100 protein-coding genes and 1 pseudogene are annotated in these 107,123 nt (G+C 45.1%); 58 read left to right on the forward strand and 43 right to left on the reverse strand.

Translation table 11 applies throughout. The annotated features are described in order from the left end of the window. Nucleotides 1-55: 55 nt before the first annotated feature. Both QUB04_RS02395 and QUB04_RS02400 read right to left on the reverse strand, forming a co-directional pair. Complete coding sequence (locus QUB04_RS02395) at nucleotides 56-1,708, reverse strand: NACHT domain-containing protein (RefSeq protein ID WP_333280529.1); 1,653 nt, start codon at nucleotides 1,706-1,708, stop codon at nucleotides 56-58. 162 nt (nucleotides 1,709-1,870) lie between these two features. Further along, complete coding sequence (locus tag QUB04_RS02400) at nucleotides 1,871-2,089, reverse strand: helix-turn-helix domain-containing protein (RefSeq protein WP_006632503.1); 219 nt, start codon at nucleotides 2,087-2,089, stop codon at nucleotides 1,871-1,873. Between the two features lie 298 nt (nucleotides 2,090-2,387). Between QUB04_RS02400 and QUB04_RS02405 the strand changes: the two genes are divergently transcribed. Together QUB04_RS02405 and QUB04_RS02410 are read left to right on the forward strand one after the other, a co-directional pair. Further along, on the forward strand, nucleotides 2,388-2,858 hold the full coding sequence (locus QUB04_RS02405; protein ID WP_333280531.1) for a hypothetical protein: 471 nt from the start codon (nucleotides 2,388-2,390) through the stop codon (nucleotides 2,856-2,858). Between the two features lie 46 nt (nucleotides 2,859-2,904). After that, a complete protein-coding gene (locus QUB04_RS02410) occupies nucleotides 2,905-3,072 on the forward strand; it encodes a hypothetical protein (RefSeq protein ID WP_333280533.1) in 168 nt (55 codons plus the stop codon). Nucleotides 3,073-3,094: 22 nt separating this feature from the next. On the opposite strand, the gene QUB04_RS02415 is transcribed toward QUB04_RS02410, so the two are convergent. The 11 genes from QUB04_RS02415 to QUB04_RS02465 all read right to left on the reverse strand — a co-directional run bounded on the left by QUB04_RS02415 (nucleotide 3,095) and on the right by QUB04_RS02465 (nucleotide 9,274). Then, nucleotides 3,095-4,483: a UDP-glucose/GDP-mannose dehydrogenase family protein gene (locus tag QUB04_RS02415; protein WP_333281009.1), complete on the reverse strand. Its 1,389-nt coding sequence runs from the start codon at nucleotides 4,481-4,483 to the stop codon at nucleotides 3,095-3,097. Between the two features lie 148 nt (nucleotides 4,484-4,631). After that, nucleotides 4,632-5,570: a UDP-glucuronic acid decarboxylase family protein gene (locus tag QUB04_RS02420; RefSeq protein WP_333280535.1), complete on the reverse strand. Its 939-nt coding sequence runs from the start codon at nucleotides 5,568-5,570 to the stop codon at nucleotides 4,632-4,634. Nucleotides 5,571-5,970: 400 nt separating this feature from the next. After that, nucleotides 5,971-6,156, reverse strand: coding sequence for a hypothetical protein (locus tag QUB04_RS02425; protein ID WP_333280537.1), 186 nt, complete (start codon nucleotides 6,154-6,156; stop codon nucleotides 5,971-5,973). A 4-nt stretch (nucleotides 6,157-6,160) separates the two neighbouring features. Continuing rightward, nucleotides 6,161-6,724 carry a zeta toxin family protein gene (locus QUB04_RS02430; RefSeq protein ID WP_333280539.1) on the reverse strand — a complete coding sequence of 188 codons (564 nt, stop codon included), beginning with the start codon at nucleotides 6,722-6,724 and terminating at the stop codon, nucleotides 6,161-6,163. A gap of 220 nt (nucleotides 6,725-6,944) precedes the next feature. After that, the gene (locus tag QUB04_RS02435; protein WP_333280542.1) at nucleotides 6,945-7,232 is read right to left on the reverse strand and encodes an HNH endonuclease signature motif containing protein; all 288 of its coding nucleotides are present in this window, start codon (nucleotides 7,230-7,232) and stop codon (nucleotides 6,945-6,947) included. Then, the gene (locus QUB04_RS02440) at nucleotides 7,229-7,588 is read right to left on the reverse strand and encodes a hypothetical protein (RefSeq protein WP_333280544.1); all 360 of its coding nucleotides are present in this window, start codon (nucleotides 7,586-7,588) and stop codon (nucleotides 7,229-7,231) included. Before QUB04_RS02440 ends, QUB04_RS02435 begins: the two co-directional genes overlap by 4 nt. A 58-nt stretch (nucleotides 7,589-7,646) precedes the next feature. Further along, complete coding sequence (locus QUB04_RS02445; protein WP_333280546.1) at nucleotides 7,647-7,829, reverse strand: hypothetical protein; 183 nt, start codon at nucleotides 7,827-7,829, stop codon at nucleotides 7,647-7,649. 12 nt (nucleotides 7,830-7,841) lie between these two features. After that, nucleotides 7,842-8,144 carry a type II toxin-antitoxin system RelE/ParE family toxin gene (locus QUB04_RS02450; protein WP_333280548.1) on the reverse strand — a complete coding sequence of 101 codons (303 nt, stop codon included), beginning with the start codon at nucleotides 8,142-8,144 and terminating at the stop codon, nucleotides 7,842-7,844. A gap of 6 nt (nucleotides 8,145-8,150) precedes the next feature. Beyond that, nucleotides 8,151-8,408: a type II toxin-antitoxin system ParD family antitoxin gene (locus tag QUB04_RS02455; RefSeq protein ID WP_333199092.1), complete on the reverse strand. Its 258-nt coding sequence runs from the start codon at nucleotides 8,406-8,408 to the stop codon at nucleotides 8,151-8,153. A 179-nt stretch (nucleotides 8,409-8,587) separates the two neighbouring features. Beyond that, the gene (locus tag QUB04_RS02460) at nucleotides 8,588-8,716 is read right to left on the reverse strand and encodes a hypothetical protein (RefSeq protein ID WP_333280550.1); all 129 of its coding nucleotides are present in this window, start codon (nucleotides 8,714-8,716) and stop codon (nucleotides 8,588-8,590) included. A 30-nt stretch (nucleotides 8,717-8,746) separates the two neighbouring features. Continuing rightward, nucleotides 8,747-9,274 (reverse strand): helix-turn-helix domain-containing protein, encoded by a 528-nt coding sequence (locus QUB04_RS02465; RefSeq protein WP_333280553.1) that lies wholly within the window; start codon nucleotides 9,272-9,274, stop codon nucleotides 8,747-8,749. Between the two features lie 400 nt (nucleotides 9,275-9,674). Here QUB04_RS02465 and QUB04_RS02470 point away from each other — a divergent pair, with 400 nt between their 5' ends. From QUB04_RS02470 to QUB04_RS02490, 5 genes are all read left to right on the forward strand, one after another. Beyond that, a complete protein-coding gene (locus QUB04_RS02470) occupies nucleotides 9,675-10,115 on the forward strand; it encodes a hypothetical protein (RefSeq protein ID WP_333280555.1) in 441 nt (146 codons plus the stop codon). 203 nt (nucleotides 10,116-10,318) lie between these two features. Next, nucleotides 10,319-11,170 (forward strand): vWA domain-containing protein, encoded by an 852-nt coding sequence (locus tag QUB04_RS02475; RefSeq protein WP_333280557.1) that lies wholly within the window; start codon nucleotides 10,319-10,321, stop codon nucleotides 11,168-11,170. Between the two features lie 53 nt (nucleotides 11,171-11,223). Further along, nucleotides 11,224-12,633, forward strand: coding sequence for a hypothetical protein (locus QUB04_RS02480; RefSeq protein ID WP_333280559.1), 1,410 nt, complete (start codon nucleotides 11,224-11,226; stop codon nucleotides 12,631-12,633). Nucleotides 12,634-12,647: 14 nt separating this feature from the next. Further along, entirely contained in the window at nucleotides 12,648-14,852 is a 2,205-nt protein-coding gene (locus QUB04_RS02485) for a hypothetical protein (protein ID WP_333280561.1), read from the forward strand. Between the two features lie 133 nt (nucleotides 14,853-14,985). After that, nucleotides 14,986-15,534 (forward strand): hypothetical protein, encoded by a 549-nt coding sequence (locus QUB04_RS02490; protein ID WP_333280563.1) that lies wholly within the window; start codon nucleotides 14,986-14,988, stop codon nucleotides 15,532-15,534. 182 nt (nucleotides 15,535-15,716) lie between these two features. On the opposite strand, the gene QUB04_RS02495 is transcribed toward QUB04_RS02490, so the two are convergent. Then, nucleotides 15,717-16,121, reverse strand: a complete 405-nt coding sequence (locus tag QUB04_RS02495; protein ID WP_333280565.1) for a transcriptional regulator — start codon at nucleotides 16,119-16,121, stop codon at nucleotides 15,717-15,719. Further along, a complete protein-coding gene (locus QUB04_RS02500) occupies nucleotides 16,105-16,404 on the reverse strand; it encodes a type II toxin-antitoxin system HigB family toxin (protein ID WP_293152593.1) in 300 nt (99 codons plus the stop codon). Before QUB04_RS02500 ends, QUB04_RS02495 begins: the two co-directional genes overlap by 17 nt. Before the next feature lie 190 nt (nucleotides 16,405-16,594). Here QUB04_RS02500 and QUB04_RS02505 point away from each other — a divergent pair, with 190 nt between their 5' ends. From QUB04_RS02505 to QUB04_RS02515, 3 genes are read left to right on the forward strand one after another with little or no spacing between them, the layout of a single operon-like run. Further along, on the forward strand, nucleotides 16,595-16,792 hold the full coding sequence (locus tag QUB04_RS02505) for a DNA-binding protein (RefSeq protein WP_333280570.1): 198 nt from the start codon (nucleotides 16,595-16,597) through the stop codon (nucleotides 16,790-16,792). Further along, nucleotides 16,792-17,181, forward strand: coding sequence for a type II toxin-antitoxin system death-on-curing family toxin (locus QUB04_RS02510; RefSeq protein WP_333280572.1), 390 nt, complete (start codon nucleotides 16,792-16,794; stop codon nucleotides 17,179-17,181). The genes QUB04_RS02505 and QUB04_RS02510 overlap by 1 nt, the downstream gene beginning before the upstream one ends. 54 nt (nucleotides 17,182-17,235) lie before the next feature. Continuing rightward, nucleotides 17,236-17,682: a DUF5958 family protein gene (locus QUB04_RS02515; protein ID WP_333280575.1), complete on the forward strand. Its 447-nt coding sequence runs from the start codon at nucleotides 17,236-17,238 to the stop codon at nucleotides 17,680-17,682. 332 nt (nucleotides 17,683-18,014) lie between these two features. Here the strand turns inward: QUB04_RS02515 and lepA are convergent, their stop codons facing one another. After that, a complete protein-coding gene (gene lepA, locus QUB04_RS02520; RefSeq protein WP_333280577.1) occupies nucleotides 18,015-19,829 on the reverse strand; it encodes a translation elongation factor 4 in 1,815 nt (604 codons plus the stop codon). Between the two features lie 328 nt (nucleotides 19,830-20,157). Between lepA and QUB04_RS02525 the strand changes: the two genes are divergently transcribed. The 3 genes from QUB04_RS02525 to QUB04_RS02535 all read left to right on the forward strand — a co-directional run bounded on the left by QUB04_RS02525 (nucleotide 20,158) and on the right by QUB04_RS02535 (nucleotide 24,606). Then, nucleotides 20,158-20,385 carry a hypothetical protein gene (locus QUB04_RS02525; RefSeq protein WP_333051858.1) on the forward strand — a complete coding sequence of 76 codons (228 nt, stop codon included), beginning with the start codon at nucleotides 20,158-20,160 and terminating at the stop codon, nucleotides 20,383-20,385. Nucleotides 20,386-20,949: 564 nt separating this feature from the next. Next, nucleotides 20,950-22,845, forward strand: a complete 1,896-nt coding sequence (locus tag QUB04_RS02530) for an ATP-binding protein (RefSeq protein WP_333280579.1) — start codon at nucleotides 20,950-20,952, stop codon at nucleotides 22,843-22,845. 951 nt (nucleotides 22,846-23,796) lie between these two features. Beyond that, nucleotides 23,797-24,606, forward strand: coding sequence for a GAF domain-containing protein (locus QUB04_RS02535; protein WP_333280581.1), 810 nt, complete (start codon nucleotides 23,797-23,799; stop codon nucleotides 24,604-24,606). Between the two features lie 307 nt (nucleotides 24,607-24,913). Here the strand turns inward: QUB04_RS02535 and QUB04_RS02540 are convergent, their stop codons facing one another. Beyond that, nucleotides 24,914-26,452 (reverse strand): PAS domain S-box protein, encoded by a 1,539-nt coding sequence (locus tag QUB04_RS02540; protein WP_333280583.1) that lies wholly within the window; start codon nucleotides 26,450-26,452, stop codon nucleotides 24,914-24,916. Between the two features lie 320 nt (nucleotides 26,453-26,772). On the opposite strand from QUB04_RS02540, the gene QUB04_RS02545 reads away from it, so the two are divergent. The 4 genes from QUB04_RS02545 to QUB04_RS02560 all read left to right on the forward strand — a co-directional run bounded on the left by QUB04_RS02545 (nucleotide 26,773) and on the right by QUB04_RS02560 (nucleotide 33,320). Beyond that, nucleotides 26,773-27,423, forward strand: coding sequence for a DUF3386 domain-containing protein (locus QUB04_RS02545; RefSeq protein ID WP_333280585.1), 651 nt, complete (start codon nucleotides 26,773-26,775; stop codon nucleotides 27,421-27,423). A 279-nt stretch (nucleotides 27,424-27,702) separates the two neighbouring features. Further along, entirely contained in the window at nucleotides 27,703-27,939 is a 237-nt protein-coding gene (locus tag QUB04_RS02550) for a NifU family protein (RefSeq protein WP_006632519.1), read from the forward strand. A 192-nt stretch (nucleotides 27,940-28,131) separates the two neighbouring features. Further along, nucleotides 28,132-30,378 (forward strand): glycoside hydrolase, encoded by a 2,247-nt coding sequence (locus tag QUB04_RS02555; RefSeq protein WP_333280587.1) that lies wholly within the window; start codon nucleotides 28,132-28,134, stop codon nucleotides 30,376-30,378. Nucleotides 30,379-30,752: 374 nt separating this feature from the next. Next, nucleotides 30,753-33,320 carry a PAS domain S-box protein gene (locus tag QUB04_RS02560; RefSeq protein WP_333280588.1) on the forward strand — a complete coding sequence of 856 codons (2,568 nt, stop codon included), beginning with the start codon at nucleotides 30,753-30,755 and terminating at the stop codon, nucleotides 33,318-33,320. Nucleotides 33,321-33,585: 265 nt separating this feature from the next. Here QUB04_RS02560 and QUB04_RS02565 read toward each other — a convergent pair whose 3' ends face one another. Beyond that, nucleotides 33,586-34,911, reverse strand: a complete 1,326-nt coding sequence (locus QUB04_RS02565; RefSeq protein ID WP_333142462.1) for a transposase — start codon at nucleotides 34,909-34,911, stop codon at nucleotides 33,586-33,588. Nucleotides 34,912-35,215: 304 nt separating this feature from the next. Between QUB04_RS02565 and QUB04_RS02570 the strand changes: the two genes are divergently transcribed. The 3 genes from QUB04_RS02570 (at nucleotide 35,216) to QUB04_RS02580 (ending at nucleotide 36,620) form a co-directional block, all read left to right on the forward strand. Then, nucleotides 35,216-35,608, forward strand: a complete 393-nt coding sequence (locus QUB04_RS02570; protein ID WP_333142461.1) for a response regulator — start codon at nucleotides 35,216-35,218, stop codon at nucleotides 35,606-35,608. A 471-nt stretch (nucleotides 35,609-36,079) separates the two neighbouring features. Then, a complete protein-coding gene (locus QUB04_RS02575; RefSeq protein ID WP_190655558.1) occupies nucleotides 36,080-36,298 on the forward strand; it encodes a hypothetical protein in 219 nt (72 codons plus the stop codon). A 109-nt stretch (nucleotides 36,299-36,407) separates the two neighbouring features. Then, the gene (locus QUB04_RS02580; RefSeq protein WP_333280590.1) at nucleotides 36,408-36,620 is read left to right on the forward strand and encodes a hypothetical protein; all 213 of its coding nucleotides are present in this window, start codon (nucleotides 36,408-36,410) and stop codon (nucleotides 36,618-36,620) included. A 196-nt stretch (nucleotides 36,621-36,816) separates the two neighbouring features. Here QUB04_RS02580 and QUB04_RS02585 read toward each other — a convergent pair whose 3' ends face one another. From QUB04_RS02585 to QUB04_RS02595, 3 genes are all read right to left on the reverse strand, one after another. Next, nucleotides 36,817-36,960 carry a chlorophyll a/b-binding protein gene (locus QUB04_RS02585; protein ID WP_006632525.1) on the reverse strand — a complete coding sequence of 48 codons (144 nt, stop codon included), beginning with the start codon at nucleotides 36,958-36,960 and terminating at the stop codon, nucleotides 36,817-36,819. 372 nt (nucleotides 36,961-37,332) lie between these two features. Then, nucleotides 37,333-37,587: a hypothetical protein gene (locus QUB04_RS02590; protein ID WP_015176458.1), complete on the reverse strand. Its 255-nt coding sequence runs from the start codon at nucleotides 37,585-37,587 to the stop codon at nucleotides 37,333-37,335. A gap of 74 nt (nucleotides 37,588-37,661) precedes the next feature. Then, nucleotides 37,662-38,021 carry a hypothetical protein gene (locus tag QUB04_RS02595; protein ID WP_333280592.1) on the reverse strand — a complete coding sequence of 120 codons (360 nt, stop codon included), beginning with the start codon at nucleotides 38,019-38,021 and terminating at the stop codon, nucleotides 37,662-37,664. Between the two features lie 505 nt (nucleotides 38,022-38,526). Between QUB04_RS02595 and QUB04_RS02600 the strand changes: the two genes are divergently transcribed. The 3 genes from QUB04_RS02600 (at nucleotide 38,527) to QUB04_RS02610 (ending at nucleotide 40,766) form a co-directional block, all read left to right on the forward strand. Continuing rightward, nucleotides 38,527-39,192 (forward strand): NYN domain-containing protein, encoded by a 666-nt coding sequence (locus tag QUB04_RS02600; protein ID WP_333280594.1) that lies wholly within the window; start codon nucleotides 38,527-38,529, stop codon nucleotides 39,190-39,192. A 212-nt stretch (nucleotides 39,193-39,404) separates the two neighbouring features. After that, nucleotides 39,405-40,118 (forward strand): ribonuclease III, encoded by a 714-nt coding sequence (rnc, locus tag QUB04_RS02605; protein WP_333280595.1) that lies wholly within the window; start codon nucleotides 39,405-39,407, stop codon nucleotides 40,116-40,118. Nucleotides 40,119-40,337: 219 nt separating this feature from the next. Further along, entirely contained in the window at nucleotides 40,338-40,766 is a 429-nt protein-coding gene (locus QUB04_RS02610; RefSeq protein WP_333280597.1) for a DUF1824 family protein, read from the forward strand. A gap of 147 nt (nucleotides 40,767-40,913) precedes the next feature. Here the strand turns inward: QUB04_RS02610 and glgA are convergent, their stop codons facing one another. From glgA to QUB04_RS02630, 4 genes are all read right to left on the reverse strand, one after another. Further along, on the reverse strand, nucleotides 40,914-42,341 hold the full coding sequence (glgA, locus tag QUB04_RS02615; protein WP_333280599.1) for a glycogen synthase GlgA: 1,428 nt from the start codon (nucleotides 42,339-42,341) through the stop codon (nucleotides 40,914-40,916). Nucleotides 42,342-42,956: 615 nt separating this feature from the next. Continuing rightward, the gene (locus QUB04_RS02620) at nucleotides 42,957-43,781 is read right to left on the reverse strand and encodes a S1C family serine protease (RefSeq protein WP_333280601.1); all 825 of its coding nucleotides are present in this window, start codon (nucleotides 43,779-43,781) and stop codon (nucleotides 42,957-42,959) included. A 357-nt stretch (nucleotides 43,782-44,138) separates the two neighbouring features. Beyond that, nucleotides 44,139-45,110 (reverse strand): hydroxymethylbilane synthase, encoded by a 972-nt coding sequence (hemC, locus tag QUB04_RS02625; protein ID WP_333142452.1) that lies wholly within the window; start codon nucleotides 45,108-45,110, stop codon nucleotides 44,139-44,141. A 48-nt stretch (nucleotides 45,111-45,158) separates the two neighbouring features. Then, nucleotides 45,159-45,359 carry a hypothetical protein gene (locus tag QUB04_RS02630; RefSeq protein WP_333280604.1) on the reverse strand — a complete coding sequence of 67 codons (201 nt, stop codon included), beginning with the start codon at nucleotides 45,357-45,359 and terminating at the stop codon, nucleotides 45,159-45,161. 318 nt (nucleotides 45,360-45,677) lie between these two features. On the opposite strand from QUB04_RS02630, the gene QUB04_RS02635 reads away from it, so the two are divergent. Further along, nucleotides 45,678-46,133 (forward strand): type II toxin-antitoxin system antitoxin SocA domain-containing protein, encoded by a 456-nt coding sequence (locus tag QUB04_RS02635; RefSeq protein WP_333280606.1) that lies wholly within the window; start codon nucleotides 45,678-45,680, stop codon nucleotides 46,131-46,133. Between the two features lie 117 nt (nucleotides 46,134-46,250). Here QUB04_RS02635 and QUB04_RS02640 read toward each other — a convergent pair whose 3' ends face one another. From QUB04_RS02640 to QUB04_RS02650, 3 genes are all read right to left on the reverse strand, one after another. Beyond that, nucleotides 46,251-46,487, reverse strand: a complete 237-nt coding sequence (locus QUB04_RS02640) for a type II toxin-antitoxin system prevent-host-death family antitoxin (protein ID WP_333280607.1) — start codon at nucleotides 46,485-46,487, stop codon at nucleotides 46,251-46,253. Between the two features lie 91 nt (nucleotides 46,488-46,578). Further along, on the reverse strand, nucleotides 46,579-47,583 hold the full coding sequence (locus QUB04_RS02645) for a hypothetical protein (protein ID WP_333280609.1): 1,005 nt from the start codon (nucleotides 47,581-47,583) through the stop codon (nucleotides 46,579-46,581). 145 nt (nucleotides 47,584-47,728) lie between these two features. Further along, the gene (locus tag QUB04_RS02650) at nucleotides 47,729-48,289 is read right to left on the reverse strand and encodes a hypothetical protein (RefSeq protein WP_333280612.1); all 561 of its coding nucleotides are present in this window, start codon (nucleotides 48,287-48,289) and stop codon (nucleotides 47,729-47,731) included. Between the two features lie 190 nt (nucleotides 48,290-48,479). Here QUB04_RS02650 and QUB04_RS02655 point away from each other — a divergent pair, with 190 nt between their 5' ends. The 3 genes from QUB04_RS02655 (at nucleotide 48,480) to QUB04_RS02665 (ending at nucleotide 51,287) form a co-directional block, all read left to right on the forward strand. After that, nucleotides 48,480-49,565, forward strand: a complete 1,086-nt coding sequence (locus QUB04_RS02655; protein WP_333280614.1) for a T4 RnlA family RNA ligase — start codon at nucleotides 48,480-48,482, stop codon at nucleotides 49,563-49,565. A 159-nt stretch (nucleotides 49,566-49,724) separates the two neighbouring features. Further along, the gene (locus QUB04_RS02660; RefSeq protein ID WP_333280616.1) at nucleotides 49,725-50,621 is read left to right on the forward strand and encodes a phosphatase domain-containing protein; all 897 of its coding nucleotides are present in this window, start codon (nucleotides 49,725-49,727) and stop codon (nucleotides 50,619-50,621) included. A gap of 75 nt (nucleotides 50,622-50,696) precedes the next feature. After that, the gene (locus QUB04_RS02665; protein ID WP_333280618.1) at nucleotides 50,697-51,287 is read left to right on the forward strand and encodes a Uma2 family endonuclease; all 591 of its coding nucleotides are present in this window, start codon (nucleotides 50,697-50,699) and stop codon (nucleotides 51,285-51,287) included. Between the two features lie 152 nt (nucleotides 51,288-51,439). Here QUB04_RS02665 and QUB04_RS02670 read toward each other — a convergent pair whose 3' ends face one another. Both QUB04_RS02670 and QUB04_RS02675 read right to left on the reverse strand, forming a co-directional pair. Next, nucleotides 51,440-52,975 (reverse strand): mercuric reductase, encoded by a 1,536-nt coding sequence (locus QUB04_RS02670; protein ID WP_333280620.1) that lies wholly within the window; start codon nucleotides 52,973-52,975, stop codon nucleotides 51,440-51,442. 16 nt (nucleotides 52,976-52,991) lie between these two features. Then, nucleotides 52,992-53,723 carry a TVP38/TMEM64 family protein gene (locus QUB04_RS02675; protein ID WP_333280622.1) on the reverse strand — a complete coding sequence of 244 codons (732 nt, stop codon included), beginning with the start codon at nucleotides 53,721-53,723 and terminating at the stop codon, nucleotides 52,992-52,994. A gap of 77 nt (nucleotides 53,724-53,800) precedes the next feature. Between QUB04_RS02675 and QUB04_RS02680 the strand changes: the two genes are divergently transcribed. Next, on the forward strand, nucleotides 53,801-54,829 hold the full coding sequence (locus QUB04_RS02680; RefSeq protein WP_333280624.1) for an isochorismatase: 1,029 nt from the start codon (nucleotides 53,801-53,803) through the stop codon (nucleotides 54,827-54,829). 269 nt (nucleotides 54,830-55,098) lie between these two features. Next, a complete protein-coding gene (locus tag QUB04_RS02685; RefSeq protein WP_333280626.1) occupies nucleotides 55,099-55,587 on the forward strand; it encodes a hypothetical protein in 489 nt (162 codons plus the stop codon). 478 nt (nucleotides 55,588-56,065) lie between these two features. Here QUB04_RS02685 and QUB04_RS02690 read toward each other — a convergent pair whose 3' ends face one another. After that, nucleotides 56,066-57,088: a cysteine peptidase family C39 domain-containing protein gene (locus QUB04_RS02690; protein ID WP_333280628.1), complete on the reverse strand. Its 1,023-nt coding sequence runs from the start codon at nucleotides 57,086-57,088 to the stop codon at nucleotides 56,066-56,068. A 437-nt stretch (nucleotides 57,089-57,525) separates the two neighbouring features. On the opposite strand from QUB04_RS02690, the gene QUB04_RS02695 reads away from it, so the two are divergent. Next, a complete protein-coding gene (locus QUB04_RS02695; RefSeq protein ID WP_333280630.1) occupies nucleotides 57,526-58,980 on the forward strand; it encodes a methyl-accepting chemotaxis protein in 1,455 nt (484 codons plus the stop codon). A gap of 185 nt (nucleotides 58,981-59,165) precedes the next feature. On the opposite strand, the gene QUB04_RS02700 is transcribed toward QUB04_RS02695, so the two are convergent. Continuing rightward, complete coding sequence (locus QUB04_RS02700; RefSeq protein ID WP_333280632.1) at nucleotides 59,166-59,495, reverse strand: hypothetical protein; 330 nt, start codon at nucleotides 59,493-59,495, stop codon at nucleotides 59,166-59,168. Between the two features lie 453 nt (nucleotides 59,496-59,948). Here QUB04_RS02700 and QUB04_RS02705 point away from each other — a divergent pair, with 453 nt between their 5' ends. Beyond that, the gene (locus tag QUB04_RS02705; RefSeq protein WP_333280634.1) at nucleotides 59,949-61,406 is read left to right on the forward strand and encodes a CHASE3 domain-containing protein; all 1,458 of its coding nucleotides are present in this window, start codon (nucleotides 59,949-59,951) and stop codon (nucleotides 61,404-61,406) included. A gap of 253 nt (nucleotides 61,407-61,659) precedes the next feature. Here QUB04_RS02705 and QUB04_RS02710 read toward each other — a convergent pair whose 3' ends face one another. After that, nucleotides 61,660-62,079 (reverse strand): hypothetical protein, encoded by a 420-nt coding sequence (locus QUB04_RS02710; protein WP_333280636.1) that lies wholly within the window; start codon nucleotides 62,077-62,079, stop codon nucleotides 61,660-61,662. A 159-nt stretch (nucleotides 62,080-62,238) separates the two neighbouring features. Between QUB04_RS02710 and QUB04_RS02715 the strand changes: the two genes are divergently transcribed. Further along, nucleotides 62,239-62,487 carry a hypothetical protein gene (locus tag QUB04_RS02715; RefSeq protein ID WP_333280638.1) on the forward strand — a complete coding sequence of 83 codons (249 nt, stop codon included), beginning with the start codon at nucleotides 62,239-62,241 and terminating at the stop codon, nucleotides 62,485-62,487. Nucleotides 62,488-62,621: 134 nt separating this feature from the next. Here QUB04_RS02715 and QUB04_RS02720 read toward each other — a convergent pair whose 3' ends face one another. Then, nucleotides 62,622-62,810, reverse strand: a complete 189-nt coding sequence (locus tag QUB04_RS02720; protein ID WP_333280641.1) for a hypothetical protein — start codon at nucleotides 62,808-62,810, stop codon at nucleotides 62,622-62,624. Between the two features lie 412 nt (nucleotides 62,811-63,222). Between QUB04_RS02720 and QUB04_RS02725 the strand changes: the two genes are divergently transcribed. The 5 genes from QUB04_RS02725 (at nucleotide 63,223) to QUB04_RS02745 (ending at nucleotide 72,756) form a co-directional block, all read left to right on the forward strand. Further along, complete coding sequence (locus QUB04_RS02725) at nucleotides 63,223-65,988, forward strand: HAD-IC family P-type ATPase (protein ID WP_333280644.1); 2,766 nt, start codon at nucleotides 63,223-63,225, stop codon at nucleotides 65,986-65,988. Between the two features lie 1,258 nt (nucleotides 65,989-67,246). Beyond that, nucleotides 67,247-68,647, forward strand: coding sequence for a CmpA/NrtA family ABC transporter substrate-binding protein (locus QUB04_RS02730; RefSeq protein ID WP_333280647.1), 1,401 nt, complete (start codon nucleotides 67,247-67,249; stop codon nucleotides 68,645-68,647). A gap of 80 nt (nucleotides 68,648-68,727) precedes the next feature. Next, complete coding sequence (gene ntrB, locus QUB04_RS02735; RefSeq protein ID WP_333280650.1) at nucleotides 68,728-69,573, forward strand: nitrate ABC transporter permease; 846 nt, start codon at nucleotides 68,728-68,730, stop codon at nucleotides 69,571-69,573. A gap of 197 nt (nucleotides 69,574-69,770) precedes the next feature. Further along, the gene (locus QUB04_RS02740) at nucleotides 69,771-71,771 is read left to right on the forward strand and encodes a nitrate ABC transporter ATP-binding protein (protein WP_333280652.1); all 2,001 of its coding nucleotides are present in this window, start codon (nucleotides 69,771-69,773) and stop codon (nucleotides 71,769-71,771) included. 139 nt (nucleotides 71,772-71,910) lie between these two features. Continuing rightward, nucleotides 71,911-72,756, forward strand: a complete 846-nt coding sequence (locus tag QUB04_RS02745; protein ID WP_333142427.1) for a nitrate ABC transporter ATP-binding protein — start codon at nucleotides 71,911-71,913, stop codon at nucleotides 72,754-72,756. Nucleotides 72,757-73,356: 600 nt separating this feature from the next. Here QUB04_RS02745 and QUB04_RS02750 read toward each other — a convergent pair. The 3 genes from QUB04_RS02750 to QUB04_RS02760 all read right to left on the reverse strand — a co-directional run bounded on the left by QUB04_RS02750 (nucleotide 73,357) and on the right by QUB04_RS02760 (nucleotide 76,587). Next, entirely contained in the window at nucleotides 73,357-74,958 is a 1,602-nt protein-coding gene (locus tag QUB04_RS02750) for a leucine-rich repeat domain-containing protein (protein ID WP_333280655.1), read from the reverse strand. Nucleotides 74,959-75,065: 107 nt separating this feature from the next. After that, entirely contained in the window at nucleotides 75,066-76,250 is a 1,185-nt protein-coding gene (locus QUB04_RS02755) for a DUF6745 domain-containing protein (protein WP_333280659.1), read from the reverse strand. Further along, nucleotides 76,237-76,587 carry a hypothetical protein gene (locus tag QUB04_RS02760; RefSeq protein ID WP_445301028.1) on the reverse strand — a complete coding sequence of 117 codons (351 nt, stop codon included), beginning with the start codon at nucleotides 76,585-76,587 and terminating at the stop codon, nucleotides 76,237-76,239. Before QUB04_RS02760 ends, QUB04_RS02755 begins: the two co-directional genes overlap by 14 nt. A 383-nt stretch (nucleotides 76,588-76,970) precedes the next feature. Here QUB04_RS02760 and QUB04_RS02765 point away from each other — a divergent pair. After that, nucleotides 76,971-78,093, forward strand: a pseudogene (locus QUB04_RS02765) (RNA-guided endonuclease InsQ/TnpB family protein). Between the two features lie 254 nt (nucleotides 78,094-78,347). On the opposite strand, the gene QUB04_RS02770 reads toward QUB04_RS02765, so the two are convergent. Continuing rightward, nucleotides 78,348-81,218 carry a diguanylate cyclase gene (locus QUB04_RS02770; protein ID WP_333280662.1) on the reverse strand — a complete coding sequence of 957 codons (2,871 nt, stop codon included), beginning with the start codon at nucleotides 81,216-81,218 and terminating at the stop codon, nucleotides 78,348-78,350. A 653-nt stretch (nucleotides 81,219-81,871) separates the two neighbouring features. Here QUB04_RS02770 and QUB04_RS02775 point away from each other — a divergent pair. The 11 genes from QUB04_RS02775 to QUB04_RS02825 all read left to right on the forward strand — a co-directional run bounded on the left by QUB04_RS02775 (nucleotide 81,872) and on the right by QUB04_RS02825 (nucleotide 89,852). Continuing rightward, entirely contained in the window at nucleotides 81,872-82,555 is a 684-nt protein-coding gene (locus QUB04_RS02775; protein WP_333280665.1) for a class I SAM-dependent methyltransferase, read from the forward strand. 322 nt (nucleotides 82,556-82,877) lie between these two features. Next, nucleotides 82,878-83,423, forward strand: coding sequence for an RNA 2'-phosphotransferase (locus QUB04_RS02780; protein ID WP_333280668.1), 546 nt, complete (start codon nucleotides 82,878-82,880; stop codon nucleotides 83,421-83,423). 71 nt (nucleotides 83,424-83,494) lie between these two features. Beyond that, nucleotides 83,495-84,703, forward strand: coding sequence for an AAA family ATPase (locus QUB04_RS02785; protein WP_333280671.1), 1,209 nt, complete (start codon nucleotides 83,495-83,497; stop codon nucleotides 84,701-84,703). Next, nucleotides 84,678-84,863 carry a hypothetical protein gene (locus QUB04_RS02790; protein WP_333280674.1) on the forward strand — a complete coding sequence of 62 codons (186 nt, stop codon included), beginning with the start codon at nucleotides 84,678-84,680 and terminating at the stop codon, nucleotides 84,861-84,863. The genes QUB04_RS02785 and QUB04_RS02790 overlap by 26 nt, the downstream gene beginning before the upstream one ends. A gap of 426 nt (nucleotides 84,864-85,289) precedes the next feature. Further along, the gene (locus QUB04_RS02795; protein WP_333280678.1) at nucleotides 85,290-87,500 is read left to right on the forward strand and encodes a PAS domain S-box protein; all 2,211 of its coding nucleotides are present in this window, start codon (nucleotides 85,290-85,292) and stop codon (nucleotides 87,498-87,500) included. 26 nt (nucleotides 87,501-87,526) lie between these two features. Next, on the forward strand, nucleotides 87,527-87,820 hold the full coding sequence (locus QUB04_RS02800) for a TIGR03792 family protein (protein ID WP_333280681.1): 294 nt from the start codon (nucleotides 87,527-87,529) through the stop codon (nucleotides 87,818-87,820). Nucleotides 87,821-88,009: 189 nt separating this feature from the next. After that, on the forward strand, nucleotides 88,010-88,522 hold the full coding sequence (locus QUB04_RS02805; protein WP_333280684.1) for a papain fold toxin domain-containing protein: 513 nt from the start codon (nucleotides 88,010-88,012) through the stop codon (nucleotides 88,520-88,522). 42 nt (nucleotides 88,523-88,564) lie between these two features. After that, the gene (locus tag QUB04_RS02810) at nucleotides 88,565-88,933 is read left to right on the forward strand and encodes a hypothetical protein (protein WP_333280688.1); all 369 of its coding nucleotides are present in this window, start codon (nucleotides 88,565-88,567) and stop codon (nucleotides 88,931-88,933) included. Between the two features lie 215 nt (nucleotides 88,934-89,148). Then, nucleotides 89,149-89,412 (forward strand): hypothetical protein, encoded by a 264-nt coding sequence (locus QUB04_RS02815; RefSeq protein WP_333280690.1) that lies wholly within the window; start codon nucleotides 89,149-89,151, stop codon nucleotides 89,410-89,412. Beyond that, nucleotides 89,412-89,570: a hypothetical protein gene (locus QUB04_RS02820; protein WP_333280693.1), complete on the forward strand. Its 159-nt coding sequence runs from the start codon at nucleotides 89,412-89,414 to the stop codon at nucleotides 89,568-89,570. Before QUB04_RS02815 ends, QUB04_RS02820 begins: the two co-directional genes overlap by 1 nt. Nucleotides 89,571-89,582: 12 nt before the next feature. Further along, nucleotides 89,583-89,852, forward strand: a complete 270-nt coding sequence (locus QUB04_RS02825) for a type II toxin-antitoxin system VapC family toxin (protein ID WP_333280697.1) — start codon at nucleotides 89,583-89,585, stop codon at nucleotides 89,850-89,852. A 131-nt stretch (nucleotides 89,853-89,983) separates the two neighbouring features. Here QUB04_RS02825 and QUB04_RS02830 read toward each other — a convergent pair whose 3' ends face one another. Beyond that, nucleotides 89,984-90,670, reverse strand: coding sequence for a hypothetical protein (locus tag QUB04_RS02830; RefSeq protein ID WP_194011529.1), 687 nt, complete (start codon nucleotides 90,668-90,670; stop codon nucleotides 89,984-89,986). Beyond that, nucleotides 90,667-92,325: an N-6 DNA methylase gene (locus QUB04_RS02835; RefSeq protein ID WP_333280700.1), complete on the reverse strand. Its 1,659-nt coding sequence runs from the start codon at nucleotides 92,323-92,325 to the stop codon at nucleotides 90,667-90,669. The genes QUB04_RS02830 and QUB04_RS02835 overlap by 4 nt, the downstream gene beginning before the upstream one ends. Before the next feature lie 277 nt (nucleotides 92,326-92,602). Here QUB04_RS02835 and QUB04_RS02840 point away from each other — a divergent pair, with 277 nt between their 5' ends. From QUB04_RS02840 to QUB04_RS02850, 3 genes are all read left to right on the forward strand, one after another. Beyond that, nucleotides 92,603-93,979 (forward strand): NB-ARC domain-containing protein, encoded by a 1,377-nt coding sequence (locus QUB04_RS02840; RefSeq protein ID WP_333280703.1) that lies wholly within the window; start codon nucleotides 92,603-92,605, stop codon nucleotides 93,977-93,979. A 332-nt stretch (nucleotides 93,980-94,311) separates the two neighbouring features. Next, nucleotides 94,312-94,788 (forward strand): type II toxin-antitoxin system antitoxin SocA domain-containing protein, encoded by a 477-nt coding sequence (locus tag QUB04_RS02845; RefSeq protein ID WP_333280706.1) that lies wholly within the window; start codon nucleotides 94,312-94,314, stop codon nucleotides 94,786-94,788. Continuing rightward, nucleotides 94,769-95,212, forward strand: coding sequence for a hypothetical protein (locus QUB04_RS02850; RefSeq protein WP_333280709.1), 444 nt, complete (start codon nucleotides 94,769-94,771; stop codon nucleotides 95,210-95,212). The genes QUB04_RS02845 and QUB04_RS02850 overlap by 20 nt, the downstream gene beginning before the upstream one ends. A gap of 494 nt (nucleotides 95,213-95,706) precedes the next feature. Here QUB04_RS02850 and QUB04_RS02855 read toward each other — a convergent pair whose 3' ends face one another. After that, entirely contained in the window at nucleotides 95,707-95,874 is a 168-nt protein-coding gene (locus tag QUB04_RS02855; RefSeq protein WP_333280712.1) for a hypothetical protein, read from the reverse strand. Between the two features lie 144 nt (nucleotides 95,875-96,018). Here QUB04_RS02855 and QUB04_RS02860 point away from each other — a divergent pair, with 144 nt between their 5' ends. The 4 genes from QUB04_RS02860 (at nucleotide 96,019) to gmk (ending at nucleotide 101,027) form a co-directional block, all read left to right on the forward strand. Beyond that, nucleotides 96,019-96,855 (forward strand): hypothetical protein, encoded by an 837-nt coding sequence (locus tag QUB04_RS02860; protein WP_333280715.1) that lies wholly within the window; start codon nucleotides 96,019-96,021, stop codon nucleotides 96,853-96,855. A gap of 181 nt (nucleotides 96,856-97,036) precedes the next feature. Continuing rightward, a complete protein-coding gene (locus QUB04_RS02865; RefSeq protein WP_333280718.1) occupies nucleotides 97,037-99,139 on the forward strand; it encodes a M3 family metallopeptidase in 2,103 nt (700 codons plus the stop codon). A gap of 988 nt (nucleotides 99,140-100,127) precedes the next feature. Beyond that, complete coding sequence (gene remA / locus QUB04_RS02870; RefSeq protein ID WP_190659785.1) at nucleotides 100,128-100,394, forward strand: extracellular matrix/biofilm regulator RemA; 267 nt, start codon at nucleotides 100,128-100,130, stop codon at nucleotides 100,392-100,394. Nucleotides 100,395-100,472: 78 nt separating this feature from the next. Then, nucleotides 100,473-101,027 carry a guanylate kinase gene (gmk, locus tag QUB04_RS02875; protein WP_333280722.1) on the forward strand — a complete coding sequence of 185 codons (555 nt, stop codon included), beginning with the start codon at nucleotides 100,473-100,475 and terminating at the stop codon, nucleotides 101,025-101,027. Between the two features lie 116 nt (nucleotides 101,028-101,143). Here the strand turns inward: gmk and QUB04_RS02880 are convergent, their stop codons facing one another. Continuing rightward, complete coding sequence (locus QUB04_RS02880) at nucleotides 101,144-101,929, reverse strand: hypothetical protein (RefSeq protein ID WP_333280725.1); 786 nt, start codon at nucleotides 101,927-101,929, stop codon at nucleotides 101,144-101,146. 236 nt (nucleotides 101,930-102,165) lie between these two features. Between QUB04_RS02880 and xseA the strand changes: the two genes are divergently transcribed. Beyond that, nucleotides 102,166-103,335 (forward strand): exodeoxyribonuclease VII large subunit, encoded by a 1,170-nt coding sequence (gene xseA, locus QUB04_RS02885; RefSeq protein WP_333280728.1) that lies wholly within the window; start codon nucleotides 102,166-102,168, stop codon nucleotides 103,333-103,335. After that, nucleotides 103,332-103,559, forward strand: coding sequence for an exodeoxyribonuclease VII small subunit (gene xseB / locus QUB04_RS02890; protein ID WP_190740787.1), 228 nt, complete (start codon nucleotides 103,332-103,334; stop codon nucleotides 103,557-103,559). The genes xseA and xseB overlap by 4 nt, the downstream gene beginning before the upstream one ends. 307 nt (nucleotides 103,560-103,866) lie before the next feature. On the opposite strand, the gene QUB04_RS02895 is transcribed toward xseB, so the two are convergent. Beyond that, nucleotides 103,867-106,764: a CHAT domain-containing protein gene (locus QUB04_RS02895; protein ID WP_333280731.1), complete on the reverse strand. Its 2,898-nt coding sequence runs from the start codon at nucleotides 106,762-106,764 to the stop codon at nucleotides 103,867-103,869. Nucleotides 106,765-107,123 lie beyond the last annotated feature (359 nt).

A 107,123-nucleotide genomic window follows, 5' to 3' on the forward strand; every position in this document is an offset into this window, starting at 1 on the left:
ATCGTTTAACATCATAGATGTTTATTTTTGTCAACTTTCTTGTTAAGAAAGATCCTTATAAAGCATAGCTTAATAAGGGGGGAGTAAGAGTTTCTTCTGTTGGGAAGGAGGGAATTAGATCCCCCCCAGCCCCCCTTAAGAAGGGGGGAGCCGGAGTTTCCTCTTCTCCTATCTCCTCAGTTAAAAATGGGGTAGTAAGAGTATCCCTGTCTTCTCTTGTCCCCCCCCTTCTTAAGGGGGGGTTAGGGGGGGATCGAAACCATTTATCGATAAATATTTCCACTTGTTCGGGATAGGAAAACTCCAGAGTGCGATAAGTATCAAAAGTATCTAACGCAGTGCCGATCGCATCCCAAACATTCTGCCGACAACTTAGCACAATTCGCGCCTTTTGAATGCAGCCGCCGGTTCTAATTTGCCGCTGAATTTCCGCCAAAGGATTTTCATCTCCGACAGCCATCTCATCCGCCCCATCCAACACCAACCAAACGCGCTCAGCATTAAACTGTGCTAAAAAATCATCCTTAATTTCCGCAGTCGCCTCAGCCTTCCCAATTCTCTTAATAGCCGCCAACAGCCAATTATCAAATAAATACGGCTCTAATTCCTTCCCCTGCAAATCCGCCAAGGATACCCAAATTACAATTGCCTCGGGAATGCCCGCCGCTACCCAATTCGCAATCTGCCGCAACAGCGTTGTTTTTCCAGCCCCCGATTCTCCAATAATTCCTAACCGCTTGCCATTACTTTTAGGGCTACTTCCTTGCTGAATAACTTGCTCAAGAAACTCGCTGTGTTCAAATTTTTGAGTAACTTCCTTTTCCCGGTATAAATCCGAACCTTCCTCAGCCGCAACATCCTCGCGTCGCTGAGTCACTTTCTGCCGTTCCACCAGTCCCAGCGGCACATAAACATCATCTATTTCATGGTTGCCAAAAGTTAGCTGGTTGCTACTCAGTCGCTGCTGTTCTTTCTCGTCTAATATCTGCTGGCAAATAGCTTGCCAGTCAATCGGCACGTAAGCAATCTGGCTCTTTTCAACTATCTCCTCAAGCAAAGCCTTTAGCTGTTCCATTAAAGCGTGAGTTTCGGCGGTTTTGGTATCATTCCGCGTTAAAGTTTGCGCTGTAAAAATCTGGAACACCTTTTCATTGTCCTTGATTTCCTCGGCAAAGTACGCTGATACTAAGCTAAACAAATTTTCCTTTAATTTAGCTTGATAAAGTGTGACTTCACAATCTTTTAGTGCAATTTCCAGCAGTTTACTTTCAACTTCTTGAAAGCGATTTTGGCTTAACTCGTTTCTGGAACTTAGCAGCAATTCTATCTCATCTAAACCTTCTATGGGAATCCCAGAAGGGGCTGTTTCTTTGTTAACCTGGTTTAATTCAGATTTTAACTGCTTATTCTTCTTATCTAGCCATTCTAAATAAGGACGGTTTTGAGGCAAGTAAATAACGATTGCTTTAGAAGCCCTGCGAGACGGCTCAACCAATTCTTTATAACATTCTGAGGCGATTTGTTGCTGAGCTTTCAGGAAAGAACGTTTCAGCGCTTTTTCTAAATCGTGATTGACAATTTTACCATTTCGTGATACATTCTTTACTCCCTTCAAACAGAGGTGCTTGACTGCATCATTGGCTTGAGTGCCCACTATCCCATCGAAAGCGACCTTGAGAAGACCTCCCAATAGCAAAGCATCTAGCATTTGACGGTTCTCCTAATTTCAGGCTGCAAGCGGGTTATTTCAATGATAGGCGATCGACTTTGGTTGCGGGCGATCGACCTATGCTAAAATCATCACATCAAAACTTCGATCGTCCGATCAAAAGTCGATCGCTCAAACATTGAATTTAGGCAAAACGTTCAACTATTTTTCTAGGATTACCACGAAATCCTCAATCATCACATCAAAAGTTCGAGCCAGCTTGTGAACTGCTGCAAAGTCAACCATTGCCATACCCTGAGAACGGGCATAATTGCTAATCGTACTGTAGCCCACGCCCGATCGCTCCGCAACCTCCTTGAGCGTCCATCCCTTCTCGGCCGCCAACTCTCGAACCCGCAACCTTACTAAGCCTTTGCTCATATTCACTATTTACAAAATTTTGGATTTAGTATAATATATCAAAAAGCGATCGCCCCGGTCATTCGATTTTAGATTTTAGATTTGAGATTTTAGATTGACTCTAAAGATGAATCTGGGAGCTTGAACGTTGGTCGAAAATTTTGCGCCTCTCATGGCAGAAGTCGGGGCTTGTCTCCGTTTTGCGGCGGAGTCAACGAAACTAAAGACGAGCGCCAGTTAAAATTAATCCCGACCGATTATTTCTGTCGATCGCACTTAGCAGAGATAGATTTACCTACTACCACCAGATGCAACTACAATGATATCAGAAAATCAGCTAAGATCGTCAGCGATCGGCGAATCAAAAATTATTCACAAATCGTCGATCGTCAATCCGCGATCGAGATTTGTCACAGAAGAAACAGTAGCACTCCTGTTCAACATATCACCAGAACAGATATACCGGATCGAATGCTGCCACAACGTAGTGTACGTTCATGCCAAAGGCCTGAGTCGATTTGTCAGCTACGCCGATTTCCCCCCAATCCTAGAAGTAAAACCGCCCTGTGCTCAAGATTTTGTCGCCTGGTACAAACGCTGGAAACGGACACAAGCACCAGAATTTTGGACTAAATTCTATACGTACAACTTCAAAACGGCTGTTTCAGTTGACAGCTTACTTGAGTGGGGTAAATTAGTCGCTACAGTTAAATCGGTAATTTCTGCCTCAGCGCTGCAACAGCTACGAGATGTTTACGCTCAAGAAAAAGCATTGATGGAAAATTTTTAAAGCAGGCGGGGCGGGTAAACCCGCAATTGTTGGCGGGAGCATCTCAATGAAAGCAGCAAAGCTCGAAATTGGAATTAGGAGTCAGGAGTCAGGAGCCAGGAGAAAAGAGTCAGAAGGAAGAAGAAAGAAGTGTTTTTGCAAATATGAGATGCTCCCATTGTTTGCCACTAGGAAGATAAATGTAAGGTGCGCTTCGGCGCACCCTACGAAATAGAGATTCCGATCAAAACTCTTCTTTACCTTCCAATTCCCACATATTGGAAACCAGCCGCTTCTAAAGCCTTCTTGTCTAAGAAATTGCGGCCATCAATCATCACCGGATGGTTCATCAACTTGGCCATTTTATCGTAATCTAAATTGCGAAACTGTTCCCAGTCAGTCACCAAAACCAAAGCATCGCAACCGTCTGCCAGTCTTTCCGGGTCAGTTTCTACCAAAACTCCCGACAAACCGTGACGCATCCCAGTTTGAGAAACAATCGGATCGTAAGCTTTAACTTTCGCTCCCAACCGATTCAAATTCTCGATTAAAATCAGCGCTGGAGCATCCCGCAAATCGTCAGTATCCGGCTTGAAAGTCAAACCCAAAAGTCCGACAGTTTTACCTTTGAGAATCTTCAAAACGTGCTGCAACTTTTCAATAGCAATGAACCGCTGGCGTTGGTTCACTTCCACTGCCGCTTTCAGCAAATGCGCCTCGTAACCGTAATCGTCAGCAGTGTGAACTAAAGCTGAGACATCTTTGGGGAAACAAGAACCGCCCCAACCAATGCCAGCTTGCAGAAACTTGTTGCCAATCCGTGAATCTAAACCGATACCTCGGGACACTTGACTAACATCTGCACCGACGCGATCGCAAATATTAGCAACTTCATTAATAAAGCTAATCTTCGTAGCCAAAAAAGCATTAGCTGCGTACTTAATCATCTCTGCTGAACTGATATCAGTCATCACCACAGGAACTTCCGGCAAAGACTGATTTTCTGCGAACTTGCGATCGACAATCGGCCGGTATAACTGTAGCATCATATCCATAGCCCGCCGAGAGTTGCTGCCGAGAACAATGCGATCGGGATTAAAAGTATCGAAAACAGCACAGCCCTCCCGCAAAAACTCTGGGTTGCTAACCACATCAAATTGAACACCTTTTTTTGCTGCTACTTCCTCACCAGTAACCTCGTCACCGCTGTGAGGTTTTTGACGTTCTGCTAAACCGTCTAGTACAATTCTTCGCACCCAGTCCCCGGAACCGATGGGCACTGTAGATTTGTTTACGATTACTTTGTAATCGCCGTCGAGGTGAGCTCCAATTCCACGAGCAACCGCTTCCACGTAGCGAGTATCGCTTTCCCCAGTAGGCAAAGGAGGCGTCCCCACGGCAATAAACAAAATATCCCCGTGAGACACTCCTGCAGCTAAATCCGAAGTAAATTCTAGATTGCCCGACGCAGATGCAGAGGACATTAATTCAGACAGTCCAGGTTCAAAAATAGGCGACTGTCCCGACTTCATTAATTTAACTTTTTCTTCGTTGTTGTCTACGCAAATCACGTGGTGGCCGATGTGGGCCAAACAAGTGCCGGTGACTAAGCCAACATATCCTGTACCGATGACGCAAACTTGCATACAAATGTCCTCAAAGCTAGTAAATAAATCAGGTAGGAATTGGGAATCGGGAATTGGGAATGGGGAATTGGGAATTGGGAATTGGGAATCGGGAATTGGGAATCTTTTTCCCATCCCCCCCTCTCCCAGTCTCCCCCTCTCCCACTCTCTACTTTTGGTTTCCCTCGATGCGATCGCGAAAATCCTTGATAGTCAACTCTAAACCTTGATCCAGCGGCACAGTTGGCTCCCACCCCAACCAAGTTTTAGCACGAGTAATATCCGGTTGTCGCTGTTTTGGATCGTCTTCCGGCAGCGGTTTAAAGATAATTTCTGCCCCTGGATTAATCGTGTTTTGAATTTTTTGGGCCAGTTCCAATATAGTGTATTCGCCGGGATTCCCCAAATTCATCGGCCCGATTTTGTCGCTATTCATCAAACGAATAAATCCTTCCACCAAATCAGAAACGTAGCAAAAACTCCGCGTTTGGGAACCGTCGCCGTATACTGTCAGCGGTTGATTCCGCAAAGCTTGAGCAATAAAATTGCTCACTACTCTGCCGTCATTTTCCAACATCCGCGGGCCATAGGTATTGAAGATTCGCACAACTCGAATGTCTACACCATTTTGACGGTGGTAATCAAAAGATAGGGTTTCAGCTACTCGCTTCCCTTCGTCGTAACACGATCTGATCCCGATACAATTAACGTTGCCGCGATAATCTTCTGTTTGTGGATGTACGTCAGGATCTCCGTACACTTCGGAAGTGGAAGCCAGAAAGAATCTTGCTTTTACCCGTTTAGCCAATCCCAACATATTCATCGTACCGATGACGTTTGTTTTAATTGTCTTGACAGGGTTGTACTGATAGTGTATTGGGGAAGCGGGACAAGCCAGATGGTAAATCTGATCTACTTCTAACCGAATCGGTTCCGTGATGTCGTGGCGGATCAGCTCAAAATACGGGTTGTCCAGCCATTTGAGGATATTGCGTTTAGTCCCGGTGTAAAAATTATCCAGGCAGACTACCTCATGTCCTTGGGCCATTAAGCGATCGATTAGGTGGGAACCGAGGAAACCCGCACCGCCTGTGACTAAAATTCTCATTGTGGAAACTGCCGTTCTGTTTAGGGGTAGGACTGGAGTACAAAAATTCAGTCGCTCGAATGAAACTTTCTAATAGAATAACAAAATTGCGATCGACAATGTAAAGACTTATGCGTCACTTTCATCAAATCTTTAATTAACTTAGCATTTCCCAATACTTTGAACAAAGTGCTATAATTCGCAAATGTGGGTAGCAATTTTTATTTAACTTTTAATATTTCCGCAAAAATACTGTTGACAATAATTCTGTTTTGAGTTAAGGATTATTGGTTGTTTGTTATGCGCTAGCTTCTGTGTTTAGTTATGTAAGGGTTTACGCATAAATACCCAAAAAACCGGGTTGTTCGCGACTGTTAAAGCGTCAATGAAGTATTTCCGTAAACAACCCGATTTCTCAAGGCTAAAAAGCAGTATCGCTGTCTGCTCTTGGTGGAATCTCAGCAGCAGTTAACGTCACGATTTTACCGTCACGCCAGATTCTAATTGATTGTCCTAGTCTGCGGTGTTTTTCAATTGCTTCGGCGATGGCTGCTTTGACACCTGCGTCAATGCGATCGGATAACTTGACAAGTCTTTTTTCAGTCATTTTACTAATTTATAATGCGATTCCAAGTTTCACGGTCAGAGATTAGGGTTTCCCCTTCCGCACTTCCTTCAGCAATTAGTCGGATAGTATCTCTAGAATTATCATAGACTATCCAGCTATCGCACAATGGTAAGTATAATGAAGTTAAGTTTCTGCGTCCGCGATCGTATCGCCTGCGGATGACATCTTCCGGAATAGAATGTCCACCACTTTCCACCCGTTGTTGCACCCGTTCAATTGCCATTTCTGGGGATTGCAGCCAGAAGTAAATCAGGTTGATTGTGTAGCCTTTGGTTTTACAGTTGCTCAAGAATCGAGCAAAGTTACGAGCTGCTAAAGTTGTCTCGAAAGCGAAATCAGTGCCAGAGTCTGATAAAGTCCGCAGTCTTTGTATCATTAAGCGTCCTGCGAGGATGGCGACTGACTCTGGATTGAATTGGGACATCCCGGCGGCGATCGCATCTGCATTGACATATTCAAAACATTCTAAAAAATCAGGTAATAATCTCAGGGAAACTGTCGTTTTACCTGAACCGTTAGGGCCGCAAATAATGTAAATATTTGGCATAATTGCGCTTCAACTTTTACTCATAGTCTTCTAGCTCAAATTCAATATAGAGGTTATGGTGTGGCTTGAACACGATCGCTTAATTGGGTTTTGTTAACGATCGAATTTTGATTGATAGCTTACGTTCGGTCAGACATTCTGCACGATTAACCTGCAATAAACGCACAGTGACTCGACCGATCGCACTTAGAGGTTCGATTGTACCACTTTCAGTTTGAAGTTAAAAATGGTCTTCCCAGCTATCTTTTCGAGGGTTGTAAAGTCGAACCACTTCATCTGTTTCTGGAGCGATCGAGGCAATGTCGCTGCCTTTATTTTTGTTACAAATTGAGCAAGACAAAGCGAGATTATTTTCAACTGTTTCGCCACTGTGTTTTTCTGCAATGATATGGTCTATTTGATGAGACGAGAGGGCGAGTGTTTCTGGGATTAAACAATATTCGCAGTATCCGTTGGCGCGATCGCATACCATTCGTCGCAGACTAGCTGAAACGTAGGTTTTACTCATGCTGCCTCGCTCAGTTTCAGCAGGGCTTGCGCTTTGGCAATGCGTACTAAATGTTCGACAAATTCGTATTGCTGCCACAAACGCTGCTCGATCGGCGTGAGTCCTTCCGTGCGGTTTTTCTCTAATAAAGTATCGATTTCAGCTTGAAGATCGTCGGATAAACGCAGGGCTAATATTTCTTGTGGCGAGGGTAAACTTGCTATAAATTCTAATATCTTCGTGAGTCCAGAAAATCCGCTTGAAGGATTGGCTTCGACTTCCCTCAATCCCAGCATCAAAATCTGTGGTAACTCATCTTTGAGAGTATCTAGCCGCAGTGCTAGTTCGTCGGGAATTTGAAGGGTTATTTTTGCCATTTTTTTACTCACTGACGCTCTCATTGAATGGTAGCACAATAGACGACGGCAATTATAATTATATAGTGTCGTTATTGGATAGCGGTGGAATCTCAGCAGCAGTTATACTCACGATTTTACCATCACGCCAGATACTAATTGATTGTCCTAGTCTGCAGTGTTTTTCATATGCTTCGGCAATTGCTACTTTCACACCTGCATCAATTTTTTCATATAACTTAAGGAGTTCTTCTTCAGTCATTTGATTCCTAACCTATGCTCCATTCTCTTCAAAAAAAGCTTCTAAATCCCGATCGCCTCTGATAATTCTCATAATTTCAATTCCATCGTTCGCGATGCGGTAAAAGATAATGTAGTTTTGCACAGGAATACCGCGCAAGTAGGGGCGAAGTTGACTATAACTGCGTCCCATCAGAGGAAATTGTGTCAAGTAGCGGCATTTTTTAGTGAATTCATCGATGAATCGTTCGCCTGCTTCAACGTTGCGTGCGACGAAATAGTCTGCGATTTCGTCAAGGTCGCGAATCGCTTCAGGTGAGATGATATATTGGCTCATCAAGGATTATACCGATCGAGCTTTGTGAAATTTGGCTCGGATTTGAGCGATCGCCGTTTCACCATCCACTCCTTCACCGCGATCGAGTTGTGTGGCGGCGATGTCGATTTTGGCGCAAACTTCTTCTACCCAGCGATTGTATCGATCGCGTTTTTCCAGCAGCCGTAGCGCGTCAGCAATGATTTCGGTAACGTTGGTATAGCGCCCGCTAGCGAGTTGGGCTTGGATGAGTTGTTCTTGTTCGGGGGTGAGGGTGATACTCATAGGTAAAGATCGGCTGGCTATTGTTTTATTGCAGTTCGGGGGGATTGCACGTTTGTCTCTATTCTATTCTAATCTATGACTGATGCGTTACGTTGCACTAGCAATACCTACTACTATTTATCGATCGCAATCGCTAGTTCGTCGCGAATTTGAATGGTAATTCTTGCTATTGTTTTTAGTCACTGATGCTCCGATCGAATCATAGCACAATAGAAGCGCGATCGCCCTTTTGTGAGAAATGCAGTGTGCGATCGCCCCGCGCGATCGGGTAAACGTGCGATCGCCCTTCCTGATTTTAGTCGCTTCACGCTACCAATCTGTTGAATTGTGGCAAAATTTTAGTTACCGTTGTTATCGTTGATGTCTAGATTTTGTATTGACAATTCTGAAGGTAGCGGTACAGTTATTTGTAGGTATACACCAATTTTTATTTGATTGTTCTCAAAAGTTATATTAGTTACATTGACTTTACTATTTTCAGATAAACCGTCTTGAATAGGGAATTTAGCAGGTGGCTTAGTTTTATATCCAGCTTCCTCAAGCCATTCAGCAATATTTCTCCAGTTACCTATCTTTTCATTACACTTGCCGATCAGACCTTTAACATACTTATAGATACTAGCGCAGAGGTCACTTTCAACGCCTTTAGCATCCTTTCCTAGCTTTTCTGCCATTTCACTGGGACTGTAGCCACAAAGTAACCCCCGCAAGTGTAGCTTTTCAACGGGAGTGAGTCGTTTTCCCTTAGCCGAGGCCAAGTCTGTGTAGAGGGTTTCCAAGTCCCACTGGTGGGCGGCTTGGGTGAACTGCTCGTTTGTGGGTGCCATAGATTGAGGGGTAGAAAATTCCTGATGGAAGTCTAACATAATTCCTGACGTGAGTTGTGAAATATAACGTAGAGGTAGCTTATTATAAGTGAAAGGTGAAAGGCAAAGGGTTCTGTTTGCGAGTCAAAAGGTTTGTGAGATTGCTTTTTGGCTGTCACTGACTAGAGTTAGCGACTTGGCAGGAGAGATAAGCTGAAACTTGATGTACTTCGGGCTTTGGTTGTAGTCTCTGGGGCGGTAACGAAATTTTTTAATTTATTTTCTGGGTTTTGCATAATTTTGTGGATGTGGCCCTGATAGATAAATAGGAGGGTGCAATGCGCCTTCTGGGGATTGAGCTCATGTTTGTGAGTGCGATCGGCGAAAGCTTTGCTATGCAAGACTTGTGTTTGGTCGCAGATGACGGTAGACAATAGATAAAGCAGAGAGGAAACAAGATATGGGATGGAGCGATTGGTACGAATGCAGTTTTGACAGCAAGGGCGATATAGACCTCAGACCTGTAGAGAAAGCACCTAACTGGCCTGGAATTTATGCGATCGCCATGAAAGATCCTGATACCCATGACTATGTTGTTCAATACATTGGAATGTCTACAACAAGTATCTGGACAAGGCTTAAAAAGCATTTTACAGGAAGGGGAAATAAATACATCGAACAAAGGCTGGAACAAAAGAAAAATAAGGACAGAAGAATGGAGAGAGTAAATGCTCTTTATTTTATGTATTTAGAAACGTCAAAAGAGCAGGTTAGAGGTATGGAATCTCTTTTTGTCCGTGGTACTGTACCGATTGGAAACGTTCAGCAAAAGTTAAGCCAGTCATGGCTGCCACGAGATTTGCGAGATCCCGAGGTTGAGGTTGAGCTAGATGACGATTAGTAGCTAGTTCGTCTGTTATTATTTAGCATTTGCGCCCAATTTACTAAATACAGTCAATTAGCAGGGATTCATCCTACATTTGGAGAAATTATAGCTATAACAATCCTAAATTAGTTATGAACGTTTTTTCTTCTATCTATATTCTGTGCTTTCTTTACGATTCACCAAAAAATTCTAGTTCACAAATCATTTAGGATTGCTATATGGCATACAATCAATCACTCAGCAGCGAATATCCAGGATATGTCGTAATTTTAATTGACCAATCCGGCTCAATGTCGGGACGATTTGGTGGATCAACAGGAGGCTCCAAAGCCGAAGAGTGTGCCAAGGCTGTCAACCGGGTGATAAGAGAGATGGGTCTGGCTTGTACGGCTGGTCAGACCATCAAAAATCGTTGCGATATTTCAGTATTAACCTATGGTAAATCTGGGGACACAGCTATCAACGCTTTCTCAGGTAACTTGGCTTCTAAGTCAGTAGTGACGATGGAAGAGTTGGCACAAAACTGTCTCAAGGTCAATACCTTAAAAATGAAAATTTCTGACGGTGCTGGAGGACTGGTAGAAGTTGATGAGCAATTTCCAGTTTGGATTGAGCCTCATGCTGTAGGTGGAACGCCAATGGCAGAGGCTTTTGAAGAAGCTTATAAGCTAGTAGATAGCTGGACTAAAACTCATCAGGCGAGCTTTCCACCGATAGTGATTAACATTACTGACGGTGAGCCGAACGATCAAGCTAGAGCAAAAACTGCTGCTTTGAAACTAGCTCAACTAGAAACAAGTGATGGGAATACCTTGATTCTTAATAGTCACATCTCTGAAAGCAAAGCTGCCAAGATAGAACTTCCGGCTTCAACCAATGAGTTGCCGCAGGGAGATAACAATGCCAAATTCTTATTTGATATCTCTAGCGAGTTACCACCTGTCATGCGCGAGCGTGCAGGAGCAGTCGGCTATCAGCCAACACCGGGTGTAAGAGGATTTGTGTATAATGCTGATGCTGAAACAATGATTCGCTTGTTGGATATTGGCACTAGGGCTAAGTTACAGTAATAGCTGGATTTAATCCTTTAGGTATTCATTTTATAAAGCTAGATGGTGGCAAAGTGCAAAATCACAACCAGAACGAGATAGACTTCTTTACATTACCCAAAATAGGTGAGAAAACAGAAGAGATTCAAGATGCCTATAATAAAAGTTTAGATAGTAACTTAGCTGCAATCGCCGATGGAGCATCTACATCTTTTTTGGCTAGAGAATGGGCCGATCTTCTGGTTGAAAATTTTTGCAAACATAATGAAGAATTAAATACTATCAACAGGCACTGGAAAGAATGGTTAAAACCTTTGCAAGAACAGTGGAGACAATATTCAATCAAGATAAGAACAGATCCAAACCTTCCTTGGTATGCTAAGGGTTCCAAAGAAAAAAATTGTGGTTCAGCTACTTTTGTGGGTCTTAAACTTTACCCAACAAATCAAGGCAAACAAAAGACTTGGGAAGCTTTAGCAATTGGTGATAGTTGCTTATTCCAAATCAAAGCTAACTCCGATCAGCCTATTTCATTTCCAATTAAAAAATCCGAAGATTTTCATACAGTAACTGACTGCTTCCAGAGTCTTCCTGAATACAACTTTTCGGAACCAATCTATACGAGTTCTGTTTGTGATAAAGATGATATCTTTTTTTTGGCAACCGATGCTTTAGCAGAATGGATTTTCAAAGATTTAGAGAAGGGGGGGAGTCAGTGGAGAAAATTGATTTCAATAACAAATCAAAAAGAATTTGCTGAATTCATACAGCATATTCGGCACGAAGGACTTATTAAAAATGATGATACAACACTTTGCAGAATCGTTGTTAAAATATCTGAAGTAAAGGTAAGCCATAATTCCTTATCTAGAGAGGGACATTTAACATTGTCCCAAAATAATTATTCAATAAAAATTGAAGAAAATCATCATAACTCATCTCAAAATCAGAAGATAACTGCAAAAAATCCAAAATTAAGATTATTGCTATTATTGGCAACAGCACTAATTTTGATAGTATCAATATTATTTGTAGTCATATTTTTAAATAAAAATATTTCTACTCGTAATTCAGCATCTAAATCACCGTCTAATTCATTTGAATTATCAAGTGATAACAATTATTCATCTTTTACTTCACATCAAAGAATCCCTATCTATGATGTTGATAAAACTTCTAATCAGCCTATAGGTTATTTATGGAAAAAGCAGCCTGAGTCTGGAAATTCAAAAGAACTCTGGGTTCTTGTACCACTAGCATATATTAAATATCTCCCAAAAACCAACGGAGAAGAGCTAGTAATCCCTAATGATAGTACGCCTCTTCCTCTTTTTAAAAGTACGCCGGAACCAAAAAATATTTCCCTACAAGAAGGAGACTTTGTAGGCTACCTTTTGCCAGGAAGGTATCCATTATTTCAGCTTAAGAAAGAATCAAAAACATTCCCGAATGCCTGGTGGGTAAAGATTAAATTTAACTTATAATAAAAAGTAATATTATGTCAAAAAATCGGACGCTTTATCCAACAATAACTAAATATTATAGTGCAATTTCTCATCCACAAATTGCATTTAAAAACCTCGATCCTATTTTAGCTAATGGTCAAGCTGTCAAAATATATAACCCTCACCCTCAAGGTATGCAAAACTTATGGACAGCAGCAGGTGGTTGTGCGTGTGTTTTTAAGTATGAAACTTTCAACCCGAAAAGGCTGTGGGCTGTCAGATGTTTTCTTCAAAGCACATCGAGTGTAGCCAGTCACTACAGCAAAGTTTCCAGCCGTCTCCAAAATATAGGTTGTTCATCTTACTTTGTTGAATGTAGCTTTCTCAATCAAGGAATCAGGGTTGATGGCATCTCCTACCCAATTGTAAAAATGGAATGGGTGGAGGGTAAGGATTTAAAAAGTTTTATCCAAGACAACCTTAACAATAAGAATAAATTAGATCTTTTGGTTCAAGCTTGGGTTAGGTTATCGAAAGACTTACTGACTCAAGGAATCGCTCACGGAGATTTACAGCATGGCAATATCTTAGTTGATGACAGGAATGGTGTCACCCTCAAACTAATTGACTACGATAGTCTTTACTTTGCTGTAGATGGTAACAGTATTGATGACGAAAGTAAAGGGTTTGATGGTTATCAGCATCCTTTAAGAGACAACATACAAAAGCAGTGTCTTGAAATAGATTTTTTTTCGCAACTGGTTATTTATATATCAATTATTGCAATTGCAGAGAACCCAAAACTTTGGCAGAATTATAAGCTAGACAAAACAGAGCGCTTGTTGTTCTCTAAAAATGATTTTCGCAACCCTGACCAAGCCCAAGTTTTTCAGACACTATCTCAGCTATCTCCCAATGTTTCACAGTTAGCTGATGAGTTCAAAAGAATTTGTAAGCTAACAGACTTTAATAAAATTCCTTCTCTCGACGCTGTTTTGACTCCTCCAACTCAAATTTGGACTCCCATAAGTCCAATTCCTGGTGCAACTCCATCACCTCATCCCGTAACAACATCAGGTTCGACTGTATGGACTCCCAAAAGTTCCATTCCTAGTTTAACTTCGCCACCTAATTCTACACCAACATCAGGTTCGACTGTATGGAATATCAAAAGTTCCGTTCCTAGTGCAACTCAGTCACCTCATCCCACACAAACATCAAGTTCGACTTTATGGACTCCTAACAATCCCGTTCCTAGTGCAACTCCATCACCTAATCGTACACCAAGATCAGGCATTGCATATATCAAGTTTAAACTAACACTTGCACTCGCCAAATTGAGACAACCAAAAACAAAGTGGATTATAGTTGGGGTAATATTTTTGCTTGGAGGTTTAGGATACTGGAACTTGAAATCTCAGCTAGATACGAGTGCTATTAAGGAAGAAACTACAAATTTTCCTGCATTTCTCACTCATGCAAACAAAGCAAAACAATCTGAAGCTAAACCTAACTCAATCCCTAAAGAAGAAGTACGATCGCAAACTACTTCACCTACACCCTCGGTTTCAACAGAACAAGTAATCTTTAAAAAAGGTACTACAGCAGAAACAATTAGTAATACCGTCACAGCCAATCAAAGAAAGCGCTACGTACTAAACTGCGGTAGCGGACAGCCCATGACTGTGCAAATCAAGCAGGGAGATATTAATGTGGCAATTATTTCTCCTAACGGTCAAGCAATTGGTAATGCTGTAAAGGCCGGAACCCAATGGCAGGGTCAACTGCCTAGTGATGGAGATTATATTATTGAAGTTTCTGCACCGAATCAGTCAGACTACACAATTAATATTGAAGTCTTACCTTCCAAAAATACTCCGGTGAGTTCAACACCTGCAACAAATACTCCGGTGAGTTCAACACCTGAGCAAACTCTCAAGAATTATTATGAACTGACCACAAAAGATAATAAGGCAGCCGGGAAAAAATTTACAACTGATAATTTCAGGAAAAAATACAGTTCAACAGATGCAGACAATCAAAAAACATTTGTTAGCAATTTTAATTCTATCGAAGTCACTGACATGGAGACTAAAGAAAAATCGCCTACTAGAGCCAAAATAAAAGTTTGGTTGCGTTATTCTTTTAAAGATGGTAGACCACAAGCGTGTGAATACAGAGATTGTACTCTTGTACTCAACAATGATAATTTTTTAATAGATGACATTGGCGAATATACTCCAACATCTTGCCCTTAAAGAAGAGGTCACATTCTATTTATTAATAGAAGCGATCGCCCTTTCTCCCCAAAGTGTGATCGCCCATACCTAGTGGAAAAAAATCACTTTCTCAATAATGCCACGCTGTCCTCATTAAATAGGAGCGATGAAGATGAATAAATATAGCATTTTTACAATCCACATAGAAGAACCTAATTGCGAAAAATATGCTGAGCCACCAGATGACTCATTAGGAGAACTTTCACATTTTGAATTAGGGCTAAAACTCTTTTGCTTTGAATGCGACCATCTAGTCTCAATAGAAATCGGTGAAGAAAAACTAAACGTTTTTTTAGACCCCGATATCTGTATGCTGCTAGAAGATGAACTCCCCAAAAAACTGAGTGAGTTATCCCAAGGAAAACCCATCAACATAGAATTTGTTGAAAGTGTTTGCATCACTCTGGAATTACAGCCCTTAGCCAAGGATCGAATTAGCTGTAATTTAAAAAAATTTGGATATTTATCTCCAAACCAGTTTACCCTAAAATCCAGAAATCAACATTTTGAACTGAATAAAACTCAAGTCATAACAGAGTCAAAGGAATTTGTCGAACAACTTATGGAAATGGCTCTAAATGGTGGCTATATCACCCTCGAAGAAAAGCAAGAATTCCTGATGCCACTCCGCGAAATTGCTCCTGCTTCGGCTATCTCGTAATTAAGTGCGATCGCCCTTAAGCTCCAAAAGTGCGATCGACAAAGAGGTAGATTGCGATTTACTGTTGGGTGAGGGCGGGTTTATTCAGATTGTTGGTACTTGTTAGATATTGTTGGTGAACCCGCCCCTACAGAACTTCATCACATACAATTCTGAATTAAATCGAAATGATTTCACTTCCCTTAATTACAAAACAAACTCGGCTCTACATGAAAAAAACTCCCCAGAATCAATGCCAACTCTTTACCAATATCTCGCTCGCCATTAACGACTTCAGACACTCTTTTTTCAGATCCAATGACTCCTACCAAATCAGCAGGTTGTAACTCTCTTTGTTCCATCAAAAACAGCAGTATTGAATGAGGCGTTGCTGTGGTTCCTGGTGCGTAATATTCCTGCTCAAATTTTTCAATCAATACAATCAGCAATTCATATAACTCATTTTCTTCAGGAGTGCGATCGCGCTGGTGCATCAACTCTTCCACCATAGCCAGAGCTTTCTCATTATCCGCTTCATTTCTAATTATTTTAGGCTGGTACTGAGACAATAACTCTTTGTATTTATCTGGATTAAAAGTAAGGGTCATTTTTCCATTTCTCCTTATCATACTCAGCATGGGTGAGAATATATTTGATATAAACTAATTGGCTTTCATAATCAATACTAACTATTAATCGATAATTATTACCTTTGATATTAAAAACTGTAAACCCCCCAACAGCTTCGGCTTTAGGAAAAACAGATTGTACCTCAATTAAGTTAGACCATTTAGCCTTGCTAGTAATTTTAAACCAGTTATCCAAAGCTTCCCCGCAATCAGCATGAGTTTCGCTGTATTCACGCACCCGTCGGTAGCTGATTATGTGCATCTACTATAAGCAATTTAAACTAAATTTTAGTTTAGCTCAACCAATTTGTTTCGTCAAGGGCGTGAAGCGCAGCTATCCCGTAGGGAATCGCCCTTTTGCTCCAAAAGTGCGATCGCTCTTTTAAAAACCCTAACTCCTGCTCAGACAGTTGACGTGCTAAACTCAGAGTATCGTCACAGCCACAAACAGAATGCAAACCATTACCATCACAATTCCAGACGATCGCCTCCACAAGCTCCAAGAAACCGCCAACCGCCTCGGCGTTTCCCTAGAAGCATTACTGCTTGCGGGCGCTGAAAACTTACTCGCACCACCAGAAACATCCTTCCAAAATGCTATGGAATACGTCCTCAAAAAGAATTTTGAACTCTACCAAAAGCTCGCGTAATGCGCTATCTAACTTTAACAGAAATCTTAGAACTTTATCGGCGCATTATCGAGCAGTCGGGCGGAGCATTTGGCATCGCTAATTTAGGAGCCTTAGAGTCAGCTTTAGCTCAGCCGCGCATGACGTTTGGCGGGGAGGAACTTTACCCAACTATCGTGGAAAAAGCTTCAGCCCTTGGATTTGCGTTGATTAAAAATCATCCTTTCTTAGATGGTAACAAACGCATCGGTCACGCAGCAATGGAAGTCTTTCTAGTTTTGAATGGCTTTGAGATTTCTGCACCTGTGGAAGAGCAAGAACAAATTATATTACAAGTCACATCAAGCGCGATCGCCCGCGATGAATTTACTGAGTGGCTGCGCTGTCATATTGTTCCTGATTCTATTTGAGAAATTATGACGGAGAACCTCACGTTATATTTAAGCCCGACTTAGGAGAGGCAAATGAATCTAGCCGATGAAATTACAATCAATAATATTCAACAAGAATTAATTAGCCAAGAAGATGCAAAAAACTGGTTTTTAAGCTTCCCAACCGAAGACCAGCAGGAAATATTGCAGCGGCTATCCTACATGACAATCCAAGCAGGGGCGCGAGAAGAAGATGTTTCCCTAGCTATTGCCAAATCAAAACTTCGCCCAACTTACACCCCTTGTGTGTTGCTGAGTAGAGGGCGATTAAAAGAACAAATGGCAAAGCTTTTGAAACTCCCGCCCTCAGAATTTATCAAAACCTTTTTCCTGTTAATGAGTTTATTGGCAATTGCCGATGCCCGCAGGTACTGCAAATATTGTCAAAATGGCTGTAGCCACTGGTGGCATCGCGATTTGAGCGATCGCAAAGTTGTAGATGAAATTCAGCGCGAGTTGCAACAAAGCATTCTTGTTTAACTTGTAGTAAGCTGTGATGCGAGGGGGCGATCGCCACTGACGCTGCAGCCATATTCTGGGCCCCCACAGGGACGGGCAAGATGCCCATCCCACAAGAAAACAGACTCTTTGTGGAACAGGCATCTTGCCTGTTCTAGATGACTGCAAACAACTACAAAAAACAGACTCTTTGTGGAACAGGCATCTTGCCTGTTCCTGACAAAATGCCACAATCAAACGGACTCTTTGTGGAACAGGCATCTTGCCTGTTCTAGATGACTGCAAACCACTACAAAAAACAGACTCTTTGTGGAACAGGCATCTTGCCTGTTCCTGACAAAAAACCACACAGATTACGAATCTCGATCGAGCTTCAGCACAGCCATAAAAGCCTCCTGCGGCACATCCACAGTACCCACAGACTTCATCCGCTTCTTACCCTTCGCCTGCTTTTGCAGCAACTTCTTCTTCCGCGAAATATCACCGCCGTAACACTTCGCCAACACATCCTTCCGCAAAGCCGGAATGTGCTCCGAAGCAATCACCTTCGCACCAATTGTCGCTTGAATCGGCACCTTAAATTGATGACGAGGAATCAACTCCTTGAGTTTTTCCGTCAACCCGCGGCCCACATTATAAGCCTTATCCCGGTGTACAATCATCGCCAAAGCGTCAACCGGATCGCCATTAATTAAAATGTCCATTTTCACCAACGGATTTTCGCGATAACCGATGAGGTGATACTCCATGCTCGCATAACCGCGCGATCGCGATTTCATCTGGTCAAAAAAGTCCGTCACCACCTCCGCCAAAGGCAACTCGTAAACCAGCGTAGTTCGGCCTTGACTCAGATACTTCATATCCACAAAAATGCCCCGCCGACTTTGAGACAGTTCCATGAGCGCGCCCACATAAGTTTCCGGCGACAGCATTTCTACCCGCACATAAGGTTCCTCAATTTTCTCGCGATACTGAGGATCTGGCAAGTGGCTGGGATTGTCAATTGTTAACACTTCCCCTTTAATTGTTGTGATTTGATAAACCACAGAAGGAGCCGTAACAATCAAATCCAAATTGTATTCTCTCTCCAGTCTTTCTTGCACAATTTCCATGTGCAGCAAACCCAAGAAACCGCAGCGGAAACCAAATCCCATCGCACTCGAAGTTTCCGGTTCGTAAGAAAGCGCCGCATCGTTGAGTTCGAGTTTTTCTAAAGCTTCCCGCAAATCGGGAAATTGGTCAGCATCGATCGGGAACAAGCCGCAAAAAACCATCGGCTTTGCCTCTGTATAACCCGGCCAAGGCTCCGGTGCCGGCTTTTTGACCAAAGTAATCGTATCGCCGACGCGAGCATCAGCTACTGCTTTAATTGCCGCGCCCAGATAACCCACTTCCCCGGCGTGCAGTTCGTCTACTTGAACTTGAGTCGGTGAAAGAATGCCCAATTCATCGATGACATATTCCTTACCCGAAACCATCAACAAAACCCGATCGCCCTTTTTGACACTTCCGTCCATCACCCGGAAATACACAATTACCCCGCGATAAGGGTCGTAATAACTGTCAAAAATTAGCGCCCGCAGCGGTTTGTCAACAGTATCCTGCGGCGGCGGCACCAATTCGACGATCGACTCCAAAATCTCATCTATACCAATTCCTTCCTTAGCCGAAGCCTCAATCGCCCCGCTACAGTCCAGACCGATAATTTCTTCAATTTCCCCTTTTACCCGTTCCGGTTCTGCCCCCGGCAGGTCAATTTTATTTAAAACTGGAATAATTTCCAGATTGTGTCCCAAGGCAAGGTAGACATTTGCCAGGGTTTGTGCTTCCACGCCTTGAGATGCGTCTACCACCAGCAGCGCCCCTTCGCAAGCAGCGAGCGATCGCGACACCTCGTAAGAAAAGTCCACGTGTCCCGGAGTGTCGATCAGATTCAGCACGTACTCCTGACCGTCCTTGGCAGTATAGTTCATCCGAGCCGCTTGCAGCTTGATCGTAATGCCGCGTTCGCGTTCGAGATCCATATTGTCTAAAAACTGCTCCTTCATCTCCCGTGCCTGCACAGTCCCAGTCGCCTGCAACAGGCGATCGGCCAAGGTCGATTTTCCGTGGTCGATGTGAGCAATAATCGAAAAATTACGAATGCGAGATACAGGGACGTTAGTCATGTTTTTTATCGAAGAGCTAATCGGCAAAGGATACTTTTTGTTGTATGATTACACAAGCAAGAGTAGAGTGCTTACTTCAACCTCTTACTGGGGATTGAGATGAAACCACAACTGAGGCAAACCTCAAGAGTATCAGTTATTAGCCTTTCAAGTGTCCGATCGAGCCCGGACACCCAAAAGGAAAAAACTTTTCTCTCTCTCATTGTACAGAAAGCGGTTAAGCGGTTGAGGAAAGGTTGGGTGCAAATCAGGGACTGCCAATATCTAGTCCAGTCGGTTGTCATCAAAAGAATTGAAACTTAAGAATTAAAACTAGGATTTTTAAACTATGAGCGAATCAAGAATACCATCCCACAGTTCGTCAGAAAAAGTCGAACTGTCCATCCATATCGATCCTGAACTGCTAGACCAAATTAAGCACTTGACGAATGACCCCAGCAAAGTCATTGAAACAGCAATCAAGCAGTGGCTCCGAGGCGAGCGCCGGGAAGACGAGCTGGCTCTGAGTTTACGCCGCAACCCCCCAGTGCCGCCGCGTGGTGAATGGAACGACTGAGGTGCTCTCGCCCCAGACGGCGCGCGCAAATCTGCGGGGTGTGAAATTTAGATCGCACGGGCGATCTCCTGCAGATTTCGTGGCTAAAGCTACAGGTGGTGGGCGAGTGAACTCGGCTAAATCACAACCTCGGAACTATTCTAGGTGAGGGAAAAAATGGGTGAGCCATTTCCCGACTTGAGTTGTTCGCAGCCTCATATTTTGGCGTAATTTTCACACTTGATAGTTAATCGGTGCAGATTCCTAATTTCTCAATCTTAATTTTTATCTTTAAATTACCCAAAACGGCTGAGAACGAATAGTTTTGAGTTTTGAGTTGAGTTCCGAATTAAAAATTTAACATTTTCTGAGTTCATTAATCACTCAAAAGTCAATAGTAGAAGCCTAAAAGTTTTGCAAATTGTGAGTTTTGAGCGATTAATGTTTTAATTAAAAAGCCAACAACTTTTTAATTGATTAATAACTCACAAATTAACAGTAGAAGCCCCAAACAAGGGGGAGTCTTGAGTTCTTTATTAAAAACTCAAGACTCAAAAATCCGAACTACTTTCATCCCCTACTCTGATGGACTCTAACACAGATTTTCGGCGATCGAGCCTCGCCTCTACAGTTTTTTTTCAAGAGTTAGGGGCAGAATTAGTATTTACCCAAGACGCCTCTGGTCGATATCTATCTTTTTACTGGCAAAAAGCCGAGCAGTATAACCTTACAGCAGAACAAATTGTCGATCGCCCCCTCAGCGAAACCCTGCAACCCATCCCCCCTGCGCCTTATCTCGATATCCTGCGGCGGGCGCTCGAAACCCTCGTGCCGCAACGCTTCAGCTATCCATTTTGCCACGGCGGACAATATTTTCTCTTCGATTTGACACTCACTCCGGCGATCGACTCAAACGGCAAAGCTACAAAAGTCTTAGTTATGGGAAGGCTGCTGTCTGACAAACCCACAGACAGACGGCCAGACTCCCCAGAATTCATGCTCTATCGAGCTTTGCCCTCCCCCTTGGACGCCCGCCAACAAATGTCCCTTCCAGCGAGCCGTATCCCCGGTCGATCGCTCCCTCCCTACTCGGAAATCGACCGTAAAATTATCTCCCAAATCGCTCAAAACCTGCACAAAACCCTCGATTTAGACACAATTTGGCAACAAACTGTTAACAGCTTGGGTCAAGTTTTGAACGCGAGTCGCTGCATCATCTGTTCCTACAAAAAAGACAGCGAAAATCTCGAAACCTCCTCCTTCCTTGCCTCCGAAAATCAGCAAAATTCGACTGCAGCAGGGGAATTACACCAGTCAATAGCTAGCGATCCCTCGCTCCCGCTTTCCCCTGCTCAAATCGAAAATCTCCAATCGAAAACTTTTAAAGTAGTAGCTGAGTACCGCCAAGAAGCTTACTCTTCTATGCTGGGATTAGAACTGCGCGCAGCCGAACAGCCGGGGTGGATTCAAACTTTAGCCACCTTAAAACCAGTAGCAGTGGATTACGCCTCCCCCGCCACCGATCCCTTCTACCGCCATTCCGTGCTCGTAGCAGCTACCTCCTATGAAGACCAACCCAATGCACTGATATGTTTGCACCGCTGCGGCAATTCTCCGAAATGGAGTCCTGTCGAACTCGAATTCGCCCGCGAGTTAGTCGCTCAAGTCGGCAGTGCGATCGCCCACGCTACACTTTACCAAGAACTAGAACAGGCCCGCGCCGAAGCCGTGGCTCTTTCCCAACTTAAAAGTCAATTTCTTGCTAATACTTCTCACGAACTCCGCACCCCCCTCAACGGCATCCTCGGCTTCCTAAAACTGCTTATGGACGGCATGGCAGATGACCCCGAAGAAGCGCACCAATTTATCGAAGAAGCTTACCGCTCAGCAGTACATTTGTTCAATGTGATTAACGATATTTTGGATGTCGCTAAAATCGAAGCTGGCAAAATGGAGTTAGACCTCGCTCCCGTCAAACTCGGTGAACTTTTGCAACAAGTTGAGGATTTTACACGGGTTCAAGTCGAGCAAAAGCGATTGCAATTTCAAATCCAAAAACCCCCTGTGGAGGACGAGATTATTTTGTATGGCAACTACCAACGCCTGCTTCAAGTAATCTTGAACCTCACGGGCAATGCAATTAAATTTACCGGGGAAGGGGGAATTCGCATCAGTGCCGAGGTTATTAAGAAAAAGGTGACTGTTCACAACCAGCAGTTCCCCGGAATGGTAAAAATTAGAGTCGCTGATACTGGCATTGGCGTTTCTCTCGACAAGCAAGATAAATTATTTGAGTCCTTTTTTCAGGTGGACGGCGATCGTACCAGGCAATACGGCGGCACCGGTTTGGGATTGGCTATTTCTCAAAAACTGGTAGAAGCAATGGGCGGTACAGTAAATTTTTACAGTATGGGGGAAGGACTCGGATCGACTGTTACTTTTACTGTGCCGCTTTATCAAGAACCACTATTTAAAAATTAATCATATCGATTCCGGTGCAACCGGAATCATTGTTGACTGTTGGCCGAAAGCATCCAGGATACAAGCCCCCGGATTCATTCCTTCGCAGACTCAGTACCCAGAAATAAAAAACGTGTATTCGATGAAACTTGCCCCCCGAACTTCTCCGTGGGGTCAATGCTTCAATTCTTTAATCTAAAATCTAAAATCTAAAATCTAAAATCGATTGACTGTTGACTGTAGAAGGATGTGTCAAAAAAATGAAAATTGCGCGAATTATTTGTGGGCATCTTGATTCGACTTTACGCCCGACGATGAAGCGCGGATTTGATATCATTCCGACGCAGCCGGAATTGATATTACCAATTACCAATTACCCAACTGTACCTTACTAACTTAAAAATTCCTATATTCCTGTATCCGTGGGTTCAGTTGGGTGAATAAAAGTCATCGATAATTGGTAATTATCCTACAAACACAGTTCGATCGCCCAGCAGCGTATCAATTTTGACTTTTATCCGTCGCCAAGCTCCCTGCTTGGGAGTTTTGGGTTCATATTGATCACCCACGCTACTTCTGATCCCCACCCAGAATTGGCATAAATCAAATCCGGGGGATACGGATAACAGCTCATCTTTAATCTGTCGGCTGGCAGCTCACACCTCCTAGTAAACCCCCACAAAGCGCCAACTTTACAATAACTTAATGCCTACTTTTAGCACTGATTCAGCTTCCTAATCCCCTACTGTCAAGGATTTTTAAGAAAACAGGATGCTCTCCCTTCTATGTGAAAATCATAAAGATCTTGTAAAGACACCGCAAATACTTAGTAATGTTTGACGGTCTGTGGCAATATTTAAGTAGAATTACGTAATTCATAAGTCGGACAGCGGCAGGCTGGCAAATTCAGTAACTCCCTGCTCTGTTGCCGGAGTGGTAAACTTTTGCCAGTCTAGTAGAAAAGGGGTTGCTATGAATCAGCAAATATCAGCTCAATCGCAAAAACTTTTACTCCAAATTGGCAGAAATATTCGTCGAACCTTGGATCTCGATACCATCTGGCAGCAAACAGTTAACAGTCTGGGAGAAACACTAGGCGTCAGCCGCTGCATCATTTGTCCCTATGAAAGTTCTAGCCTGCAAGTCAAAGTAGCTGCTGAATACTGCCAAGAACCATTTTTACCCATGCTGGGAATGGAAATCTCGCTCACAGCAGCACCTCATTTCCTTCAAGCTCTAGCCACCCTCGAACCGGTCGTAGTAGACTCCTTTGCAGCCAATGACCCTTTTGGGCCACAGTCGCTGCTAGTGGTGGCTACCGCTTACCAAGAGCAACCTAACGGCATAATTAGCTTGCATCAGTGCAAAGGTCGATCGTCGAGAAAGGGTAAGACCGATCAACCTTGGACTCAATGCCAGATCGAATTCGCACAAGAACTTGCCGAGCAAGTAGGAAGTGCGATCGCCCTGGCCACCCTCTACCAAGATCGCAGCAAGCGAGTACAAGGACTATCCCAGCTCAAAAAGCAATTTTTGTTGAAGGCGTCCCACGAGCTCCGCACTCCCCTAAATCACATCATCGGCTATCTACAACTAACCATAGACGACCAAGCTGACGATCCCATAGAGGAGAGAGATTTTATCCAAGAAGCTCACCGTTCGGCTATCCACCTTTCTCAGGTAATTTCCAATATCTTAGATTACATTGAGTTAAGTGAAGCTTGCCAAACTCACGCAGAGTTAGCCACTCTCAGGAACAAGGAAAAATCGGAACCTCAGTAAACCTTCTAGTGGCGTATTTAACAAGTATAATATTTATCGTACCCACAAGTTTTACCCCTGAAAAAGCTGACACTTTATCGATAGATTCCCTCACTAACTTCGGTAGCTAGTTCATCAATTTTTTTTAGGGAATTATAGTTTTACACAGTACAGCATAGCAACTACTACACGTAGTAGCCCGGTGTATTTATCATATTATGTCCGATCGAACGACTCCCATTAAATAGGTTATTGGATCGGAAAGGATATTGCAAGCATAAGATTGCACTTTCGCACTTTTAATGCTTTTGACTTGTGCTTGATAGAATTACTGACTGCCTTTTTTTTTCGGAGTTTTTGGAGGGCTGACATAGCGTGCCCAAAAAGGTTCCTCCATATCTTTCATAGCTGCTAGTTTTTGGCGCTCTTCCTCTATGCGCTTGCGTTCGGAAAGATCAGAAAATATGTTGATACTGCCGACAGTCTGGCCGCCCGCATCTCGCACACGTGCGGCCCACAGCCAAACATCGATCGAACTACCGTCTTTTTTCAACAAAGATATTTCCAAACCGTTTTGCGGTTTGCCATTAGACGCAGACTTTAGCAGCGCGTAAAAATCTTGCTTTTGGCCTTCAGGAATATTCGGTAAAGGTTTCCCTAAAACCTCAGCCGCAGTCCAGCCAAAAAGTTGTTCGGCGGCGCGGTTCCAAACAACGGTATTGCCGTCATTGCTGGTACAGTTAATCGCCAGCGGCGCCGATGCTATCTGGGCTTGCAAAACTTGGTTAACGAGTTGCAGTTTCAATTCTACTTGCTTGCGATCGGTAATTTCCTGACAAGCGCCCCACAAACGGACAACCCGTTCAGCAGTTTTGTCCCACACCACTTGCCAGTAGTCCCGCACCCAGCGCACTTCGCCTTTTTGATTAATAATGCGATACTCATTAGCTCCAGTGCGACTGAAAGTACAGCCTTCTAATTGGTTAATTAACATTTCCCTGTCGTCGGGATGAACGAGTTCGGAGTTCCACCAACCAAACGATTCTAATTCTTCAGGAACGATCCCAGTGCAGCGCTCAAAAGCTTCTGTAGCCCACTCGCAGGCGAACTTGCCGTCGGGCAGTCCCTTAAAAGAATAGGCAAAATCCGAAGTAATTTGCGACATAACTCTGTAGTGAAGTTCCGACTCTCGGACTGCGATTTCGGCTTGCTTTCGTTCCCCTATTTCCCGCGAATTAATTATAATTCCCTGCACGCTAGAATCGTAAAGCAAACTGTTACCTATCGACTCCATGTAGATCCAAGAACCGTCAGCGTGGCGTTTGCGATATTCGATTGCCCCCCCAATTCCGGGAGATTCTAACAACTTACCAAAATACGTCTGCCAAGCCAGCAAATCGTCTGGATGAATTAACTCGCCATGAAATTTGCCAATTCTTTCTTCTGGGTTGTAACCCAAAAGCCGCTGTAGAGACCCGCTGTGGTATCGAACTCGCCCGTCCGAGCCAACAATGCTAATTAGATCGGGAGAATTACGCAGCATAGCTTGCAGTTTGGCTTCACTTTTAGTTAATGCTTGAGTGTCCCTGCGATGCTGGCTGATTTGTTTTTCCAACTGCTCCCGTAGCTGTCTGATTTGCCCTACTTGCTGGGCTACAGTGCGTTCTAATAGGCGATTATTTTTTTCAACTTCAACCAGCTTTGCCGCGTTATTTGTTGCGCTTTCAAACAAGCGGCTGCCTGCCATTTCCTGTAAAGAATTTGATAGATTTTCCAGATTTTTTGTTAAAATTGCCTGTTGCGGCTGTGGCAATTCCTTAGCTTGTTCCTGCAATATCTTTAAGTGTTGGTAGACAGTTTCTAGCATTTTATTAAGGGGGGAATCTAATAGTTGCCTGCGGGTGCAACCCCTAAAAAGCGGACACAAGTTTTTTCAACATAACCCATAACTAAGACTGGTGTCTGGCTTGCAACCAATCGCGCTCTCAATAACCAGGCATTTTGGGACTTCATTTTCAAATCATAGCAACCGATAGAGAAAGTAAATTCTTGTTGCACCCTAATTGCCAGCCCCGCCGCACCCCCAAGAAGTGCTCGCCAGGAGTGCGGGTAACTCCCCTATCCAGTGAATGTGGGGCTTCTCGCGGTTAAGCTAAACTAGATGGGTGTCAAGAGAAAGAGGGATTTATGACAGAGCAAGCCAACGCTCGCGATTTGTTTCGCGCTGCTTACGAACACCGCTATACCTGGGATGCCAATTTTCCCGGTTACAGTGCCGATATTGAACTCAAACAGGGCGACGAAGTATATACGGGTCATGTTTGGATCAAACCCGACATGAGCGTGGAAGTCACGGGCATTGAAGACGAGGAAGTGCAGCAAAGCGTCTACACCCAAATGCGCGATATTGTCACCCACCGCAAACGCTCGACATTTGAAAAATCTCACGGCAAAAATAGCTTCACCCTGGGCGAGAAGGACAGCACAGACGCTGTGGACATCTTGGTGCAAGGCGACTCAATGGGCTCGAATTATAAAATCCGAGGTCTCTCAATTTGTCAAGTCAGCCGGGTGATGGGCCGCATGGCTTTCGTAATTGACACGCACAAAAGCTTAGAGACACCCGAAGGTTCTTTGGCCACCCACTACGATGCCGTTTTCCGCAACCCCCAAACAGACGAAATCATCAAAGAACTGGAATTTGAAGATACCTTTGACAAGATAGGCGACTATTATGTCATGACCAAGCAAGTAGTTCGAGCCAAAGAAAAAGGTCAACTGACAACAACCGAGTTCAACTACTCCAACGTCAAACTGCTAGAACCAGCAGTAGTGTAGCGGCCTCAAAAACCCGATTTCTTAAATAAAACGGGTTTTTTTGGATAACGTATCAGAATCAACTTGATTTGGCGGCAAGTAACGCTACGATCGAACCAGAGAGCGAATTGAAATCGAGCATCAGCGTGACAGAAACCGGGTTTCCTGTAGCCAGCTCACCTGAGCGTGCAACTCTTTTGTCAAGAAACCCGGTTTCTTAAATCTCGCGCGGTTGAGAATGCTGCCCTTGAGTCAAATCGAACTTTCATCAACTGCAAGAAATCATCACAGAGGCGAAATATGACACTAGCACTAACCAGAGATAACGTCGAAACAGTTCTCGATGAAATGCGCCCCTACCTGATATCCGACGGTGGCAACGTCGAACTCGTAGAAATTGACGGCCCAGTGGTACACCTGAGACTGCAAGGAGCTTGTGGCTCTTGCCCGAGTTCCACAATGACTCTGAGAATGGGCATTGAACGTCGCCTGCGCGAGGCTATCCCAGAAATTGCCGAAGTCGAACAGGTAATGTAATTAGTCAGTTGGCAATTGGCAGTTGGCAGTTGACTGTTGACTGTTGACTGTTGACTGTTGACTGTTGACTGTTGACTGTTGCCAATTACCAAATTTAATTGCCAATTACCAATTACCAAATTTAATTACCAATTACCAATTACCAATTACCAATTACCAAATTCAATTACCAATTACCAATTACTAAATTCAATGTCTCACCCCCTTTATGTAGCCTTCATTTGGCACCAACACCAACCGCTCTACAAATCCAGAGTATCAGCTAGCACAGCAGCAGCCCAGTACCGACTGCCTTGGGTGCGCTTGCACGGAGTCAAAGACTACTTGGATTTAGTGCTAATGCTGGCCAAATATCCCAACCTGCATCAAACCGTAAACCTGGTTCCCTCCTTGATTTTGCAGATAGAAGACTGCATCGCAGACAGAGCATTAGACCCTTACTTGGCGGTGACATTAAAGCCAGCAGAAACTTTAAATATCGAAGAACAAGAGTTCATTTTAGAACACTTCTTTGACGCCAATTACCACACCCTGATTCAGCCGCATCCCCGCTACGCTCAACTCTACACTCAGCGGCAGGAAAAAGGCATTCAGTGGTGTTTGGCAAACTGGAAATTGCAGGATTTTAGCGACTTGCTGGCCTGGCACAATTTAGCTTGGATTGACCCGCTGTTTTGGGATGACCCGGAGATTGCAGGGTGGCTCAAACAAGGACAAAATTTTAGTTTGGTAGACAGAAAAAACATCTACTCAAAACAAAAAGAAATCCTCGCTCGCATCATTCCCCAGCACCGTAAAATGCAAGCTGAGGGACAGTTGGAAGTCTCCACAACCCCCTACACGCACCCGATTTTACCGCTGCTTGCCGACACCAATGGCGGCCGCATAGCTATTCCCAATATGACGCTGCCACAACACCGGTTTCAGTGGGAAGAAGATATTCCCCGACACCTGAGAAAATCCTGGGAAATGTATCAAGACCGGTTTGATTGCCAACCGCGCGGTTTGTGGCCGTCGGAACAAGCAGTCAGCCCGGAAATTTTGCCCTACATTGCCAAACAAGGCTTTAAATGGATAGTCTCGGACGAAGCAGTATTGGGGTGGACAATTAAACACTTTTTCAACCGCGACGCGACAGGGAATGTCTACGAACCAGAATTGTTATATCGCCCTTACCGTTTAGAAACTCCTGACGGCGATTTAGCCATAGTATTTAGAGACCACAGATTGTCCGACTTGATCGGGTTTACCTACGGTTCGATGGAACCGGAAAAAGCAGCATCAGATTTAGTGGGACACTTAGAAGCGATCGGCAGAACTCTCAAAAACCGACAGTCCGACGGCCAAACAGCTTTAGAAAATCCCTGGTTAGTGACGATCGCCCTAGACGGCGAAAATTGCTGGGAATTCTATCCCCAAGACGGCAAACCGTTCTTAGAATCCCTCTATCAAACTCTCAGCGATAATCCAGATATCAAATTAGTCACAGTCTCAGAATTTCTCGACAAATTCCCAGCAACCGAAACAATTCCCGCAGCTCAACTGCACACCGGTTCCTGGGTGGACGGTTCTCTGACAACTTGGATCGGCGATCCCGCGAAAAATCGCGCTTGGGACATATTAGGGCCCGCCAGACAAATGCTGGCAAACCATCCAGAGGCCACAGAAGAAAGCAACCCTGAAGCTTGGGAAGCGCTTTATGCGGCCGAAGGTTCCGACTGGTTCTGGTGGTTTGGCGAGGGTCACACGTCGAACCAAGATGCCATGTTCGACCAGCTATTTCGCGAACACGTAGCGGCGATTTACGACGCTCTTGGCGAACCCGTACCCCCGGAAGTGCGACGGCAAGTAGAGGTACACGAGGTTCAAGGCGACCACGAGCCGCTGAGCTTTATTCACCCGGTAATTGACGGTATCGGCAACGAACAGGATTGGGACAAAGCCGGTCGGATTGAAGTTGGGGGAGCAAGGGGTACGATGCACCGGAGTTCGGCAATTCAGCGGCTTTGGTACGGGGTTGACCACTTGAATTTTTACATTCGCGCCGACTTCAAGGTAGGGGTGCGGCCGGGAATTGATTGCCCTCCAGAGTTAAATTTGTTCTGGTTTTATCCCGATCGCACGATGAAAAACAGTCTGATTCCGCTGTCGGGTTTGCCCGACGAAGCACCGCTAAACTACCGATTCCACCATCAGTTAGAGATTAATTTGCTGACGAAATCGATTGCGTTTCACGAAGCAGGAGAGGGCGATGAGTGGCAGCCCCGCCTCAGCCGGGCCCAAGTGGGATTGGATAAATGTTTGGAGGTAGCAGTGCCCTGGGCGGATTTGCAGATTATGCCCGACTGGCAGATGAGGCTGATTGCAGTTTTATCGGAAGGGCAGCGTTACTCTACCTGTATGCCGGACGATGCTTTTATTCCGATCGGAATGCCGTAAAAAGTCATTAGTGATCAGTCATTAGTCATTAAGCTGTAGGGGCGGGTTGCACCAGCAAAATAGAACTGACAACCCAAATAAATATAAACCCGCCCCCGCCAACAGTCATTCAACAGTCATTAGTCAATACTCATTTTTTGAACGAACAAACAATTCAATAATTATCCAATTTTATTGAATTGGGGCTTCAACTCTGGCTGCCTAATACCTTTATCATTCGGATCGCATCCGGTCGATCTAGCGCTAGAGAATATGTTTGTAATGAGGGCTTCAGTTCTCATAAAAAAGAAGACTAAAGTCATGAATACAAACCTTATTATAATAGTTAATTTGCCGACCATCATATCATTAGTCATGGGGAAATCAACAAACTAATGAGCCGCATTTTACTCTTGGTCGATCGCCACCAACAACTTAATTTGCCGATCGCCCACCTCAACACCGAGCATGAGGTGATCGTACTCGATCGCGCTTTAGAACCCAACTCCGAATTCCCCATTCCCCAACTCGCTTTTGACTTGTGCATTCTCGACGAGGCAAATTTCGATCGCATCGGGCCGCTGGTAGAATCATTAAAAGCTGCCGCCGAGCCGATATTTTTACCGTTTTTGCTTCTGAGTAAATCCCAAACGCCTGCTCTTTCTGAGCAGGCATTTTCGCTGCAGGCAAAACAACTCGAAGGCAGAATAGACGATTGGATAGTAACTCCCGCCGAACCCGCCCAACTGCACTTGCGGGTAGAGAATTTGTTGGCGCGCAGGTGGCAGTCGCTAGAACTCCACAGACTTCAGGAAATAATTAAAGAACAGACTTTTACAGAAAGTTTGTTAAAGGACTCGCTGCAAACGGCAAACGAAAACCTGCAACGGGAAATCGCCAAGCGGGCCGAGGTAGAAGCTGCAGCGCGAGAAAACTCCTATCTCGACTCGCTGATGAATGCCATGCCAGATATTGTCTGCTTCAAAGATGGCGAGGGCAGGTGGCAGGAGGCAAATCGAGCGATATTGGAAGTGTTCGAGCTAGAAAAAATAGACTACCGCGGCCTTAAAGATTTTCAGCTAGGAGAACTCAGCAGTTTTTACCGCGAGGCGCTACAGGCGTGCGAGGTCAGCGATCGAGAAGCGTGGGCAAAAGGTAAGCTTTCTAGGGGGGAAGAAATGATTCCCCGATCGGACGGTACTGTGAAAATCTACGACGTGATTAAAGTACCCGTATTTCACCCCGACGGCAGACGCAAAAGTATCGTGATTTTGGGCCGCGACATCACGGAATACAAGCAAACTAGAGACGAACTCGTGCGCTTGGCGTCGATTGTCGAGTCTTCCGACGACGGCATCGTCGGCAAAACCCTCACCGGGACAATTCAGAGCTGGAACGCAGGAGCAGAGAAGATTTACGGCTACTGTGCGGCGGAAATCAAGGGGCAGTCGATCGAGATTTTAGCCATACCCGAACGCCCCAAGGAAATGCCTCAAATATTGGAAAATATTAGGGCTGGAGCCACCATCGACCATTACGAAACCGTGCACTTGCGGAAAGATGGCCAACAGATAGATGTGTCCCTGACGATTTCTCCGATTAAAGACGCGACTGGAGCGGTAACGGGCGTTTCGACAATCTCTCGCGACATCAGCGACAGCAAGCGAGTGGAAAAAGCCTTTGAACAACTCCGCCACCAAACAGAAATGATTTTGTTCTCCGCAGGAGAAGGAATTTGCGGGTTGAACAAACAGGGAAAAGTAACTTTTGTCAATCCTGCGGCGGTGAGAATGGCTGGGTGCGAATCGAAGCAATTGATCGATCGACCACTCTATGAAAGCTTACACCGTTCACAGCAAGAATGCTCGAGGGCGATCAAGCAACTGTCACCTGCAACAGACATCAATTCAGGCTCTGAACTGGTCCCACACTGCGCCGCACCGCAGGCGGGCAAACTGCTACCGAAGCGGGTAAGTTCTCAAATTTTAGCCACCTTGGAAGACGGAGAGGCGCGGCGCGTCACCGATGAGATTTTTTGGCGGCGAGACGGCAGCAGTTTTCCGGTTGAGTACGTTGTCGCTCCGATGCGAGAACAAGGCGAAATTATTGGAGCTGTGGTGACTTTTAAAGATATCACGGAGCGGCTTGCCGTCGAGCGCATGAAAGATGAATTCATCTCTGTTGTCAGCCACGAACTGCGGACGCCGATGACCTCGATTCACGGCGCCCTCGGCCTCCTCAACAGCGGCCTGCTGGACGCTTACCCCCAGAAAGCTAAGCGGATGCTGGAGATTGCTGTCACTAACACTGACCGTTTGGTGCGCTTGGTCAACGACATCCTAGATTTAGAGCGGATGGAGTCGAGTTACAGCACTGCCATCAAACAAACTTGCAATGTGGCTGACCTGATGTTGCAGGCGGCTGACGAGATGCAGGGAATGGCTCAGCAGGCGGGAGTTACTCTGTCGGTGAAGCCTGTGGGGGCGCAATTGCAAGCTGTTCCCGATCGGCTAATTCAAGCCTTGACAAATTTACTCAGTAATGCTATAAAATTTTCTCCCTCCGGCGCTACGGTTTGGCTGAGCGGGGAGTTGACCCACAATCCCGATTTGGCAGAAAAAGCAGCGCCCAAGTCGGTGTCGTCTCCGTCTTTGTTGTCTCCTGAGCCTGCAGCCGCGCCTCCGCATTTGCCAGTTCCGAGTTCGTGGTACATCGTGATTGCTGTGAAAGACCAAGGGCGGGGTATTCCGTCAGACAAACTGGAGATGGTCTTTGAACGCTTTCAACAAGTTGATGCTTCTGATTCTCGCCAGAAGGGAGGTACTGGTTTGGGGCTGGCTATTTGTCGCAGTATCGTGCAGCAGCACGGGGGGCGGATGTGGGTGGAGAGCGTTGTGGGGGAGGGCAGCACTTTTTTCTTAAGTCTGCCACTTCTGAGGGAGGGGCTGGCAAATGAAAGTTAATTTCTACCCAGGTGTACCCAACGTTACTGATTTTGTGCAGATTGTTCGATCGACTCATCGACAAACAATCTCAGCCTTTTCTGCTGTTTGGGGACTGCGGGCAAAAATCGCGATTTGAGGTGGAAAAGCGGCTGTTTTTGGGTGGGATATTTTACAGCAACCGCGCCAGACGGTTAGGATGTTCTTAGTTGAAACCCTGGCGCTCGATGGCAAGTTCGGTCTTCCTTGTTCCTTCTTCCTTCAACATCTGCTATACAGTTGTCAACTACCCAGCATCAAGCGGGATACCGCTATGATGTGGGCTTGTATCTGAACTCCACCGCAATTCCGAAAACCTTTGCAGGATTTGGGCTTTGGTTTCACCGCTCGATACATCAGGGGATGCTGACAAGCTCCCCGTGCTCATCCAGTCTTGCCGAACTAGCAACGCTCTCATTGCAATATTTCGCGCACCAACAAGATCTGCATGAAGCTCATGACTACAACATTCGCAACGGAATAATAGCCCTTTGTTTTGTCTATTAGCATCCGAAGTATGTCCACATTTAGGACAACTTTTCGATGTGTAATGAGCCGGAACTTTAGTTGCTAACGAATTATTTAGATTGGCTTTGTAGTCGATATACCCGTGCAATTCGGCATAAGACCATTTAGCTTTATTTCGATTAGCTCTACGTCTCTTTTTGCTTGCCTTCTTGCCCGATTTCGTCCTAGTCCTGTCCCGTATTCCGGTGAGGTTTTCTAGTCCAATTAGGGTGTTAGGTTTGGCAATATCCTTACTGATCTGGTGGTTTACATCAGCGATAAACCGTCTTTCTTTCCCAGACAAAGCGATTAGTCTTCGCTTCGCTGAACGAGTGTCTTTACGCTGAAGAGTCATCCGTGCTTTATGGTAGCGGTTAGCTTTATGTCTAGCATTCTTCCCTGAGTAGAATTTAGCCTTATTTTGCAAGTCTATTTCCACCGCTAAGTAGCGCATACCCACGTCAACACCAGAGACTCTAGTTATTTTCAGTGGGTCAATCTTAGGCGTTTCTACTTCGATACTTACCATCAGATAGTAGATCTTGGAGGAACGCTGATAGACAATTTTAGCCGCTCCAATCCTTGCACCATTAGCAATTAAATCTAAATGCTTATTGTAACCATCATACGAGACCACTATTCGACCTTGGAGAGTGATGATACTCACTTGCCTCTCGGCTTTAAAAGAGTAGTCACGTTGATAATTTAGGGTACAAGTTCGAGATATATATTTGGGGGCTTTGTCTAGCCCTTTATACCGTCTCTTAGTGTAGCCTTTAGCAATCGCATCGTTAGATTGTTTTACCTTAGTCCACAGAGTCTTATAGGTTCCAGACACTTGTCTGGGTACATTGCAAGCCATTTGCGCTCCCAGCCCAAATCGAACCCGCAATTCGTTGTAGACCGCTTTCTGTAACTTAGCACCATTGCTGGTTTTGCCTGCATCAAAAGCAACTTGTGAAGTGTAATTCAAGGCATCTCGGTAGGCTAAAGCAGTCTGAGACACCAAAGCTTTTTGCTCGGCAGTCAGTTTTAGTTTTAGCTTGGCGGTGATTACTTGGGACATTATTTTCACGAACTTTGGTATTATTGTATCTCGTGAAGATAGTAAAAACAAGGGGCAGGATCAGGAATCTGTTCGTTCTTCGACCACCCCTTCCCGTACAACATCTAAAGATTGTCGGTTTTGGTCAGGGGTGGATCTCTTCACTCACGCGCATTCCTCCCGACGCTCACCTTGATCGGTAGAGCGCGGGACTCCTGCTGTCTAGTTGAAAATTTACTGTAAATTCCGATCGGGTAAGATAATTTGCTTTATAAAATATTCACATTTCGCCTCTAATCTGTAATTAGTTCTCCTTGCTAAAAAAATGTTAATTTTGACTGCCAAGCGCATCTTGGTTATTGACGATGCGGAAGATATTCGGGAAGTAGCTCAAGTCAGTCTTGAACTGGTGGGGGGCTGGGAAGTCCTGACAGCGAGTTCGGGCCGCGAGGGTGTTGCTAAGGCTCTTGCCGAACAGCCTGATGCTATTCTATTGGACGTGATGATGCCCGACCAAGACGGGCCTACTACTTTTATACAGTTACAAGCTAATAAGGCTACGCAGCACATTCCGGTAATTTTATTAACGGCTAAGGCTCTGGCTGGGGACAGGCGGATGTTCGCGGATTTGGGGGTGGTGAGCGTGATTGCTAAGCCTTTTGAACCGATGTTTTTGGCGGCTCAGGTCGCTGAGGCTTTGGGCTGGGAGCAAAAATAGATCGATCGCCCGCATTAAATTATGCAGCTTTTCAAGCAGTAGTTTTGCAGGCAAAGAGAGTTAAAAAAACTTGGTTTCTTTGCTAGGGTTCCTTAGATAAAATCCGGTCGAGCGGACAGGATATATGTAGCGGCTTAGGCGCCGTGCCTTTCGTCCTGTCAGCTTAAGACTAAAAACCGCAGTCCGGCAGGCGTTTAGGCGTTTCAACCCTGCCGATCTTTGAGGTGAAATTGACACAAATAGATGATGCCTAAGTCCCTATTTCTAGTGCGTTCATTTAACCGGATTCGGGCTCAGCCATGATCTCAGTATTCCTACTGATTTATCGGGAAAATATAAGCTGGCAGGATTATTTTACTTTTTGTAACAACTCACTCGTCTTCATAAGTTCTTCAGGTTTTAGTTTTATGTTTAAGCAGAACGTCAGGGATCGCTCCTGACTGTTGACAGACACATTGGGAGAAGACGATTATGCCCTCAGCTTACATTTTGCTACTAATAGTTTCTCTGGCAGCAGTCTGGGTTTACTGGCAAACCTCTCAAGATATTTTTGTTCTTGTGGCTTGGGCAGGGCTGGGTTGTTTTATTTGGGGTTTCTCTTGGGCACCTTGGAGCGTTCAGCTTTTGATTGTGGTGTTACTCTTGGGCCTCCAAAAGTGCTACTTGCGCGACGCTCAAAGCTGTGAGTGAAAGAGATTTTTTATTTTGGTGCCTGCTGGAATTGAGATGTGCAGGCCTTCGTGAATCTCTCTAATAATTGGGTTATCGCTCCATATCTTCAAAAAAGGTTTAAAATATCATGAATAGTTGCCCTTGTTGCTCCTCTAAATTGCTCCGCCACGCTCGCCACAATCGCCTTTATTGGTTCTGCTCGCAGTGCTGGCAGGAAATGCCGGATCTGTCGGAGATGATTTTAGGTAAAAGTGGGGGAACTCACAAACGAGACGGTTTGGTGACACATCCGGCTTTGACTCCTAAACTGAGGATTTTGGATTCGGTAGGAATTGCTTAGTTTGCTGGAGTTACTCTCGCGATAAATAGGGAGACGGAAAAGATTTTTGATGGTATTATCTGTTGGATTTTTTTATATAAAATGCAAAAGCCCCCTTCCGTGTGAAGTGAAGGGGACTTATTCGCGGGGGGGCTTTTGCACTTGTGATGGGTCGATCGCCCGACTGAATTTCAGCTATTGTATGCAGTTAAGCTGATTACATCAAACCGATTTGAGAGAGAATGCCTTGACCGGTGAGGAATTCGGTAGCTAGGCCGATAACGAAGCCTAACATTGCCAAACGGCCGTTCCAGGTTTCAGCGAACTCAGTGAAGCCCAACTTTGCGTCTTTGTTTTCCATGACCAGAAACCTCGTTTAATTTCAACCTTCTGTAACTAAACTTAACACAGCAGTACCAAGTTTGCAACATATTTTTACATTTACTGTTCAAATGCCGGAGCTCAGCGGGATGGGCACACGGCCAGAGGGGCGATCGCATCGGAGGCGAGAAACCCGGTTTCTTCTTTTATTTTTCGTGACTCGTCGCAAAATCTCGTAGAAACCGGGTTTCTGAGGTCAGGGCGCGTGGGTCGAAGGATGTCAGAAAAATAATTTTTAGTTAATATAAAATAGCCAAAATCTAGTGACACTCCGCCTGGGGTGCCCCGGAAGAGCAAACCCTAATTGTTTCGCACACAGCATAATTCCGGGGCACCATGCAATCTGAATCTATTAGATGCGAAGGTATTTCACAAAAATACTCATCACCTCACCACTTTTAGCAGTTGGTAGCAGGGGACTCCAGACACCAACCTCAGCGTACCCGCGCGCGTGGAGTAGGTAAATTGTACTCCTGACAGCTTGGGGAGAACCTATCAGCAGATGTTTGAGGGGTTCTTTCTCAGGATTTGCTGCGTCGGGAGTTAGCAGGGACGCGGGAAGTTGAATGGCGTCGCTGCTGGAATTGGATAAAAAACTCTGTGTCACAGTGATTAAAGGCTTTTGCTAGTTGAGTGCTACATCCAAAAAATACAACACCCAGCCCGCTTGACACCACCAATTTAGTGTAAATATTCTCCTATCTTCTTAGATTTGTTTTTGATTCGTTCTAGTACCTCCTCCAAAAAATCTTCATTTTTGCCAGCAACCTCTATCATCTCTCGCAGCGTGTCAGCGTATGACAAGGTACGCTTGTGGTGGTCTGGCATTTTTTCAAAACCCGGCCCCCACCGCTTGACGGCATCAATATTAACGCCTAAAACCTTTACCAGAAGCAGGTTGCAACGCGCTTTGTAGCCTCTGGCTTTTTCTTCTTCTTGTGTGGCGTGGAACCACCGACGGCAAAAATCCCAAGCTTCCATTGACTCACTCAGCCAGCTAAACCATTTGTCGCGTCGCGACGTTCTGCAAGTTCGCAACATAGGGTAAAAATTACACTGTTTTAGGATTATGGTATCATCCCATTTGGTGTAAAATTTCCCCTAATAGACTATAGCTGAGAATTGATGCGACGATCGTGCGGAACGAAGTTCGCGATCGCACTTGGCAGCAGTCGATTGGGAAGGGCGATCGGCGAAGCATTTTAGCAAAATTAGTAATAAATACTCATTGCATTTAATTGTTATTAGTGCTTTCCTAGTAATAAGGCTGATTTTTCAGCATCCAAAAGCGCAAAGCTGTGGGATGTTGTTGCAGCCGCAGGAGTTCTGGTTACGACCGATCGAGTCGTCAACCGTGAGACTGGATGGACAGCTATATATTTTGTTAAAAAATGAGCTAAACCTTCAGATTTTTAATCCAATGTTTAGCTGTGTATCCATTCTCACGCTTGACCACTCGTTTAGTCGTAACCCGAACTCCTGCGGGTTCTGCAACTTTAGACCCACCCCCCCAGTAACACTTAAAAAAAGTTACTGGCGGAGAGAGTTGTTAGATTGGGGAATTTCCAAAACGGAAATCCTCTCTTCAATGCTTCTTGTGCGCCAGATGCGTGATTTAAACGCCGTCAAGCAAACTAACAAATCTGGATGTACTAAAATGACTCACACTCATCGAACCATCGGCCAACAAACCAGCAAGTCTCCGCGAGTTGCTATGCTTCTGGATGTTCAGAACGTCTCTTTAAAGCAAAAGCAAGCTGAATTACTGCTGGATTTTGCCACATCAAAAGGGCGTTTAAATTGGCTAAAACTTTACTACAACTCGCAGCACGACAATCAAGTTATTGCCAAAGAAAACCTAGAAAAGCTTGGTTTTAAAGGCATTGATGTCCCCGATTCAGGTAAAAATAGTGCCGACATAAAATTGGTGTTTGACTGTACTAAACTATTTGCAATTAAGCCTTGTCCTGAGATAATTATCCTAGTCCTAGGAGATAGGGACTTTGCAGGTTTAATTGCCCTTTTGATGGCTTCTGGTAAAACAGTCATCGTTTTTGCACGGCGCAAAAGTGCGAGCAAAAAACTGATTAAGCTGGTTGGTGAACATAACTTTCATTATGTAGACGAATTGTCTAGTTTGTGTGCAGGATTGAAACCGCAACTTAAAAATCCAAAACAGTTATCAATAGAAGCAGACCGATTATCTGCATAAAGTGGCACTGCCCGCCAGGGAATTAATTCCCTGGCGGACTGGTGGACTAAGGGCAAAAGCCCAAAATATCTGTTAAAATCAACCTCGCCGCAGATAGCAAAAATCCAGTTTATTTGATAAACTAGATTCTCCAAACCTACCGCTATTTGCGGCTCTTTCATGTCCACATAATAACACCCAACTCCACCAAGAATAACCATTACAAAACTCCCATGCCATTAACTAATCCAACACAAGAACTCCAAATTACCCTTCCCGAATTCCACAATGAAAAACTGCTGCGCCAAGCGCTCACCCATCGTTCCTACGTCAACGAAAACCCCACATTCCGCGAAGAAGACAACGAACGCTTAGAATTTCTCGGCGATGCTTTGCTGACTTTTCTCAGCGGCGAATATCTCTATCAGCGTCATCCAGAAATGGGAGAAGACCAACTGACTCGCCGGCGTTCTGCATTAGTAGATGAAAAACAATTAGCCAGATTTGCTACTGAAATAGGTTTAGACTTAAAAATGCGGCTCGGAAAAGGAGCTTATCGAGAAGGTGGGATTACTAATCCAAATTTGCTCAGCAGCACTTTTGAAGCATTTATTGGCGCCTACTATCTCGACACGCAAGACATGGACAAAGTTCGCAAGTTTGTTCAACAAATGTTTGATTCTGTTCCCGAAAATGTTGTGGAAACTCGATCGACTGTAGACTCGAAAAATCGCTTTCAAGAATGGGTACAGGCCAATGGTGACACGACTCCCCCCAAATACGTGACAGTCCAAGCAGGAGGTACACCCCACAAGCCGGAATTTCTCGCTAAAGTTTATGTTGCAGAGAAACTCTATGGAGAAGGTAAAGGCAAAAGCAAAAAAGATGCTGAGAAAAATGCGGCGGAAGATGCGCTAGCAAAGCTGAAAAAACGCGGACTGATCTAAACTTGAAAACGGGGGTAAAAACTACTAGCTTTTTTGTGCGCTTCCGGCGTTGGCGAAGTCCTCGAAGACGATCGCCCGAATTGATGGCCAGAGCACACAATCGGCTATAATCAGGACTTGTGCAAGTGTTACCGCCGTCGATCGAGGGTTGCAAGGGCAGAAATTCGTTGACGAGTACCCCAGTGTTGATCGTAATTTTGGGAAATATCAGAGCAATTCATGTCTACTCAAAACCCGACTACCCTAACTGTTGAAGAAGCACAGCAAATCCTCAAAGATTTCACTTGTCTGGATATGCAATCTGTAGGATCGCCGCTGGAAAAACAGGCACTCCGTCAAGCGATTTTGCTGGTAGCAAGTTTGTCGGATTATCAAATGTTGGGAGTGTGCGCTTCTTCGACGGATGAGGGGTTTTTAGCTTTAGAAGCTTATTTAAAAGCTTTGGGATATCAAGCTGTTTTAGATCCCAATGCTGTCTCGACCTTTGCTGGTTCGGTTTATATTAAGTTCAATACTTTGAAGGGGTCGTATTATGTTGACGGCTATCCCGGAACTTACCGGGGCGTTTTGGTGTCGTGCCAATCTTCCTCAGAAGGTGGAGTTAGTGGCACTTACGGTCATTTACCTCTCGATTTATTTGTTGATTAATCGGGAATTGGGCATAGGGCATAGGGCATAGGGCATTGGAACAAAAAACTAACAAAAAACAACAGCTAACAGCCAACAGTCAACTGTCAACAGTCAACAGTCAACAGTCAACAGTCAACTGTCAACTGTCAACTTACCGATTACCGATTAACCCTTACCAACGATCAATTCTGCCTCTGGTGCCGGTGCAGTTTCTTCGGGCGGCAGTCCCAAAATATCGCTGTACAAGTTGACGTATTTCCGGGCCGAAATATCCCAGCTAAAATCTTCTCTCATGCCACGCTGTTGCAGTTCTCTCCACTTATCTTTGTAGCGGAAACCTTCCCAAGTTCTGATCATGCAGGTGAACAAGTCTAGGGGCTCGTAGCGATCGAAACAGTAACCGGTACCGGTATTGTCGATCGGGTTGTTGTGGGAAACGGTATCGACTAAACCGCCGGTGCGACGAACCATTGGCACGCACCCGTAGCGGAGGGCGAGCATTTGGCTGATGCCGCAGGGCTCGAAACGGCTGGGCATCAGGAAGCTGTCGCAGCCTGCGTAAACGCGCCGGGAGAGGGCCTCGTTGTAAAGTAGTTGGGTGGACATCCTACCGGGATAGCGGGCTGTCATTTGCCAGAGTTGGGTTTCGTAGTAGCGATCGCCCGTTCCGAGTACAATAAATTGAGCGTCGGTATAGGCCATGAATAGATCGAGCATTTGAATTATCAAATCCAATCCCTTCTGTTCTACCAGCCTTGTCACCATCCCGATCAAAAAGGCATTTTTATTTACTTCCAAGCCGACTTCTTCTTGCAGCGCAATTTTATTAGCGGGGCGCTTTTCAATAGTATCAACACTAAATTGTTGATGGAGGTACTTGTCAGTTGCCGGGTTGTAAGATTCTGTATCAATTCCATTCAAAATGCCCGATACTTTACCGCCGAGGTAAGACAGCAAACCTTCCAAAGTTTCCCCATAAGCTGGGGTTTTGATTTGCTCGGCGTAAGTCGGTGAAACTGTATTTACGCGATCGGCAAACTGTACTGCGGCCGCCATTGTATTGTGACCTTGCATATACCAAGGACACCAAGTCATCTGTTCCAAACGCCAGCGCCACGGCCCTTGATAAGCTAAATTGTGAATAGTAAAAACTGTGCTGATATCAGGATCGTGGCTCATCCAAACAGGTATCATCCCCGTATGCCAGTCGTGACAGTGGATAATTTGGGGCTTCCAATGATTCCAGGCAAATTCAGCCGCAGCATTGGCAAAGAAAGTGAACCTCCAATCTTCATCTACACCGCCGTAAACGCGGCGCGGTAAGAAAGATGGATGTTGCAATAAGTATAAAGGTACATCGGTTCCCGGCAAAACAGTTTCAAACACCGAGAAGCTTTGGAACATGGCAGATCCATCCCAAACAGGTTTTTTGGGAACGTCCATTTTGTCGGGGACGAAACCGTAGTAGGGCATGAAGATGCGGACATCGTGGCCCATGCGCCGCAGAAATTTCGGCAAAGCGCCGACGACATCGCCCATACCGCCCACTTTGGCGAGGGGTGATGCTTCGGCGGATACAAATAAAATACGCATTATTTTTTTGTGTTCCTTGAGATTGTTAGTCTAGAGTGAAATACCTAGCACTGACCTTCGGTCAGCGTGTAGGCTTCGTGTATCATCTGCCGTTGCTCTGTTAGGTATCTCATTACTGAGATTCGTCACTGAAGACGATCCGAGTCTGACACTGCATCTCTAGCTTTGCAGCCTTTATCCCTTCGTAGGGAACCCACGCAGAAGTCCTGTTTCCCAAGACCAAAAACTGTTTTCGTACAACAAACATGGTTTATATTTTACGGTAGGGCATTACCTTGCCAACCAGCGGTCTGTTTTTTCCCCTTTTCTCTCGCAGTTATCCTTGGTAAGCATACTACTGCTACTGTGACCTGTTGTTTGCAGTCGAGTGGGTGGGTCGCAACCACTTATATCTTACAAGTTTTTTTGCTAGAGAAACAGTAAATTGTCGCTCTTTTTCATATACCTTGCTTGGCTTATATCCCAACGCCCAATTGAGTACAATTACAGCGTGGGACTTACGCCAATTGAGTTAAGGAAATAGCGATCGCCTTTTTCATCCCCTCTCATAAAAAGAGCGATCCTCTTCTCCAAACTTCGCCAACGCCCGAATCACATATTACGGACAACTCCCGACTAATTCTGAGAATTGTCCTCAATAGTCTCCTCAAATCCCGCTAGAAAATCATCCAAAGCTTCAGAGGCGATCGCCAAATTAATACTGTCGGCATCTTCCAATCCCCAGGTATTCACACCAACCACTTGACCAGCCATATTAATCAACGGGCCGCCAGAATTTCCCGGATTAATCGCCGCATCAGTTTGCAACACCTTCACCTCAGCAACATCTTCTTCATCGTCGCCTTCTTCATATTCCTCTGGTTCGCGAATTGCACTAATAATACCTTGAGTTACAGTTGAAGCAAACTGCCCCAAAGGATTGCCCACAGCAATTACTCTATCTCCCACTTTCACATCCAAAGACAACTCTAGGGGAGGATATTCTTGGGGAGAATCCACTTGTTCCCCTGTGTTCGGGTCGAAGGTAAAATCGCTAATTAAGAGTAATGCTAAATCTTCTTCAGCATTACCAGTAAACACCACCTCTGCTAATCTCAATTTTCCGTCGTGAGTTTCGACTAAAACCTGTTCGATTTCATCTTCTTCATAGAAGTAATCTTCATCGGCAATATCTTCTACAACGTGATAGTTCGTGACAATTATGTCCGGCGATACAAAGAACCCGCTTCCTGAAGAAATCTCTTCTTCGGTATCCCAATCCATGACGTAAATTGAAACTAAGGACGGCAAGACTTGCTCGACTGCATCCGAAAAATTTCCTGCTTGAGTTTTGAACTCTTTCAATTGCTTCTGCAAAGCTTGTTGGTCTGCTTGCATTTTGCTATAGAGTTGCTGAACCTTTTTCACTTCCAGCTTTAATTGAGTTTCTCTAGCGCTCATATTTTGCCTTTACCTGAAATAAATTGCTGATTAATTTTGGATGTTTGATTGTAGATTGTGGATGGGGATGTTAAGAATTAGAGGACTTACGAAAAAAAACCGGTTTTTACCATAAATCTTGGGCTATACAGCGAGACTTACATCAGAAACCGGGTTACTTAACACCCGTGCGGAGCGTCCTAAATTAGTCAGATATTTTTGAAATCTATCGCGCGAGTCCTACCTAAAATCCCATCAAAAATCTACAATCAGACTGCTACTCTACCTGTTTTGCCAAAGCAAACCGCCTGTTATTTTTATTTTACAAAAGGCGATATATCGCGTCTAAAAGCATTGACAAAGAGATGCGGATCGGTTTTAGGAACCACGTTGAACTTGGACAAATATTTCCTCCAAAATTTCACTAGCACCCTGTTGGCGCAAGCGGTGAGCGAGGTCAATTCCGATCATTTCAGCAGTCTCGGCGGCCCCGGAAACACTATCTTTGACGAATCGCTGGCCGTCGAGACTCGATACCATTCCGGTTAAGGTTAATTGACCGTTTTCTATTTTGGTATTGACGCCGATCGGCACTTGACAGCCGCCTTCTAATTCCCGCAGAAATGCGCGTTCGGCATAACATCTTTGGGCGGTTTCCGAGTGTTCGAGAGCTTTAATCAGTGCCATGATTTCTGTGTCTCCGGCGCGGCATTCGATGCCCAAAGCACCTTGTCCGACGGCGTGAAGGGAGATTTCAGCAGGGATAATTTGGTGGATGCGATCGCCCATTCCCAATCTTTCGAGGCCGGCAACTGCTAAAATAATCGCGTCGTAACCGCCCTCATCTAATTTAGCGAGTCTAGTATTGAGATTGCCGCGAATATCTTTAAATTCAAAATGAGGGAAATGGTGTCGCAGTTGAGCTAGCCGCCGCAGGGAAGAAGTACCGATTACTGAACCTTCTGGGAGGGTGTCGAGTTGCTTGTCTTTGTGCTTAGAGTGAACTACCAAGGCGTCAGCGGGATTTTCCCGTTCGGTGACGCATCCTAAAATTAAACCTTCGGGCAAATTGGTAGGCAAATCTTTGAGGGAATGAACGGCAAAGTCCGTTTCATTGTTAATCATTCCCGTTTCTAATTCTTTGGTGAAAAGTCCTTTATCGCCAATTTTAGCGAGGGCGACATCAAGAATTATGTCCCCTTGGGTGGACATGGTGTGGACTTCAAAAGTGTGTTCCGGGAAGTGTTTCTGTAGCTGTTCTTGCACCCAGTGGGTTTGCACGAGAGCGAGTTGGCTTTTGCGGGAACCGATGCGAACGGTTCGGGAAGGGGCAGATGTGGTTGGAGACATAAGATCGATCGGAGGATAGCTTGAAATCAGCCAATATATTCACCTGATCTAGCGTACCGCAGGTGGGGACTTTAATTGCTGGTTGGGATAATTCGGGCGATAAAATAGAAATACCAGGTTTTGACCGCCAGTAGCAGTGAGTCTTGATGATGTTTCCCATCCAGCATTGGGAGTCGCTGGCATCGGGGCGATCGACATTCCGAAGCAAAGCCTGCCAGCGATGTATGATTTACTGAGATGTTGCACCATTGTCAATAAGCGTTTTAGGAACGGGCTCTGGGGCCCGTTCCACAGGAAAATCTACTCTTTGTGGAACAGGCATCTTGCCTGTTCTTGAGAATGGTGCAAGATGTAATATTTACCTAGGGTAGAGCCGGATGAACCTGGTTGACATGAGGAGTTAGCTTAGCTGCAGCGAGAAAGAATTAGCTCAAAAATTGCGGGATTTGGAGAGAGAAATGTAGTTGCGAGGGGAAAAGGGCGATCGAAATTGCGATCGTACTTCTAAAGCCACCAAATAGCTTAGCATCAAAAGTGAATTTGTCAAATTACTAAAATCCTAAAACTATGAAAAGTGCTCTTGACGTAGCTCGTTACTTTTTATGTCGTGTCGATCGAGAAGCAGGCGATACCATTTCTCCTCTCAAACTGCAAAAGCTCGTATATTACGCGCAAGCTTGGAGTTTAGTATTTAGAAACCAGCCGCTATTTTTTCAAGATATTGAAGCTTGGGTTTCCGGCCCCATTGTCCGCGATGTTTGGGATGAGTACAAAGCTTACAAATATAGCGATATTCCAGCTCCCGATAATTTGGAAGCAGAATTTGATGAAGATGAAATCGAGGTTCTCGAAGAAGTTTGGAATGCTTATGGAGAATTAAGTGCTAAACATCTTGCAGAATTGACGCAATCAGAGACACCTTGGCTCAACGCCCGCAAGGGATTAGAACCTGCGGAAACATCAACTAAAATCATCTCTCACGAGGATATGAAATCCTGCTATGCACCTTTGGTGGAGGCGTAAGTGCAGCTTCCTTGATAAAAGGTCGATTCCCTCCGGGATAGCTTCGCTCGCGCGTACTTTTAGCCCTCAGCTACGGCAATTAATAACTGAACTTTACTTTAATAGTATCTATATAAATCAATAGCGTGCTTCCTCCCTTAGCCTAATGACTTTTGCACTCATTGGCTCGCCCTTGACATTAATGGAGTTTCGGAATGCTTTACGCCTAGCTAACCGCTGCTCCTTGGATAGCGGCGGGACTACGCGAGCTACTACTTGGCCTTCCTGTACGATCGTCACTTCTTCTCCTTTGGCCACCTTTTCCAAGATAGCTTGCAGACTCTGCTTGGCTTCTTCAACGCTAATCGCAGGCATCTCGTTAGTTTTTTAGGTACTTTTTAATTGTACAGCAACGGGATATTTAATGCGAAAAAGGTCGATCGACCTTTTCCATTTCCCGCCAAATTTAACGTTGCCCTGCTTGAAGTGCAGAATTTGCTATCTGGACAACTTCTTGCTGCCGTGCGTTTTTCCTTGTGACTCGGTACAGCACCCCCAGCCTTTGCCACTCAACAAAAGCAGTGCAGTAAGCACCGCAATTATTGAAATAAATCCCCCTGAATCCGCCCGCCAATTCAACGCTTCTGTAAGTATCCTGCGGCAATCGCGAAGGAGGCGAAAACGGTTCATTTCTTTGAGCTTCGATTGTGCCGAAATAACAGGCTCCCGCGCGGCATCCTTTGCCTAAATACATTCCTACAATGTAACCGTGGGAACCTGCTTGCACATCAAAATCAAGTTGCTGAATGTCTGATAAAGGAAGTCTACTCGGAAGAAAAACAGGCACTCGCGTTTTGCCTTTGATTTGTCTAAAGATGTTACTAGCAGGAAAACGACTGTTAGCTTGGTTTGCACCTGGGTTATCGGGGATTGGGGTAAACTTTTGCACAAAATTCCTCCACTGCACAACTCGATTTTTAGCAATGTTAAAAGTGGGAATAGAGTATTTTTCTAGCGCAAAAGAAGGGCGACCATTTTTCAGGTTGAAGCTGCGGCGAATCACTGTACTTTCTGGTTTGCCTAACCCGTAAGCTGTGGCTATGGAACGGGCGAGATTGCAGCTAATTTTGAAGCGTCCCATCTCAATATTGCCATTTTCCGTTTGATAAGACCAAGTGTAACCCTCAGAAGCCCGATCGCGATCGCACAGAAAATGAGAAATCTCAAACATCTTGGCAATATGAACATCGTACAACCGCAACTTACGGCGGCCGACAGATTTTGCAGTGTGGCGATCGGGTACAATAAATTGTATCGGTTGCCAGCTATCTTCAGGGGAATAATTAAACCAGCGGATTTCTGTAATCGGGAGTTCAGTCCTTGCTAACGCTGAGTTTGGTGTCAAAGGTGCGCTCGTAAAAGCAGTCACCACACAAGCAAAAATCGCCGCAAATAGCCATCTTCCCCTCATCCTGATTTCCCCCGAAGTAGGTAAGCGCAAAAAAATATAGCATCTTGTAAAGGGCGAGTGCGAGTTAAGATATATCATACAATAACGGTAAGGTGCGCGCTTACGCACCCTACATATAGAAGTTGTGCCTCCCAGACTGCCAAACTTAACGCTTCCCAGCTTTAATAGCAGAATTTCCTATTAAAATTAAATCAGATTCTCGTCCGTTCTTAATGGCGACGGTATACATAAAACCCTGAGTTTTCCACTGAAGAGTTGCTGTGCAGTAAGCCCCGCAACCGTTATGATAAACTCCTTTCACTCCGCCCGCAAGTTTGACATTTTTTAAGGTCTTAGTTACCCCTTCTAGTTTTGTAGTAAACTCCCCGCCTTTTTGACCTTGAATTGACCCAAAAGTGCAAACAGTCGTACCGCCGCAATCTGGTTTATAGTCGATTGAAATACTATAGCTGTTTGCTTGTGCTGTAGTTGGATAGTACATTTTTTGCGAAAGCGGAATCCTGCTGGGAATAAAAATAGGCACTTGCGTTTTGCCTTTTAACTTTGGCAAAATTTCACTTACCGGAAACGCAGTGCCTCCTTGAGCAATTTGTGTTGTTCCCGATTGTCGCAGCGACAATTGCGAAGATCCAAAAACAACCGAGAGAGGTACTAAAGCAGTCAATACACCAGCAGAAGTAGCCAAAAGTAATAATTTCTTCTTCACGGTCTTTTCCCTTAATATTCCAATAGTTTAGTTGGGTGGCGAACTGCATTCACCTATCTACAACCATAATTCAAAATACCAAATTAACACTTGCTTTTCCGGGAAAAATGTTTTTTGACTATCTTGACAAGGTTGCCAGAATATGAAGTCATATATAATATAGAGAAGGCGAGCAATTTAGGAGTCTATCGTGGAACTGCAAGAGTATTTGCGCCAGTACGGATTGGAAACTTTGTCCGAAACTTATCATATCAAAGTTACCCGCCACCGCCAATATCCCGATTTAGTCTGTCTGAAATACTCACAGATAGAATCTCCCCTAGGCGAAAAAATAGTCCAGCAGTGCCGAGGCATTATTTTAGATTCATCTCAAGATTGGCAGATAGTTTCTTATCCCTACGACAAATTTTTTAATTACGGAGAAATTCACGCCGCTGCAATTGATTGGAAAAATGCCAAAGTCTACGAAAAACTAGACGGTTCTCTGACTGTACTGTATTTTTACAAGGAAGAATGGAGAGTGCAATCCAGCGGTACTCCCGACGCCGCCGGCGAAGTTAATGGTTTTGGATTCAGCTTTGCCGAACTTTTTTGGAAAGTCTGGCAAGAATTGGGATATCAATTGCCACAAGAAACCGACCAGTGTTTTATCTTTGAGTTGATGACGCCTTACAATAGAATAGTTGTCCAGCCAAAAAACAATCAAATTGTGCTGCACGGGGTTCGCAACACTCAAACGCTGCTAGAAACCGATCCGAGTATTTGGGCCAATAAATACGGCTGGGAATTGGTAGCATCCTATCCTTTAACTAGCTGGAAAGAAGTTATCGAAGCGGCTCAACATTTAGATCCGATGGATTCGGAAGGGTATATTATCTGCGATGCTAACTTCAACAGAGTTAAAGTAAAGTCTCCGCAATATGTCGCGATTTCCCATCTGCGCGAAGGGTTTTCTACCCGCAGGATGATCGAGATTGTTTTAACTAATGAAGGAGAAGAGTTTTTAGCTTATTTTCCTGAGTGGAGTGAGTTGTATCAAAAAGTTAAGGACAAATATGAATCTTTGGTTGAAGAAATCGAGGAAGCTTACCGACAGCACGAACATATCGAAGTTCAGAAAGATTTTGCCTTAGCTGTGAAACATTTACCCTATTCCGGGATTTTGTTTTCTTTGCGGGCCCGAAGAGTTGCGGGAGTGAAAGAAGCTCTCCGCGATGTTACTATTCATAAAATAGAAGAGTTATTGGGTTTAGATTACCTCCATTTAGGTTTGTAGAAGAAGGAAGGCACTCTAAGAGATTTTGACAGGGCTACACGGATTAATGATCGAGCGTGAGGCAAATGTTTAAGAAAGAGGGAAGAGGGAAGTTCGGCAACGGATTATGTAACGGATGTAACGGATGGAATGAAGAGGTAAGTATTTAAACAATGCCCAATGCCCAATGCCCAATGCCCAATTACCAATTACCAATTACCAATTGCCATGAAAAGAGTTATTGTACTTGTCGGTTTACCTGCTTCGGGAAAATCTCAATTTGCTAGGGAATTGCTGCTGTCTGAACCTGCAAAGTGGGTGCGTAGCAATAAAGATTTGCTCCGAGAAATGGCTCACGCTTCTCATTGGTCGCAGGCAAATGAAAAGTTTATTGTGCAGTTGAGAGATACGATTATTTTGATGGCTTTGGAAAGCGGCAAGCACGTCATTGTTGATGATACTAATTTCGGCCCTCACATCGAGCATATCAAGGAGTTAGTTAAAGGGAAAGCTGTTGTCGAAGTTAATGATTCTTTCCTACAAGTTCCGGTTGAGGAATGTATTAAACGGGATTTGAAAAGGCTTAACTCGGTGGGCAAAGATGTGATAATGAAGATGTACAATAAGTACGTGCGGGTTCCCGTTGTGCCGCCGGAATATAACCCGGATTTGCCGGATGCAATTATTGTTGATATGGACGGCACATTAGCGCTTCTCAATGGCAGAAATCCTTTTGATGCTTCTACGTGCGATCGCGATTTGCCCAATCCGCCGGTTTTAGATACTGTTCGCAAGTGGCAAACCAGCGCTAATATTATCGTAGTGTCGGGGAGAACGGATGATTGTCAGCCTCAAACTGAGAAATGGTTGCAGCAGTACGATGTCAATTATGCTGCTCTTTATATGCGGAAAACGGGAGATATGAGGAAGGATTCGATTATTAAAGAGGAATTCTATCGGCAGCATATTGATGGAAAGTATAACATAAAGTTTGTCTTGGACGATCGCCAGCAAGTTGTTGATATGTGGAGAGGCTTAGGATTGACGGTATTCCAAGTAGATGAAGGGGATTTCTAAGGCAGGGTTTGTTTGCGCGGGCGATCTCCCAACTCCTAATGCTACACTCAAAGTAACATTGACAAAAATTTTGTTATGATATCCATTCCCCAACCACCCCAAAAAATGACCGTTGAGGAATATCTCGAATGGGAAGCTCAACAAGAGATTCGCTACGAATATGTCAACGGCGAAGTTTTTGCCAGAATGGGCAGTACAATTCCCCATAACGATATTGCACTTAACTTTTACAGGAACTTGCGCCCGCATCTGCGTTCCAGAGGCTGTCGGATGAACGTGTCAGATGTGAAATTGCAAGTTAACTTTCAAAGCCGTTACTACTACCCTGATGTGATAGTCAGTTGCGATCCAGAAGACATTAATTCGCGCAATTTCATTCAGAATCCTAAAATCATTGTGGAAGTTCTTTCTCCAAGTACAAGTGCTAAAGATCGGGATGAAAAATTCACTTGTTATCTAAAAATTCCGACTTTACAAGAGTATATCTTGATTGATTCACAAAAGATTTTTGTTGAGCGTTACTGTCGGGGAGAGGGGAGAATGTGGCTGTACTATTCTTACACTGCTGGGGAGATTATCACTTTATCAAGCATTGAGTTTGATTTGCCCATCGCACTTTTGTATGAAGGTGTTGGATTGGAAACACAAACAGAAACAGAAGCATAAAAACACACTTAATTTTGCACCTGTTTCATGAACAGGCAAGATGCCTGTTCCACAAAGAGTGAATTTTCTTGTGGGGAGTTGGGGTTGGGCTTCGACGCCGCCCATAAAAGCCGATAATGAACAGGCAAGATGCCTGTTCCACAATTATTTATCTATCGCGTCCAAGCCAGCCATTTATTAAACAAATTTTTCACAAACGGCGTCAAACGAGTGCGATTGTAAGCATCTCCCGCTTTCCGAATTGCATCAGCTTGTGTTGGATACGGGTGAATTGTGCTAGCAATCTTTCCCAAACCAATATTGTTAACCATTGCCAAAGTAATCTCGCTGATCATATCCCCAGCGTGGCGCGCTACAATAGTTGCACCTAATATTTTATCGCTGCCTTTCTTGACGTGAATTTTCACAAATCCTTCCTCTTCGCCGTCAATAATTGCCCGATCGACTTGACTGAAAGGAATTAAAAATGTATCGATATCAATGTTTTTTTCCTTAGCCTCGTGTTCCCCAATTCCGACGCGCGCAATTTCCGGGTTTGTGTAAGTACACCAAGGTATCGTCAAAGCGCTGAGCTTTTTGCGCCCGAAAAATAGAGTGTTTTGAATTACCATCCTGGCGGCAAAATCAGCAGCGTGAGTAAATTTATGTTTCATGCAAATATCGCCGGCGGCATAAATGCGGGGATTAGTAGTTTGCAAGTTGTCGTTGACAAATACGCCCGTGTGTGTATCGTATTCAACGCCGATCACCTCCAGATTCAATCCTTCCACATTGGGCGATCGCCCTGTACTCACAATAATTTCATCTACTGTTACCGATGCTTCCTTACCTTGAGATTTATAATAAATTACTTTGCCTGCATTTGTTTTCTCAACGCGCTCTATTGTGGATTCTAGTATTAGTTGAATTTCTTCGCGTAGAAAAGCCTGCTGCACGATTTTAGCAGCATCCGCATCTTCCTTATCTAAAATCTGAGCATTTTTGTGCAGCAATACGACTTCCGAACCCAGCCGCCGAAAGGCTTGAGCCAATTCGCAGCCGATCGGCCCTGCACCAATTACAGCTAAGCGTTGTGGCCTTTCCGTGAGGTTAAAGACAGTTTCATTTGTTAGATATCCAGCTTCTTGTAAGCCGGGAATTTGTGGTTGTAGCGCCCTTGCACCTGTGGCAATTACTGCTTTTTTAAAGCGGAGAGTTTGACCTGCAACTTCTATGGTAGAATTGCTACTAAAACGACCCGAACCTAAAAAAACATCAACTCCTAATTTGTACTGGTAGCGTTCAACAGAATCAACATCGCTGATTCCCGCCCTGATGCGGCGCAGCCGTTCCATCACCGCCGCAAAATCCACTTCTGCACCGTTAGAAACATTAACACCAAATTTATTGGCTTCCCAGATATCGCCAACAGTGCGAGACGATCGAATTAAAGCTTTTGACGGCACACAACCGACATTCAAACAGTCGCCGCCCATCAAATGTTTTTCAATCAAAGCAACTTTCGCGCCCAAACCTGCGGCACCTGCAGCAACAATTAATCCAGCGGGCCCCGCGCCAATTACTACTAAATTATAACTGCTAGCAGGCTGCGGATTTACCCAATCGGGGGGATGCAAATAGGAGACTAATTTCTGGTTGTGCTCGTCCATCGGGGGGACTGTTACGCGATCGACTTTTGACTGCGACATTGGCAAATTATCCTAATTAAATACTTTCTTCCAAAGCTTTGCTGGCTAGGCGAGTGATAAATACCGTAACAGCGACTGTAGCCAGAAAACTGATAATATTAATTAACCATTTTACTGCGGAATCTTGAGGACTTGCATACACAGTGGCCGTGCCTATCGCAGCAACCTCTCCCACCAAAGAACCGGAGTAAACGTACATAATTGTACCCGGTATCATGCCAAAGGAACCCAGCACGTAATCTTTCAAAGAAACTTGAGTGATTCCCAGAGCGTAATTCAATAAATTGAAAGGAAATAAAGGACAAAGACGAGTCAAAAAAACTATTTTTAATCCTTGTTGGGAAACTGCGCGATCGAGAGCTTTAAACTTGGGGTGAGATTCCATATATTTTACCACGCGATCGCGGCACAAATAGCGCCCGATCGCAAAAGCAAATACAGCACCTAAAGTCGAAGCCGCAAAGACGTAAACCGAACCCCACCACAAACCAAAAATCGCCCCCCCTCCCAGCGTCAGTACCGAACCCGGTACAAACAGCACAGTAGCCAAGTTATAAGTAGCTACAAAAGCCACTGGCCCCCACCACCCTAAATCCTCGATCCGCATTAACAGAGTTCTCAAAACATCTTGAACGTAGGCGGATCTAGTTGCTACAATTAAGAGAGCGAGCAAAAGGGCGATCGAAAAAAACAACACTATGCGTTTAAATTTTACCCTAGCATAATCTTGGATTCGTGCTTTTGTCATGATTAACCCGCAAATATTTATCAGCATTATACTGCAAACTTAAATTATTACTGTAAACTACCCTAAAAGCGATCGTCATGACACCAAAAGCCCAACTTCCAATCCCCGAACATTTTGACCACGAAAAATTAGGCGAAGTCTGGCGAGTACCCTACCAAGAACGCGCCGCCCAAGCGAAAGATTGGGCAAAGCAGCACAACATCCAACCAGCAACCAGCGACAAAAACCGCATTTGTTTGATGATAATCGATGCCCAAAATACCTTTTGTCTGCCCGAATTTGAATTATTTGTGGGCGGGCGTTCGGGTAGCGGTGCCGTTGATGACAACCTGCGGCTGTGCGAATTTATTTACCGCAATTTAAATGCAATTACAACCATTGCGCCGACAATGGACACCCACACCGCCATGCAAATTTTTCATCCAATCTTTTGGATAAACGAAGCAGGCGAACATCCCCTACCCGCCGCAACTTCTATTACACTCGAAGATGTCCAAAAAGGCATTTGGAAAGTCAATCCAGCCGTCGCCGATAGCATCAGCGGGGGCAATTTTTCAGCACTGGAAAAACAGGCTTGCCACTACGTCAAAAAACTCAGCGCCGATGGGAAATATCCCCTGACAATTTGGCCCTATCACTCAATGTTAGGTGGCATCGGACACGCGCTGGTTTCTGCGGTGGAAGAAGCAATATTTTTTCATACTATAGCCCGCAACAGCCAAGCACTTTTTGAAATCAAAGGCGGGAATCCACTGACTGAAAACTATTCGGTTTTGCGGCCGGAAGTGTTAGATGGATTCGACGGCAATCCGATTGCGGAAAAAAATGCTAAGTTTATTGATAAATTGCTCGATTTTGATGCGGTAATTATTGCCGGACAAGCCAAAAGTCACTGCGTTGCTTGGACAATTGATGATTTGCTGACTGAAATTTTGGCGCGAGATCCGAATTTGGCAAAGAAGGTTTATTTGCTGGAAGATTGCACTTCGCCTGTGGTTGTTCCGGGTGTTGTTGATTTTACGGAACAAGCAGATGCAGCTTATCAAAAATTTGCGGCGGCGGGAATGAATGTGGTTAAATCTACTGAGTTAATTTTGGGCGATTAAAGACGAATGTTTTCTGTTGGGTTTTCAGTGCAAAAAAAGTATACATTATGAACCCTAGGCGGTAATTTTTGTTTGCTTGGCACTCTGCTGCGATCGCATTTAACTGATTACTTATGATATCATATAGCAATCCTAAATCATTTGTGAATTTCTTACTCCCTCCCCTTGGTAAGGGGAGGGTTGGGGCAGGGTAAAAAAATTACGACCCGGCAAGGATTGCAATATTCGGTAAATCACTTACTAGAGAAGTGTAATCAAGGAGTTTCCCGATGATTGAAAGCGAAATTTATAGTGTTGGTCTTTTTCGGGATGCGAGTGTGCGAGCAATTTCCAAACTCTCGGTAGCCATCGCCACGACTCTTCTGAGCACATTTGTAACTGCCACCCAAGCCTACGCAGTTCCCGTCACCTACGATTTCACCATCACTGTTACCAAAGGCGGGTTAGCGGGCAATTCATTCAACGGTTCTTTCAGCTACGATGATGCCAAATTGAAGGGAAAAGGAGTGGAAGAATTGGGAATTACTGACGGATTAACGACCTGCCTAAATTACCTTGGACGCACTTATCGCGAAACCGATGATACCAGTTATCCTAACTTTCCTACACTCAGATTTGAGGAGGGCAAGATCACACAACTAGACTTTTGGATTCAGCCGAATCAGCGAGTTAATTGGTGGAATTTACCGGGATGGGAAGTCAAGCTGTCTGAGCCTAAAATGGGCGATTCAACTGTGCCCAATTGTCAAAAACGGTGAGGCGTAGCAAAGGTGCGATCGACCGTAAAAATATAGGAGGAATTAGATGTAAGCTGTTGTGCATTTAAATTGTATATTTCGAGTCCCGATCAAAAATCGTCAAATCCTCTCCCCCGATCCCCATCGGATCCTCTCCCTCTCTAATACCATAGGCAATCTAGATGCAACACAGCTTAACTGCCTACGCTTACGGTAATTTCATGCAGCCACGCTACCAATGTGCGATCGTCGATCGTCGGCTAGGGCGATCGAATCTTTGCGATCGCTAGGAACGAATGATATCATGTGCGATCGAGCGATTAAAAGGGCGGGTTTTTGAGATTGTCAATTATTGGCAGATATTTTCCGTGAACCCGCCCCTACCGTATTATGGGTAATAGACCGGAAATAATATGACTCAAAGATTGTTTGAAAAAAACCGCATGATTCCTCTTCTCTGTCGGTCAATAGTGCCTCTGCGGTTGACGATTTTCAATAACTATTTCCCATCCAATCTGGGGACTTCTTGCAAAAAACTGCCGCTCAACATTAACTCAGTCATCCGGTCTAAGTTGCCGCTGACTTGCAATTTTTTATCTGTTTGAAAGCGCTCGATATCTGCTTTTAAATTGCCGCTATTATATCCTAATTTACTCAAATAGTCAATAGCTTGTTTGTCACTTAACAAGATATCCGCCGATCGAAAAATCGGCACGTATTCCTCCCGCCAAACCTGGGCAAAAGTTGCCCTATCTAAATAGAAAATCCTGCCCCGCGCCGGGTCTCCAATGGCAGCTACACTGTCATTCATTCCCAGCAAAGCCACCGCGTGCGGTAGCTTCCGAGGGCCGTCAAACAGCCAAACTGCTAGGACTCCGGGGCGATTAATTTGCTGAATTTGCTCCCAAGTTGGCGTTAGTTCGATCGCATTTACGCCCAAAGCTCTTGCTGCTATAATTAACTGCGGCATCGAAGTTCCCAAGCGACTCGTGCCGGCAAAACGCGCTACATTCGATTCCGTCGCATCGATTCCCCAACGCCTTAACACTGTTGCTAGGGCGGCGGGGGCGCAACTGCTGTTAGATGTTTGCCGAAATACACCGTTTGGCAGCAAATTATCTATTAAATCATCGTAAATTGGCGCCATAAAATAGTTTTCAGCGCCTGTAAATCCTCCCAATCCCAAGCAACCAATTAAGATTACTGCGATTACTTGGGGTCGCGCTGTCAACCAACTTATACTAAAGCCAATACCGCAGACTCCCATCAGCATCACTCTGAGCAAAGTCCAAGTAACTCGCATCCCGTGAAAGCGCCACTCGATCGGCAAAGCAGGCATTTGAGGCATATTTAAAGCCAGTAGCAGCAAGGCAATATAAAAACCCAAAAACAGCAGGGCGATCGAGTTTCTGCCCTTGAACAAATCATTAGCCGTCACTCCCGATCGAACTAACACTCGCCCGAACCGCATTCCCCAGACAAACAGCACCGAACCCAGCACCAGCGTCACTACTATTTCCATGACCTTAAAATTTTGTTGCTTAACGCTAGTTGTAACATTTATGCGATCGACTTGAACCCCAATCAATAACGGGAGAGAGGAAAAGTGGGAGGGAGGAAGAGTGGGGGAGAGAATTTGACGATGTTGGGGTTTCGTTCCTGAATTTCTCGCTACAATCGAATAAACAGGATTTATCCAAAATCGAAGCAGATAAAACAACCCTTAATTCTCAAGACTTTGAGCTGCATAGCTTGCTCGATATTAAGTTTTTTCAGGTTTTTCTTGATGAGTCTGAGTCAATGGTTGAGAATGAGATAATTCCGCTACCTAACCCAACAGGAGATATTGCCATGTTTGCCAACTTAAAGCTGAGAAACGGGAGGCGGCTAGGATATGCACTTCCCATTGCTTTGAAGGGGCTTAATTTGTTCGTTTTTTAAATATAGGAAAAATTTAAGATGATTAACTTCAAATCCACCAAATTAAGAGAGCGTATTCTGTGGGGATATTCCCTACCGATTTTGCTTTCAGTTGGAGCAGCTACTTTGGTTTTCTTTAATGCTAAAGAAGTAGAAGAAAAAGCAAAAGTGCTAAATAATTCTCATGCTGTTGTTATAGCATTAAAAGCTCAACAGCTAGGATTTGCAGGTATGCAAAAAGCTGCTCGTGGGTATTTTTTGGCCAAAGATAGTGCTTTCTTAACTGAATACAATGAAGAGGCAAACAGCTTTGACAAATCCTATCAGTATTTACTTAATCGGGTACAAAACCCGCAACAGCGCCAGCGGCTAGAGGAAATGAAGGTCTTAAAAAATCAGATAGAGCAAGGCTATAAACAAGCCTTTTCTTTGGTTGCTCAAGGTAAGCAAGACGATGGACTTAAGTTCTGGAAGACACAAATTGTACCAAAGCTTCGTCAGGTTGATGCTATAGCTAAGGAGTTTCAAAGCACCGAGGAAGGGATTTTAATTGAGCAAGAAAAAGAGCAAATTCAAGCTTTGCAGTTCCTGACTACAGTGGTGATTTTAAGCACTGCTTTAGCTGCACTTACGGCAATTGCGATCGCTCTGTGGATTGCTTCAGGCATTGCAAAGAGCATGAATCAGTCAGTCAATATGATTGTTAGTTCTTCGACAGAAATTGCGGCCACAGTAGAACAGCAGGAACGCACAGCCGCACAGCAATCGAGCTCTGTAAATCAAACGACAATCACAATGGATGAGTTGGGCGCGGCTTCCCAACAATCAGCCCAGCAAGCCCAAGCTGGTGCGGAATCTGCACGGCTTGCTTTAAAGAGCACTGAAAGGGGAACCCTAGCAGTCGAGCAAACCCTGGAATCGATGAGAATATTGAAAGAAAATGTCGGGGCAATGGCGGCACAAATTCTGCAATTGAGCGAACAAACCCATCAGATTGGCAATATCTCTACGGATGTCACAGATTTAGCAAATCAAACAAATATGCTGGCACTGAATGCCTCAGTAGAAGCAGTCCGGGCGGGCGAAAACGCCAAAGGTTTTACTGTCATAGCCACAGAAATCCGCAAACTAGCAGATAAAAGTAAGAAATCAGCCGAGAAGATTAACCGCCTTGTCTATGACATCAAGAATGCGATAAATTCCACCGTAACGGTGACAAAGGAAGGTACTAAAACAGTAGAAGAAGGAACAAAAATTAGTCAAGAAACAGCAGCAGCTTTCTCGGAAGTAGCAAATGCGGTTAACAATGTGGTATTGAACAATCAACAAATTTCTCTAACGGCTCAACAACAAGCAGTTGCTATTAAACAAGTAGTGGATACTATGAACAGCCTCAACCTATCTGCCCAAGAAACCGCTAGTGGTATTACTCAAACCAAAGTAGGCACTCAACAATTGAACGATGCAGCCCAAAATCTCAATTCAATTGTCTAAAGGGTGCTCAGTGTTTTGGGCTAGCAGACTAGCAATTGATATAGCCTTTCGAGCTCTCATATGAGGTACTCATGGGCATAGGGCATAGGCCTCCGTGGGCATAGGCCTCCGTGGGCATACCTCACCACGCTTGAGAACCGCTATAGCATTGAGTCTTGAATTGATCGGGCAGCCCTCCCAGCTTGTCAAACCTGCGGCATCCAAGTCAAAACGATCGCACGCGAGTGCATCGCCAAAGCCAGGGCGATCGAATTTCTGCCCTTAAACAAATCCTTCGCAGTAACGGACGATCGAACTAACACTCGCCCGAACCGCATTCCCCAGACAAACAGCACCGAACCCAGCACCAGCGTCACTACTATTTCCATGAACTCAAAATTGTGTTGCTTAACGCTAGTTGTAACATTTATGCGATCGACTTGAACCCCAATCAATAGTGAGAGAGAGGAACACTGGGAAAGAGAAACTGTGGGGGAGAGAATTTGACCACCAATTTCAAAGGTGGTACCCGCCACGTGATTTATCCGTGGAATCAATCCAAAATCGAAAATCAGAAGAGCCCCCGCATTTATCTCGCGCAAGTCAATCGAAAATCTCAAATCTAAAATCTAAAATCGATTGACGATTTTTGGGTTTGGTTCCTGAATTTCCAGCTACAATCGAATAAACAGGATTTATGCAAAATCAAAGCAGGCAAAACAACCCTTAATCCTCAAGACTTTGACCTGCATCGCTTGCTCAACATTAAGTTTGGCCAGATTTTTATTGATGAGTCTGAGTCAATGGTTGAGTTAGTAAAGCAAGGAAAGCAAAAAAAAACGCTGGAAGTTTTTCCCACTAAAAAACGGGGATTAATTATGAATTAGTATTAGGGATTAAATAACTACTTGGGTGAAAAACATCAGGACATTATTGACGCTGCAACTTCCCCACAAAAGTCAACAACGAATCAAGGAGTAGAAAGTGCAATGTGGCACAATATTATTCGGCTTAGTAAAGTAGTTCCCTTGGGCTTCGGCTCAATTTTTTTCTTAATGATTAGCATCGGATTTGCCACTAAATTGAGTATGGATAATTTAGCCGAAGCTATTGAGTGGCAAACGCACACTTATGTAGTAAAGACAAATTTGCAAGCCCTAGAAAAAACTTTATTGGATGCTGAAACAGGACAGCGGGGGTTTATCTTCACTGGTAAGGAGGAATTCTTAGAACCTTATAAAAAGGGTCAATTAGCATTTTATAAAACAGCTAATGAGACAAAAAAGTTAATAAAAGATATCCCTGAACAAGTTAAAAGTTTGGAGCAAGTTGAAAATTTGGGTCAGCAAAAACTCGATGAATTAGCGGAAACTATATCCCTCAAAAGGGCTGGTAAAGAACCAGAGCTAAGAGCGTTGGTGATTTCAGGTAAAGGCAAGATATTAATGGATGAAATTAGGGATAAGCTGGCCGAAATGCTTACGGTAGAAGATGCTTTACTGGTTCAACGAACAAAATTAGCAAAACAGTCGGAGCAATTAGCGACGATTGTTTCTATAGGAGGTACGGCTGTTGCTGTAGTAGTGGGTTCATTTATTGTATTATTTATTTTTGATAAAATTATCCGACCAATCAATCAGGTAGCAAATACGATCGCCAGTTCTTCCACAGAAATTGCGGCCACAGTAGAACAGCAGGAACGCACAGCCGCACAGCAATCGAGCTCTGTAAATCAAACGACAATCACAATGGATGAGTTGGGCGCGGCTTCCCAACAATCAGCCCAGCAAGCCCAAGCTGGTGCGGAATCTGCACGGCTTGCTTTAAAGAGCACTGAAAGGGGAACCCTAGCAGTCGAGCAAACCCTGGAATCGATGAGAATATTGAAAGAAAATGTCGGGGCAATGGCGGCACAAATTCTGCAATTGAGCGAACAAACCCATCAGATTGGCAATATCTCTACGGATGTCACAGATTTAGCAAATCAAACAAATATGCTGGCACTGAATGCCTCAGTAGAAGCAGTGCGGGCGGGCGAAAACGCCAAAGGTTTTACTGTCATAGCCACAGAAATCCGCAAACTAGCAGATAAAAGTAAGAAATCAGCCGAGAAGATTAACCGCCTTGTCTATGATATCAAGAATGCGATAAATTCCACCGTAACGGTGACAAAGGAAGGTACTAAAACAGTAGAAGAAGGAACCATAATCAGTCAAGAAACAGCAGCAGCTTTCTCGGAAGTAGCAAATGCGGTTAACAATGTGGTATTGAACAATCAACAAATTTCTCTAACGGCTCAACAACAAGCAGTGGCTATTAAACAAGTAGTGGATACTATGAACAGCCTCAACCTATCTGCCCAAGAAACCGCTAGTGGTATTACTCAAACCAAAGTAGGCACTCAACAATTGAACGATGCAGCCCAAAATCTCAATTCAATTGTCTAAAGGGTGCTCAGTGTTTTGGGCTAGCAGATTAGCCATTGATAGCATTGAGTGATGAATTGATCGGGCAGCCCTCCAAGCGTGTCAAACCTTCGGCATCCAAGTCAAAACGATCGCACGCGAGTGCATCGCCAAAGCCAGGGCGATCGAATTGCCTGGTAACACAGATCCCGACTCTGCCTCCAATTTTCATGCTAGAAGAGCGATGATCGGGCTCTGGACATCGGTTCCCTGGAAGAGCCAGGGAACCAGTTATTTATGGTTTATTAGCAAGGGGGCGATCGCGTAAATAAACCATAAATAAGATCACCATAGATAAAACGCAAGAAGCTTTCCAAACAAATAACCACCAAGGACTCCACCACGCGCCGGTTTGTACTTCGACAATATCTGAGCCACCAAACAACAAAAAAATTAGGCTAGTAATCAGGCGATTAATTCTGGTTCTTCCTGATGTTTTTCCGGCATTAATAGCGAAACCAATCGCAAACAAAAACCAGAGTAATGCTTCAAGATAATTGCCATATACATAGATTTCCTCTAATAATTTAGCTTGTGCTTCAGCTTGTTCTAAAGAAGCGGGATTTAACATGAGTTGCCATGAATAAGCACCACCTATGCCGAGAAAAATAAATATAATTGTTAGTCTTATTGCTGCACCTTTTGTCAAATTCATAAATTAATTTTTAGGGTGGGTTAGGTGGTAACTATATGGGCAAAAAAAAGTTAATTCCCGTCTTATACCAATTTAATGTGAAGCAGACTAGCAATTGATAGCATTGAATCATCAATTGCGATCGCAGCCGTCCAAGCGTGTCAAACCGGGAGCATCTCAATGAAAGCAGCAAAGCTCGAAATTGGAATTAGGAGTCAGGAGTCAGGAGTCAGGAGGAAAGAAGAAGAAGGAAGAAGGAAGGAGGAAGAAGGAAGGAGCCATAATAAGTGTTTTTACAAATATGAGATGCTCCCGTCAAACCTGCGGCATCCAAGTCAAAACGATCGCACGCGAGTGCATCACCAAAGCCAGGGCGATCGAATTTCTGCCCTTAAACAAATCCTTCGCAGTAACGGACGATCGAACTAACACCCGCCCGAACCGCATTCGCTCGACAAACAGCACCGAACCCAGCACCAGCGTCACTACTATTTCCATAAGTTCAGAATACGATCGCTTAACTCGGTTTTAACTCACATCTTGCACCATTCTCAATTACTTGTTTAGGAACAGGCTTTTCGGCCTGTTCCACAAGAAAATTCATTCTTTGTGGAACGGGCATCTTGCCCGTTCTTGACAATGGTGCAAGATATCAGTTTTAACTCATATGTTGCACCATTCTCAATAAGCTTTTTAGGAACAGGCTTTTCGGCCTGTTCCACAAGAAAATTCACTCTTTGTGGAACAGGCATCTTGCCTGTTCTTGAGAATGGTGCAAGATATCAGTTTTAACACGCTTTGCGATCGATAACTCCTGACTCCTGCTCAATAATGAATCCGTGTATCCGTGACTTCCCTGTCGTGCCTTTCTTCAACCACACCTAAAATTTGCAAAATGTCAAGGGATTCCATCGACTTTTCCCCACCTTAGCCACCAAGTCCCAAACAAGATTTAGCGCCGGGAAAAATTCCCCAAATCTCTTGCAACAAACGACCACATCGCTTGTAATATGGATCTAAGTTACAGCCCGTTAAAGCAATCAACAAACAATTAAGCCGCTCAATATATTCACGCTCCAACGAGCGATCAGTTGTATTGAGCGCGCCGCGCCTATTAAGGAGCGCTCAAAGCTCGTCACACACCCCAAATATTCAGCAAGAATCATGCCATCAAGAGCCGCCAACGATGTAGACGTAGCAGAGCAATATTGGCACTACCTAGAAGTATCCAAGCTTGCAACTATCTTAGAAACCAACCTGGAAAGCGGTTTAGAACCGACAGAAGCCAACCATCGCCAACAGAAATTCGGGCCCAACGAACTAACTGTTAAAGCAGGGAAACCAGCCTGGTTAAAATTTATACTGCAATTTAACCAACCCCTCCTGATCATCTTGCTGAGTGCAGGTTTAATCAAAGCAGTGATCGGAGAATGGCTAAACGCTAGCGTAATTTGGGGCGTAACCACCACCAACGCTACTATTAGTTTCATCCAAGAAGCTGGAGCCGAGAAAAAAATTGAAGCCCTAGCCCAAGCTGTCACCACCGAAGCCACAGTCATTCGGGGCGGCAAAAAATTAAGAATTCCCTCCAAAGAACTCGTAGTCGGGGACTTAGTAACCCTGACTTCCGGCGACAAAGTACCGGCAGACTTGCGCTTAGTGAAAGTGCGCGACTTGCAAATCGACGAATCGGGACTCACCGGGGAATCTGTTGCTGTCGAAAAAGAATTAGGACAATCTGGAGACTTGGTTCTGCCACAAGAAACGCCACTAGCAGAACGGGATAACATGGCCTATGCCGGCAGTTTTGTCACTTTTGGCCAAGCTAGCGGCATCGTAATTGCGATCGCCAATAAAACCGAAACCGGCAAAATCTCCCAACTATTAGATCGGCACATCGATCTCACCACCCCCTTAACCCGCAAATTCAACCAATTCAGTCAAAACTGGCTGTTATTCGTGTTGGGAATGGCAACCTTGACCTTCGCAGTCAGATTGGGCAGACCTGTCCCAGAGGGGGTTTCAGCCTTTAAAGAAGCAGTCGAACCCGCAGTCGCGCTGATTGTCGGCGCAATTCCCGAAGGCCTACCCGCCGTTATCACCGTCACCCTAGCCGTAGGCGTTTCCCGGATGGCAAATCGCCACGCGATCGTCCGCAAATTGCCCGCAGTGGAAACCCTCGGCGGCGCTACCGTCATCTGTTCCGACAAAACCGGAACTTTGACGGAAAACGAAATGACGGTGCAAGAAATCTATTCTGGCGGCGAATCCTACTCGGTTACGGGTACGGGATACAGCCCCGAAGGTGAAATTCAACTCAACCAACTGCCAATTACTGTCAGCCAAACTCCAACTTTGCAAGAATGTTTGCAAGCTGGACTCCTTTGCAACGACTCTCAGTTGGAATTCAAAGACGATAATTGGATAGTCGTCGGAGATCCGACAGAGGGAGCGTTAATTGCTGCAGGCAAAAAAGCTGATTTGAGCCAGCAAATTTTGTCCAAGTCAATGCAGCGGCTGGATTCAATTCCCTTTGAATCTCAGTTTCAATACATGGCGACGCTGCACCGAACTCCCAGTGGCAAAATTTTGTACGTCAAAGGTTCAGTAGAATCCATTCTCGGCCGCTGCGGTTCCAGTCTCGATACCCAAGGAAATCCGGTAGAAGTCGATCGCGAACAAATCCACCACCAAGTCGATGAAATGGCAAAGCAAGGCTTGCGCGTCTTGGCTTTAGCGAAAAAGGCAGTACCGCAAAGCCAAAATTCCGTCGATCACTCGGATTTGGAGTCAGGGCTGGTTTTCTTGGGACTGCAAGGCATGATTGACCCGCCGCGGGCAGAAGCGATCGCAGCCGTCCAAGCTTGTCAAACCGCCGGCATCCAAGTCAAAATGATTACCGGCGACCACATCGCTACAGCCAAGGCGATCGCCCGCCGCATGGGATTCCGCAAAACCAAGCACCACAGGGAACTTGTAGCCTACACCGGCGCTCAACTCGCCGCCATGAGCAAGCAGGAACTCGGCGAAGCCGTAGAAGCCGGCTCAGTTTTTGCCCGCGTCGCCCCAGAACAAAAACTCCGCCTCGTAGAAGCTTTGCAAAATCAAGGCGAAATCGTGGCGATGACGGGAGACGGCGTTAACGACGCGCCGGCGCTGAAACAAGCGGATATCGGTATTGCGATGGGCAGCGGTACGGAGGTTTCTAAGGAAGCCGCCGACATGATTCTTACCGATGATAACTTTGCGTCGATCGAATCTGCTGTCGAAGAAGGGCGATCGGTTTACAAAAATCTGCTCAAAGCAATCAGCTTCATTCTCCCAGTCAACGGCGGAGAATCGATGACAATTTTGCTCAGCACCCTCCTAGGTCGAGAATTGCCGATTTTGTCGCTACAAATTCTCTGGCTGAATATGCTCAACTCGATCACCATGACTGTGCCCCTGGCTTTCGAGCCCAAGTCAGCGGGAGTCATGAAACAGCAGCCCCGACCGGTAAACGAACCTTTCCTCACCGGAAATCGGATCAAGCGGATCATCGCTATTTCTCTTTACAACTGGACTCTGATTTTCGGAATGTTTGAATGGGTGCGCCAAGCTCCTTGGGGAACCTTGGAACTGGCCCGCACGATGGCAATTCAAGCTTTGGTAATGGGGAGAATTTTTTACCTGTTGAGTCTCAGCCAGTTGTTGCCTTCTTTGATTGCTAAGTTTAGCGGTTCTAAGGAAGAAGTTAGCGGTGCTCCCGCCCTCGGTGTGGGAATTGTCCTGGCGGTGATTTTGCAGATCATCTTTGCTAATTCTCCGTTTGTCAATAGCATATTTGAGACGGCTCCGATGAATCTGGATCAGTGGTTGATTTGCTTCGGCGTAGCCCTACCGATGATCGGTGTTGCTCTCTCCGTCAACCGCTTTGATCCACCGAACTAATCGAACTTGTAGGTACTGCCACCGATTATAGCAATCCTAAATCATTTGCATAATTATTGTAGGGGCAATCCGACCCCTACTCCCCGTGGTTGCCCGATAGATAGGGGGTAGGCACGGGGAGTAGGGGTAGCACTACCCCTACAAATTTATCTGAATCATTTAGGATTGCTATAGTAATTTCGGGTGTTGAGAAACCGGGTTTCTTGAAGAAACCCGGTTTCTCTGTTTTACAGAAATCGAACCTAAAAACCCACGTCATATCATATCCGTTAAATTACTTAGGATTAAGCGCCAATTTTAGTCCACCAATGAAAACCAGTTAACCCTTTGACAACACCCAAAGCGTAAAAAGTTAATTATTTCTGTATAATAAACTACAATTAGCTTAAAAAAAATAGACATATATTAACAAAGTAAATGTGCAGTGGCTGCGATGTTGGCAACTTATTGACAAGAGATTTGAAGGCGGCCCGATCGGCCTTCGCTACAACCCTTACCCAGCAAGTCTTGGTTTGAACCAGTTTTGATAAGCCAACCAGAGCGCCCTGACCAACGGTTCGTTATCGATAGGGCGAGCCCAAAAGATTTACTTATCAAATGAATTTAATAATTGTTTTATAATTTGTGCAAGAGTAAGGTAGAGTTAATTATCAAGCCAAGAAAACGTGCGGCTCGCAAAAAGTCAGAAACCTCAGCTATCAGGCGTGAGGCTTGAAAGAGAAATCTAACAGGCCATTCTGACCAGACTAAGCTTTAAATAGCTACGTTATTTAGGTCACGACACCCTGGGATGCGAAGCTAGTCCCTTGCTCTGTCGCTAGTGGTTAAACAGTCTTAAGGTCACTGAGACAGTGCTGCTAGCCTAACAAGCCTTTATAACTTTGTCGAAGCTAACTTTACCCCAGAAATGGGAGTTTGGGGCAACCATTCCCCAAAAATCGGAGAGGTTGCATAAAATTCCCTCTCCGACCCCGAAAGGGGATTTAATTCCATGTAAAGCCGTCCTATAAGGACGGGGCTTCAGACCCAGTTTTTTGGTGAGTTCACACAACTCGGCCGCTCGAAATATCGATAATCAAAAAAGTCAAATCAGCAGGGATAGTTTAAAGAATTATGCTAGCGATAAATCTTTTGCTCCCTCCTGCCAAGGAGCGCTCAAAACAGTTCGCTAAATTCCATTAGCGAACAGAAAAAAAGCGCCTTGATAAACTTCAGTGATGTCGTTACAGAAGATTATGAATTGCAGCGAGGCTAGACTATGACAAAATTTTCAGAGCAATTTTCTCGGCGTAAATTTATCGTTACAGCAGGTGCATCTGCAGTCAGTTCAATACTGCTCAAAGGGTGTTTGGGAAATCCTCCCGAACCGGGTGCTAGTGCTGGCGGTGAGGCCGCTGCTGGTGGCGGGGCAGTGCCGGTGGCAACCTCAGCAGTTGCTGTTGCCAACGAGAAAAGAGTAGAAGGAATTGAAAGCACTAAAATCGCATTGGGATACATCCCGATCGTGGAAGCAGCACCTTTAATCATTGCCCAAGAAAAAGGCTTTTTTGCCAAATACGGCATGACTGAGGTAACAGTTGCCAAGCAAGCCAACTGGGGTTCGGCCAGAGATAACGTAGAAATCGGATCTGCCGGGGGCGGCATTGACGGCGGTCAGTGGCAAATGCCGATGCCTTATCAAATTAGTCAAGGCCTGATCACCAAAAACAGCACCAAAATCCCGATGTATGTTCTGGCCCAGTTGAACACTCACGGAAATGGAATTGCGATCGCGGCCAAACACCAAGGCAAAGGCCTCGGGCTCAAACTAGACCAAGCAGCCCAAGACTACATCAAAGGTTTGGCGCAAGCAGGCACTCCCTTCAAAGCAGCCTACACCTTCCCCAAAGTCAACCAAGACTTGTGGATTCGCTACTGGCTTGCAGCTAACGGCATCAATCCCGATACAGATGTCAGCTTGCTAACAGTACCGGCTGCCCAAACCGTGGCCAACATGAAAACCGGAAGCATGGACGCTTTCAGCACCGGCGATCCTTGGCCTTTGCGGATCGTCAAAGAAAACATCGGCTTCATGTCAGCGCTAACTTCCGAAATCTGGAAAGCTCACCCAGAGGAATATCTAGCAATTCGCGGCGACTGGGTAGACAAGCATCCCAAAGCCACAGAAGCCCTGCTAGCAGCAATCATCGAAGCGCAACAGTGGTGCGATAAGCCAGAAAATCGCGCCGAATTAGTTGCCATTGTTTCGGGCAAAAACTTCTTTGACGTATCTCCGGCTGTTTTGACTCCTCCCTATGAAGGCAAGTACGTCATGGGCGACGGCAAACCAGACATCAACGACTTCCAGAGGAGTCCGCTGTATTGGAAAGATAGCGTCGGCAACGTTTCTTATCCCTACGCCAGTCATGATTTGTGGTTCATTACCGAAAGCGTTCGCTGGGGTTTCTTGCCAACAAAAACCTTGGCCGACAAAAAGACACTCATCGGTAAAGTCAACCGCGCCGATATCTGGAAGAACGCAGCTAAATTAGCCGGAGTTGCTGATGCTGATATTCCGAAAAGTACGTCTCGCGGTATTGAGAAGTTCTTTGATGGCAAAGAATTCAACCCGGATCAGCCAGAAGCTTATCTGAGCAGTTTGGCGATTAAAAAAGTGTGATGGGTAAAAGCTTCCCATAATTTAGCCTCAAAAATTTAGTCTCGAAAGAAAACACCGCAGAAACAGAGGAGATAAGCAGGATGGCTGTAAGTACAAGTCGGAGAGGTAGAGTCGCTCCGCAAGCGGCGCTGGGCGACTTTTGGAAGAAGAATTCCCCGAATATATTGCCGCCAATCTTGGGGCTAATTGGATTTCTGTTTGTTTGGCAATTCCTGTCAAGTTCTGGAATTATTAAATTGCCGGGGCCGACAAGCGTTTGGACTGACGAACGGACGCGGATTCTGTTGATGTATCCTTTTATGAACTCCAAAACTTACGGAGTCGGCTTGTTTTGGCAGACTTTAGCTAGTTTGGAACGGGTGGCAAAAGGCTATACTCTCGCCGCGGCTGTGGGAATTGGCATGGGGGTTGTGGTAGGTACAAATCCTTTTCTAAATAAGGCTTTAGATCCGCTTTTTCAGTTTTTGCGGATGGTGGCTCCTTTGGCTTGGGTGCCGATCGCCCTGGCTGCACTGCAACAAAACGAACCTGCTGCTTTGTTCGTGATTTTTATCACTTCAGTTTGGCCGATTTTGATCAACACGGCTGAAGGTGTGCGCCAAATTCCCGACGACTATAACAACGTTGCGAAAGTGCTGCAACTTACTCGGAAAGAGTATTACCTCAATATCTTGTTTCCGTCGGCACTTCCTTACATCTTCACAGGATTGAGAATTGCGATCGGTTTGGCTTGGTTGGCAATTATCGCTGCGGAAATTGTGATGTCCGGGATTACAGGTATCGGCTTCTTTATTTGGAACGCTTACCAGCAAAACTACATCAGCGAAATTTTGTTAGCTGTAGTCTACATCGGGGCTGTTGGTTTGCTGCTAGATCGCATGATGGCTTGGTTGCAGCAAAAAATTGCTCCATCTCAAGGAAAATAGTTGTGCAAGTAACTCGCTAAATAATTTTGAGTTTTGAGTTGAAAGATTTGAGTTCAAAACTCGATATTTATATTTCAGGAAACTGCAATCTACACTGGGTTACGAAATCTACAACAAGCGACAGTTAAAGCTAGCTGCTAATCAAGAAAAACTAGCAGCTAGCGAAATAACAAACCTACAAAAAAGGCAAGAAAATCATGTCTATTTTGATTGAAATAGAACAACTGGAAAAAGTATTTAATTTATCAGACGGCGGCACATACGTTGCTCTCAAAGGCATCGATCTGGAAATTGAAAAAGGCGAATTTATCTCCTTAATCGGACACTCCGGCTGCGGCAAATCTACGCTGCTAAATATGGTGGCAGGTTTGGATTTGCCGACAGAAGGATTGGTGACAATTGAAGGACAAAGAATCACCCAACCAGGCCCCGATCGCATGGTAGTATTCCAAAACTATTCCCTGCTACCTTGGCGGACGGTCAGAGAAAACATTACCCTAGCCGTAGACTCGGTAATGAGCGGCTTACCCAAAGCCGAACGCCTCGAAATCATTCAAAAACACATCGACATGGTGGGCTTAACTCCCCACGCCGAAAAACAACCTGCATTGCTATCAGGGGGACAAAAACAGCGCGTGGCGATCGCCCGTGCTCTGGCCCTGCGCCCCAAACTGTTACTCTTAGACGAACCCTTCGGCGCTTTGGACGCTTTGACTCGCGGCAACTTGCAAGAAAAGTTGATGGAAATTTGCCAAGAGTACGAAATCAGCGCCCTGATGGTAACTCACGACGTGGATGAGGCGGTGTTGCTGAGCGATCGCATCGTCATGCTCACCAACGGCCCAGAATCGAAGATAGGCGGGATTCTCGAAGTAGACATCCCCCGCCCCCGCAAGCGGATGGAAGTGGTCACGCACCCCAGCTACTACGCTCTACGTAGCGAAATGATTTACTTCCTCAACCAGCAGAAGCGCGTCAAAAAACTGCGGGCGCGGAAAGTACCGGCGATCGCCCGCCACGGCCTGGAAAAAGTCAACCTCGAACTCGGCTTTATTCCGCTGGCAGCCTGTGCTCCCCTCGCTGTCGCCAAAGAAAAAGGCTTTTTTGCCAAGCACGGCCTGGATGAAGTCCACCTCGTGCGGGAAACAAGCTGGCGCGGCATCGTAGACGGCATCGCCGCAGGTTACTTAGACGCAGCCCAAATGCCATCTGGGATGGCGATGTGGTTGAGCTTGGGGGGCCACCAAGAGCAGCCGATTCCGACGGTTACAGCCCTCACCATGAGCCGCAATGGCAACGGAATTACCCTCGCGAGGCGCTTTTACGACCAAGGGATCTACACTCTGGCAGACTTTAAAAAAATGCTCCAGAGAACGCCCGCCCAAACGCACCGTATGGGCATCGTTCACCCTTCTTCGATGCACAACCTGTTGCTGCGTTACTGGCTGGCTTCCGGCGGGATTGACCCGGATCACGATGTGTTGCTGACAAATATCCCACCGGCTCAGATGATCGTTGACTTGCAGGGCGGCACTATTGACGGTTTCTGCGTCGGCGAACCTTGGAACTTGCGGGCCTCGATGGAAGGAGTCGGCTTTACGGTGGCTACAGATTTGGAACTGTGGCCGGGGCATCCGGGAAAAATTTTGGGGGTGCGGGAAGACTGGGCAAATGCTTATCCCAACACTCACATTGCTCTAGTCAAAGCTTTGCTCGAAGCTTGCAACTATTGCGCCGATCCAAGTCGCGCCGCCGAGGTTTCGGAAATTGTCGCGGGAAGGGAGTACGTCGCTACTGATAAGAGTTACATCCAACTCGGCGACCCCAAATCTTCTGCTTGCAACCTCGATACTCCGATGCGGGAATACGCCCACCACTTGTTTTCTGGAGAGGGGGTGAATCGCCCAAGCCGCACCGAACAACTCTGGCACATGGTGCAGATGGCGCGCTGGGGCGATACTGTGTTCCCGCGCAACTGGGTGGAAATTCTGGAGCGGGTGGTGCGAGTCGGTGCGTTCAGCACGGCGGCGCGAGAGCTGGGGATGGCTGATATTACTTACACTCGCGGTTCTCTCAGCTTGTTTGACGGCTCGGTGTTTAATGCTGACGATCCGATCGGCTATCTCAACAGTCTGGCGATTAAACGCGATTTCACGATGGCGGAAGTTGTACTTGATTCCGACCGTAGAGTTGCTTAAATTGGTTTTCAGTAGGATGCAAACAGGGTAATTGCTAATTGTTTAGTTGCTCATTGGTAATGGCTAGTTAGTAATTCCTTCTTCCTTGTTCCTTCTTCCTTCTTCCTTCACCTATAACCCACTAACAAGTTCCAAAATCATGCTCAACACCACTACGAACCAAACTCAAACCAAAAAGCAAGACAAGAAAGTAAAGGATCGCCGGAAGCCTTTTTTGGTGATGGAAAATGTTCACAAATCATACCCAAATGGTTACAGAGCTTTAGAAAACGTTAACTTGACTGTAGCTGAGGGAGAGTTTATTACGCTGATCGGACACTCGGGTTGTGGCAAGTCAACGCTGTTGAATATGGTGTCGGGTTTTAGCCATCCGACTCAAGGCAGCGTCAGAATTAGCGGGCAAAAAATTGAGAAGCCGGGCCCCGATCGCATGGTGGTGTTTCAGGGTTACGCTTTGTTGCCTTGGCGGACGGTGTTTGAAAATGTTTACCTTGCGGTTAATGCTGTATTTCCTGAGAAGTCGAAGGTCGAAAAAAATGCGATCGTCAACGAGCATTTGGCGATGGTGGGATTGACTGAAGCTGCTGAGAAAAGACCGCCGCAAATTTCCGGGGGGATGAAGCAGCGGGTTTCGATCGCCCGCGCTTTGGCAATTCGCCCGAAAGTGCTGATTTTAGACGAACCTTTTGGTGCTCTGGACGCAATTACTAAGGAGGAATTGCAGGAAGAATTGCTGAAAATCTGGAACGATCACCGCTGTACGGTGTTGATGATTACTCACGACATTGATGAAGCGCTGTTTTTGGCCGATCGACTGGTGATGATGACTAACGGCCCGTCGGCGACAATCGGTGAAGTTTTGGAGATTCCTTTCCCCCGTCCGCGCGATCGGGTTCAAATGATGGAAGATCCGGAATACTACAATTTGCGGAACTACGCCCTAGATTTCCTGTTCCGTCGTTTTGCACACGATCACGATGCCTAATCAGTTGGGAAATCAAAGTTAAAGAGGAGAATTATGAGACTTCTCGAACAAGTTTAATTCTTGTGCGGAGTAGGGGTTGGGCATCCTGCCGGCCCAAGACGAGCTTTTTTGCAGAAGTCTATTGAAAAGTTTAAGCCCCAGTGTTCCCCGATGTCAGGGGAACATCGCTGCGGGCGCAATTTTCCCGATCCGGTTGGGTAAACTGAAGCTTAATGGTGGACGAGAAGTTTTTTCGGACGTTCGGATCTTTTTCCGATATTTTACGTCTACCAGCGAAGAGACCCGATTGCCTAGCTGTCGGTAAGCTGGCATGAATACAGCCCACCTTCGATTCGAGGGTGGGCTTCTTCTTCATGTTATTAACCGTTTGTGGGCGATCGGTGGTTGGTGCATTCCACCCTTGGAACTGGCACACTGCAGGAACGTTTATCGGTGTTTCATGGATTAAGGCTGTTTTCAATATAGCGGTTTTCAGTGGAGTGAAGTACAGACGATCGGGTAGGGAAACGGCTGATCCTAAGTCCGGCGCGGGGATTTGCGACTTTTAACCATTGGTATAAGAGTGATGATTGTAGCAAGACTTTTTTAAATTGGTATTACTCAGGTTTGTACGGAAAACTCCTCTGGGTCAATATCCCAATTTACCCAGCGAATTGCTTCTTTAGCAGATCGCACATCAGGCGGCACTCGCAAAGCGTGAATGTGTCCCGTACTCGGACAGGTCATTTTTAACAAATAAACTGGCTTTGCATTACCCTCCCGATCGAAATCATCGTTAAACTCGATGCTTAACAGCGTGTATTCCTGCCAACTATCTAATTCTGTCACCGCTAATTCTTCACAAATGCGATCGTAACCAATTCTCTGAATTAACAATCGACGCAGTTCGGCATTTTCTTCAGATAAAAGCCATTCTGCTTCCCACAAATCGGGGTGTACTTTTCCGTATTCTTCGGGTAACTGAACGCCGTGGTGAAAGTATAAACTGTAGCCGTCCGCAAATGCGATCGCCGGTTCTCCTTCAGCGTGTAGCCGATTTTCAGCGTCAAAGCGAAGGTGCAGGGGGCGATCGCAAATTAGGCAAACTTTTTCAAACGGAAATATCCAACCGCAATCCTCGAACAACTGTTGCTTGCAGCGAAATAGTTCTTGTGCTTTCAAGTCGAGAGTAAAACCACATTTCGAGATAAAAAATTCAGTCAAATGGATTTGGTTCAGCAGATCCTTAGAGGTTAGTGGCTGTAGATAGTTATAATCTGAGAGGAAATCAACTGCCTGCGATTGTCGGTAATTTTCTACTAATTCATTAAATTCTGTCCGGAGTATGCGCTCGGCATCCGGATCTAGTATTATTTGATCGAATAGAGCCTCCCACAACACCGGACTAAAATTTCCTACATCTACCGATTGATATAACTCATTTAACAACGACTTGCCCCATCCTGAATTGCTAGTCGCTATTGGCGATATTTGATGTTGTGCTATACAGTCATTTTGTAGTTGTTTTAGTAGTGTTAGAGTAGCTTGCAGACTGCTGGAAACAAGAACTTTAGGTGCTTCTCTATCGATAGCTGCATATATTTTTTTCACGGTTTTTGTAGCTTTTTCATAATCAATTGGTGCCGTGAAGAGGGTCAGGTACTTTTGTGTAAATTCGATCGACAAATTTAAGCCGATAATTGGATTGCAGTGGAGAGACAAGCTTTTCAGGTTGATGAGTGCCGACAGCGGGGCGATGTCAGTAATTTGATTGCTGAAGAGATGCAGACTGGTCAGGTTGGTGAGTGCCGACAGTGGGGTGATGTCGGTAATTTGATTGTCGTAGAGATACAGGGATGTCAGGTTGATGAGTGCCGACAGCGGGGCGATGTCAGTAATTTGATTGCTGAAGAGATGCAGACTGGTCAGGTTGCTGAGTGCCGACAGTGGGGTGATGTCGGTAATTTGATTGTTGTTGAGATACAGGGATGTCAGGTTGGTGAGTGCCGACAGTGGGGTGATGTCGGTAATTTGATTGTTGTTGAGAGAAAGTTCCGTGAGGTTTGAAAGTATCCGAGCGGCTTTATTGCACTTAGAAGTGCGAGCCCGTTTTAAGAGCACTTCAACTGTATCTCTAGCCGATTTTGAAAGACTATCTTTGTGCGTGCACCAGTCGGCAAAGCTACTAAAATTAATTGGTTGGTTTGCTTGTGGTTCTGACATAGTAAATTCCGATTCTATTTTGGTAAAATTTCAGTCTGCCTGTCCGTCAGTTCCGCATTCCGGCAGGGGTTTAAACCCCTGCCGGCCTGTGTGGCTATGAAAAATCTTCAAGTTTGCACGCTAAATTCCTCTGGATCGATTCCCCAATTTACCCAGCGAATTGCTTCTTTAGCCGTTAGCGAAGCCCTCGAAGAGGATCGCACATCAGGAGGCACGCGCAAAGCGTGAATGTGTCCCGTGCTCGGACAAGTCATTTTTAACAAATAAACAGGCTTTGCATTACCCACAATATCAAAATCATCGTCAAACTCGATGCTTAAGAGAGTGTATTCCTGCCAACTATCTAATTCTGTCACCGCTAATTCTTGACAAATGCGATCGTAAGTAATTCCCTGAATTAATGCCCGCCGAACTTCTGCATTCTCTTCCTTTAAAACCCACTTAGACTGCCACTCGTGCGGGTGCAGCCTACCGTACCATTCGGGCAAAATCACGCCGTGATAGGCATAAATCGAAACACCGTCGGCAAATTGTACCGCTGGTTTTCCTTCGGCGTGCAAGCGGTGGTTGCTGTCAGCAGAAAGTGCGATCCTCTTCGAGGGCTTCGCTAACGGCTTTTCGCAGACAATGCAAACTTTGTCATAGGGATAAATCAAGCCGCAATCCCGGACAATGGATTGAAAAACAATCCAATTTCTGGCGTAGGAATGAGGTAAATTTAGAACGGAAATGCAAAAATCGAACAAACTGCCATAAGCAGCCCACAATACTGGTTGAATGCAATTACTGAATAGTTCTCTTCCTAATCTTTGCCAGTAAAAGTCTCGACTCGGCTCATTGATCACCTCTTCCGGTGGCAATTGGCTTGCTATGAAGCCCGCTAAATAATTCCGGTGCGCCTCCCACAATTGCGTTTGCAGTTGAGTATAAAGTCTGGCTTCCAGTTGAGTTTGCAGTTGGCTTTGCAGTTCGCTTTCTAGTTGGCTCCGCAAATAACCCCGCAGTTGTTTTTCTAGCGGGCTACGCAGTTTTGTCTCGAATTCGCTCCGCAGTTCGCTGCTGGGATTGTCCAATCGACTGACGATTAGATCGGCAGCTTCGTAGGGGCGATCGACAAAAATGATTTCTGGTGCTTTGAGGCCGATCGCACTGTAAGCCGATTTAACTGTTTCCTCCGCTTGCGAGCGATTTATCGGCCCAGTGGAAAGCGATCTCGCTTTCCACTTTTCCCGATAAACTGGAATCAAAGCTGCTTGTTCTGGCGTCAGTTTTTTAACATTAGTCTGCGACATACCTCCAACCTTGGGGCTCATATTCGCGCTGAATTCGCACCATCCAATTACCTTCGGGAATTGCGATCGCATGGTGTTCTTCGTGACTCAATAAAGCTGTCGGTGAAAGCACCCGCAAGTACAGAGTGCCGTCTTTTTCGTAAAGTTCAGCTTGTCCCTGAATAATCTGGTGACAATGTCCCGTGACTTCACCTTCGGCGAGAGTTAGGTGAGGTTTTTTTTCTCCTTCGATTTTCGGTACGGGGGTGAGAATTACGTCGCCTTGTCGGATGGGTTGCATAGGTTTTTTCTCAATTTTGTTTGCTGGTGTCGATCGATCGAGCTTTTCTACCGCCACCTTATACTACATCCGTAATACACAGGTGTCAAGAGCCACAAACCAAATTCCATAACTCTTTGCTGCACTGACAGACGTTATCTTCGAGGGTGAAAGTCGCCTGGGTGAGGGCGGGTTTATAGATATTGTCGATGTGAGTGAAAGATTGTTGGTGAAACCCTCCCCTACAAATATTGTGGTTAATTTATGGAATCACTTATTACCAAAAAATTGGGTCTAAAGCCCCGTCCTTCTAGGACGGATTTAATTACAAAGGCTGTAAATATTTGTTAAGTATACAAATTTGCAAGTAAAAGTTTCAGTAAAAGTGGTAAGCTATTGCAATGATAGTATTAGAGTTCAATTTGAAGGGCAAAGCGGAGCAATATCGAATCAGTGACGACATGATTCGGACGGCTCAGTTTGTGCGAAACAAAACTCTTAGACATTGGAGAGACAATCAAGGAATTAAGCTCGTAGACCTGTACAAACAATGCGCCGTTATGGCGAAAGAGTTTGAATGGGCAGGTAAGCTTAATTCTATGGCACGTCAGGCTTCTGCCGAACGTGCCATTTTTGCAATCCAACGTTTCTTTGCTAATTGCCAAGCCAAAAAGCCAGGAAAAAAGGGCTACCCGCAATTCAAAAAGCATACCCGTTCTGTTGAATATAAAACTTCAGGATGGGAACTTTCTCCCGACAAAAGATGCTTGACACTCAAGGATGGTTTTGCTGCCGGGAAGTTTAAGTTAATCGGTAGTCGGGATTTGCATTTCTACGCACCCTGTGAGATAAAGCGAATCAGGATTGTACGCCGTGCTGACGGATACTACGCCCAATTCTGTATCAACGTGGAGCGAAAAGAGGAACCTATTCCGACTGGCAAGGCTATTGGAATAGATGTCGGATTAAACCACTTCTATACCGATAGCGACGGTGAAACGGTTGCCAACCCTCGGTATCTCCGCAAAAGTGAAAAAACTTTGAAGAGATTGCAGAAGCGAGTTTCTCGGAAAAAGAAAGGTTCCAAGAACCGGAAAAAGGCGATTAACAAGTTAGGAAGAAAGCACCTGAAAGTCGGTAGGCAGCGTAAAGACTTCGCCATAAAGACGGCGTTGTACGCGGTAAAATCTAACGATTTTGTAGCCTACGAAGACCTTCAGGTTAAGAATATGGTGAAAAACCATAAGCTTGCTAAGTCAATTAGTGATGCAGCATGGTCACAAACTTGATCATTATTTGGAATATTTTGGGAAAGTGTACGGTAAAACCGTGAGTGCGGTCGCGCCTCAATACACGTCACAAGAATGTTCAAACTGTGGCAACATGGTTAGGAAAACTCTGTCAACTCGAACCCATATTTGTGATTGCGGTACGGTATTAGATCGCGATCATAACGCAGCTCGCAACATTTTGGTTAAAGGGTTGAAGCAGGAAAAAATTAATTTAAATACGGTGGGGCACACCGAAATTCACGATCGGGGACAGACCGATCTCTACTCAATGGTGGCGACAAAACAGAGATAAGTTCGACTGGGTGATCCAAGAATCCCTGCGCCTTTAGGCCAGGGAGTGTCAATTGACCTATTTGGCATTGCAACCTATCTCGTCTGCGTTGCTAAGGTTGCTGTCATGGCAGGACATCCTTTAACTATATTTATAGCAATTTGAATTCGCACAAGTTTGCCAGCACATTGGTAGGGTGCGTCTGACACAAAAAATTTGTTTAAATCGAAACCATAGATTTATGACGCACCATACAAGTTGATTTAACTATTATATTATCCTTGAAATCGGGCAACCGAAACCCGATCGCGCCCTGCTTCTTTCGCCCGATAAAGCGACTCATCGGCGATCGCAATTAGCTCTCCCGGCTGCGACTTCGCCTCTGGAATGCAGCAAGCTACACCCAAACTCAGCGTCACATATTCGCTGACAGCAGACTTAGCGTGAGCTATGTGCAAACCCCGCACCTGTTGTGCGATCATTTCAGCTACAGAAGTGGCACCTTCAATATCCGTATTCGGCAAAACCACTACAAATTCTTCTCCACCGTAACGCGCTACTAAATCTGCAGCTCGCTTTACCGAATGCTGGATCACCGCCGCCACTTTCCGCAAACATTCATCCCCCGCTTGGTGACCGTAAGTGTCGTTGTAAAGTTTGAAATAATCAATGTCGCACATAATTAAAGACAGCGGTGCTTCTTCCCTCGCCAAACGCCGCCATTCCGTATCGAGGTATTCATTAAAAGAGTGGCGGTTTCTTACCTCAGTCAAACTGTCGTAATTTGCCAAATAATGCAAGGCTCGATTCACTGTTTCTAACTGCTGTTTCTGCTGCAGCAACTGACGGTTGAGTTCCGCCAACTGCTGTTCGGCTGAGTGCGATCGCAACAAATTTCTCACCCTCGCGAGCAATTCCCTCTCGTCAAAAGGCTTAGAGATATAATCGTCAGCACCCGCATCCAAACTTTCGATCCGAGATTCCATCCCCGCTCGCGCTGTCAAAAAGATTACCGGAGTCGATTTCAATTCTGGCGTGTTCCGAATCTCCTTGAGCAAATCCAGTCCGTTTTGTCTGGGCATAATTTGGTCGCTCACAATCAAATTTGGCTGCAAACTTTTGGCTTTTTCTAAACCTTCAACCCCGTCCATCGCCACGGCGACTCGATAGTAAGGACTTAATAAAGTTTGGAGGTAAGCCAGCAGAAAATTGTTGTCTTCTACTACCAGCAACAGCGGTAATTCTCTGCTGTCACTTGTTAATTGTTCCAGATGATTTTTGTCGTCAAAACTGTTAGGTTCCGGCAGCGGGCCCTGGGGTGTGGTCGTCCGGACATTTCCCGAACCCCACTCTCCCGATCCGAATCCACTCAGTCCAGCCAATTGGGCGATCGCGCTCACCAACTGATTCGCTTCCACCGGCTTCGACAAATGCCTCTGAAACCCCGCCTCCAGCGCTTCGGCCGAATCTTCTTCCTCAATGCCTCCCGTCAGCGCCACGGCCGGCAGCAGTTCCCTGTGCTCGGACATTTCCATTGCTCTGATGCGGCGGATCAAATCGCAGCCGTCGGCTCCCGATACTGTCATATCGCTCACCAACACGTCGGGCCGCGACTGTTGCAACTCGGCCATCGCTTCGCAGGCGCTACCCACCGCTGTTACCTTGGCTCCAAATGCTTCGAGGCCAGTTTTGAGGAATTGCCGGATCTCGGTGCTGCTTTCCACCACCAGGACTTGCTTTCCCGCTAGGGGTTTGGAAACCGATCCGCGTCTGCTTTCCCTTTGGGCGATCGCAGCAGTGCGATCGTCGGGTGCATTTTCCTTGGCAATCGGTAGCAGCACCCCAAAGGTCGCCCCCTGACCGAGGCCGGGACTCGAAGCCCAAACACTTCCCCCGTGCAGTTCCACTAACTGCCGCACAATTGAGAGCCCGAGCCCAAGCCGATTTTGTTCCTTGTTCTGGAAGCTGTCTGCAGGGCGGAAGTAGTCAAAGATGTGCGGCAGAAATTTGGGGTCGATGCCGCAACCGCTGTCGCTGACCCGAATCAAGACGCCCGACTCAGTAGCCTCGATCCGCACTTGAACTGGGTATGGTGTCGATTCAGGGGTGAATTTGATGGCGTTTGCAAGGAGGTTCCAGACTATTTGCTGCAAGCGTTCTGCATCTGCCAAAACGTAGCTGACGGCGGGGTCGAAATGTTTTTCTACGCGGAGGTTTTTGGCATCGGCGGCGGGACGGAGGGTCTCGATCGCAGATTCTATGATAGACGGGAGGTGAACTTGGCCGATGTTCAGGCACACTTTCCCTCGCAGCAACCGCGAGAGGTCGAGGAGATTGTCTATTTGCCTGTTTTGTAATTTGGCGTTGCGCTCGATGATTTCCAAAGCGCGGCTGGTGGTGGCTTCGTTTAAATTGCGCGATCGAGCTAGCTGCGCCCATCCCAAAATCGCACTGAGGGGCGATCGCAGTTCGTGGGAGGCGATCGCCAGAAATTCGTCTTTTGCCCGGTTGGCTTCGACTTGGGCTGCTTCCACGGCTTTGCGATCGGTGATGTCGAATCCGATCGCCAAATACTGACAGGGTTTTCCCTTACAGTCCAACAGTGGAACTACTGCTGCGTACACCCAATAATCACTTCCATTCTTGGCTTTATTCTGAATATCTCCTTGCCAACTTTTACCTTTGGCAACAGTTAATAGCAGATTTTTGATGATTTCCGAAGATTTATATTCCGAATGGAGGATGCCGAAGTGGCAGCCGATTAGTTCGGCTTGGGAATAGTTGGATATGGAGCAAACTCGTTCGCTGACATAGTTAATAATTCCTCGCGCGTCAGTCCTCAGCGCCAGTGCCGATCGGTCGATCGCTCCTTTAAAATCTAAACATTCTTGTAGCGACGCATCTAGTTCTTTTGTCGTAGAAAATTGACCGAGCCGATCGGACGCGTTGTGTTGCTGGCGATCGGGCTTATCCTTACTCCGTTGTTGGATTTCCATTGCTTCTATTTTCCCCTGACGGCTGACACCTAATCTACTCGCATCCTGATTCATTATCACAATTTTCTTTCCCGCACCTGCGGGTGTAATATTTTGTATCTCTTCATCTTCCTGAAAAATTGGCAGGCACCACTTCCACTCGGGAGTCACCTCAATTGTTGTTTATAGTTGGCTAAAGTTTGTCAATCTGAGGACTGATTTTTCATATCTAGCCGATCATCGGCTGCCGGCTCATTCTTTTTTATCTTTTATCTTTTATATTTTACTAGGGGGAATCACTGAGAAATTTATGGTGTGGAGTACACACCGACAGTTGCATTCTTGTGTGAAACGGATATCATAACCGTCAACTTTTTTCTCACAATTACTCCTAGTATCTGGCACAAAGTCTCGTCTTCGGCAGGCTTTCGCGTCTGTGGCATTCTGCCTCATCTGCACTGAAGGAGATATATGTGCAGGGCTTGACAGTTCCCAAATCATATCATTTCCGGTTACACCGGAATGATGTTGACGGTTGACGGTTGACGGTTGACGGTTGACGCCGTGAACAGTGAACAGTCAACGCCGTGAACAGTGAACTCGGATTTACTATTCCGATGCTAACGGATTTGATATCACGGACTGGTTTGGCTGCACGAAGTCCCTATCTGGCGATCGTCCATAACTTCTTTTAAATTATTTTCTTCAACATCTTGACAGCTCTGTATATTTTTTGTATTATCAAATGTAATATACCTTCAGAGAAGAGAACTGCCCAACTGCATTGGCGCACTCAACTATTAACAGTTTGAGGAAAATTGTCTGTGAATTTAGACGCTGTACGCGAGCAATTTGAACAAAGAGCCTTTGATTATGACGGTTTAATTCCCCGCCTCATTCCGCGCTATGGCGAGCAACACGATGTAATATTGCAGCTAATCCCTTTTGAAACTAATGGTAACATAAAAGTTCTGGATTTAGGCGCGGGAACTGGCATACTGTCTGCTGTGATTCTGTCAGCATTTCCTCAAGCAAAAGTCCTAGCCTTTGACATGGCCCAAAATATGCTGAAAACTTGCCAAACTAACTTGTCCGCTTTCCGAGAACGGCTGACCTTGCAGCAAGGAAACTTTGCCGAAGATGATTTCGGCAGCGGTTACGATTTGGTAGTTTCAGGGTTGGCAATCCACCACCTCGACAGCGCAGGTAAGCAACAGCTATTTCACAAAATTTTCCACTCGATGAATCCAGGGGGAATCTTGCTAATTCGAGATATTGTGACAGGTGCTACTCCCCGGCTGACTGAGCAATACGAACAGTTGTGGCGGCAGTACATGAAAGCTAACGGAGAAGACGATGCAGCCTGGTTTCAAAAATATCGAGAAGAAGATATTCCCTCCTCTGTGGAAGAGCAGACAAAGTGGCTTGCAGAAGCTGGTTTTGCCGACGCCGGATGTCACTGGCGCTATCTAAATTTTGCTATTTTTGGCGGAGTTATCCCAAGGTAGAAGGCATTCGGCAGAATGCAGAGTTTTTGATAATTATCAAAAGATAAAGCTGGTGAAAAATCGCCGATCCAACACTTTTTTATTCGCAGACGCCGAACCTAATTATGTAGGTAGTGAAGGACGGACTTTACCGCTATAATTCGCGCGTAAGACAATTTTTTACGTCCGGCAATCATTTTCTGCAAACCTGTAGATGCCGGTTCACTCAAGCGCCCTCTGGCAGTGCAAACAGATTCAACAAACCCGCCTCAAATCAACGATATAACCCGCTAGTGACATTTTATAAAAGGTGATTTAAAAGCTCAATCAATAAAGTAGAATTATGAACGATTCTCGATTAGTAAAAATCAGCAGATATCTCAGCAAACACCTGCGTCACGCGCCCTCGCGCATCGGCATCGAACTCGCTCCCGGTGGGTGGGTTCCTGTTAGCGAACTCCTCGATGCCTGCCAACAAAATAACTTTCCAGTTCAGCTTGCAGAACTCAAAAAAGTAGTGGCGCAAAACGACAAGCAGCGCTTTTCATTTGACTCCACAGGCACTCTAATTCGTGCCAACCAAGGACACAGTGTAGAGGTAGACTTGCAGTTAGAACCCGCTGTTCCCCCAGATATTTTATATCACGGAACAGGTAGCACTGCCGTCGAGTCTATTCTCAGTCAAGGAATTAGGAAAATGTCGCGACATCATGTTCATTTGTCGGTGAATATCCAAACGGCGCGCCAAGTAGGTGCAAGACATGGCATCCCGACAGTCTTTACTGTAGATGCCGCAGCCATGCAACGCGACGGTCATACATTTTACTGTTCGGCTAACAAAGTTTGGCTAGTAGATTTTGTGCCGCCCGCTTATCTCAAAATAAGTTGATAAATTTCACTTTTTTTGTAGAATGTGTACCACAAAAACTGTAAAATAAGAGTAACTAGGAGTTTTGCAAAATGAGTGCGGAAGATATGGGCGATCGCGAAAACAATTTTCATCAAAACAATTCTCAAAATAGAGGTCTGCTCGGCTCTGGTTGGCGACCTCTTTACCGTCAATTTGATTGGGAACACCTGGCACATTTAGCGTCTAGCGACCCCTTAGAACTAGCTCAAAAAACTTTAGGGGCAGCTAGCGACATTGCCGACGCAATGGGACGACACCAATATACTTGGTGGGCCAATATTTTAAATGTCTTCTCGGAAAATACTCGCTACGAAATTGATGAATTTTGGGATTACATTACTCCGCAGCCAGTTTACCCGGATTACCGCTACAAAGACATTTTAGCTACCGAAACGCCTGTGGTGCAATTGGTCAGCCGCGCTAGCATTCCCATCGACTATGTTCTCAACAAACTCCAAGAGATTACTGTTTTCAAAGTTCTGGATTTGCTAGGGAAACCGGATGCGATTACCCAGTCTTTTATGGATAGACATTTTTCTTATCCCCCGGAGCGATTTGTTAGCTGGGAACGCTTGGAAGTTTTGGGTACTGTTTATGCTTCTTGGGCTCGATTCGGCTGCTGGCTACAAATTGACAGCTACGACAGGGGAAGACGCTGCTACACTCTAATTTGCCAAGATATTGCGCCGCTCGTTAGCAAGGCAACTTATAATTTAGCGGTGATTCTGGGCGGGTACAAAAGCCGCGTCGGACAGGTTCACAGCCAGTTCCCAATTCGCACGTTTTCTGCGGAGGTTCAAAGTTTTACCGATACAGTTCAGCAGGCAATTTTGGATCAAAATCAGTTGGCTGTTTTGGTTAGTGGCGAACCGGGGACGGGCAAAACTGCTTGGACGCAAGCGGTAGCCAAGGAAATTTTAGTGCCGCTGGGTTATGTGATTTTTATCTTAGACCACGATGCTGTGGAAAATTTTGTGCCACCGAGTTATTTAGAGCGGATTTGTATTATTATCAATGAGGCTGATAATTTGGCTCAAGATCGATCGACCCCAGAAGCCCAACGCACTAACAAAACTGAACACATTTTGAGTTTGCTGGATGGAACTTTGTATCAAAGCGTCATCGACGAACACGGCATTCAATTTCAGCAAAAACTCGTAGTTTTGATGACTTGCAACACCACTGAAAGATTAGATCCTGCAATGTTACGGAAAGGGAGAGTGGATTTTACCAGTGAATTTACGCACAAATTTGTTTGAGCGCTCTCTTGCATTCTTAAGCGATCGGGCGATCGCACTGGCTACACGATCTCATACCATGTTCGATGTGGGATCTCCAATTAAAGAATTGGGAATGACTGATGAAGTTCATGGTTTGGAGTACGGGCCTACAGTTGCATTCTTTTGGGAACTTGTATAAAATACCGAACAATCACCAGGAAATCTTCTGAATATCAAAGTTTGGGGGAAACTTGTTTGAGTACCTATAGACCATTGGTGTCAACAATCGCCTAAAACCCTTTTTCTCTCTCGTTTTTTGCCTAGTCTCGCTGCCCTCTTGCGCCCCGGAATAGTCGCGGGAGACAAGAGAGCACTCCAGTCCCCTCCGACTATTATTCGGAGGGCGCCAGCGCGATCTATGCCTAATCCTCAAACAGCAACCGGGCACTAGCTTTGGTCTTAAGTAGATAGCAATGCCTATAGACATATCCACATCAAAAATGATATCAATGATGGGTGATACCCTCTAAGGGTATCGTCCGAGAGAGCAAATCAGGGGAAAACAGCATTTTTGGTCTCAAACAGAATTTTTCAAACTTGACAGCTATGGAGGAAATCCCAAACCGTGCACACTAAGCCAGTTCAGCAAAAAAGTCAGGGACTGGGAAGGTACGTTGACGGGACTTTCCCGATCGCCCAACAACCTGCAGAGGCAGCCGTGTCCGAGAGTAAAGAGCGATTTCGGCGGTTTGTGGAGCGCTCCGCCGAGGCCGTGGCAATGGTAGATTGTGAAATGCGCTATCTGTCGGTTTCTCGTCGCTGGGAAACAGATTGGGGGTTGGGCGACGGCGAGGCGATCGGTCGATCTCATTGGGAACTGTTCCCGAATCTCCCGGAATATTGGGAGCAAAATGCCCAGGCTTGTTTGACGGGAGTTTTGGAATACAGTGAGTTTGTGGCAGGGCGATCGATCGCATCTGTATCAGGAAAAATCGCAAGCGGCTGTGTCAGCGAGTCGGTAAGATGGGTATTTCAGCCTTGGACAAATAGCGAAGGTGCGATCGGCGGTTTAATTTTGTTTGCATCTAAGATAGCTGAGGCTTCCGCTCAAACCAATTGCTATAATAAATTTCAGTCCGAGGTCAAAAGAAAGCAGTTAGAAACAATACCACAACTAACTCAAATTGCCCTCGAAAATGCTGCTGATACAATCTTTTTTAGTACCTCCGACGGTCAAATTTGCTACGCGAACAAAGCCGCTTGCCATCTTTTCGGCTACTCGGAATCGGAACTGCTAAACATGAGAGTTAGCGACATCGATTCGCATTTGCCAGCAGCGGATTGGCGGGAACACTGGGAGCAACTCAAGCAGCAAACCAACCTCACTTTTGAAACCAGTTACAAAACTAAAGACGGCGCCAGTTTTTCTGTCGAAGTTAAAGTCAATTATTTAGTATACGGCGGCTGCGAATACCGCTGCGCGATCGCCCGCGACATTTCCGCTCGCCTCGCAGCAGAATCAGCGCTCGTACAGGCAAAAGAGCAACTTCAAGCCGTTTTAGACGCCGTGCCCGGATTAGTTTCTTGGGTAAGTTCCGATTTGCGCTACTTGGGAGTAAACCGACATTTAGCTAGCGCTTATAAAATGCCGTCCGAACTATTTATCGGTCAAAAAGTAGGTTTTTTAGATACAAGTCCCACATTTAACGATTTAGTATACGATTTCTTTGCAAACCATAAAAAGAAGACATCTCAAGAAGTAACAGCGAGCATCAGAGGAGAAAATAAAACTTATCTAATAGTAGCTCAAAAATACCATAACAATACGGCGGCGGTATTTGTGGGATTGGATATTACAGAAAGCAAACAGTCTCTTTTAGCTTTGCAAGAATCAGAAGAACGCCTGCGACAACAAGCGGCTAGATTAGAGGAGGCGCTGTTAATTTTGCAGCGAGCTCAAACTCAACTGATTCAAACAGAAAAGATGTCATCCCTGGGGCAGTTGGTAGCAGGAATAGCGCACGAAATTAACAATCCAGTTAGTTTTATTTCCGGCAATGTCAGCCACGCCACCGGCTACATTCAAGAACTGCTGCGAACGATCGACCTTTACCAAAAGTATTATCCCCATCCCGTGCCGGAAATTCAAGATTTGATTGAAGAATTAGACTTAGACTTCATCAAAAAAGACTTGCCAAAACTGCTAAATTCCATGAAAGTCGGTTCGGAAAGGATTCGCGATGTCGTGCGATCGCTCCGCTTGTTCTCGCGTACCGACGAAGCCCAAATGAAGCCGGCTGATATCCACGAAGGTTTGGACAGCACTTTGCTGATCTTGCAAAATCGCCTGCAAGCTAAAGGGGGACGGCCGGGTATTTCTCTAGTTAAAGAGTACGGAGATTTGCCGCGAGTTCACTGCTATCCGGGGCACTTAAACCAAGTGTTCATGCACTTGTTGACAAATGCGATCGACGCTTTGGAAGAAGGGGGGAGAAATGCCGAAAATTATGGTAAAATTCAAAATCAGTCTTACTTGTCTTCAGCCCCGTCGAGCTCGGAAATATTCAATCCCGAAATTCGGATTCGCACCTCCGTGGTAGGGGAAAACGAAGTTGCGATCGCCATTAGTGACAACGGCCCTGGCATGACTGAAGAAGTCCTCGACTGCATCTTTGACCCTTTGTTTACCACTAAATGTCCAGATACGAGCACAGGTTTGGGTCTAGCAATATCCCAGCATTTAGTAGTAGAAAAGCACGGCGGTAAGTTGCACTGTGTTTCGCGTCCGGGAGAGGGAACTGAGTTGATCATTAAAATTGCGATCGGCAACGATTAATTAGGTATTTACAAATAGGACATAAGATGGTAATTGAGTGGCTCAAATTTAAAGTACCTCCCGAAAAGTTGGAGGCATTTATTGAGCGAGATGAAGAAGTTTGGACGGCAGGATTGAGAAGTTTACCCGGTTTTTTGGGCAAGGAAACTTGGGTAGATCCGGTACAAAATGAGGTGGTGATACTGATTCGCTGGCAAACTAGAGAGTTGTGGAAGTCGGTGTTGCAAAGCACCATAGATGAGCTGGATGCCCAAATGGGTGAGTTGCAAATGCCGATCGCCGAAAGCCGCGAATATCAAGTTCGCAAGTTTTTGCATTAGTTAGTCAGCAGTCAGTTGATCGTTTAATTTTTGAAAGATTAATCATGCCTTTTACCTTGATTGTACGGCAGACATTGATTTGGTATTTGGTGTGAAGGGCGAGCGCTCTTTTATTTTAGGCGATCGGTCATCAGACACAAGAAAGGGCGATCGATCTCCGTAGAATCATCGTACTGTTTGGTATTTGGTGTGAGGGGATCTCGCGCTCCCTTGGACAAGCCTTGCAAGAGCGCGATCGCACGCTATGCGATCTGCACCCTCAATGGCAATGATTTTGAGATATACTTTTACATAAATATAGGAGGTAAACTTTACACTTTGAGTTTAGAGCGGAGTAGTTTAGATGAAATTCGAGAAGATATCGCTAAAATTGCCAGTCGCTATGGGGTCTTTCAATGTGTTGAATGCAGTCAGGCTATCAAAGAGTTCTTGACCATCAGAAACCTAAATGGTAAGCAGATTAAACTGGATTTAGAAAGGCAAGACCTACCTTGGTCAGTGATTTATGATTTACGACGACAGCAGCAAATTGCTACTAATGGCTACCATCAAGGGATATCAATTACAATCGACGAACAGGAAATTGTGTTTGATAATATAGATTGTAGTGGCGTGACTCGGCAGGAATGGCTACAAAATTTAACATCACCTACTCTGGAACTGGGGATGGGAAGTTTTAAGATTATAGAAGAGGAATTTTGAGCAGCAAAACTTACAGTTATTTGAAAAAAATTGAGGTGAAAAATGCACGATTTATATACCCTGATTGAAAAAATTAAGAAAGCTCCTTCAATGTACTTGGGACGACATTCAATTATTTGTCTTCAGGCTTTTTTATCGGGTTACAGCGTTGCTAAATATGAGTTAGGAGAACAGCCAACGAAACAAGATAGGGATTTTATGCAGTTTCCTGAGTGGATACGAAAAAGATTCAACGTGCAGACTAGCCAATCTTGGGCTAACGTCATTCTGTTTTATTCTGAGGATGAAAACAAAGCACTCGATCGGTTTTTTGAGCTGTTAGATGAGTTTATCGCTCGTCATTCTTCGCCTGATACTTTAGGCGAAGGGGGATTGGATATAGAGGAAAAAGTGCAAGTTTTCAGGAGTTGATAGAAAGGGCGATCGCAACTCGTGCAATCATCGCAGTGTTTGGTATTTGGTGTGAGGGGCGCTCGCTCTTAATGCGTGAAGGGCGATCGCTCATCAGAAAAAAGAAAGGGCGATCGCTATCTATGGAAGCATTGCACTGTTTAGTATTTGTTTTGGTGAAGAGTTTTGAGGTAAACTAGAATTGCTCAAAGTTTCTGGAGTCTGACATGGAAACAATGAAACTGATCTCGCATATTGGAACCGATGGCATATTGCTTCTCCAAATGCCCACTGAGTTTAAAGATACTTCTGTTGAAGTGGTAGTAGTTGTACAGAGTCTACCATCAGAGGAAATTAAACCGAAGTATAACGCTTGGGGAAAACTGACTACTAAAAAATCAATTCAAGCAGCAATTGCGAGAATGGTACAACTGCGGCAAGAAATTGCCTTGGATAAAAGCTCAATCCGTTCCATGATTGAAGAAGGGCGAAGGTTTTAATGCAGTTTGTATTGGATTGTTTTGTAGCCTTTAGTGGGTGCTTAGTCGATGAAGATAACGATTATGCCAATGCTATACTCGCGATGATGCCAGATTGCGAAGCATTTGTACCAGGCATTTGGTCGCTAGAAGTTGCTAATACTCTCCTGGTTGCCTAGCGACGGAACCTCATGACAACCGAGCAATCTGAGATAGCTATTACTTTGTTACAATCACTTGAAATTCAAGTTGATGAAGCTACGGATAGCAACGCACTCTCGTCAACTATAGTATTAGGAAGACAAGAAGGTTTAGCTGCTTATGATGCAGCTTATTTAGAGCTAGCTCTACGATTAGAATTGCCGATCGCAACACTTGATAATCGCTTGGCGGAAGCGGCAACTCGCTGCGGTGTGGGGTTGGTAGCTGTTGGTGGTGAAATTCCAGAGACGGAGCCGTAATGCAATTGACAACAGATAGTTGCTGCATGGGTTTCATGCAATCGCTCTTTCATTTTAGGCGATCGGTTATCAGAAACAAGAAAGGGCGATCGCTCTTGATGCGTGAGGGGCGATCGCACTTCCACGTTGATCTAAACTGGAAGCTTGGTCTTGAGGTGTACAAGGTCTTCAAGCTGTTCACGAAAGACTCTAACTCGCTCAAACAAGGTTTTTCCAGTGTCTACTAAAGCTTTGGGAGGGGCACTGACTTCTAGATTGGCGATACGCCCCTTAATTGCCATCCGAGCATAGAAAAAACGCCATCTTTGCCTGTTAATCTGCACCACAAACCACAGCAAATCGTTGAGGCTCATCTTGTACTTGGGCAACAAAACCCGAACTGAACTGCCACCGTTGCCCCTTGCCATAAATGACCAGGGCTGTAACGCTGCTTTGCCAAAAGCAGTAATCGTGATGCCGCCTTGCTCAAACACCTCCTCTGGAACAGGATCAATCAAGCTGATAATGCTGTTGGTCGAGTCACCACTACTTATATAGGGAATCGCGCCTTCAATGTAATTTTTTTCACCTATCGAGCGTCCATTCTTAATGTCGAAGTATTTGGAAAGTGTTCCATGAGTTCCATAAGGTAATTCATTACCGTCATCCTCTTCATCTGCAACCCCAAAATCTTCAAGAACAACATCAGCCAAGTCTGGCATCAAAGTCACCGCTTCAAAGATGCCGCGCATAGCTTCACTTCGTAAACGTTCAAATTCGCGTTCTGAGAGTTTAGGTTGAGGTAGCCATTGTTGTGGACTCCACTCGATATTGCTCATGGGAGAATGTCACATCCTTCTACGACTGTGACTAATTCAGAAATCACCGTTTGACCTTTCATAAAAACATGAAATTGGTTGACAATCTCATCAATCTGATTGCCTGCTCGTTCCACACGCTTACCCTTAAGCTTTTCATATCCATCATTCCAAATTCGCGCCATGAATATTTTGTCAGTTGAGGCAAGAGGTACATGAGCTTCAGCAACCATGATCGAGGTTGGTGCAGCAGTCGGGTAAAATAAGTCTTCAGGAAGGCTAATCATGGCGAGGAGTTTATGTTTGAGTAGAAAACGTTGTCGCCATGCGTTGTGATCCATATCGGCGAAAATTCCAGCATATACAACTACAGTCAATAATCCACCTGGTTCTAGTGCATCCATTGCTCGGTCAACAAATAGATACTCCGGCTCCTCGTCTTGGGAAAACGGCGGGTTTAGAAACGCTCTAGTGCATCTACGATTTACAATCGAGAATATATTTTCGTCAAAGCAACTTTCGTTATAAATATGACTTTTACCATCTCCTCGAAAGAACATATTGAGCATCGAAAGCGCCCAAACAGTCGGATTAGTATCAAAACCAATAATTGAATCTTTGACCTTCTCAATTTCAGCAGCACTACGAGCTTGTTGCATCATGGCATCAAATGCAGCAACGAGAAAACCGCCTGTACCCGCAGCAATATCAATAATCCGATCTCGTACACTAACTCCAACTAATTCGGCACACATCCGCGTAATATGTCGTGGTGTGAAAACAATTCCCAGCGCATTGTTGTCATAGCCATAACGCAAAAATGCTTCATAGAACATTCCCAAAAAATCAGCATCCGTTTGTATGACTGAGCGAACATTGAGGCGTTTTAGTGTATTGACAACTCGACCAATATAATCAGAAAGGCGGTTAAAATCTGCCCCTGATAAACGAAGAGCATCTTTGAGTCGTTGTTTATTTTGATCTGGTAATTTGTGTGCGCCCTTAATAGCACTTTCAGCTAGTGTATTAACTGAGGATAACGCATTAGTAGGAGTTGTATCAATTTGTCCCTGGTACATTGCCAAAACTAAAGCACCAATCACTTTAGGACGAAGTGGAGCTTCTATTTTCGCAGTGCGTAGAATACGACTTGTTTCAATTGCTGCATCAACAAACTCAGCTTGTGATGGTACACTAACTTTTGTTGAGCCATTATCTGTTTTCAGCGCAATTTCAATTTCTGCTTTGGTTGGAAAAGTAGTTAGGGCGAAGCCATGTGAAGTGAGAGAAATCCATCCCTGATGAGTCAAAAAAGAAACACTGATCTCAAACCCTTTATCTTCTTCTCCCGCAGCACCAACCGCTACTTTGATACTGTATTTACCTGTTGCATTGATTTTTTCAGCGTAATCCTCTGCTTCCTTTTGTGCTTGTTTTAGTTTACCTGCTTCGTTTTTTGCCTCGACAATAATCGTGGGATCACTTACCAAACATAAAAGAAAATCCGGGCGTTCGCCTTGAAGACCAATATTATGGAAATAAGCCTCGATTTCTTGCTCCTCTAAAACATCTCCTCCGCTACTAACGTGACGCAGATCCCAACCACGACGTTCAGCTTCACGCCGAACATAATAACGACAACGATTTTCCGATCTTCGATTTTGTTTTGGAGCCATGCACTGTTAACAAGCTAACTATTAATGAGAACGCAACTGCGCTCTCACACACTGTTACAAGGTATAAAACTGCAAGCGTTAAATATCTCAATTTACGCTTTAATACTTCTCCTATTTTCCTTGGCAATCAAAGCTTTGTCTAGCCAAAAATGCTGAATTTTGTTGGCAATTTTGTTGGCTAATTCAACCCGCCCTGTCTACAAAATGTTGGAAAATGCCAGAAAATGTTGGAAAATGTTAGGTATAATACGAAAAATCACAACATCCACGATACTGCATGAATCTTAAGGAAGTGTTAAAAATGGCTGACGAGATGGTATTTGCCAAAACTGGTCAGCACCTCGATAACTTACAAGAAGCAATTCTGCGAGGTACCATGCAAGGTGAAAAATACACCAAAATTGCCGAGGATATTCACTGTAACGAAAGTTATGTTAGGGATGTTGGCTCAAAGTTATGGCCGATACTTTCAGAAGAGTTGGGAGAAGATGTTAATAAAATAAATTTTCGATCGGTAATAGAGAGATTGCAAGTCTCGATAGTTTCACATTTGGAACAGCATCACAACAAAATTGGTAGTTTTAACATCTGTGGAGAAACTTTACACCCGCCAAACATCCCAAACTCACATCCACCCAATCAAGAAACATCTAATCCAAAACCAACGAAAACTCTACATCAAGATTTAAGCGAAATGCCGGAGTTAGGTAATTTCTTCGATCGCACTTCCTCACTCCACACCCTCACAACCTGGATTCTACAACAAAACTGCCGCCTCATCACCATCACCGGTATCAGCGGAATCGGCAAAACATCCCTAGCAGTACAACTCGTACAACAAATCAAACACGAGTTTGAGTACGCAGTTTGGTGCACCCTAGACGAATTCCCCACCATAGATAAATTTCAATCTAACCTAACACAGCTTTTTTCCCAGTCAGAAAACCCAGATTCATCCCCAACAAACCAAAAACGCTTACCGCTGATTAAGTATTTACAAAACCATCGCTGTTTAGTAGTCTTAGATGACGTTCACAACCTTTTCTGTAGCGGCGAATTGGCAGGAAAATATAAACCAAACTACGAAGAATATCGTTCCCTATTCAAACAAATAGAAAATTTATCTCATCAAAGTTGCTTTCTGCTAGTCGGTTGGGAACCGCCGAAAGAAGTTCCTCAACTCACAAGCGAAAATACTCCCATTCGTACCTTACAACTCACTGGTTTAGACACTGCGACCGCACAGGAAATCCTCAGAGATAAAGGATTAACAGAAAGCGAAAACTGCGAAGCACTCATTCACCGCTACCAAGGCAACCCCTTCTGGTTAAAAAGCGTGGCGACTTTGATTCAAGAGTTGGGAATCGGCGCGACTGAGGTATTAATAGATGATACCATATTGTTACCCGAAGATTTGAAAGATGTTTTACAGCAGCAGTACGATCGCACTTCCGAACTAGAAAAACAAGTCCTGTCCTTGTTGGCGACAGAAAACCAGCCAGTCAACTTCGCCAAATTGCTACAAAACGGACAAATATCATCATCCGATTTGCTAAACGCATTGCAATCTCTATCGCGGCGCTGCTTGCTCGAAAAACAGGAAAGTCTTTACACTTTGCCACCTGTACTGAAGCAATATATCAAAGGGTTGTAACGGAGATATGGCACCATTCTCGATAAATATTTTAGGAACAGGCAAGATGCCTGTTCCACAATAAAATTCATCTTTTGTGGAACGGGCATCTTGCCCGTTCTTGAGAATGGTGCGAGATTGTTCGTTTTAGGCAATTATTGTTGGTGAGCCCGCCCCTACAATTTTTTGACAGAGGGTAAGATTTCAGTTATACCCAATCCGGCTTAAATACCTCCTTTATTTCTTAGTCTGCAGAGGCAGACTTTGTTTGACAAGAAGCGGTTTCAACCGCCCCATCATAAAGAGTGGTGACTGTGCTATCATAGAATACAAAACTTATTGAGTCGAGTTATATGACCACAATAACTACAGTCACAACAGCCTCAAAACTAGCTGATTACTACCTCTGGTTTGCGAATGATGTAGGCTCCTATCTCAGCAACCACAAGCTACAAAAACTATTGTACTACGCCCAAGCATGGTATTTAGCCTTTGAAGATACACCGCTTTTTGATGAAGATTTTGAAGCTTGGGTGCACGGGCCAACTATCCCGGCTTTATTTTATGAATACAAAGAACAATTTGACTGGAAGCCAATTCTGAAAGAAGTCGAAAAACCCGAATTTCCCCAAGAAGTACAAGAGTTTTTAGACGAGTTAGCTGACGATTATTTCTTCCGGGACGCTTATGAGTTAGAATTGATGGTGCGACGTGAAGACCCTTGGATTAATGCTAGAGGTGAGTTGCCAAGAGATGAACCTTCTCATGCTATTATTACGAAGGAATCAATGCGAGAATTTTACAAAACCCGTGTCATCGAAGAAGCATAAAAAAAGACAAGATACAGATATTCGTCGTCAGCCATCTTCAGCACCGAGAGAGGTTGTGAAAATACAAATACCGGAAGGAGTTAGTTTTTCTTTCAGGTATTATCAGGATGATAAAGATAAGTTTTCAATTGGCGGTAGAGATGCTAAGTATCTAGCATCTCTATTGAGAAGGCTGCGCGATTTGTCACAATTGAACGCTCAAGAAATTATCAATAATCAAAGTAAAAGTCTGCGCTGTCATGGCATAGTTTGGAAAAATACTACTGAACCTAATGGCTTTGGGATTCCCAATGAAGATATCCTAATCAATATCCCCTACCAGTTTCAAATATCAGCTAATGAATACGGCAGGGTGCATGGCTTTTTTAGTGAAAATGTTTTTTATATTGTCTGGCTAGACCCAGACCACAATCTTTACAGTTGAAATTATAGCCGAAGGAAGAAGGAAGAAGGAAGAAGGGAGAATGCAATCCAAACAACTGATCTCGTGCTTAAGATGCGAGACTTCTTGAAGAAGTTGGGAATCTCAAACAGTCGGGGACTCACTCCGACTAAAGAAACCGGGTTTTTTACCTTATCAGGAGGCTGCGACGAAGTATTTTTGTAAAAAAACTTGGTTTCTGAACCCCATGCGTCCAGGACTATTTTTAAGAAAGTTTTGCATAGAGAGCTGAAATAAAATTAACGCTTAAAAAGCCTACTCCTAGTACGAGAATGATAAAGATGGCGATACTGAAAATAGACTTTAGCCGATCGCCAATTCCGGGTTTTTCTGAGTTCATTGGTCAATTTTTGTAGTAAATTGGAGAGGGGCAATTGAGAAAGAGTAGATTATACCAATGCGCGAACAAAAAGGCAACTCCCGACAAGCTCCAAACGACGATCGCCCTCAGTAGGTCGCATTTTTTAACTTTTAATCTAAAATCTAAAATCTAAAATAGTCTTAGGCATTTTTCGGTGAGCCTGGACAGCTATTGTCGATCGCCCGAACCCGATGACGCTAACTCCTGTAAAATAGAGGGCGCGTGGGGGCGAACCTTTTAACAGCCGGAATTGGGCGCGATCGCCACAGGCTCCCAAATACATAATAATATGTCAGTCATCCTTAACTTACTCACAAAGGTAAAAATAGAAGAGTGCCAAGAAATAATCTAAAACATATAACTGAAAAAAGGATAGAAATCGATGCTCCACCCAGTCTCGCAACCTTACCCACAACGAGCAAATACTATGACCCAAAGAGCCGTGCGGAAGCCAAAACCCTCTGTTGCAAACCACTTGAGACCAAGTTTTCCTCAAAGGCACTGGCTGGAGATGGCAGAGTACGCCTCTCTGGCGGCCTCTGGTGTGGGTTCCCTGGCGGTGGCAGTGTCGGGTCAAGCTTTTTACGGCGTGGCTCCCCTAACCTTGGCTTTGTCGCTGAATGTTGCTAACCGGTATCGGTTCGAGCAGCAAGTGCGGGTGCATCAAAATTCGGAAATGGCCCAAGTCCAAAAGTCTGTCAATAAAGTCGAAAAAACGGCGGTGACGGTAATTGTTAAATTACGCAGGCAGTTGTCAGCAGATATTGCAGCGCTGCGCCAGCAAATGGCTGCACTGCCTAGGCATGAGGCTTTTGAGGAGTCGATCGATATTCAGCGGCAGTTACTGAGTTTAGGAGAGTCAGTAGCTTCTTTGCAAGAAATCGTGGCGTCTGCTGTGCTCGATGTCCGCCAGCAGGTGAGCGAACAAGTGCAAGATTTATCGGTTGGCCAACGGGCGAATTTCCAAGCTGTGGAACAGGCTATAGAGCAACTGCAAAGTGCGACGCAAGGCTTGGCAGAAACTTCTATCAGCCGAGATGACTGGGAAGTAGTAAATACTAGATTTTTGGAAATCCAAAAAGTCATGGCCAATTTGCAAAGCCAACTGCAAGCTCCAGCACACCAATCGAGTGCGGATTTGTCGATTGTCCAAGCTCAAATCCACCGTTTGGAACACGAGCAGCAAGAAGTTGTCAAACCTCATCTCAAGCGCTTAATCTCAGTTGTCAAGGAGTTGCAGCACACACCAGAGAACCGTCAGTAGTCATTAATCAGCAGTCATTAGTCATCAGTCAGAAGGAATACTTTTTCCCTCGGACACGCTCGACACTCTCCGACTCTCCGACTCACGCCCGATCGAGTCCTACTTTTTCGACAACTGTGTTAAAAGATTAAAAGCTAATCTGTCTAGTTCAACTATTTTCAACCTGTTACAAGAAAATTAAATGACTGCAACCGTAACTATTGCTGATAACCCGTTACTAATCGGTCAAGGATTGCCCCCATTTGACGCGATCGAATCACAACACGTAGTCCCCGCTGTTACCCAACTGCTGACCGAACTAGAAGCCTCGCTAGCTGACTTAGAAGCCTCTGTAGAACCGACTTGGAGCGGCTTAGTAGAACCATTGCAGCGACTCGGAGAGCGTTTAAATTGGAGCTGGAGCATTGTCGGACATTTGATGGGCGTGAAAAATAGCCCGGAACTGCGATCGGCTCACGAAACAGTGCAGCCAGAAGTAGTAAAATTTTGGAGCAAGCTCAGTCAAAGCAAACCGCTTTATGAAGCTTTTAAAGCGCTGCGGGCTAGCGAAAATTGGGACAGCTTAGAATCAGCTCAAAAGCGAATTGTCGAAGCCGCTCTCCGAGACGCCCAACTCTCCGGCGTCGGTTTAGAAGGCGAGCAAAAAGAGCGTTTTAATGCCATTCAATTAGAATTGGCCGAAATTACTACCCAATTTTCCAATCACGTCCTCGACGCTACCAAAGCATTCAGCATCACCCTCACAAACAAAGACGAAATTGACGGTTTGCCACCGAGTTTGTTGAGTTTAGCAGCTCAAGCCGCTCGCAGCGCCGGCGAAGAAAATGCGGATGCCGAAAACGGCCCTTGGCGGATTACTTTAGACTTTCCGAGTTACGGCCCTTTCATGCAGCACAGCACCCGCCGCGACTTGCGCGAAAAGTTGTACAAAGCTTTTATCGGCAGAGCAAGTAGCGGAGAATTGAATAACTGGCCGTTGACCGATCGCATTTTAGCTTTGCGCCAGGAAAAAGCTGCTTTGCTGGGGTTTAGTAGTTATGCCGAATTGAGCTTGGCGAGCAAAATGGCTCCAGACGTTGCAGCAGTGGAAGCTTTGTTAGAAGAATTGCGTCAGGCTAGTTATGATGCTGCTATCAAAGATTTAGAAGAATTGAAAGCTTTTGCTGCCGAAAAAGGCGCGGCGGAAGCGGGAGATTTGAAGCACTGGGATATTGGTTTTTGGTCGGAACGGCGCCGGGAAGAAAAGTTTGCTTTTAGTGCCGAAGAATTGCGGCCTTATTTTGCTTTGCCACAGGTATTAGACGGGTTATTTGGATTAGTAAAGCGGCTGTTCGGCGTGACAGTAACTGCGGCGGACGGTCAAACTCCTGTGTGGCACAAAGATGTGCGCTATTTCCAAATAGATGATGAAGCAGGAAATACGATCGCCAATTTCTATTTAGACCCCTACAGCCGCCCCGAAGAAAAGCGCGGCGGTGCTTGGATGGACGAGTGCGTGGTGCGCGCTAAATTTGTCGAATCAGGAAAAACAACTACGCGGTTGCCGGTGGCTTATTTGGTATGTAACCAAAGTCCTCCGGTTGACGGCAAACCGAGTTTAATGACTTTCTTGGAAGTCGAAACTTTGTTTCACGAATTCGGTCACGGTTTGCAGCATATGCTGACAACGGTAGACTATCCGGGGGCTTCGGGCATCAATAATGTTGAGTGGGATGCAGTGGAATTGCCCAGTCAATTTATGGAAAATTGGTGTTACGATCGCGCGACTTTGTTCGGGATGGCAAAGCATTACGAAACCGGGGAAACTTTGCCGGAACACTACTACCAAAAACTGCTAGCAGCGCGCCACTACATGAGCGGCAGCGTTATGCTCAGGCAAGTACATTTTAGCAGGGTTGACATCGAATTGCACCACCGGTATCGATCGGGCGGCAGCGAAACTGTAGCCGATGTCCGCAACCGCATCGCTAAAACTACGACTGTTTTGCCTCCTCTGGAAGAAGACGCATTTTTGTGCGCTTTCGGACACATTTTTGCGGGTGGCTATGCGGCGGGATATTACAGTTACAAATGGGCGGAAGTGCTAAGCGCTGATGCTTTTGCGGCGTTTGAAGAAGCGGGTTTGGAAGATGAAAGTGCGATCGCCTCTACAGGCAAGCGCTTCCGAGATACAGTATTAGGATTGGGCGGCAGTTTGCACCCGATGGAAGTGTTTAAAAATTTCCGGGGACGCGAACCGAGCACTAAAGCTTTGTTGAGACACAGCGGTTTAGTTGCAGCTTAATTAAGTGTGGAATAACTAGGGATTAATGCAGGTGAATTTATCTGCATTAATCCCTGTTTTTTGTTAAACAAGATTTACACATATCCTGTATGTGTAGGGGCGATGTGCATGAAATTTTACCGCTATAATTCATATCAAATTCAGTAGCATCGGAATTATATCTCTCTGTTCTCTGACTCTGTGTTCTCTGTGCCCTCTGCGGTTTAATCATTCCAATTCAACCGGAATTCATATCATGCGTAAAACCACTTTTTGCCTAACTTGTGCTGAATTCAAAATGTTTGTAGTAAAAACTAAAAGGTTCAGAATTTTATACTAATTCCCCCCATTCTTGCTAGCTATAATCCTGCTATCATCTGTAGGGAAACGGCAATGCCGTTTCCGGCGCGGGACTCGACAAAATTTCATAATAGTTATAAAATTGAGAATTATAGCAACACTTTTTTTATTGGTATTAATAGGACTAAAGTCCTCACTACAAACCAATTTTATTGTAGAATATCATCCAATAAACATCTGTAGTTTGGCACATCATCCCCAATATTTTTGTGGAAAATCGGGCAGAAAGTGCGTTAGCGAAGCCCGCGAAGAGGATCGCCAGAGGCTTTTAGTTTAAGTTGAAAGCCGATCAAACCAGCATTTGCGAATATTTGCTGTCATCGATCGCTGATTATACTTAACTTTCCCTCTCCGTGAAATTAAATTTATATTTCGCAACATTTACGGGCTGTTTTCTCGATACAGCTAATGCTTTTATTTGCAACTAAAAATCGACGCTTTTACCGAATCTTTAAGATAGAGTGGCAACAGCGAGTGTTTTTTGAATTTTTGATAAAGAACGGGGTACTCGGCGTCAAAAGGGTAAAAAATTAATCTCAATTAAAAAACTTAGTTGAGATTAATTTGAGGATTGTAATAAAAAATCTTTGTATATATGATAAAAAGTAAGGAGTGATAGTTAGTCGTTCACCCATAAATTAAGATTTTCATGGATATTCAATTAATTAATATCGGTTTTGGTAACATTGTGTCTGCTAACCGAGTGATTGCCATTGTCAGTCCCGAGTCAGCGCCAATTAAGCGGATTATTACTGATGCGCGGGAGCGGGGACAACTGGTTGACGCTACTTACGGCCGCCGCACGAGGGCGGTAATTATTACAGATTCGAGTCACGTCATCCTCTCGGCGATTCAGCCGGAAACGGTTGCTAATCGTTTTGTAATCAGCAAAGACGGTCAAAGTCGGGATGATTGAGGTTTGTTAGTTGCAATTTGAGCGCTTACAGTTTAGAGTAAGCGGAAACTTAAATTGTTACACGTTTCTATTGTAAAAATGAAATCTGGTAAATTAATTGTTCTGACGGGGCCTAGCGGTGTGGGGAAAGGCACCCTAGTACGATCGCTCCTCAATCGCCATTCCGAATTGTATCTTTCGGTATCGGTGACAACTCGTGAGCCCCGCGAGGGAGAAATTGAGGGAAAGCACTATTATTTTGTCAGCCGCAGCCGCTTTGAACAAATGGTTGAGGCTGGAGAGTTGGCGGAATGGGCCGAGTTTGCCGGCAATTTTTACGGTACTCCTTATTTTGGTCTCAAGCAAGGAATTGGTGAGGGAAAATGGGTAATCCTCGAAATTGAGTTGGAAGGGGCTAGGCAAATTAGGAAGAATTTTCCAGAGGCGCTGCGAATTTTTATTTTACCTCCTTCTTGGGAAGAATTGGAACGGCGCTTGCGGAGTCGGGGTCAAGATTCCGAAAGTGCGATCGCCCGTCGGTTGGTGCGGGCTAAAGAGGAAATTGAAGCTGCGGGGGAATTCGATTTCCAAGTTGTTAATGACGATTTGGAAGTTGCTTTGAAAAAGCTAGAATCAATACTTAATTTGGAGTAATTTTTAGGTGGGGATGAGTGAATTTTGAAGTTTTATTGAGACTAATGCCCAACAGCACGACACGGAAGTCACGGATACACTGATAGTTGTTTTTTCTTCTCACTTCTGAATCACCATTAAGAATTAATCCGTGTATCCGTGTCAAAATCAGTGTCGTGCATTCCTTGTTCCTTCAATCTTACCCATTTCTCCGTCCTGGCTAAAACTTCGCTACTTTGTTTGATAGCAACACAAACTTTTAAATTCAATTCCAGAATATTCGATGAAGGCGAAATTTTTCTCAATGGTTCAATTTCGCGAGCAGAACAGCCCAACATTTCCATATAAGCTAGCGTCCAGCCAATAGCTGCAATGTTCCCTACAGTGCCTTCTCCGGCGCAAAGGTAACAATCCAATTCGCCCTCCGGCCGACACTCAGGACAAACCCAATTGCCCAGTTGTGAATGGAGCAGATTTGTGCGGGAGGCGGCTGCAATTGTTAATGCTTTAATATGATTTTGAACTACTTGTTTAAAACCTCGGTTTTGGTTGCTGCGCTGGTCGGAATGTGTGTGCGATCGCCCGATTGCTACTGCTTGCTGTTGTGGCGAAGCAACAGAGGCTGTTTGATTCTCCCTGGTTACTCTAGATTCGCCTAGATTCGCAGTTAGCTGAATACGATAGTCCTTCGACTCTTCAGTCTGAGAGTGGTTGAGTGCGCTGGAGGAATCGGGTTCGGAATTTGTGAAGGATTGTTCTATGCGATCGGCAAAATCTTGCATTGAGAGGTGATGTTCGATCGCCAAAGACCAAGTTCTTTTATGTCGGAGGTCGCCATATTTTCTGGCTTCTTCCTCAGTAATGCCGATCGCCGCAGCCTCTTGGCGCAGCACATTCATCGAAGTCATTGTATCTGATATCATTAGTTTGTTTGCAGTTAAAATTACGATCGCCCGCTCAGCCTACAAATAAATTACCTTAGATATAGTACAATAGTCCGGACTATTTTGAGATTGTATTCTGAAACCCTTGATTTTTCGTTAGCAAGTCGATTCGGCAATCGCCCTGAAACCCTTATTTTACGCTTGGCAATCACACACTGCCCGAAGCATTGATAGTAGCTAAAATCTAAAATCTAAAATCTAAAATCTAAAATTGGATGACTTCAATTCTTCCCGATACAGCTTTATCTGTTGCCGGACTAACATCATACCTGCAAGACTTGTTGGAGGGCGATCGCAACCTGCAATCAGTTTGGCTGACAGGCGAGGTGTCGAACGTTTCGCACCACCCCAGCGGCTGCTTTTTCACTCTGTGCGACACCGACAAAAGCGCTGCTATTCGCTGCGTGGTGTGGAATTCTCAGCGGCAAAAATTGGTGCAAATCCCGGAAAAAGGGGAACAGTTGCTGGTTTTGGGAAGCATCCGGGTTTACAAAAATCGCGGCGAGTACCAGTTGACTGTTGTGCAATCGCTACCGGCTGGGGCAGGATTGCAGGCTTTGCGGTTGCAGCAATTGCGATCGCGCTTGGATGCTGAGGGTTTCTTCGATCCCGCCAGAAAGCGCCCGATTCCCGCCCACCCGCAAATTGTGGCCGTGGTGACATCCGATACTGGCGCTGCTTGGGGAGACATTCAGCGGACTCTCGCCCAAAGATATCCAGGTTTGCGGGTGTTGCTGTCGCCGACAGGAGTGCAGGGAGAATTGGCTGCTGCTGCCATTGCTAGGGCGATCGCCCGTGTAGAATTGGACGGTAGGGCTGATGTGATAATTTTAGGGCGGGGCGGCGGTTCTGCGGAAGATTTGGCTTGTTTTAATGATGAGAGAGTTGTCAGGGCGATCGCGAATTGTGCGATTCCAATTATCACCGGTATCGGGCACGAAAGAGACGAATCTCTCGCCGATTTAGTAGCAGATAAACGAGCCCACACTCCCACTGCGGCGGCCGCTCAAGCTGTACCAATTTTAGCAGATATTTACTTTGAACACAAGCAGCGAATGGTCAATTTAGCAAACGCTGTGCGGGCAAGATTTCAGACAGAAGAAGAGCATTTGCAACTGTTACAAAACCGATTAAAACGTTTGCCTGCGACATCCCGAACTTTGCGGCAAGCAACTGGTAAACTGGAGGTATTGCAAGAAAAGTTATCCGCCCTGAATCCGGCGGCGGTTTTGCAAAGGGGTTATGCGGCGGTAATCCAAAGTGACGGTACGATCGTCCGCACAACTGACGGTTTGGAATTGGGAGAGGAATTGACTGTGAGGTTGAGTCGGGGCCGGCTGAAAGTTAAGATTGTAGAAGTATTGGATGTGGCAGAAAAGTTATGATTGATTCGCAGTTGCGCCAGTCTGACTGGAATTATGAGGAAACGGTCGATCGAATTGAAGCGATTATCGATCGGGTGGAATCGGGAGAGTTGCCTCTAGAGGAGGTTTTCGAGCAGTTTGGGGTGGCTGTGGAGTGTTGGCAGCAGTGCGAAAGCTTTTTGGCGCGGGGGAAGGAACAGATGGATTTGTCGATCGAGCTTTTGGCTGCGGAACCCGATTTTTAATTGCAGGTGAACGGGGATTAATGTGGATGAAATATGTTGATTTGTTTTGGTATCTCTCGTTCATAGCCAAGTCTAGATCCCCCTAAATCCCCCTTAAGAAGGGGGACTTTGATAAGACTCTTGTCCCCCCCTTCTTAAGGGGGGTTAGGGGGGATCTAGGGTTAATAGTCAAACAGCAGTCTGTGACAGGGTTTGACGTTAACTTGACACCAATGGGCTCTTGGAGTGTCCTGACTGTGGGTAATATTAATTCGGATATCACCGGACATGATATAACGTGTTTGTTGACACGATGAAACACCACAAATCAATGCAAACCCTGACAAATAAACCCAGACCAATAAATCAAATCATCAAAAGGATTTGACATAGTGTAAAGATTTTTCTGCAAACTTTCATATCCTTCCTTTCGCTTCCGAATCTCAACTTCCTCCTCCGTTTTCTTGTTCAACTTCTCCTCAAACTCCTCATACTCAGCCGTACCACCTTTATATTCATCCTGCTGCGATTCCAAGCCTTCTAATTCTTCCTGTACCAGATTCAATTTTCGCTTTAAATCCCCAATAATTTTCGGAAGCAGGGCATCGATTTGCGGTTGATAAAGCTGCTGCAACTCCGCACCCGAAATTGTCCGCAACCGCATCTGTGCCAGTCGCAAAGCCTCTGGACGGCTCAAACCTTCCCGACGATACTGATAGTAAAAAATCGAAAACAGCGAAGTAGCAAAATCATCCACCGCCCACAAAGTGCTGACCACACTGCGCGCCCCCGCACACAAAAACCCCGTTCCCAAACTAAGCAGATTATCGGTGATTTCCGTCCCTCCTAAATTAGTTTCGCAGCAAGACATAAACACATCCGATAACTGCGGCAAGCGCCAACCAGGTGTCATCAATTCCCCTAACGTGATACTTCCATCCCCTAAAAACAAGCGCGATTCTAAAGGATTGTCCAAACGCGAGACAGCATGGTGGCTGGAGTGCATGACATTCACATTTTGGGCCAGTTTTCGATAGGCGGCAACTTTAGCTTCTTTACTTCCTTTTAAGCGTTCAGGTTCAGGCACAATTTGGGCAACTTGTTCGCACTCAAAAGGAGTGAAGTACAAATCATCCGTGGCATTTTCCACAATCCCATATTTCGGTGATTCGATGGTGGGGCGTTGATAGCAATACTCCAAAATTCGACAACTCGGAACATAACGAATCAGGAATTTATCACCAAGAAACACCCTTCGTAGGGGCGGTGCCCCCGTGCCCGCCCCCGCCCCCGTGCCCGCCCTCGATTGGGGGGGATCAATCGGCAAAGCCGCCAGCGGAATCTGATGCAAATACAAATGCGGAATCACAATCAATTCCTCAATCCCATCCAAACAATTACCAATCAACTCATCAACCTTCAACCGCCGCGACAACTGAGACAAAAACTCACCCATCCCCTGTTGCCAAACTTTCCGATCCAGCAAATAAGGCAACAACCAACTTTGCCTAATCCACTTCTGAAAAGCTGCCCAACCCTCTCCATTCCAATTTTGAAAAATTGCCCAACCCTCTCCATGACAAGTATGAATCTGCGGCGCTTTATCCTTGTAAATCACAAAAACATGAGTGTCATCATCCGTCGTGTAAAAACAGAGAATCGCCGTCTGCGAATTATCAATGAGTTTCTGCATCGCCGCAAACTGCATCGGCACAACTTGAACTTGTCCCGCTAAAACCGGATCTAAACTGCGGATGTTTTCCCAGATTTGCTGCTTCTCCCCTTCCAACTCTTGAATCTTCTTCGTGTAAGCAGAAGTATCCGCCCGACTCCGTGACGAACTCCCCACACCAGCTAATCCCTTATTCCCCTCCGATGGATTGCGGAGTTGTTCGACTTCTGCGTCAATTTCCTGCTGCTTGGCTTCAAATTCATCCAAATACTTTTGGACTGCGGGCGGAATTTCGCCGCTAGCATACAAGTCATTGCTGTGCATTAAATCCACTAGCCGCTGAGCACGGGTTCTATCGCAATATTCTATGGCCTTTTCCAGTTGGTTGTTGTTGACAGCAGCTTGAATTGCCTTTTCGTAAACCCCGATGGATTCTGCTATCATCTGCTGGCGGATATCGTCTGAAGTTGCCCAACTTCTGCTTTTTTCTACTGCTTGGATTGCTTTCTCGAATCCTTCAATGGCGATATCCCAGAAGCCAGCAGTGAAAGCAGTATTGCCGAGGTTTCTACCCGATTGCAAGCAGTCTAAAGGGAAAGCGGTAGGAGTGCGAATTTCTAAGGCTAAGCGGAAACAGGAAATTGCCTCTTTTATATTCGCCGCCCTGACTCCCTCTATTCTGTCACGATAGGCAATCCCCAAATTGTTTTGAGTCATAGCCCAATTTTCGGGATAATTCTCAGGGGTATAGACTTTTAAAGCTTCCCGATAACAGGCGATCGCAAGTTCTATATTCGCCGCCCTGAGTCCCTCTATTCTGTCACTATAGGCAGTCCCCAAATTATTTTGAGTCGTTGCCCAATATTCGGGATAATCCTTGGGGGTACGGACTTTTAAAGCTTCCCGATAACAGGCGATCGCAAGTTCAATATTCGCCGCCCTGACTCCCTCTATTCTGTTCCTATAGGCATTCCCCAAATTATTTTGAGTCGTTGCCCAATTTTCGGGATAATCCTTGGGGGTATAGACTTCTAAGGCTGCGTTATAACAGGCGATGCCAATTTCTAAATTCCATGCGCGCCGCCCCAGGGGAAATTGATTAATTAAGTTGCCAAAATTGACAATAACTCCTGCAAGTGATGCAGCTTCTTCTGAGGTAACTTCTGTGAATGTGGATGTGGCCGAAGTTTGCAATATTTGAGCAAAATTCAAATCCAATTTGTCGAAATTTTGTTGTAAAATAGGATAGACAACTTGAGGATTTCCGCCACTATCTGACGTTGCTTGTAACACCTCCTCCAAGAAAGATAAATACTCTTCAGAAGTTGCTGTACTGCGGACAGAATTTGCCAAATGTGCCGCCATATTCTGCAACCAACCTGCATTGGATTCGCCCTTTTCTGCCATATTCTCCGCCTTCGCTTCCATGACTCGCACAAAATCGGCATCAACTAACTCTCGATGGGCGTTGAGAATATCATTTTCTTCACCGCTAGGGCACTCAAGCAGGGCTTGAATCAGTTGGAGATAGGCGGCGAGGCGTTGTTCGTCCATTGGAGTTTACCTTTGATTCTGTGTATATATATCTATCGGCAATTTGGGGGGAAATTATGCAAAATTCCTGAAAAATTATAGGACTTACGCATAGGTGCCCAGAAACCGGGTTTTTACGACAATATTTCGTTTCCACCCGCAGATGTGGCCAAAAACCCGGTTTCTTCAGTCGCAGTGTAGGGTATTTGGTATGGTGCGTCGCTGTGAGACTTTCGATTTTGTTTCGAGATTGTTGATAGCGACGCACCCTACGGTATCTATGGGAATTTTTTAGTCAGATTCATTTGGTATGGTGCGTCGCTGTGAGACTTTCGATTTTGTTTCGAGATTGTTGATAGCGACGCACCCTACGGTATCTA

The organism is Microcoleus sp. D2_18a_B4 (assembly GCF_036702475.1).
Taxonomy (GTDB): domain Bacteria; phylum Cyanobacteriota; class Cyanobacteriia; order Cyanobacteriales; family Microcoleaceae; genus Microcoleus.

What these genes read in the sequence shown, in the direction of transcription:
- QUB04_RS02785 (WP_333280671.1), top strand. Translation starts at nt 83,495, where the DNA reads ATGAGTGCGGAAGATATGGGCGATCGCGAAAACAATTTTCATCAAAAC.
- QUB04_RS02675 (WP_333280622.1), bottom strand. Translation starts at nt 53,723, where the DNA reads ATGACAAAAGCACGAATCCAAGATTATGCTAGGGTAAAATTTAAACGC.
- gmk (WP_333280722.1), top strand. Translation starts at nt 100,473, where the DNA reads ATGAAATCTGGTAAATTAATTGTTCTGACGGGGCCTAGCGGTGTGGGG.
- QUB04_RS02755 (WP_333280659.1), bottom strand. Translation starts at nt 76,250, where the DNA reads ATGTCGCAGACTAATGTTAAAAAACTGACGCCAGAACAAGCAGCTTTG.
- QUB04_RS02425 (WP_333280537.1), bottom strand. Translation starts at nt 6,156, where the DNA reads ATGACTGAAAAAAGACTTGTCAAGTTATCCGATCGCATTGACGCAGGT.
- QUB04_RS02545 (WP_333280585.1), top strand. Translation starts at nt 26,773, where the DNA reads ATGACAGAGCAAGCCAACGCTCGCGATTTGTTTCGCGCTGCTTACGAA.
- xseB (WP_190740787.1), top strand. Translation starts at nt 103,332, where the DNA reads ATGATTGATTCGCAGTTGCGCCAGTCTGACTGGAATTATGAGGAAACG.
- QUB04_RS02750 (WP_333280655.1), bottom strand. Translation starts at nt 74,958, where the DNA reads ATGTCAGAACCACAAGCAAACCAACCAATTAATTTTAGTAGCTTTGCC.
- QUB04_RS02470 (WP_333280555.1), top strand. Translation starts at nt 9,675, where the DNA reads ATGGGATGGAGCGATTGGTACGAATGCAGTTTTGACAGCAAGGGCGAT.
- QUB04_RS02640 (WP_333280607.1), bottom strand. Translation starts at nt 46,487, where the DNA reads ATGCCTGCGATTAGCGTTGAAGAAGCCAAGCAGAGTCTGCAAGCTATC.
- QUB04_RS02500 (WP_293152593.1), bottom strand. Translation starts at nt 16,404, where the DNA reads ATGCACATAATCAGCTACCGACGGGTGCGTGAATACAGCGAAACTCAT.
- QUB04_RS02585 (WP_006632525.1), bottom strand. Translation starts at nt 36,960, where the DNA reads ATGGAAAACAAAGACGCAAAGTTGGGCTTCACTGAGTTCGCTGAAACC.
- QUB04_RS02455 (WP_333199092.1), bottom strand. Translation starts at nt 8,408, where the DNA reads ATGAGTATCACCCTCACCCCCGAACAAGAACAACTCATCCAAGCCCAA.
- xseA (WP_333280728.1), top strand. Translation starts at nt 102,166, where the DNA reads ATGACTTCAATTCTTCCCGATACAGCTTTATCTGTTGCCGGACTAACA.
- QUB04_RS02825 (WP_333280697.1), top strand. Translation starts at nt 89,583, where the DNA reads ATGACAACCGAGCAATCTGAGATAGCTATTACTTTGTTACAATCACTT.
- hemC (WP_333142452.1), bottom strand. Translation starts at nt 45,110, where the DNA reads ATGTCTCCAACCACATCTGCCCCTTCCCGAACCGTTCGCATCGGTTCC.
- QUB04_RS02415 (WP_333281009.1), bottom strand. Translation starts at nt 4,483, where the DNA reads ATGCAAGTTTGCGTCATCGGTACAGGATATGTTGGCTTAGTCACCGGC.
- QUB04_RS02845 (WP_333280706.1), top strand. Translation starts at nt 94,312, where the DNA reads ATGACCACAATAACTACAGTCACAACAGCCTCAAAACTAGCTGATTAC.
- QUB04_RS02445 (WP_333280546.1), bottom strand. Translation starts at nt 7,829, where the DNA reads ATGACTGAAGAAGAACTCCTTAAGTTATATGAAAAAATTGATGCAGGT.
- QUB04_RS02505 (WP_333280570.1), top strand. Translation starts at nt 16,595, where the DNA reads ATGCAAACCATTACCATCACAATTCCAGACGATCGCCTCCACAAGCTC.
- QUB04_RS02745 (WP_333142427.1), top strand. Translation starts at nt 71,911, where the DNA reads ATGCTCAACACCACTACGAACCAAACTCAAACCAAAAAGCAAGACAAG.
- QUB04_RS02515 (WP_333280575.1), top strand. Translation starts at nt 17,236, where the DNA reads ATGAATCTAGCCGATGAAATTACAATCAATAATATTCAACAAGAATTA.
- QUB04_RS02645 (WP_333280609.1), bottom strand. Translation starts at nt 47,583, where the DNA reads ATGAGGGGAAGATGGCTATTTGCGGCGATTTTTGCTTGTGTGGTGACT.
- QUB04_RS02610 (WP_333280597.1), top strand. Translation starts at nt 40,338, where the DNA reads ATGTCTACTCAAAACCCGACTACCCTAACTGTTGAAGAAGCACAGCAA.
- QUB04_RS02540 (WP_333280583.1), bottom strand. Translation starts at nt 26,452, where the DNA reads ATGCTAGAAACTGTCTACCAACACTTAAAGATATTGCAGGAACAAGCT.
- QUB04_RS02705 (WP_333280634.1), top strand. Translation starts at nt 59,949, where the DNA reads ATGTGGCACAATATTATTCGGCTTAGTAAAGTAGTTCCCTTGGGCTTC.
- QUB04_RS02855 (WP_333280712.1), bottom strand. Translation starts at nt 95,874, where the DNA reads ATGTATTTGGGAGCCTGTGGCGATCGCGCCCAATTCCGGCTGTTAAAA.
- QUB04_RS02420 (WP_333280535.1), bottom strand. Translation starts at nt 5,570, where the DNA reads ATGAGAATTTTAGTCACAGGCGGTGCGGGTTTCCTCGGTTCCCACCTA.
- QUB04_RS02815 (WP_333280690.1), top strand. Translation starts at nt 89,149, where the DNA reads ATGAAACTGATCTCGCATATTGGAACCGATGGCATATTGCTTCTCCAA.
- QUB04_RS02490 (WP_333280563.1), top strand. Translation starts at nt 14,986, where the DNA reads ATGAATAAATATAGCATTTTTACAATCCACATAGAAGAACCTAATTGC.
- QUB04_RS02525 (WP_333051858.1), top strand. Translation starts at nt 20,158, where the DNA reads ATGAGCGAATCAAGAATACCATCCCACAGTTCGTCAGAAAAAGTCGAA.
- QUB04_RS02670 (WP_333280620.1), bottom strand. Translation starts at nt 52,975, where the DNA reads ATGTCGCAGTCAAAAGTCGATCGCGTAACAGTCCCCCCGATGGACGAG.
- QUB04_RS02880 (WP_333280725.1), bottom strand. Translation starts at nt 101,929, where the DNA reads ATGATATCAGATACAATGACTTCGATGAATGTGCTGCGCCAAGAGGCT.
- remA (WP_190659785.1), top strand. Translation starts at nt 100,128, where the DNA reads ATGGATATTCAATTAATTAATATCGGTTTTGGTAACATTGTGTCTGCT.
- QUB04_RS02695 (WP_333280630.1), top strand. Translation starts at nt 57,526, where the DNA reads ATGATTAACTTCAAATCCACCAAATTAAGAGAGCGTATTCTGTGGGGA.
- ntrB (WP_333280650.1), top strand. Translation starts at nt 68,728, where the DNA reads ATGGCTGTAAGTACAAGTCGGAGAGGTAGAGTCGCTCCGCAAGCGGCG.
- QUB04_RS02810 (WP_333280688.1), top strand. Translation starts at nt 88,565, where the DNA reads ATGCACGATTTATATACCCTGATTGAAAAAATTAAGAAAGCTCCTTCA.
- QUB04_RS02720 (WP_333280641.1), bottom strand. Translation starts at nt 62,810, where the DNA reads ATGCCTGTTCCACAAAGAGTGAATTTTCTTGTGGAACAGGCCGAAAAG.
- QUB04_RS02830 (WP_194011529.1), bottom strand. Translation starts at nt 90,670, where the DNA reads ATGAGCAATATCGAGTGGAGTCCACAACAATGGCTACCTCAACCTAAA.
- QUB04_RS02555 (WP_333280587.1), top strand. Translation starts at nt 28,132, where the DNA reads ATGTCTCACCCCCTTTATGTAGCCTTCATTTGGCACCAACACCAACCG.
- QUB04_RS02780 (WP_333280668.1), top strand. Translation starts at nt 82,878, where the DNA reads ATGAACGATTCTCGATTAGTAAAAATCAGCAGATATCTCAGCAAACAC.
- QUB04_RS02800 (WP_333280681.1), top strand. Translation starts at nt 87,527, where the DNA reads ATGGTAATTGAGTGGCTCAAATTTAAAGTACCTCCCGAAAAGTTGGAG.
- QUB04_RS02580 (WP_333280590.1), top strand. Translation starts at nt 36,408, where the DNA reads ATGAATAGTTGCCCTTGTTGCTCCTCTAAATTGCTCCGCCACGCTCGC.
- QUB04_RS02740 (WP_333280652.1), top strand. Translation starts at nt 69,771, where the DNA reads ATGTCTATTTTGATTGAAATAGAACAACTGGAAAAAGTATTTAATTTA.
- QUB04_RS02565 (WP_333142462.1), bottom strand. Translation starts at nt 34,911, where the DNA reads ATGTCCCAAGTAATCACCGCCAAGCTAAAACTAAAACTGACTGCCGAG.
- lepA (WP_333280577.1), bottom strand. Translation starts at nt 19,829, where the DNA reads ATGACTAACGTCCCTGTATCTCGCATTCGTAATTTTTCGATTATTGCT.
- QUB04_RS02405 (WP_333280531.1), top strand. Translation starts at nt 2,388, where the DNA reads ATGATATCAGAAAATCAGCTAAGATCGTCAGCGATCGGCGAATCAAAA.
- QUB04_RS02860 (WP_333280715.1), top strand. Translation starts at nt 96,019, where the DNA reads ATGACCCAAAGAGCCGTGCGGAAGCCAAAACCCTCTGTTGCAAACCAC.
- QUB04_RS02715 (WP_333280638.1), top strand. Translation starts at nt 62,239, where the DNA reads ATGAAAGCAGCAAAGCTCGAAATTGGAATTAGGAGTCAGGAGTCAGGA.
- QUB04_RS02530 (WP_333280579.1), top strand. Translation starts at nt 20,950, where the DNA reads ATGGACTCTAACACAGATTTTCGGCGATCGAGCCTCGCCTCTACAGTT.
- QUB04_RS02570 (WP_333142461.1), top strand. Translation starts at nt 35,216, where the DNA reads ATGTTAATTTTGACTGCCAAGCGCATCTTGGTTATTGACGATGCGGAA.
- QUB04_RS02395 (WP_333280529.1), bottom strand. Translation starts at nt 1,708, where the DNA reads ATGCTAGATGCTTTGCTATTGGGAGGTCTTCTCAAGGTCGCTTTCGAT.
- QUB04_RS02660 (WP_333280616.1), top strand. Translation starts at nt 49,725, where the DNA reads ATGCCCAATGCCCAATGCCCAATTACCAATTACCAATTACCAATTGCC.
- QUB04_RS02450 (WP_333280548.1), bottom strand. Translation starts at nt 8,144, where the DNA reads ATGAGCCAATATATCATCTCACCTGAAGCGATTCGCGACCTTGACGAA.
- QUB04_RS02535 (WP_333280581.1), top strand. Translation starts at nt 23,797, where the DNA reads ATGAATCAGCAAATATCAGCTCAATCGCAAAAACTTTTACTCCAAATT.
- QUB04_RS02820 (WP_333280693.1), top strand. Translation starts at nt 89,412, where the DNA reads ATGCAGTTTGTATTGGATTGTTTTGTAGCCTTTAGTGGGTGCTTAGTC.
- QUB04_RS02690 (WP_333280628.1), bottom strand. Translation starts at nt 57,088, where the DNA reads ATGGAAATAGTAGTGACGCTGGTGCTGGGTTCGGTGCTGTTTGTCTGG.
- QUB04_RS02510 (WP_333280572.1), top strand. Translation starts at nt 16,792, where the DNA reads ATGCGCTATCTAACTTTAACAGAAATCTTAGAACTTTATCGGCGCATT.
- QUB04_RS02410 (WP_333280533.1), top strand. Translation starts at nt 2,905, where the DNA reads ATGAAAGCAGCAAAGCTCGAAATTGGAATTAGGAGTCAGGAGTCAGGA.
- QUB04_RS02400 (WP_006632503.1), bottom strand. Translation starts at nt 2,089, where the DNA reads ATGAGCAAAGGCTTAGTAAGGTTGCGGGTTCGAGAGTTGGCGGCCGAG.
- QUB04_RS02485 (WP_333280561.1), top strand. Translation starts at nt 12,648, where the DNA reads ATGTCAAAAAATCGGACGCTTTATCCAACAATAACTAAATATTATAGT.
- QUB04_RS02835 (WP_333280700.1), bottom strand. Translation starts at nt 92,325, where the DNA reads ATGGCTCCAAAACAAAATCGAAGATCGGAAAATCGTTGTCGTTATTAT.
- QUB04_RS02550 (WP_006632519.1), top strand. Translation starts at nt 27,703, where the DNA reads ATGACACTAGCACTAACCAGAGATAACGTCGAAACAGTTCTCGATGAA.
- QUB04_RS02865 (WP_333280718.1), top strand. Translation starts at nt 97,037, where the DNA reads ATGACTGCAACCGTAACTATTGCTGATAACCCGTTACTAATCGGTCAA.
- QUB04_RS02725 (WP_333280644.1), top strand. Translation starts at nt 63,223, where the DNA reads ATGCCATCAAGAGCCGCCAACGATGTAGACGTAGCAGAGCAATATTGG.
- glgA (WP_333280599.1), bottom strand. Translation starts at nt 42,341, where the DNA reads ATGCGTATTTTATTTGTATCCGCCGAAGCATCACCCCTCGCCAAAGTG.
- QUB04_RS02430 (WP_333280539.1), bottom strand. Translation starts at nt 6,724, where the DNA reads ATGCCAAATATTTACATTATTTGCGGCCCTAACGGTTCAGGTAAAACG.
- QUB04_RS02440 (WP_333280544.1), bottom strand. Translation starts at nt 7,588, where the DNA reads ATGGCAAAAATAACCCTTCAAATTCCCGACGAACTAGCACTGCGGCTA.
- QUB04_RS02895 (WP_333280731.1), bottom strand. Translation starts at nt 106,764, where the DNA reads ATGGACGAACAACGCCTCGCCGCCTATCTCCAACTGATTCAAGCCCTG.
- QUB04_RS02575 (WP_190655558.1), top strand. Translation starts at nt 36,080, where the DNA reads ATGCCCTCAGCTTACATTTTGCTACTAATAGTTTCTCTGGCAGCAGTC.
- QUB04_RS02840 (WP_333280703.1), top strand. Translation starts at nt 92,603, where the DNA reads ATGAATCTTAAGGAAGTGTTAAAAATGGCTGACGAGATGGTATTTGCC.
- rnc (WP_333280595.1), top strand. Translation starts at nt 39,405, where the DNA reads ATGCCATTAACTAATCCAACACAAGAACTCCAAATTACCCTTCCCGAA.
- QUB04_RS02475 (WP_333280557.1), top strand. Translation starts at nt 10,319, where the DNA reads ATGGCATACAATCAATCACTCAGCAGCGAATATCCAGGATATGTCGTA.
- QUB04_RS02595 (WP_333280592.1), bottom strand. Translation starts at nt 38,021, where the DNA reads ATGTTGCGAACTTGCAGAACGTCGCGACGCGACAAATGGTTTAGCTGG.
- QUB04_RS02465 (WP_333280553.1), bottom strand. Translation starts at nt 9,274, where the DNA reads ATGTTAGACTTCCATCAGGAATTTTCTACCCCTCAATCTATGGCACCC.
- QUB04_RS02635 (WP_333280606.1), top strand. Translation starts at nt 45,678, where the DNA reads ATGAAAAGTGCTCTTGACGTAGCTCGTTACTTTTTATGTCGTGTCGAT.
- QUB04_RS02560 (WP_333280588.1), top strand. Translation starts at nt 30,753, where the DNA reads ATGAGCCGCATTTTACTCTTGGTCGATCGCCACCAACAACTTAATTTG.
- QUB04_RS02685 (WP_333280626.1), top strand. Translation starts at nt 55,099, where the DNA reads ATGATTGAAAGCGAAATTTATAGTGTTGGTCTTTTTCGGGATGCGAGT.
- QUB04_RS02710 (WP_333280636.1), bottom strand. Translation starts at nt 62,079, where the DNA reads ATGAATTTGACAAAAGGTGCAGCAATAAGACTAACAATTATATTTATT.
- QUB04_RS02495 (WP_333280565.1), bottom strand. Translation starts at nt 16,121, where the DNA reads ATGACCCTTACTTTTAATCCAGATAAATACAAAGAGTTATTGTCTCAG.
- QUB04_RS02665 (WP_333280618.1), top strand. Translation starts at nt 50,697, where the DNA reads ATGATATCCATTCCCCAACCACCCCAAAAAATGACCGTTGAGGAATAT.
- QUB04_RS02680 (WP_333280624.1), top strand. Translation starts at nt 53,801, where the DNA reads ATGACACCAAAAGCCCAACTTCCAATCCCCGAACATTTTGACCACGAA.
- QUB04_RS02730 (WP_333280647.1), top strand. Translation starts at nt 67,247, where the DNA reads ATGACAAAATTTTCAGAGCAATTTTCTCGGCGTAAATTTATCGTTACA.
- QUB04_RS02435 (WP_333280542.1), bottom strand. Translation starts at nt 7,232, where the DNA reads ATGAGTAAAACCTACGTTTCAGCTAGTCTGCGACGAATGGTATGCGAT.
- QUB04_RS02630 (WP_333280604.1), bottom strand. Translation starts at nt 45,359, where the DNA reads ATGGTGCAACATCTCAGTAAATCATACATCGCTGGCAGGCTTTGCTTC.
- QUB04_RS02620 (WP_333280601.1), bottom strand. Translation starts at nt 43,781, where the DNA reads ATGAGCGCTAGAGAAACTCAATTAAAGCTGGAAGTGAAAAAGGTTCAG.